This is a genomic window from Microbacterium invictum (assembly GCF_034421375.1).
Classification (GTDB): domain Bacteria; phylum Actinomycetota; class Actinomycetes; order Actinomycetales; family Microbacteriaceae; genus Microbacterium; species Microbacterium invictum_A.
The window spans coordinates 1645803-1757985 of the sequence record NZ_CP139779.1; the positions used below are offsets into that span (position 1 = coordinate 1645803).

At 69.7% G+C, this 112183-nt stretch carries 111 protein-coding genes, 3 tRNA genes and 1 other RNA gene (2 of these 115 only partly in view); 72 read left to right on the forward strand and 43 right to left on the reverse strand.

Going from position 1 to position 112183, the window contains the following annotated elements; translation table 11 throughout:
* The 5 genes from T9R20_RS07940 to ssrA all read left to right on the forward strand — a co-directional run.
* A protein-coding gene (locus tag T9R20_RS07940; RefSeq protein ID WP_322411980.1) for a DUF4397 domain-containing protein crosses the window boundary here: on the forward strand, positions 1-699 show its 3' portion. 126 nt of this gene lie to the left of the window's left edge; only the last 699 of its 825 coding nucleotides appear in the window; its start codon lies off the left edge, out of view; its stop codon occupies positions 697-699.
* A gap of 20 nt (positions 700-719) precedes the next feature.
* Entirely contained in the window at positions 720-1361 is a 642-nt protein-coding gene (locus T9R20_RS07945; RefSeq protein ID WP_322411981.1) for a class F sortase, read from the forward strand.
* An 8-nt stretch (positions 1362-1369) separates the two neighbouring features.
* On the forward strand, positions 1370-1948 hold the full coding sequence (locus T9R20_RS07950) for an RNA polymerase sigma factor (protein WP_322411982.1): 579 nt from the start codon (positions 1370-1372) through the stop codon (positions 1946-1948).
* The gene (locus T9R20_RS07955) at positions 1935-2738 is read left to right on the forward strand and encodes an anti-sigma factor (protein ID WP_322411983.1); all 804 of its coding nucleotides are present in this window, start codon (positions 1935-1937) and stop codon (positions 2736-2738) included. Before T9R20_RS07950 ends, T9R20_RS07955 begins: the two co-directional genes overlap by 14 nt.
* A gap of 159 nt (positions 2739-2897) precedes the next feature.
* Positions 2898-3266, forward strand: a transfer-messenger RNA (tmRNA) gene (ssrA, locus tag T9R20_RS07960).
* Between the two features lie 96 nt (positions 3267-3362).
* Here the strand turns inward: ssrA and T9R20_RS07965 are convergent.
* From T9R20_RS07965 to T9R20_RS07980, 4 genes are read right to left on the reverse strand one after another with little or no spacing between them, the layout of a single operon-like run.
* Positions 3363-5057: an alpha-amylase family glycosyl hydrolase gene (locus T9R20_RS07965; protein WP_416182962.1), complete on the reverse strand. Its 1695-nt coding sequence runs from the start codon at positions 5055-5057 to the stop codon at positions 3363-3365.
* Between the two features lie 41 nt (positions 5058-5098).
* Entirely contained in the window at positions 5099-6043 is a 945-nt protein-coding gene (locus tag T9R20_RS07970; protein ID WP_322411984.1) for a carbohydrate ABC transporter permease, read from the reverse strand.
* Entirely contained in the window at positions 6040-6951 is a 912-nt protein-coding gene (locus T9R20_RS07975; protein WP_322411985.1) for a sugar ABC transporter permease, read from the reverse strand. Before T9R20_RS07975 ends, T9R20_RS07970 begins: the two co-directional genes overlap by 4 nt.
* A complete protein-coding gene (locus T9R20_RS07980; RefSeq protein ID WP_416182972.1) occupies positions 6948-8258 on the reverse strand; it encodes an ABC transporter substrate-binding protein in 1311 nt (436 codons plus the stop codon). Before T9R20_RS07980 ends, T9R20_RS07975 begins: the two co-directional genes overlap by 4 nt.
* Before the next feature lie 130 nt (positions 8259-8388).
* Here T9R20_RS07980 and T9R20_RS07985 point away from each other — a divergent pair, with 130 nt between their 5' ends.
* Positions 8389-9585, forward strand: coding sequence for an ROK family protein (locus T9R20_RS07985; protein WP_322411986.1), 1197 nt, complete (start codon positions 8389-8391; stop codon positions 9583-9585).
* Between the two features lie 13 nt (positions 9586-9598).
* Here the strand turns inward: T9R20_RS07985 and T9R20_RS07990 are convergent, their stop codons facing one another.
* Together T9R20_RS07990 and T9R20_RS07995 are read right to left on the reverse strand one after the other, a co-directional pair.
* A complete protein-coding gene (locus T9R20_RS07990) occupies positions 9599-10927 on the reverse strand; it encodes an NAD(P)/FAD-dependent oxidoreductase (RefSeq protein WP_322411987.1) in 1329 nt (442 codons plus the stop codon).
* 41 nt (positions 10928-10968) lie between these two features.
* Positions 10969-12336, reverse strand: a complete 1368-nt coding sequence (locus T9R20_RS07995) for an FAD-dependent oxidoreductase (RefSeq protein WP_322411988.1) — start codon at positions 12334-12336, stop codon at positions 10969-10971.
* A gap of 106 nt (positions 12337-12442) precedes the next feature.
* Here T9R20_RS07995 and T9R20_RS08000 point away from each other — a divergent pair, with 106 nt between their 5' ends.
* Together T9R20_RS08000 and T9R20_RS08005 are read left to right on the forward strand one after the other, a co-directional pair.
* Positions 12443-13204 (forward strand): DUF429 domain-containing protein, encoded by a 762-nt coding sequence (locus T9R20_RS08000; RefSeq protein ID WP_322411989.1) that lies wholly within the window; start codon positions 12443-12445, stop codon positions 13202-13204.
* A gap of 49 nt (positions 13205-13253) precedes the next feature.
* Positions 13254-13535, forward strand: a complete 282-nt coding sequence (locus T9R20_RS08005) for a hypothetical protein (RefSeq protein ID WP_322411990.1) — start codon at positions 13254-13256, stop codon at positions 13533-13535.
* Here the strand turns inward: T9R20_RS08005 and T9R20_RS08010 are convergent.
* The 3 genes from T9R20_RS08010 to T9R20_RS08020 are packed head-to-tail and all read right to left on the reverse strand — an operon-like array spanning position 13526 to position 15692.
* Complete coding sequence (locus T9R20_RS08010) at positions 13526-14278, reverse strand: acetolactate decarboxylase (protein ID WP_322411991.1); 753 nt, start codon at positions 14276-14278, stop codon at positions 13526-13528. The two genes, T9R20_RS08005 and T9R20_RS08010, sit on opposite strands and share 10 nt — an antisense overlap.
* Positions 14275-14850: a hypothetical protein gene (locus T9R20_RS08015; RefSeq protein WP_322411992.1), complete on the reverse strand. Its 576-nt coding sequence runs from the start codon at positions 14848-14850 to the stop codon at positions 14275-14277. The genes T9R20_RS08010 and T9R20_RS08015 overlap by 4 nt, the downstream gene beginning before the upstream one ends.
* On the reverse strand, positions 14847-15692 hold the full coding sequence (locus T9R20_RS08020; protein ID WP_322411993.1) for an inositol monophosphatase family protein: 846 nt from the start codon (positions 15690-15692) through the stop codon (positions 14847-14849). Before T9R20_RS08020 ends, T9R20_RS08015 begins: the two co-directional genes overlap by 4 nt.
* A gap of 105 nt (positions 15693-15797) precedes the next feature.
* Here T9R20_RS08020 and T9R20_RS08025 point away from each other — a divergent pair.
* The 3 genes from T9R20_RS08025 to T9R20_RS08035 all read left to right on the forward strand — a co-directional run bounded on the left by T9R20_RS08025 (position 15798) and on the right by T9R20_RS08035 (position 17658).
* A tRNA-Lys gene (locus T9R20_RS08025) sits at positions 15798-15870 on the forward strand.
* Positions 15871-16000: 130 nt separating this feature from the next.
* Positions 16001-16753 carry an SDR family oxidoreductase gene (locus T9R20_RS08030; RefSeq protein ID WP_322411994.1) on the forward strand — a complete coding sequence of 251 codons (753 nt, stop codon included), beginning with the start codon at positions 16001-16003 and terminating at the stop codon, positions 16751-16753.
* On the forward strand, positions 16750-17658 hold the full coding sequence (locus tag T9R20_RS08035) for an alpha/beta hydrolase (RefSeq protein ID WP_322411995.1): 909 nt from the start codon (positions 16750-16752) through the stop codon (positions 17656-17658). Before T9R20_RS08030 ends, T9R20_RS08035 begins: the two co-directional genes overlap by 4 nt.
* 13 nt (positions 17659-17671) lie before the next feature.
* Here T9R20_RS08035 and T9R20_RS08040 read toward each other — a convergent pair whose 3' ends face one another.
* Positions 17672-18463: an IclR family transcriptional regulator gene (locus T9R20_RS08040; RefSeq protein WP_322411996.1), complete on the reverse strand. Its 792-nt coding sequence runs from the start codon at positions 18461-18463 to the stop codon at positions 17672-17674.
* A gap of 103 nt (positions 18464-18566) precedes the next feature.
* Between T9R20_RS08040 and T9R20_RS08045 the strand changes: the two genes are divergently transcribed.
* Genes T9R20_RS08045 through T9R20_RS08055 form a run of 3 tightly spaced genes read left to right on the forward strand, consistent with a single transcriptional unit; the run spans position 18567 to position 21188 of the window.
* Positions 18567-19352: a CoA transferase subunit A gene (locus T9R20_RS08045; protein ID WP_322411997.1), complete on the forward strand. Its 786-nt coding sequence runs from the start codon at positions 18567-18569 to the stop codon at positions 19350-19352.
* A gap of 1 nt (position 19353) precedes the next feature.
* Positions 19354-20007 carry a 3-oxoacid CoA-transferase subunit B gene (locus T9R20_RS08050; RefSeq protein ID WP_322411998.1) on the forward strand — a complete coding sequence of 218 codons (654 nt, stop codon included), beginning with the start codon at positions 19354-19356 and terminating at the stop codon, positions 20005-20007.
* The gene (locus T9R20_RS08055; protein WP_322411999.1) at positions 20004-21188 is read left to right on the forward strand and encodes an acetyl-CoA C-acetyltransferase; all 1185 of its coding nucleotides are present in this window, start codon (positions 20004-20006) and stop codon (positions 21186-21188) included. Before T9R20_RS08050 ends, T9R20_RS08055 begins: the two co-directional genes overlap by 4 nt.
* Before the next feature lie 30 nt (positions 21189-21218).
* On the opposite strand, the gene T9R20_RS08060 is transcribed toward T9R20_RS08055, so the two are convergent.
* Positions 21219-21479 (reverse strand): hypothetical protein, encoded by a 261-nt coding sequence (locus tag T9R20_RS08060; RefSeq protein ID WP_322412000.1) that lies wholly within the window; start codon positions 21477-21479, stop codon positions 21219-21221.
* 128 nt (positions 21480-21607) lie between these two features.
* On the opposite strand from T9R20_RS08060, the gene T9R20_RS08065 reads away from it, so the two are divergent.
* From T9R20_RS08065 to serA, 10 genes are all read left to right on the forward strand, one after another.
* Positions 21608-23017: a trehalose-6-phosphate synthase gene (locus tag T9R20_RS08065; RefSeq protein ID WP_322412001.1), complete on the forward strand. Its 1410-nt coding sequence runs from the start codon at positions 21608-21610 to the stop codon at positions 23015-23017.
* Positions 23014-23814, forward strand: a complete 801-nt coding sequence (otsB, locus tag T9R20_RS08070; RefSeq protein ID WP_322412002.1) for a trehalose-phosphatase — start codon at positions 23014-23016, stop codon at positions 23812-23814. The genes T9R20_RS08065 and otsB overlap by 4 nt, the downstream gene beginning before the upstream one ends.
* A gap of 9 nt (positions 23815-23823) precedes the next feature.
* Positions 23824-25542, forward strand: a complete 1719-nt coding sequence (gene ilvD / locus T9R20_RS08075; protein ID WP_322412003.1) for a dihydroxy-acid dehydratase — start codon at positions 23824-23826, stop codon at positions 25540-25542.
* 45 nt (positions 25543-25587) lie between these two features.
* Positions 25588-27396, forward strand: coding sequence for an acetolactate synthase large subunit (locus T9R20_RS08080; protein WP_322412004.1), 1809 nt, complete (start codon positions 25588-25590; stop codon positions 27394-27396).
* Position 27397: 1 nt separating this feature from the next.
* On the forward strand, positions 27398-27907 hold the full coding sequence (gene ilvN, locus T9R20_RS08085; RefSeq protein WP_322412005.1) for an acetolactate synthase small subunit: 510 nt from the start codon (positions 27398-27400) through the stop codon (positions 27905-27907).
* Positions 27908-27937: 30 nt separating this feature from the next.
* A complete protein-coding gene (ilvC, locus tag T9R20_RS08090; protein WP_322412006.1) occupies positions 27938-29014 on the forward strand; it encodes a ketol-acid reductoisomerase in 1077 nt (358 codons plus the stop codon).
* Positions 29015-29088: 74 nt separating this feature from the next.
* Positions 29089-32331, forward strand: a complete 3243-nt coding sequence (locus T9R20_RS08095; protein ID WP_322412007.1) for a lamin tail domain-containing protein — start codon at positions 29089-29091, stop codon at positions 32329-32331.
* Positions 32332-32357: 26 nt separating this feature from the next.
* The gene (locus tag T9R20_RS08100; protein WP_322412140.1) at positions 32358-32918 is read left to right on the forward strand and encodes a DNA polymerase III subunit gamma/tau; all 561 of its coding nucleotides are present in this window, start codon (positions 32358-32360) and stop codon (positions 32916-32918) included.
* Positions 32915-33262: a bacitracin resistance protein gene (locus tag T9R20_RS08105; protein ID WP_322412008.1), complete on the forward strand. Its 348-nt coding sequence runs from the start codon at positions 32915-32917 to the stop codon at positions 33260-33262. The genes T9R20_RS08100 and T9R20_RS08105 overlap by 4 nt, the downstream gene beginning before the upstream one ends.
* 134 nt (positions 33263-33396) lie before the next feature.
* Positions 33397-35001, forward strand: a complete 1605-nt coding sequence (serA, locus tag T9R20_RS08110) for a phosphoglycerate dehydrogenase (RefSeq protein WP_322412009.1) — start codon at positions 33397-33399, stop codon at positions 34999-35001.
* 12 nt (positions 35002-35013) lie between these two features.
* Here the strand turns inward: serA and T9R20_RS08115 are convergent, their stop codons facing one another.
* Positions 35014-35559 carry a TetR/AcrR family transcriptional regulator gene (locus T9R20_RS08115; protein ID WP_322412010.1) on the reverse strand — a complete coding sequence of 182 codons (546 nt, stop codon included), beginning with the start codon at positions 35557-35559 and terminating at the stop codon, positions 35014-35016.
* Positions 35560-35625: 66 nt separating this feature from the next.
* Here T9R20_RS08115 and T9R20_RS08120 point away from each other — a divergent pair, with 66 nt between their 5' ends.
* Genes T9R20_RS08120 through T9R20_RS08140 form a run of 5 tightly spaced genes read left to right on the forward strand, consistent with a single transcriptional unit; the run spans position 35626 to position 41510 of the window.
* Positions 35626-37161 carry an MFS transporter gene (locus tag T9R20_RS08120; RefSeq protein ID WP_416182973.1) on the forward strand — a complete coding sequence of 512 codons (1536 nt, stop codon included), beginning with the start codon at positions 35626-35628 and terminating at the stop codon, positions 37159-37161.
* 43 nt (positions 37162-37204) lie between these two features.
* On the forward strand, positions 37205-38257 hold the full coding sequence (locus tag T9R20_RS08125; RefSeq protein ID WP_322412012.1) for a 3-isopropylmalate dehydrogenase: 1053 nt from the start codon (positions 37205-37207) through the stop codon (positions 38255-38257).
* Between the two features lie 38 nt (positions 38258-38295).
* Positions 38296-39402: a branched-chain amino acid aminotransferase gene (locus T9R20_RS08130; RefSeq protein WP_322412013.1), complete on the forward strand. Its 1107-nt coding sequence runs from the start codon at positions 38296-38298 to the stop codon at positions 39400-39402.
* Positions 39403-39438: 36 nt separating this feature from the next.
* On the forward strand, positions 39439-40215 hold the full coding sequence (locus T9R20_RS08135) for a fumarylacetoacetate hydrolase family protein (protein WP_322412014.1): 777 nt from the start codon (positions 39439-39441) through the stop codon (positions 40213-40215).
* A complete protein-coding gene (locus T9R20_RS08140; protein WP_322412015.1) occupies positions 40215-41510 on the forward strand; it encodes an MFS transporter in 1296 nt (431 codons plus the stop codon). Before T9R20_RS08135 ends, T9R20_RS08140 begins: the two co-directional genes overlap by 1 nt.
* On the opposite strand, the gene T9R20_RS08145 is transcribed toward T9R20_RS08140, so the two are convergent.
* Entirely contained in the window at positions 41500-42576 is a 1077-nt protein-coding gene (locus T9R20_RS08145) for an aminotransferase class V-fold PLP-dependent enzyme (RefSeq protein ID WP_322412016.1), read from the reverse strand. The two genes, T9R20_RS08140 and T9R20_RS08145, sit on opposite strands and share 11 nt — an antisense overlap.
* Positions 42577-42657: 81 nt before the next feature.
* On the opposite strand from T9R20_RS08145, the gene T9R20_RS08150 reads away from it, so the two are divergent.
* From T9R20_RS08150 to T9R20_RS08160, 3 genes are all read left to right on the forward strand, one after another.
* Positions 42658-43617 (forward strand): LysR family transcriptional regulator, encoded by a 960-nt coding sequence (locus tag T9R20_RS08150; RefSeq protein WP_322412017.1) that lies wholly within the window; start codon positions 42658-42660, stop codon positions 43615-43617.
* A gap of 11 nt (positions 43618-43628) precedes the next feature.
* A complete protein-coding gene (gene gltX / locus T9R20_RS08155; protein ID WP_322412018.1) occupies positions 43629-45143 on the forward strand; it encodes a glutamate--tRNA ligase in 1515 nt (504 codons plus the stop codon).
* 81 nt (positions 45144-45224) lie between these two features.
* Positions 45225-45296, forward strand: a tRNA-Gln gene (locus T9R20_RS08160).
* A 37-nt stretch (positions 45297-45333) separates the two neighbouring features.
* On the opposite strand, the gene T9R20_RS08165 is transcribed toward T9R20_RS08160, so the two are convergent.
* Both T9R20_RS08165 and T9R20_RS08170 read right to left on the reverse strand, forming a co-directional pair.
* Complete coding sequence (locus tag T9R20_RS08165) at positions 45334-46239, reverse strand: phosphotransferase (protein ID WP_322412019.1); 906 nt, start codon at positions 46237-46239, stop codon at positions 45334-45336.
* A 30-nt stretch (positions 46240-46269) separates the two neighbouring features.
* Complete coding sequence (locus tag T9R20_RS08170) at positions 46270-46908, reverse strand: MBL fold metallo-hydrolase (RefSeq protein ID WP_322412020.1); 639 nt, start codon at positions 46906-46908, stop codon at positions 46270-46272.
* A gap of 107 nt (positions 46909-47015) precedes the next feature.
* On the opposite strand from T9R20_RS08170, the gene T9R20_RS08175 reads away from it, so the two are divergent.
* A tRNA-Glu gene (locus T9R20_RS08175) sits at positions 47016-47091 on the forward strand.
* 58 nt (positions 47092-47149) lie between these two features.
* Here T9R20_RS08175 and T9R20_RS08180 read toward each other — a convergent pair.
* Entirely contained in the window at positions 47150-48463 is a 1314-nt protein-coding gene (locus T9R20_RS08180) for a serine/threonine-protein kinase (protein WP_322412021.1), read from the reverse strand.
* Between the two features lie 167 nt (positions 48464-48630).
* Between T9R20_RS08180 and T9R20_RS08185 the strand changes: the two genes are divergently transcribed.
* The 3 genes from T9R20_RS08185 to T9R20_RS08195 are packed head-to-tail and all read left to right on the forward strand — an operon-like array spanning position 48631 to position 52447.
* A complete protein-coding gene (locus T9R20_RS08185) occupies positions 48631-49416 on the forward strand; it encodes a DeoR/GlpR family DNA-binding transcription regulator (RefSeq protein ID WP_322412022.1) in 786 nt (261 codons plus the stop codon).
* Positions 49413-50384: a hexose kinase gene (locus T9R20_RS08190; protein ID WP_322412141.1), complete on the forward strand. Its 972-nt coding sequence runs from the start codon at positions 49413-49415 to the stop codon at positions 50382-50384. The genes T9R20_RS08185 and T9R20_RS08190 overlap by 4 nt, the downstream gene beginning before the upstream one ends.
* A gap of 23 nt (positions 50385-50407) precedes the next feature.
* Positions 50408-52447, forward strand: coding sequence for a fructose-specific PTS transporter subunit EIIC (locus tag T9R20_RS08195; RefSeq protein WP_322412023.1), 2040 nt, complete (start codon positions 50408-50410; stop codon positions 52445-52447).
* 81 nt (positions 52448-52528) lie between these two features.
* On the opposite strand, the gene T9R20_RS08200 is transcribed toward T9R20_RS08195, so the two are convergent.
* Both T9R20_RS08200 and T9R20_RS08205 read right to left on the reverse strand, forming a co-directional pair.
* Complete coding sequence (locus T9R20_RS08200; RefSeq protein WP_322412024.1) at positions 52529-53662, reverse strand: DUF4349 domain-containing protein; 1134 nt, start codon at positions 53660-53662, stop codon at positions 52529-52531.
* A complete protein-coding gene (locus T9R20_RS08205) occupies positions 53659-54210 on the reverse strand; it encodes an RNA polymerase sigma factor (protein ID WP_322412025.1) in 552 nt (183 codons plus the stop codon). Before T9R20_RS08205 ends, T9R20_RS08200 begins: the two co-directional genes overlap by 4 nt.
* 140 nt (positions 54211-54350) lie before the next feature.
* On the opposite strand from T9R20_RS08205, the gene T9R20_RS08210 reads away from it, so the two are divergent.
* From T9R20_RS08210 to T9R20_RS08240, 7 genes are all read left to right on the forward strand, one after another.
* Complete coding sequence (locus T9R20_RS08210) at positions 54351-55487, forward strand: TerC family protein (RefSeq protein WP_322412026.1); 1137 nt, start codon at positions 54351-54353, stop codon at positions 55485-55487.
* A 142-nt stretch (positions 55488-55629) separates the two neighbouring features.
* On the forward strand, positions 55630-57156 hold the full coding sequence (gene leuC / locus T9R20_RS08215) for a 3-isopropylmalate dehydratase large subunit (RefSeq protein ID WP_322412027.1): 1527 nt from the start codon (positions 55630-55632) through the stop codon (positions 57154-57156).
* A 1-nt stretch (position 57157) separates the two neighbouring features.
* Entirely contained in the window at positions 57158-57778 is a 621-nt protein-coding gene (gene leuD, locus T9R20_RS08220; protein WP_322412028.1) for a 3-isopropylmalate dehydratase small subunit, read from the forward strand.
* 72 nt (positions 57779-57850) lie between these two features.
* Positions 57851-59233 carry a UDP-N-acetylglucosamine 1-carboxyvinyltransferase gene (gene murA / locus T9R20_RS08225; protein WP_322412029.1) on the forward strand — a complete coding sequence of 461 codons (1383 nt, stop codon included), beginning with the start codon at positions 57851-57853 and terminating at the stop codon, positions 59231-59233.
* A gap of 4 nt (positions 59234-59237) precedes the next feature.
* The gene (locus T9R20_RS08230; protein ID WP_322412030.1) at positions 59238-60014 is read left to right on the forward strand and encodes a lysophospholipid acyltransferase family protein; all 777 of its coding nucleotides are present in this window, start codon (positions 59238-59240) and stop codon (positions 60012-60014) included.
* Positions 60004-61143, forward strand: coding sequence for an NAD(P)H-dependent glycerol-3-phosphate dehydrogenase (locus tag T9R20_RS08235; protein ID WP_322412031.1), 1140 nt, complete (start codon positions 60004-60006; stop codon positions 61141-61143). Before T9R20_RS08230 ends, T9R20_RS08235 begins: the two co-directional genes overlap by 11 nt.
* Positions 61043-62131, forward strand: a complete 1089-nt coding sequence (locus tag T9R20_RS08240) for a D-alanine--D-alanine ligase family protein (protein ID WP_322412032.1) — start codon at positions 61043-61045, stop codon at positions 62129-62131. Before T9R20_RS08235 ends, T9R20_RS08240 begins: the two co-directional genes overlap by 101 nt.
* A gap of 45 nt (positions 62132-62176) precedes the next feature.
* On the opposite strand, the gene T9R20_RS08245 is transcribed toward T9R20_RS08240, so the two are convergent.
* A complete protein-coding gene (locus tag T9R20_RS08245) occupies positions 62177-62632 on the reverse strand; it encodes a DUF3515 family protein (protein WP_322412033.1) in 456 nt (151 codons plus the stop codon).
* A gap of 63 nt (positions 62633-62695) precedes the next feature.
* Between T9R20_RS08245 and thiL the strand changes: the two genes are divergently transcribed.
* Positions 62696-63676 (forward strand): thiamine-phosphate kinase, encoded by a 981-nt coding sequence (thiL, locus tag T9R20_RS08250; protein WP_322412034.1) that lies wholly within the window; start codon positions 62696-62698, stop codon positions 63674-63676.
* Here the strand turns inward: thiL and T9R20_RS08255 are convergent.
* A complete protein-coding gene (locus tag T9R20_RS08255) occupies positions 63646-64251 on the reverse strand; it encodes an RsmD family RNA methyltransferase (RefSeq protein WP_322412035.1) in 606 nt (201 codons plus the stop codon). The genes thiL and T9R20_RS08255 overlap by 31 nt on opposite strands.
* Before the next feature lie 124 nt (positions 64252-64375).
* Here T9R20_RS08255 and T9R20_RS08260 point away from each other — a divergent pair, with 124 nt between their 5' ends.
* The 7 genes from T9R20_RS08260 to mutM are packed head-to-tail and all read left to right on the forward strand — an operon-like array spanning position 64376 to position 70284.
* Positions 64376-64969, forward strand: a complete 594-nt coding sequence (locus tag T9R20_RS08260) for a hypothetical protein (RefSeq protein ID WP_322412036.1) — start codon at positions 64376-64378, stop codon at positions 64967-64969.
* A gap of 52 nt (positions 64970-65021) precedes the next feature.
* Entirely contained in the window at positions 65022-67226 is a 2205-nt protein-coding gene (locus T9R20_RS08265) for an ATP-dependent DNA helicase RecG (protein WP_322412037.1), read from the forward strand.
* A gap of 58 nt (positions 67227-67284) precedes the next feature.
* A complete protein-coding gene (gene coaD / locus T9R20_RS08270) occupies positions 67285-67782 on the forward strand; it encodes a pantetheine-phosphate adenylyltransferase (RefSeq protein WP_322412038.1) in 498 nt (165 codons plus the stop codon).
* A gap of 47 nt (positions 67783-67829) precedes the next feature.
* Positions 67830-68408, forward strand: coding sequence for a YceD family protein (locus T9R20_RS08275; RefSeq protein WP_322412142.1), 579 nt, complete (start codon positions 67830-67832; stop codon positions 68406-68408).
* Positions 68409-68410: 2 nt separating this feature from the next.
* Positions 68411-68620: a 50S ribosomal protein L32 gene (rpmF, locus tag T9R20_RS08280; RefSeq protein ID WP_019179169.1), complete on the forward strand. Its 210-nt coding sequence runs from the start codon at positions 68411-68413 to the stop codon at positions 68618-68620.
* Between the two features lie 19 nt (positions 68621-68639).
* On the forward strand, positions 68640-69371 hold the full coding sequence (gene rnc, locus T9R20_RS08285) for a ribonuclease III (RefSeq protein ID WP_322412039.1): 732 nt from the start codon (positions 68640-68642) through the stop codon (positions 69369-69371).
* Positions 69364-70284 carry a bifunctional DNA-formamidopyrimidine glycosylase/DNA-(apurinic or apyrimidinic site) lyase gene (gene mutM / locus T9R20_RS08290; protein ID WP_322412040.1) on the forward strand — a complete coding sequence of 307 codons (921 nt, stop codon included), beginning with the start codon at positions 69364-69366 and terminating at the stop codon, positions 70282-70284. Before rnc ends, mutM begins: the two co-directional genes overlap by 8 nt.
* Here the strand turns inward: mutM and T9R20_RS08295 are convergent.
* Genes T9R20_RS08295 through T9R20_RS08305 form a run of 3 tightly spaced genes read right to left on the reverse strand, consistent with a single transcriptional unit; the run spans position 70242 to position 72756 of the window.
* Entirely contained in the window at positions 70242-71351 is a 1110-nt protein-coding gene (locus T9R20_RS08295; protein WP_322412041.1) for a GNAT family N-acetyltransferase, read from the reverse strand. The genes mutM and T9R20_RS08295 overlap by 43 nt on opposite strands.
* Positions 71348-72433, reverse strand: coding sequence for a GNAT family N-acetyltransferase (locus T9R20_RS08300; protein ID WP_322412042.1), 1086 nt, complete (start codon positions 72431-72433; stop codon positions 71348-71350). Before T9R20_RS08300 ends, T9R20_RS08295 begins: the two co-directional genes overlap by 4 nt.
* Positions 72434-72483: 50 nt before the next feature.
* Positions 72484-72756 (reverse strand): hypothetical protein, encoded by a 273-nt coding sequence (locus T9R20_RS08305; RefSeq protein ID WP_322412043.1) that lies wholly within the window; start codon positions 72754-72756, stop codon positions 72484-72486.
* Positions 72757-73244: 488 nt separating this feature from the next.
* Here T9R20_RS08305 and smc point away from each other — a divergent pair, with 488 nt between their 5' ends.
* The 3 genes from smc (at position 73245) to T9R20_RS08320 (ending at position 78272) form a co-directional block, all read left to right on the forward strand.
* Complete coding sequence (gene smc / locus T9R20_RS08310) at positions 73245-76769, forward strand: chromosome segregation protein SMC (protein ID WP_322412044.1); 3525 nt, start codon at positions 73245-73247, stop codon at positions 76767-76769.
* A gap of 53 nt (positions 76770-76822) precedes the next feature.
* Positions 76823-77695, forward strand: a complete 873-nt coding sequence (gene ftsY / locus T9R20_RS08315; protein ID WP_322412045.1) for a signal recognition particle-docking protein FtsY — start codon at positions 76823-76825, stop codon at positions 77693-77695.
* A gap of 76 nt (positions 77696-77771) precedes the next feature.
* A complete protein-coding gene (locus T9R20_RS08320) occupies positions 77772-78272 on the forward strand; it encodes a DUF2004 domain-containing protein (RefSeq protein ID WP_322412046.1) in 501 nt (166 codons plus the stop codon).
* 12 nt (positions 78273-78284) lie between these two features.
* On the opposite strand, the gene lipA is transcribed toward T9R20_RS08320, so the two are convergent.
* Entirely contained in the window at positions 78285-79286 is a 1002-nt protein-coding gene (lipA, locus tag T9R20_RS08325; RefSeq protein ID WP_322412047.1) for a lipoyl synthase, read from the reverse strand.
* Entirely contained in the window at positions 79283-79921 is a 639-nt protein-coding gene (lipB, locus tag T9R20_RS08330; RefSeq protein ID WP_322412048.1) for a lipoyl(octanoyl) transferase LipB, read from the reverse strand. The genes lipA and lipB overlap by 4 nt, the downstream gene beginning before the upstream one ends.
* Positions 79922-79998: 77 nt before the next feature.
* Between lipB and T9R20_RS08335 the strand changes: the two genes are divergently transcribed.
* Both T9R20_RS08335 and ffh read left to right on the forward strand, forming a co-directional pair.
* Entirely contained in the window at positions 79999-80970 is a 972-nt protein-coding gene (locus T9R20_RS08335) for a TetR family transcriptional regulator (RefSeq protein WP_322412049.1), read from the forward strand.
* A gap of 72 nt (positions 80971-81042) precedes the next feature.
* The gene (gene ffh, locus T9R20_RS08340) at positions 81043-82620 is read left to right on the forward strand and encodes a signal recognition particle protein (RefSeq protein WP_322412050.1); all 1578 of its coding nucleotides are present in this window, start codon (positions 81043-81045) and stop codon (positions 82618-82620) included.
* 149 nt (positions 82621-82769) lie between these two features.
* On the opposite strand, the gene T9R20_RS08345 is transcribed toward ffh, so the two are convergent.
* The gene (locus tag T9R20_RS08345) at positions 82770-83939 is read right to left on the reverse strand and encodes a glutamate--cysteine ligase (protein WP_322412051.1); all 1170 of its coding nucleotides are present in this window, start codon (positions 83937-83939) and stop codon (positions 82770-82772) included.
* 189 nt (positions 83940-84128) lie between these two features.
* On the opposite strand from T9R20_RS08345, the gene rpsP reads away from it, so the two are divergent.
* The 7 genes from rpsP (at position 84129) to treZ (ending at position 92642) form a co-directional block, all read left to right on the forward strand.
* A complete protein-coding gene (rpsP, locus tag T9R20_RS08350) occupies positions 84129-84551 on the forward strand; it encodes a 30S ribosomal protein S16 (protein ID WP_322412052.1) in 423 nt (140 codons plus the stop codon).
* 13 nt (positions 84552-84564) lie between these two features.
* Complete coding sequence (locus T9R20_RS08355) at positions 84565-84795, forward strand: RNA-binding protein (protein WP_124293421.1); 231 nt, start codon at positions 84565-84567, stop codon at positions 84793-84795.
* Positions 84788-85492: a ribosome maturation factor RimM gene (rimM, locus tag T9R20_RS08360; RefSeq protein WP_322412053.1), complete on the forward strand. Its 705-nt coding sequence runs from the start codon at positions 84788-84790 to the stop codon at positions 85490-85492. The genes T9R20_RS08355 and rimM overlap by 8 nt, the downstream gene beginning before the upstream one ends.
* A 1-nt stretch (position 85493) precedes the next feature.
* Complete coding sequence (trmD, locus tag T9R20_RS08365; protein ID WP_322412054.1) at positions 85494-86171, forward strand: tRNA (guanosine(37)-N1)-methyltransferase TrmD; 678 nt, start codon at positions 85494-85496, stop codon at positions 86169-86171.
* Positions 86172-86278: 107 nt separating this feature from the next.
* Positions 86279-88483: a glycogen debranching protein GlgX gene (gene glgX / locus T9R20_RS08370; RefSeq protein WP_322412143.1), complete on the forward strand. Its 2205-nt coding sequence runs from the start codon at positions 86279-86281 to the stop codon at positions 88481-88483.
* On the forward strand, positions 88480-90918 hold the full coding sequence (gene treY, locus T9R20_RS08375; protein ID WP_322412055.1) for a malto-oligosyltrehalose synthase: 2439 nt from the start codon (positions 88480-88482) through the stop codon (positions 90916-90918). Before glgX ends, treY begins: the two co-directional genes overlap by 4 nt.
* On the forward strand, positions 90915-92642 hold the full coding sequence (gene treZ, locus T9R20_RS08380) for a malto-oligosyltrehalose trehalohydrolase (RefSeq protein ID WP_322412056.1): 1728 nt from the start codon (positions 90915-90917) through the stop codon (positions 92640-92642). The genes treY and treZ overlap by 4 nt, the downstream gene beginning before the upstream one ends.
* A gap of 6 nt (positions 92643-92648) precedes the next feature.
* Here treZ and map read toward each other — a convergent pair whose 3' ends face one another.
* Positions 92649-93431, reverse strand: a complete 783-nt coding sequence (gene map, locus T9R20_RS08385; RefSeq protein WP_322412057.1) for a type I methionyl aminopeptidase — start codon at positions 93429-93431, stop codon at positions 92649-92651.
* 108 nt (positions 93432-93539) lie between these two features.
* On the opposite strand from map, the gene T9R20_RS08390 reads away from it, so the two are divergent.
* From T9R20_RS08390 to T9R20_RS08430, 9 genes are all read left to right on the forward strand, one after another.
* The gene (locus T9R20_RS08390; protein ID WP_322412058.1) at positions 93540-94028 is read left to right on the forward strand and encodes an MFS transporter permease; all 489 of its coding nucleotides are present in this window, start codon (positions 93540-93542) and stop codon (positions 94026-94028) included.
* 174 nt (positions 94029-94202) lie between these two features.
* Positions 94203-94550: a 50S ribosomal protein L19 gene (rplS, locus tag T9R20_RS08395; protein ID WP_322412059.1), complete on the forward strand. Its 348-nt coding sequence runs from the start codon at positions 94203-94205 to the stop codon at positions 94548-94550.
* A gap of 151 nt (positions 94551-94701) precedes the next feature.
* Positions 94702-95463 (forward strand): signal peptidase I, encoded by a 762-nt coding sequence (gene lepB / locus T9R20_RS08400; RefSeq protein ID WP_322412060.1) that lies wholly within the window; start codon positions 94702-94704, stop codon positions 95461-95463.
* A 10-nt stretch (positions 95464-95473) separates the two neighbouring features.
* Positions 95474-96133, forward strand: a complete 660-nt coding sequence (locus tag T9R20_RS08405) for a ribonuclease HII (RefSeq protein ID WP_322412061.1) — start codon at positions 95474-95476, stop codon at positions 96131-96133.
* A gap of 60 nt (positions 96134-96193) precedes the next feature.
* Positions 96194-96517 carry a DUF2469 family protein gene (locus tag T9R20_RS08410; protein ID WP_322412062.1) on the forward strand — a complete coding sequence of 108 codons (324 nt, stop codon included), beginning with the start codon at positions 96194-96196 and terminating at the stop codon, positions 96515-96517.
* A 102-nt stretch (positions 96518-96619) separates the two neighbouring features.
* Positions 96620-96982, forward strand: coding sequence for a YraN family protein (locus T9R20_RS08415; protein ID WP_322412063.1), 363 nt, complete (start codon positions 96620-96622; stop codon positions 96980-96982).
* Positions 96979-98505: a YifB family Mg chelatase-like AAA ATPase gene (locus T9R20_RS08420; protein ID WP_322412064.1), complete on the forward strand. Its 1527-nt coding sequence runs from the start codon at positions 96979-96981 to the stop codon at positions 98503-98505. Before T9R20_RS08415 ends, T9R20_RS08420 begins: the two co-directional genes overlap by 4 nt.
* Positions 98502-99257, forward strand: coding sequence for a DNA-processing protein DprA (locus tag T9R20_RS08425; RefSeq protein WP_322412065.1), 756 nt, complete (start codon positions 98502-98504; stop codon positions 99255-99257). Before T9R20_RS08420 ends, T9R20_RS08425 begins: the two co-directional genes overlap by 4 nt.
* Before the next feature lie 141 nt (positions 99258-99398).
* Entirely contained in the window at positions 99399-99683 is a 285-nt protein-coding gene (locus tag T9R20_RS08430; protein WP_322412066.1) for a hypothetical protein, read from the forward strand.
* On the opposite strand, the gene T9R20_RS08435 is transcribed toward T9R20_RS08430, so the two are convergent.
* The 16 genes from T9R20_RS08435 to T9R20_RS08510 form a co-directional block, all read right to left on the reverse strand.
* Positions 99680-100000, reverse strand: a complete 321-nt coding sequence (locus T9R20_RS08435) for a hypothetical protein (protein ID WP_322412067.1) — start codon at positions 99998-100000, stop codon at positions 99680-99682. The genes T9R20_RS08430 and T9R20_RS08435 overlap by 4 nt on opposite strands.
* Positions 99997-100836 carry a hypothetical protein gene (locus tag T9R20_RS08440; RefSeq protein ID WP_322412068.1) on the reverse strand — a complete coding sequence of 280 codons (840 nt, stop codon included), beginning with the start codon at positions 100834-100836 and terminating at the stop codon, positions 99997-99999. Before T9R20_RS08440 ends, T9R20_RS08435 begins: the two co-directional genes overlap by 4 nt.
* Before the next feature lie 3 nt (positions 100837-100839).
* Positions 100840-101040 (reverse strand): hypothetical protein, encoded by a 201-nt coding sequence (locus tag T9R20_RS08445; RefSeq protein ID WP_322412069.1) that lies wholly within the window; start codon positions 101038-101040, stop codon positions 100840-100842.
* 11 nt (positions 101041-101051) lie between these two features.
* Positions 101052-103430 carry a hypothetical protein gene (locus T9R20_RS08450; protein ID WP_322412070.1) on the reverse strand — a complete coding sequence of 793 codons (2379 nt, stop codon included), beginning with the start codon at positions 103428-103430 and terminating at the stop codon, positions 101052-101054.
* Positions 103420-103785, reverse strand: a complete 366-nt coding sequence (locus T9R20_RS08455; protein WP_322412071.1) for a hypothetical protein — start codon at positions 103783-103785, stop codon at positions 103420-103422. Before T9R20_RS08455 ends, T9R20_RS08450 begins: the two co-directional genes overlap by 11 nt.
* 1 nt (position 103786) lies before the next feature.
* On the reverse strand, positions 103787-104977 hold the full coding sequence (locus T9R20_RS08460; protein WP_322412072.1) for a hypothetical protein: 1191 nt from the start codon (positions 104975-104977) through the stop codon (positions 103787-103789).
* Position 104978: 1 nt separating this feature from the next.
* Entirely contained in the window at positions 104979-105482 is a 504-nt protein-coding gene (locus tag T9R20_RS08465) for a hypothetical protein (protein WP_322412073.1), read from the reverse strand.
* 2 nt (positions 105483-105484) lie between these two features.
* Complete coding sequence (locus tag T9R20_RS08470; RefSeq protein ID WP_322412074.1) at positions 105485-105889, reverse strand: hypothetical protein; 405 nt, start codon at positions 105887-105889, stop codon at positions 105485-105487.
* Positions 105890-105892: 3 nt separating this feature from the next.
* A complete protein-coding gene (locus T9R20_RS08475; RefSeq protein WP_322412075.1) occupies positions 105893-106291 on the reverse strand; it encodes a hypothetical protein in 399 nt (132 codons plus the stop codon).
* Positions 106281-106655, reverse strand: a complete 375-nt coding sequence (locus tag T9R20_RS08480) for a hypothetical protein (protein WP_322412076.1) — start codon at positions 106653-106655, stop codon at positions 106281-106283. The genes T9R20_RS08475 and T9R20_RS08480 overlap by 11 nt, the downstream gene beginning before the upstream one ends.
* A gap of 18 nt (positions 106656-106673) precedes the next feature.
* On the reverse strand, positions 106674-108377 hold the full coding sequence (locus T9R20_RS08485) for a hypothetical protein (RefSeq protein ID WP_322412077.1): 1704 nt from the start codon (positions 108375-108377) through the stop codon (positions 106674-106676).
* Positions 108374-109408, reverse strand: a complete 1035-nt coding sequence (locus tag T9R20_RS08490) for a hypothetical protein (protein WP_322412078.1) — start codon at positions 109406-109408, stop codon at positions 108374-108376. Before T9R20_RS08490 ends, T9R20_RS08485 begins: the two co-directional genes overlap by 4 nt.
* A gap of 186 nt (positions 109409-109594) precedes the next feature.
* Positions 109595-111142, reverse strand: a complete 1548-nt coding sequence (locus T9R20_RS08495) for a hypothetical protein (protein ID WP_322412079.1) — start codon at positions 111140-111142, stop codon at positions 109595-109597.
* Between the two features lie 228 nt (positions 111143-111370).
* The gene (locus T9R20_RS08500) at positions 111371-111589 is read right to left on the reverse strand and encodes a hypothetical protein (protein ID WP_322412080.1); all 219 of its coding nucleotides are present in this window, start codon (positions 111587-111589) and stop codon (positions 111371-111373) included.
* A 2-nt stretch (positions 111590-111591) separates the two neighbouring features.
* A complete protein-coding gene (locus T9R20_RS08505; RefSeq protein ID WP_322412081.1) occupies positions 111592-111726 on the reverse strand; it encodes a hypothetical protein in 135 nt (44 codons plus the stop codon).
* Between the two features lie 348 nt (positions 111727-112074).
* Positions 112075-112183, reverse strand: partial view of a hypothetical protein gene (locus T9R20_RS08510; protein ID WP_322412082.1) — the end only. It continues 191 nt past the right edge of the window; the window shows 109 of its 300 coding nt (coding positions 192-300); its start codon lies beyond the right edge, outside the window; the stop codon is at positions 112075-112077.

Sequence of the window (112183 nt, forward strand, 5' to 3'; positions counted from 1 at the left end):
CCCGTCGACGTCTACGTCAATGGCGAGCTGACCCTCGACGACTTCCAGCCCGGCGACCTCGCCGGACCGCTGGCGCTTGCCGCCGGTACCTACGACATCGCCCTGACGGCGACGGACGCAGCGGACGCCAGCGCGCCGATCCTCGAGGCTTCGGTCCCGCTGGAGGCCGGTGTCAACTACACCGCCACCGCCAACCTGACCGAGGCGGGCGAGCCGGCTCTGAACGCCTTCGTCAACGACACCGCGCAGACCGCCGCGGGTGAAGGTCGCCTGACGGTGCGCCACGTGGCCGCCGCCCCCGCCGTCGACGTCCTCGCGGGTGGTACGGCCGTCATCACCGGGCTCACCAACCCCAACGAGGAGTCCCTCAACCTGCCCGCCGGCACCATCTCGGCCGCGGTCGCGCTCGAGGGTACGACCGAGCCCGTCATCGGCCCGGCGGACGTCAATGTCGCCGAGGGTACGCTGACGATCGTCTACGCGTGGGGCTCGGCTGAGGCCGGCAACCTCGCGCTCGCGGTGCAGACCATCGACGGTCTGCACGGTGGTCCCTCGGGTGGCGTCCCGTCGGGTGCCGGTGGCCAGCTGGCCGCGCAGGACACGCTCGTGCAGGGTGTGTGGCTTGCCGCCGGCCTCCTGGTCGCCCTCGGCGTCGCCGGTGGCACCGTGGTCGCCGTCCGCGCTCGCAGCGGACGCTGATCGGCGAGGATAGAAGGATGATGAGGGCGAGGCGAGCGGTACCCCTGGCGGTACTTCTCGTCCTCGCCCTCACCGGCTGCGGCACCGCTTCGGTCGAGACGGCGCCGCAGCCGGCAACCTCCCTTCCCGCCCCGGAAATCTCGGCTCCGGCGCCGACCCCCTCCGTAGAGATCCCCGTGGCGCCGGCCACACCCGCACCGGCTGCCGTCGTACCGGCCCCGGTGCGGGTGTCGGTGGCCGACGCGGGAATCGACGTCCCGGTGATCCCGGTCGGCGTCGATGCCAACCAGGCGATGGAGCTCCCCGAGGATCCGGCGGTCGCCGGGTGGTACCGATTCGGTCCGGGCCCGCAGTCCCCGGAGGGCCGTACCGTGGTCTCCGCTCACGTCGACATGCCGGGGTACGGCATCGGCCCCTTCAGCCGCATCCGGGATCTGGCGCAGGGGACGCTCATCGAGGTCACCGACGACACCGGGAACCTCACCCGCTACCGGCTGGATTCGGTGACCTATTACAAGAAGGCCGACCTTCCTGTCGATGACTTGTTCGCCCGTTCCGGTTCCCCCATGCTGGTGCTCATCACCTGTGGCGGTCCTTTCGATGCCTCGATCGGTCGCTACGAGGACAATGTGGTGGCCCTCGCCACCCCGGTACAGGAATGAGCGCCTCGATGAGCATCGACAATGCGGCGGCCGCCCCGCCGGGAGCAGCCGACGAGGGCGTGGGGGAGCGATTCCGTGACGGCGACGAACGAGCGCTCGAGGAGATCTACCGTCGCTGGTCCCCGGTCGTGTTCACCCTGGCACTCCGATCGCTCGGAGACCGGACCGACGCCGAGGACGTGACGCAGAAGACCTTCGTCTCGGCATGGGGCTCCCGGGCGAGTTTCGATCCCTCGAAGGCACGCGTGTCCACGTGGCTGATCGCCATCGCCCGCCGCCGCATCGCCGACACCCATGAGGCCCGTGCGCGGATCGGCGCCCTGCAGCGGGAGCTGGAGAGGGTGGCTGAGCCGATGGGACGCTCCGCGCCCGAGGTCGACATCGGCGATACGATCCTTCTCGCCGACGAGATCAGCCGGCTCGAACCCGACGCCCGAGAAGTCGTCAAGCTCGCGTTCTACGACGATCTGACGCACCAGCAGATCGCCAGCCGATTGGACATGCCACTCGGCACCGTCAAGAGCCACATCCGCCGAAGTCTTACCCGTCTGCGATCCCGATTGGAGGTGAGTCATGCCGCATCTTGAGTCGCACCTCGATCCCGAGGTCCTGACGCTGCTCGCCATCGGGGAACCGGTGGCGACGCCCGCCGAGCAGGATCACCTCAGCACGTGCCCGCGCTGCGGAGGGGAGCTGTCCGCTCTGAGCCGCACCGTCGTGGCCGGTCGCTCCACCGTTCTGCTGGAAGACCTCGAGTCTCCGCCCGAGCGCGTCTGGTCGCGCATCTCGGAGGAGCTCGGATTCTCCGGCTCCACAGCGATCTCCGACGCGGCTGCCGCCTCCGAGATCGATCCCGCCGCGGAGACCGTCCGCCTCGAGCCCGCGGACGCGGGGGAGCGCGCCGCCGCCGAGTCGGGCGGAGCCCCCGCCCCCGCTCGGCGTCGCACCGGACTTCTGCGCGGGCTGTTCGTTCTCGCCGCGAGCGTCGCCATCCTCGGCGTGGCTGTCGGCGGATGGGCGCTGACGAGGCAGGCGACCGTGGTCGAGCTGGCATCCGCCGAACTCGCGGCATTCCCGGACCACCCCGGCGCTGAGGGGTCTGCCGTCGTCGTCGAACGCGGAGACGAGCGGGTCATCGAGGTGACCCTGGATGCGGATGTGGACCCCGGCAGCAACCGCGAGGTGTGGTTGATCACCGAGGACGCGACGTCAATCGTGAGTCTCGGAATGCTCGAGGGGCAGACCGGAGAGTTCGTGGTGCCCGCCGACATCGACCTTCGGGAGTACGTCCTGGTCGACGTCTCGGACGAGCCGGTGGACGGGGATCCGGCACATTCCGGTGATTCGATCGTCCGAGGAGCGCTGGACTTCGCCTGACGTGGTGGCGGCGCGCCGGGGGAGAGGCACCCGGTCGCGTCGCCATCCTCGTGGAATGGCGCGGCGTCGGCATCCGTTGTATCCTGATGTGCTCGGTCGTCTTCCGTCCGAGGTCAACAACTCCACAGTGCGACAGCGGCTCCCTCTCCAGGGATCCATGGGGATGATCGGTTTCGACATCGCCTGTGAATCTGCGGGAAGCGGGCCGAGGATGCAGAGTTATCTCGTTAACGATCTCTGCGAACCAATAAGTGCCGAACCTAAGCGCACTGAGTTCGCCCTCGCTGCCTAAGCGAGCCTGAACTCCGTTGGACCGTAGGTGTTCCCGCTACGGATTCCGGCGTCATCTAGGGGACTTGCTGTGTGACGGCGCCTGGACGTCACGCGGGACTCTTCCCAGGCTGGGCCTGTCGACTTAGGTGTCTGTGACAAAGGTCGGGGCCGAGCAGAACGTCTCTACAGACTGCGCCCGGAGAAGACGCAGTATCTCAGCGATGGACGGGGGTTCGATTCCCCCCATCTCCACCAGCGCCGCTGTCGCACACAAGGGGCCCGAGTTCCGCGCATCCCGCGGGACTCGGGCCCCTTGTCTTTCGGGCCGGACTCAGCCCTCTCGGGCTGGACTCAGAGCGCGTTGAACCAGGCGGTCGCCTCGCCGGCGAGCCGGCCGCCGACCAACGGCTCGGACGTCAGCACAGGGGTCGCGCCGTCGGGGAGGTCGAACGGCTCGGTGCCGAAATTCGTGATCACGGTCCACCCGTTCGGCCGCCGGAAGCGCAGCACGTCGTCGCGGCCGGTCTCGACCCAGTCCAGGGACTCCGCCGTCTGGAGACGTCGACGCGTCGCCAGCGCTTCGCGGTACAGGGTGAGCGTCGACGCCGGGTCGCCCTCCTGCTCGGACGCCGCCGCCTGCGCGAACCAGGACGGCTGGGGGAGGTGCGGCTCACCCGCGCCGAATCCGAACGCGGGTGCGCCGGCCGACCAGGGCAGAGGCACGCGACATCCGTCTCGACCGATGTCCTCACCGGGGCTCCGGAAGAACGTGGGGTCCTGTCGCCGGGAGTCGGGGATCTCGGCGACCTCGTGCAGGCCCAGTTCCTCGCCCTGATAGATGTAGGCCGAGCCGGGGAGTCCGAGCACGAAGAGAATCGCGGCGCGCGCCCGGCGGAGCCCCTTCTCGCGGTCCAGCTCTGGCGATCGGCCGCCGGAGAGCAGCCACTCGTTGCCGTGCTTGCGCACGGGGCGACCGTCTCCCGCGCGCTCGGCATCGGGGAGGCCGTAGCGCGTCGCGTGCCGGACGACGTCGTGGTTGGACAGCACCCACGTGGTCGATGAGCCCGACTCCGCGGCCAGAAGGAGATTCGAGCCGACGATCCGGCTGAACTGCCCTGCGTCGAAATCCGCCTCCAGCAGGTCGAAGTTGAATGCCTGACCGAGGCTTTCGGCGCTCGCGTAGAGCGGGATGCGGGCGGGGTCGACCCACGCCTCGGCGACGGCGGTGCGCGGCGGGTCGTACGAGTCGAAGACCGCGCGCCACTGCGCATAGACCTCGTGCACGTCATCTCGGTCGATGAGGGGATGCCGGCCGTCGCGAGGCAGGGCGTCGAGCTCCGCCCGCGAGGGCAGCGGGTCGGTGAGATCCTTCGTGAGCATGTGCGCGACGTCGATGCGGAACCCGTCGACTCCCCGATCTGCCCAGAACCGCAGGGTGCGCACGAAGTCGGCACGGACCTCGGGGTTGTCCCAGTTGAGGTCGGGCTGCTCCACGGCGAAGTTGTGGAAGTACCACTGCCCGTCGGCGACACGTTCCCAGGCCGGGCCGCCGAAGACCGAGACCCAATCGGTCGGCGGCTCGGACCCGTCAGGACCCGTGCCGTCGCGGAAGATGTACCGATCCCGCGCCGCCGATCCGCTCCCCGCGGCGAGGGCCTCCTGGAACCAGGCGTGCTGATCGGAGGTGTGGTTGGGGACGATGTCGACGACGACCCGGATCCCGGCCGAGTGGAGGGCCTCGACGAGCCGATCGAAATCGTCGAGGGTTCCCAGCCGGGGGTCCACGTCCCGGTAATCGGCGACGTCGTAGCCCCCGTCGGCGAGCTCGGAGGGGTAGAACGGGCTCAGCCAGACCGCGTCGACGCCGAGCTCGCGCAGGTGGTCGACCCGCGAGAGGATGCCGCGCAGATCACCGATGCCGTCGCCGTCGGCGTCGGCGAAGCTGCGCGGATAGACCTGGTACACCACGGCCTGACGCCACCATTCGGGCAGGTCCATCTCTGGGGTGTCGGCGGTGCGCGTGGAGGAGGTGGGAGCGGATGTCACGGGGACGAGAGCCTTTCGCTTCGAGGATGGAGAGGGTGGATTCAGCCCTTGACGGCGCCCTGCGTGACGCCCGCCATGACCCATCGCTGCGTGAACAGGTAGGCGATGATCGCGGGCGCCATGGCCATGAGGTACGACGCGAAGGCGACGTTGTAGTTATTGCTGAACTGGTTCTGGAACAGGTTCTGTCGCACCGGCAGGGTCTGCAGGTTCGGGTCGGAGATGATGAGCGACGGCATCATGAAGTCGTTCCACGCGTAGAGGAAGGCGAAGATCCCCACCGTTGCGCTCATCGGCGCCAGCAGCGGGAAGATGAGCTGCCAGAACGTCTGCCAGGTGCTGGCGCCGTCGATGCGCGCGCTCTCCTCGAGCTCGTAGGGGATCGAGCGGAGGAACGCGGTGAACAGCAGCACGCTGAAGCTCAGCTGGAACATCGTGGCGAGCAGGATCACTCCTACCGGGTTGTCCAGGCCCACACGACCGGTCAGCTGGATCTGGGGGAGTGCCACCACAGGGAACGGGATGAACATCGCCGCGAGCAGATAGAAGAACGAGTAGCGGAAGAGTCGCCGGTCCCAGTTGCGGACGATCGCGTAGGAGGCGAAGGCAGCCAGGATGATCGTCAGGATCACCGTGCCGGCGGTGACGAACAGCGACACCGCCGCACCGACGGGGAAGCGGGTGAGGGTCCACGCTTCGACGAACCCGTCGAAGCTGAAGGGCGCCGGCAGCGAGAACGCGTTTCCGTCGACGGCCTGAGCGGACGTCTTCAGCGACATCGAGATGGTGACGTACAGCGGCAGCAGGACCGTCACCGCGCAGAGGATGAGGATCACCGTGGTCGACCAGTTGACGCGCTCCTGGCCGACGCGGCCCCGGGTCTTCGACCTCGGCCGGTCATCAGAGGAACGGATCGCCCGATTCTCGCGATCGGCGATGAGCTCGCCCTCGGCGGTCTCGGCGGACAGGGCGGGTTGCGTGGTCATCGGAAGACCTTCCTTCCGCGAGTGAGGGAGAGTTGGAGGATGGAGATCAGCACGGCGACGAGGAAGAAGATCGTCGCGTTCGCCATCTGGTAGGCGTAATCGCCGCTGTTGAAGCCGAAGATGATGCTCATCGCGATGCTGCGCGTTGCCGTTCCCGGCCCGCCGTTGGTGAGGCCGACGATGACGTCGTAGGCGTTGAGGAAGTTCTTGAATCCGAGGATGACGTTGATGACGACGTAGCCGGCGACGAGGGGGACGGTGATGCGCCACAGCTGCTGGCGCTTGTTGGCCCCGTCGATCTCGGCCGCCTCGTAGACGTCCCCGGGCACCGACAGGAGCCCGGCGATGTAGATCAGGAGAGTGCCGGGGATCGCCTGCCAGGCGGTGACGATGACGATCGCCACCCACGCGAGGTCGGGGTTGGCGAGCAGACTCTCCTGCAGCCATCCGATCCCCGTCGCCTGCCCGAGCGAGGGCACGGAGTTGGAGAAGAGGAAATTGAACACGTAGGCGATGATGATCCCCGAGATCACCATCGGGATGACGAAGATCGTCCGGAGTCCGGTGCGGAAGCGGATGCGGGATGTCAATCCCACCGCGAGCAGGAACGCCACGATGTTGACGACGATGACCGTCGCCGTGGCGAACCCGAACGTGAACAGATAGCTCTGCAGGATCGCCGGATCGCTGAAGAGGGCGATGTAGTTCGTCAGGCCGATGAAGTTCCACGACCCGATGCCGATCGAGTCGGTGAAGCTGAAGAAGATCCCGACGATCCCCGGCACGGTGATCGCCAGCGTGAACAGCACCAGGCTGGGAAGCAGGAACAGGTAGTAGATCGGCTCCACGCGCCGACGGGAGCGGTGTGTCGCCGCCGGTCCGGCGACGATCGTCTCGGTGGTGGTCATTGCGTGGCCTCCTCGCCCTGCGCGTCGGTCTCGCTCGAGGGAAGGGGCGAGCGGAAGGCCAGCCGGGCCCAGTCGGTGTCCATCGTCCGCAGCGTCGCCTCGGTGTCGGCGCCGAGCGCCAGCGCCTGCGCGTAGCTGAAGACCGGGATGGTCTTGGGGACGAGGACGGAGGGGCCCTGATAGAAGCTGCCCTCGTCGTAGTAGGCGATCATGCCCTCGACGCGGGGGTCGCTCGGTGGCGGAGCCCCCTCCGTGGGAGCGAAGCCGAGCTGGGACTCGTTGTAGGCCTCGATGTTCTCAGGCTGGTAGAGGAACTCCAGGAAGTCCCGCGCCGCGTCCTGATGACGCGATTCCTCCGGGATCATCGCCGCGAGGTCGGTGTTCACCCGGACCTTGAGGTCGTCGGGATCATCCGTCATGGGAAGCGGAAAGGTCCCGAGGTCGAGGTCGGGGTCGGTCTTGGCGATCTCTGCGAGCGCCCACGGCCCCTGGAGGTACATCGCCGCCTCGCCCCGCGCGAACGCCAGGTTGCCGTCGTTGTACGCCCGCGAATCGGCGTCGGCGTTGGTGTAGTCCGTCAGCTGCGCCATCTTGTCCAGCGGCTCGGCGAACTGGTCTTGGAAGGACACCGCAGATCCGGCCCCGACATCCGCGCCCTCCTCGGCCAGCTGGTTGAAGAAGTCCACGACGTCGACCGAACCGCCGATGGCGTAGTCGTACCACCCCTGGGCGACGGTCCAGTCGTCCTTGAAGGTCGCGTAGAAGGGCGTCACCCCCGCGGCCTCGAGTGCGTCGCAGACGGCGATGAGCTCGTCCCATGTCTGGGGGACGTCGAGGCCGTTCTCTTCGAAGATGGCGCGGTTGTAGATGACCGACGACGCCATCACCGAGTACGGCAGGGCGCTGGTGCGTCCCTCGCACGACCCGTACTGCGCCATCAGCACGTCGAGGTCGTCGCGAACGGTCGATGCCGCCTCGGTGTCGGAGAGATCCGAGAGCGCGCATCGATCGACGAAGCGCGCGACCTCGTAGTTGTAGTTGGCCAGCATGATGTCCGGCGGATTTCCGCGGACGAAGCTGGCCGACACCACGTCGACCCCCGAGGTGTCCATCTCCACCCGGACCCGGTCCTGGGAGGCGTTGTAATCCGAGACCAGCTGATTCATGAAGTCGAGAGCCTCCCGCTTGCTGAAGGTGAAGCGGATGGTCTCGCGGCCGTCGGCGGAGCACCCGGCGAGCAGGGCGCCGGCGAGGGCGAGGAGGGAGATCGTCGCGGCGGCGCGACGGGAAGGGTTTCCTGGAGGCACGTCATCGTCCTTCGTCAAAATTGTCACTCACTTGCTCGCCGCATTAAATTTATGCCGCAAATCAAGTTCCTGGCATCCATAATGCAAAGGAACCCGAGAAAGGTCAACCCTCTTGTCGAGCCCCGCGATGATGCCTCTCCCGCCGCGGCGCGCGAGTCTTCTCGCCGTCATCGGCTACGCCTGGGATGCCGAGGTGTTCACTGCCACGGACGTCATCGAGACCGTCGCGGTGACGCGGTCCACGGCGATCGACGTCATCGACGAGCTGGTGGCCCGTGGGCTCGTCGTCGAGCTGCCCAACGCCCGCGCCGTCGGGGATTACCGCAAGGGACGCCCTGCGCGTCGATTCGCGCTCCGCCAGGATGCCGCCTTCGTCGTGGGACTGGACGCCGGCCGGGGGCATCTGACCGCCACGGTGGCCGATCTGCGAGGGACGACCCGCGCGGTCGAGCGCGTCGTCGTCGACGCCGATGACGACGCCCCGGATGTCCGGCGTCGCGAGGCGGAGCGCGCCGTGGATCGCGCACTTCGGATCGCGGGCGTCACCCGCGGGGATGTCGCGGCGATGGGCGTCGGCGTTCCGGCCCCGGTCGATGCGCGGGGGGAGTCGCCGGCGGACGACGCAGGGTTCTGGACCCGGATGAATCCCGGGTTCGCCCCGCAGTTCCGGCAGTGGGTGCCGATGGTGAAGGTCGCAAACGACGCGTCGCTCGCCTCGGTCGCCGAGCGCACGCTCGGCGCCGCGCGCGGCTGCGACGACGTCGTGGTCCTCCTCGCCGGAGAGCGTCTGGGCGCCGGTGTCTGGGTCGACGGTCACCTGCTCACCGGAGCGCACGGCGGCGCCGGCGAGATGGTGGCCTTCGATCACGTCCGGGGCGTCGACAGCGCGTGGGGGTTCGGGCACCGCGCGGTCGAGCTCGCGCGCGAGGCGATCGCCCGCGGCACCCTCCCGCCCTCGAGCGTGCTGCACCGGTCGGCGCCGGGCGAGCTCGAGGGGCGGGATGTCTTCGCCGCAGCGGCCGAGGGCGACCCCGGCGCGCGGCGGATCACCGACGAGATCGGCGGATCGCTGGCCATCATCGCGGGTGTCTTCGGGAGTCTTTTCGACACCCGCCTGCTGATCGTCTCCGGTGCCGTCGCCGACGGGGCGGCGCCGCTGATCGAGGCGGCTCGAGGCGCGGTGGCCGCGACGCTCCACCTTCCCGCCCCCGAGATCGTCGCGTCCGCCCTCGGCGCCGATATCGTCTCCCTCGGAGCGGTCTGCGCCGCCGTGCAGGAGGCGCGACGCGGCATCCTGGATCTCCCACAGTTCGCTCAGCCGGCTTGAGGGCTCGGCCCGGTCAGAGTTCCGCCTGCCAGAGGCGGTCGACCGGGAGGGGGCGGCCGAGCACGCGCTCCGCCGCACGGTGGCCCGAGCACATCGCCGCGGTGACGGTGGCGGGATCATCCGTCCAGGTCGCCTCACCGGCGAGGTGGAGGACGCCGCCCACGGGGGTGGCGAGGTCGTCGTGGTCGCTCGTGGCCGACCCGACCGTCATGTACGCGTACGAGCCGTGGCTGAAGGGATCGGCTTGCCACGCGGTGACCTCGACGTCGACCGGGTCGGGCGCGCCCGGATGCAGGCGTCGGAGCTGCTCCATCACCGAGGCGGCAACCTGATCGTCGCTCCAGGCACGGATCTCCCGCGCGGCGGGGCCGGCCGCGAAGGTGAGGAGGGTCGGCTCGCCGTGCAAGGGCGTGAGGTCGTACCAGGAGTGCCATCGGCTGCCCCCGGGTCCCTGCTGGCGCAGGGCGTACACGCCGTCGCCCCAGAACCGAGCCGGGAACCGGAGGAACACCTTTTCGAACGCGTTCATCCGCAGTCGTCCGAGGGGCTCGGCGACGGCGGGTGGGAGGGGCGGGTCGATGACGAAGGACGAGGACTGCAGCACTCCGACAGGCACGGTGACCACCGCGGCGGCGGCGGACGAGACGCCGCGATCGGTCGTCACTTCCACGCCTGAGGCGCTCCACGCGACTCGCGAGACGGCGTGGCGCAGCCGCACGTCGAGGCCCGCCGCGAGGTGGGCGGGCAGGCGGTCGTAACCGTCGGGGAAGACCACCTCGTCCCCCTCGACCTGATCGTCGTCGAGGCCGTGCGCGGCGAGGTCCTCGATCCAGGCGCCGTACTGCTCCTCGGTCCGATGTTCCAGGAACTCCCGCACCCGCTGGGCGCGTTCCGGGTCCCAGCCCATGGCGGCGAGGGCGCGCTCGGTGACGTCGCGGTACGACTCCTCGGGGTCGGACGCGGCGATGACCTCGAGCAAGGTCCGGTCCACGGCGTGCACGTCGGCGGCGAACGCGGCAGCAGCGTCGGCCGCGAGCGGCATCCCGTCGGGTCCGAACATGGCGATCGGCCGCCCGTCGGGCTGGAAGCTGCCGACCGTGAACTCGACCATGCGCATCCCGAACGCCCCGGCGGCATCGGCGACCGGTGAGTCGGCGATGCCGTGGATCCAGGACGCTCCGAGATCGGTCACCCGCCCGTCCGTGCGGGCGGTGTGCACGCGGCCGCCGATGCGATCACGGGCCTCGAGCACGACCACCCGCTGTCCCGCCGACCGGAGCAGCCGGGCGGCCGTGAGACCGGCGACCCCGGCACCCACCACGATCGTGTCGATCCGCTCCATCGCCGCCTCCTGTCCGCGGTGCCCGCCACGCGCTCCCGACGCTATCGCGGGAGGGGGGCTCCGTCATGCGCGCGCGGGATGTCGCGGGGGTCGGACCGACGGGGCGTGCGACCGCTCGACGCCCAGGCACGGGCGCGGCTGCGGATCTCGGGTGCCTGCACGGGCTCCGCCGTGAAGTAGTGACCCGCGTATCGCAGAGCGACCGCCGTCTTCCAGTCCTCGGTGGCCAAGGCCCCCAGCACGTGCGATTTCGGAGGATCGGGACGTTCGAGTCCGTGCAGCATCGCGGCCGGGAAGGCGCCGTCGCTGCGGACCACGGAGCCGAAGACGAAGTCGAGGGTGGGGCGGAAGGCCTCCTGGATGCGGGCGGCGAGGCCGGTCGAGTCGGCGGCGTCGAGGAGGATGTCGCGCATGGCGCGCGCCTCGACCGCGGCCACCGACATCCCCTGGCCGTAGATGGGGTTCAGGGCGAGGACGGCATCCCCGACGGCGACGAAGCCCTCGGGGTGCGGGGCCATGTCCTCGAATCGTCGCCGGCGCGATCCGCGGATGCGGAACGGCTTGGGATCGCCCAGGAAGTCCGCGCGGCGTGCCAGCTCGGCGACCACCGGCGAGCGCACCCCCTCGAGGTGGGCGATGAGGTCCTCGCGTGTCGCCGGAGGAGCGGTGTCGGACTGGGTCAGCGCGACGATCTGGTGCAGGCCGTTGTCGCACGGCAGCACGACGGCACCGGTCGGGCTGTCGGGGAGCGGGGGGATGAGATAGCCCTGGATGTCGTCGCGGAGCGCGCCCGGGGGAAGCCGGACGAGCGCGGTGGAGTAGCCGACCGGGTTGACGATCTCCTGCTCGGGCGGAGGGGGGAACCCGAGTTCGTCGAGCCACGCGGGGGCGTGCGAGTTCCGGCCCGAGGCGTCCACGACGAGATCCGCGTCGAGGTGCGGCCGCCCGATGCCCTTCAGCACGATGCCGCCGACGCCGCGGGCCGCCGGGTGCAGTGCGACGACCTGGCCCTCGACGATGCGCACCCGCGGGATCTCGAGCACCTTGCGGCGGAGGGCGTCTTCCAGCACGACCCGACGGATGCCGTAGATCCACGCTTCGCTGGGCCCGCGGGCAGCCCAGCCCTGGGAGCTCAGACTGGCGATTCCGCGGGGGGAGTCGTACCACGCGGCGCCGGCGCGGAGGAACTCGCCCGCCACGCCGGGAACGAGGTCTTCGAAGGATTCCTGCCCGATCGCGAGGATCGCATGCATCTGCTCGTCCTGCGGAACCCCCCGGCGGTGCAGCGGCATGTCGGGAAGGCGGTCGCGCTCGATCACCGTGACACGGTCGTACCGTCGTGACAGCGCCGCAGCGGAGAGAAGACCGCCGATGCCTGCGCCGATGACGACTGCGTGATCGAAGCCCATCCGTCTCATGCCTCCCGAATCGCCGAGCCGGGCGTTGAGGAAACCGTAGCGCGGCTTCGGACCCCCACGGCGCGAAGCCGGCGAACTCCGACGGTAGCGTGTGGCTGTGCAGACCGTCGGAGTGGACCTCGCGGCCTCGCCGGCCGGCACCGCGATGGCCATGATCGACTGGCGGGACGACGCCGCCGAAGTCACCGGCCTCGAGGTCGGGATCGACGACCCCGAGATCGTCGCCAGCGCGCGCGGCGCGGCGTCGGTGGGCATCGATTGCGCCCTGGGCTGGCCCGTCGACTTCGTCGACTTCCTCGCCCGCCACGCGCGCGGTCAGGCGCCCTCGGCCGCCGACTCGGGTCTCGAGTGGCGCCGCCGCCTGGCCTATCGGCACACCGACCGCGCGGTGCGCGCGCGGACCGGTCGATGGCCGCTCAGCGTCGCCACAGACCGACTCGGGCTGACCGCGATGCGCTGCGCCGCGCTGATCGCACGCTTCGGCGAGGCCGGCCTGACGATCGACCGGTCGGGCGCGGGGGTGCTGGTCGAGGTCTACCCGGCCGCCGCGCTGCGCCTGTGGGAGATCGCCGTCCCGGGCTACAAGGTCGACGCCGGCGCCCGGGGTGTCGCGATGGCCGCGCTCGGCGCCGCGGCGCCGTGGCTCGAACTCTCACCGTCGATCCGAGGCGTGATGATGCGCTCCGCCGACGCGTTCGACGCCGTCGTCGCAGCGCTCAACGCCCGTGCGCACGCGGTCGGCGCGACGACCGCGGTGCCGCCCGGCCTCGCGGACGTCGCCCGTGTCGAAGGATGGATCGCCCTCCCGGAGACACCCCTGACCGACCTGATCGACCCGCCCCGCGCCCACGGTCGGTGAGGCCGCCGATACGGCATGCTCGAAGGGTTTCCGAGCCCAGGAGGATGCCGTGCCCGATCCCCGACGAGAGCCGACCCGCGTCGGCGCCCTCCAGTTCGCGCCGTCGGAGGCGCCGGAGCGCTGGCGACTGACCACGGCGGGCGCCGAGGGAGCTGCGTGCGAGGCGACGTGGGGGGAGTGGGTGCGCTTCGCGCAACGGGTGATCCGCCTCGACACCCTCTCCCGCGACCTCGAGGGGCGCGGCGACGCGTGGGACCGGGGCTTCGCGGCGGGTCGGGCTGCCGCAGGCGACCCCGAGGTCGTTTCGGATCCCGTGAACCCCTATCGCTGATCGTCGGGCGGCCGCGCGGCCCCGCCCTCGACCGCGACGATCCGATGGTCGTCGTCGTGGGTGAGCTCGGAGGCGAGGAAGCCGGGATCGGTGGGCAGAACGAGCGTGAACCGCGCGAAGGCGCCGACCGCCAGGGCGCCTCGATCCACCGTCAGATCGAGCACGTGGCCGCCCGCGCTCCGGTCGGCGGCGAGGAAGTGCAGGTGCAGCCCCGCGACGGCGATGCCCTGGTAGATCGCCGGCGCCCAGAAGCCCACGAGCGTTCCCTCGAGGTCGGTGAGCACGCTCTCGACCTGCTCGCTCGCGACCTCAGCGAGGGGGCGGAGTGGGAAATGCTCCCGCCGTGTCGCCCGCACGCGCACGGCGCGGAAGTAGCCGTCCACACGGACCGAGTGGAAGAGGTTCCGGCTGACCGTCGCGTTCTCCACCAGCGCGGTCAGCCCCGGAAGGTCCACGGGCCCCGTGGGCACCGCCGGGACGGGCGGCTCGAGGCACAGGTCGGCGAAGGGGAGGATGTCGGTGCCGGTCATCTCGTGCGGGGGCGCGTCGACCGTGCATGCGAAGGCGCGACCCTCGAGGATGACGACCTCACTGCCCAGCCGATCGCAGCATCCGATTCCGAAGTCTCCGTGCCGAAGGGCTTCGTCCACCGGCATCCCGGAGGCGTAGGCGCCGGCCAGGAGCGCGTCGAGCACCGCGTACTGGGTCACGGCGCCGGCGGACACGCGGGCGGGAGCGGTCATCCCCATTCGATCAGGAGGATGCTCTGCTTGGTGTCGGCGATCTTCACGGTCCCCGCTTCGAAGAAGTAGGTGATGCCGTACCCGTTCTCGTCGGTGGCCACGGCCGTTTCGGCCGGCTCGGTGACGTACACGCCCTCCGGGGTGTCTTCGATCGTCCACCCCTCGGCCTGCAGACGTTCGCGAGCCTCGTCGGCCGTCGCGTCGTCGATCGGCGCCCAGCCGTAGATGTGCAGCTGGTCGCTGGCCGGCCCGTCGAAGTTCGCCCAGACGCATTCGATCCCGCCGGCGACCTCTTCGCCGGTGATGGTGAACGGCGACGCCTGAGCGGTCCAGCCGACGCCGGCGTAGTCGGCCACCGTGCTCTCGGGGATGATCGACTCGCACGTCGGATCGGCGGTCGGCGCGGTCTCTCCGGTGGGGGTTGCCGAGGGCTCGGCGGTGGGCGAAGACGCCACCGGCGAGGGCGCGCGGGACGGCTCGGCCTCGGGGGTGCCCCCCGCGCAGGCGGTGAGGACGAGGAGTGCGGCGGCGAGCGCGCCGCCGATCTGCAGGCGGCGAAGGGCGGAGGTCATCGATCGGTCTCCGGGGTGGGGGAGTGGAGCAGGTCGAGGAAGGTCTGGTGGAGCACGCGGTTCGTCGCGAGCGACGACCCCGTGGTCAGCGCGTCCGCGCCGGTGACATCGCTGAAGCGTCCGCCTGCCTCGTGGACGATGGGGACGAGGGCGGCGATGTCGTACTCCTTCACGCCGAACTCGGCGACGAACTCCAGCCGCCCCTCGGCCAGGAGCATGTACGGCCACGCATCGCCGTAGCCGCGGTCGCGCCACACCGAGGCGGTCAGCCTCTCCAGCGCCGCCAGCGCCCCGGCATCCCGCCACTGGCCGATGCTCTGGAAGCTGACGCTGGCGTCGGCGAGCGCATCGACGGATGACACGGCGAGGCGCCGCACGCCGCCTTCGGGCGTGTTCGTCCAGGCGCCGTGACCGCTCGCGGCCCACCACCGTCGACCGATCGCGGGCTGACTGACCACACCCACGCGTGGCACGCCGTCGACCGTCAGTGCGATCAGCGTCGCCCACATCGGGATGCCCCGGAGGTAGTTCGCCGTGCCGTCGATCGGATCGATGACCCAGCGCCGGGAGCCCCCGCCGGAGGAGCCGAACTCCTCACCGAAGACGTCGTCCGTCGGCCGCTCGGCCGCGAGGACCTCGCGGATGGCCCGCTCGGTGGCGAGATCGGCCTCGGTCACGTGGCTGGAATCGGGTTTGGTGCGCACGTCGAGGTCGGCGGCGTCGAAGCGGGCCATCGAAACGACGTCGGCGACGTCGGCCAGGCGCACGGCGAGCGCGAGATCCTCGGTGAGGTCTCCGTCGTGAGGGGTGTCGAAAACGCTATCCGCAGGCGGCAGGGTCACACGGTCAAGGATAGGCGGCACGGCGGGCCCGATTTCACCGCCGCGACATCGGGATGGTAATGTTGACCCTCGGTTCGCGGGCTGTTCTCCGACGCGTCCCGGTCCGCGCCTCTAGCTCAATCGGCAGAGCAACTGACTCTTAATCAGTGGGTTCAGGGTTCAAGTCCCTGGGGGCGCACCGCATCGCAGAGCGCCCCGGTTCGCCGGGGCGTTCTGCGTTCCGCCGCTCGAGGTGAGGACCGAGGTGCGGGCGTCCTACGCTGAGGGCGGGTGCCCTCCCGTCGGCACCGGTGAGCGAAGGAGCCGGCATGACAGACAGCGACCTGCACGGAAAGAGAGCGATCGTCACCGGCGGTGCCAGCGGCATCGGGCTGGCGTGCGTGAAGGAGTTCCGCCGCCGGGGCGCGCACGTCATCGTGGCCGACCACCACGTCTACCAGACCGAGGCCGTGGCCGAGGAGCTCGGCGCCGAGCCGTGGGTGGTCGACCTCGCCGATACCGCGTCGCTCGAGGAGGTCCGCCTCGACGTCGACATCCTCGTCAACAACGTCGGGATGCAGCGGGTGAATCCGATCGCCGACTTCTCGCCCGACGACTTCCGTCACATCCAACGACTGATGGTCGAGAGCCCGTTCCTGCTGATCCGCGCAGCGCTGCCGGGCATGTCGCGACGGGGATGGGGGCGCGTCGTCAACATCTCCAGCGTCCACGGCCTCCGCGCCAGCCCCTTCAAGTCCGCGTACGTCACCGCCAAGCACGGACTGGAGGGACTGTCGAAGGTCACCGCGCTCGAAGGCGCCCCGTTCGGAGTGACGAGCAACTGCGTGAACCCCGCCTACGTGCGCACGCCGCTCGTGGAGCGTCAGATCGTCGATCAGGCGCGCGTGCACGGCATCGGCGAAGACGAGGTCGTCGAGAAGATCATGCTCACCGAGACCGCCGTCAAGCGCCTCATCGAACCCGAGGAGGTCGCCTCGCTCGTGGGCTGGCTCGTCGGAGAGGCCGCCGGCATGGTCACGGGCGCGTCCTACACCATGGACGGCGGCTGGACCGCCCGATGACCGCACCCGGAACCCATCGCCACCTCACCCGCGACGTCCCGGTCTCGGGGGGAGCACTCCGCGTCGGGGTGTGGGAGCCGAGCGATCCCGTCCGGGGCGAGATCCTCGCCGTCCACGGCGTGACCTCCTCGCACCGGGTCTGGGCTCACGTCGTTCCCCGGCTGCCGGGAGTCCGCGTGGTCGCCCCCGACCTGCGCGGGCGAGGCCGCAGCAGCGCGGGCGGTCCCGCCGGGATGGCACGTCACGCGGACGATCTCGCCGCAGTGCTCGCCGAGACGATCGGACGGGCACCGCTGGTCGTCGGCCATTCGATGGGCGGCTTCGTCTCGGTCGTGCTCGCCCACCGCCACCCGGACCTCGTGGATCGCGTGCTGCTCATCGACGGCGGGCTTCCCCTGCAAGCGCCGGAGGGGCTCTCGCCCGAGCAGACCGTCGGCGCCATTCTCGGACCGACCGCGGCACGGCTGCGCATGACGTTCGCCGACGAGACCGCCTACCTGGAGTTCTGGCGCGATCACCCGGCCTTCCCCCCGCCGTGGACACCCGAGCTCGACGACTACTTCCGCTACGACCTCGTCGACGCGGACGGCGGCGGGATGCGCCCGGCGACCAGCGAGGCCGTCACGATCGACGACACGGTGGACCTGACCACCGGGACGACCCTCCCCGCTGCGCTCGCAGCGCTGTCGCACCCGACACGCCTGGTGACGGTGCCGCGGGGACTGCGTGACGAAGAGCCGGGGCTGTACCCGCCCGAGCACCTCCGGCGTCTGCTCTCGGAGCACCCGGTGATCGAGCACCGCCGGGTCGACGGCTTCAACCACTACACGATCGTCCTCACTCCAGAGGGTGCGGACGTCGTGGCCGAGGAGATCGACGCGCAGCTCGACCGTCGCGGCGGGTGACGACGGCCAGCCGTCAGCGCCCGCTGGCGGCGATGCGCGCGGTGAGCTGGTGGGCGTGGGCGAGCAGGGTCTTGCCCAGATCCGGAAGCCGGTCCGCGGAGAAGCGGAACTGCACCCCCGTGAGGCTCAAGGCCCACTGGGGGTGGCCGTCTCGTGCGAACACCGCCGCGCCGACGCCCAAGCTCCCTTCGACGATGAGCCCGGGATTGACCGCGTATCCGCGCTCCTGGGTCTCGCTGATGCGCGAGCGCAGTCGACCGGGTGCGTGCGAGGCGCCCCAGCGGTCGGCCAGCTCCGGATGCCGGTCGAGGTACGCGTCCACATCGTGGGGAGCGAGGAAGGACAGGATGGCGAGGCCCGCCGAGGCCACGCCCAGGGGGAAGCGCACCCCCTCGGAGAGCACGAAGGACCGGATGGGGAAGCTCCCCTCCTCGCGCAGGAGGCAGACCGTCTCGTCCCCGCGTCGCACGGAGAGGAACGCACTCTCCTCGGTCCGCACCGCGAGAGACCGCACGATGTCCCGCGCAAGATCGGTGATGTCGAAGCGTGCAGCGGCGACCGTGCCCATGAGGTAGAGCTCGGGGCCGGGGAGCCATCGGCCGAGCCGGTCGTCGAAGTCGACCAGCCCCTCCTGCCGGAGGGCGTGCAGGATCCGGTGCGCGGTCGGCCGGGTGAGATCGGCCCGCGCGGCGAGGTCCCTCATCGGCACTCCGTCGGCCCCCGCCGCGGTGACGAGGCGCAGCAGCCTGGCTGCCCGGCCGATGGCCTGGGTTCCCGGCACCCCCGGCTGAGACACGCTGTCCATGATGTGGACACTATGGGCCGTGACATCCACATCGCAAGCACGAAATGGTGTCGCGCGGCCGCCACGGCGAGGATGAGGGGGCACCGGACACGAAGGAGTGCGCGTGATCGACAAGACCTTCCCGTCGGCGGCCGATGCCGTCGCCGACATCCCGGACGGGGCGAGCCTCGCTGTCGGCGGGTTCGGCCTCTCGGGCAACCCGATCGCCCTGATCGAGGCGCTCCTGGCCCGCGGGACGACCGATCTGAGCGTGGTCAGCAACAACTGCGGGGTCGACGACTGGGGCCTCGGTGTCCTGCTCCAGGCCCGCCGCATCCGGAAGATGACCTCGTCCTACGTGGGGGAGAACAAGGAGTTCGAGCGCCAGTTCCTCTCGGGTGAGCTCGAGCTCGAGCTCACCCCGCAGGGAACCCTGGCCGAGAAGCTGCGGGCGGGGGGCTCGGGCATCGCCGCCTTCTTCACTCAGACCGGCGTGGGGACGCAGGTCGCCGACGGCGGCCTGCCGCGCCGGTACACCCCGGACGGGTCCGTGGCGGTGGCCTCGCCGCCGAAGGACGTCCGGGTGTTCGACGTGCACGGCTCTCCGCGCGAGTTCGTGCTGGAAGAGGCCATCGTCACCGACTTCGCCCTCGTTCACGCGCGGCGCGGGGACACGGCGGGGAACCTGGTGTTCAACAAGGCGGCCCGGAACTTCAACCCGCTGGCGGCGATGGCGGGAAGGATCTGCATCGCCGAGGTCGAGGAGCTCGTCGAGCCGGGGGAACTCGACCCGGATCACATCCACCTCCCGGGCATCTTCGTCCATCGCATCATCGAGGTCGGCACCGAGATCGAAAAGCGCATCGAGAAGCGCACGGTCGCGGCATCCGACGGGAACGGGGGGCGCTGAGATGGCGCGGACGAGAGCCGAGATGGCGGCGCGCGCGGCCGAGGAGCTGCGCGATGGCGCGTACGTGAACCTCGGCATCGGGCTGCCCACGCTCGTGCCGAACCACCTTCCGGCCGGGGTGAAGGTCGTTCTGCAGTCCGAGAACGGGATCCTGGGCGTGGGGCCCTATCCGTTCGACGAGGATGTCGATCCGGATCTCATCAACGCGGGGAAGGAAACGGTCACGGTTCTTCCCGGAGCGGCGTTCTTCGACTCGGCGACCAGTTTCGGGATGATCCGCGGGGGCAAGATCGACGCGGCGATCCTCGGCGCGATGCAGGTGTCGCGCCATGGCGACCTCGCCAACTGGATGATCCCCGGCAAGATGGTCAAGGGTCCGGGAGGCGCAATGGACCTGGTCCACGGTGCCGCGAAGGTCATCGTCCTCATGGAGCACGTCGCCAAGGACGGCTCGCCCAAGATCGTGCTCGAGTGCACGCTTCCGCTGACCGGTCGCAGAGTGGTGGATCGCATCATCACCGACCTCGCCGTGATCGACGTCACGCCCGAGGGTCTCGTCCTCCTCGAGCTCGCCCCGGGTGTGAGCATGGAGGAGGTGCGGTCCCAGACCGAGCCGCCCCTCATCGTCTCGACAGATCTCAAGGAGAACCGATGAACCACGACGACGTCGTCATCGTCGCCGCCGCCCGTACCGCGCAGGGCAGACTCAAGGGCCAGTTCGCACCGCTGACGGCCGTGCAGCTCGGGAGGGCCGCGATCGCCGGCGCCCTGGAGCGCGGAGGTGTCCCGGCCGATGCCGTCGACGCGGTCCTCGTCGGCCAGGTGCTTCCGGCGGGGTCGGGTCAGAACCCCGCACGCCAGGCGGCCGTGGGGGCCGGGATCGGCTGGCAGGTGCACGCGGGGAGCATCAACAAGGTGTGCCTGTCCGGGCTGACGGCCGTCATCGACGCGGCTCGGATGATCCGGCTCGGTGACGCGCGGGTGGTCGTCGCCGCGGGGATGGAGTCGATGACCCGGGCCCCTCATCTGCTGATGAACTCGCGCGACGGGTACGCCTACGGCTCGATCGAGGTGCTCGATCACATGGCCTACGACGGGCTGACCGATGCGTACGACGCCGAGAGCATGGGCGCATCGACAGAGCGCCACAACGGGACTCTGGAGATCACCCGCGAGGCGCAGGACGCCGTTGCGGCTCGATCCCATCAGCGGGCTGCGGCGGCGCAGCGCGCAGGCGTCTTCGACGCCGAGATCGTGCCCGTGGAGGTACCGCAGCGCCGAGGAGCCCCGATCGTGGTGACGGCGGACGAGGGGATTCGGCCCGAGACGACGGTCGAGACCCTCGCGGGCCTCCGACCGGCGTTCGCGAAGGACGGCACCATCACCGCGGGCAACTCGTCGCAGATCTCCGACGGCGCCTCCGCCGTGGTCCTCACGTCGCGATCCCACGCCGACGAGAACGGATGGGCGGTGCTGGCCGTCGTGGGCGCCGCCGGCCAGGTGGCAGGGCCCGACAACTCGCTGCACTCGCAGCCGTCCCGCGCCATCGCCGCCGCCTGTCGGCGCCAGGGGATCTCGCCCGCCGACCTGGACCTCGTCGAGATCAACGAGGCCTTCGGCGCGGTCGTCGTGCGGTCTCAGCAGGAGCTCGGTCTGGATGACGACGTGGTCAATCCGCATGGCGGCGGCATCGCCCTCGGCCACCCGATCGGGGCGTCGGGCAATCGCCTGGTCGTGCACGCCGTGCACGAGCTGGTGCGCCGGGGCGGCGGCACCGCGGCGGTCGGACTGTGCGGTGGCGGCGGTCAGGGCGACGCACTGATCCTCACGCGCTGATCATGCGTCGGCGCGGAGACCCGTCGTCGATCAGCGACCGCGGCGCGCGCGCTTCTTCATGAGCTTGTCCTCCCGCCCGCTCACGGGGGAGTCCAGATCGATGTTCTTCCCCCGCGCGGCGCGTCGGGTGTCGACGATCGTGCCGACGGCGAGGGCGAGACTGATCCCCCAGCTGACCCACGCCAGGGCCATCCGCCAGGTGAACGCCTCGCCGTTGCGCACCCCGCGCAGGAGCGCGAGGCCGCCGGTGATCGCGCTGATGATGCCGGAACCGAACAGGTAGGAGCGCATGTCCTGACGCTACCGCGCCCGCGTGTCACAACCCGGCACTTGACACAACCCCGACCGGCTCCCGCCGCGTCCGCAGGACCCGACCGATAGCCTGGGGGACAAGCCCGTCCGCTTCGTCAGGAGTCCGTGTGTCCGAAGCCCCGCTCGTCGTCGTCGCGAACAGACTCCCGGTGGATCGAGACCCCGATGGCGGGTGGCGCCAGTCGCCGGGGGGCCTGGTCACCGCGCTCGAACCGGTGATGCGTCGCACCCGCGGCGCATGGGTCGGCTGGGCGGGCAAGCCCGGCCTCGACATCGAGCCCTTCGATTTCGAGGGCACGCACCTGCACCCGGTACGGCTCGACGCCGACGAGGTCGAGAACTACTACGAGGGCTTCTCGAACGACACCATCTGGCCGCTGTACCACGACGTGATCTCCGCGCCGCGGTATCGCCGCGTGTGGTGGGACGCCTACGTCGCCGTCAACGAGCGCTTCGCCGCAGCCGCCGCGGACGTGGCCGCGGAGGGCGCCACGGTCTGGGTGCAGGACTATCAGCTGCAGCTCGTGCCGCAGCTGCTCCGCGACAAGCGGCCCGACCTCACGATCGGCTACTTCCACCACATACCCTTCCCCGCATACGGGCTGTTCGCTCAGCTGCCGTGGCGTCGCCAGGTGCTCGAGGGACTTCTCGGTGCGGATGTCATCGGCTTCCAGCGGGTGCAGGACGCCGGCAACTTCGCCCGCGCCGTCCGTCGGCAGCTGCGCCTTGACACGAAGGCCAGCGGGATCACCGTCCCGCTCCCCGACGGGGGAGAGCGACTCGCTCTCGCCCGGGCGTTCCCGATATCGATCGACGCCGACTCGTACATCGAGATGGCCCGCCGGCCCGAGATCCAGGCCCGGGCGGCGGAGATCCGCGCGAGCCTGGGCAACCCGAAGAAGATCCTCCTCGGGGTCGACCGTCTGGACTACACGAAGGGCATCCGCCACCGGCTGAAGGCCTTCGGCGAGCTTCTCGAAGACGGCCGGGTCAAGACCGAGGACGTCACCCTCGTCCAGGTCGCCAGCCCCAGCCGAGAGAGGGTGGAGGCGTACATGCAGCTGCGCGACGAGATCGAGGTGATGGTGGGGCGCATCAACGGCGACCACGACACCATGCACCACACCGCGATCCGTTACCTGCATCAGTCCTTCCCGCGCGAGGAGATGGTCGCGCTGTACCTCGCATCCGACGTGATGCTCGTCACCGCCCTCCGTGACGGGATGAATCTCGTGGCCAAGGAGTACGTCGCGAGCCGCGTCGACAACCGCGGCGTGCTGGTCCTCAGCGAGTTCGCCGGAGCGGCCGACGAACTCGGCAGCGCGATCCGGATCAACCCCCACGACATCGACGGACTGAAGGATGCCGTCGTCCGCGCGATCGAGATGCCCGGCGCGGAGCAGGGACGGCGGATGCGGGCTCTGCGCAAGCGCGTGCTGGAGCACGATGTCGAGGACTGGTCCCGCGAGTTCCTCGACACCCTCGCGGACGTCTCGCGGGCAAGGACGTCAGCATGACATCGGCGCGGACCGATCCCTCCCGCATCGACGACGAGATCGAACGCCTCGCGACCACCCCGCGCCTCCTCGTCGCGCTCGACTTCGACGGGACGCTGGCGCCTCTCCAGGACGAGCCGATGGACGCGCGGATGACCGATGACGCCCGCGCCGCCGTGCTCGCGCTCACGGGGGCGCCGGGCACCACCGTCGCCTTCGTGTCGGGGCGGAGCCTCCACGACCTGCGTGTCATCGGCGAGCACGACGACGACTCGCCGATCCTGCTCGCGGGATCGCACGGTGCCGAATTCTGGAGCCCGGGCTCGGGCGCGGCATCCACGCCCGACGACGCCGACGACGGGGAGTTGCGCGATCGGCTGCGCGCCCGGGCGGAGGCGATCACTGCAGACCTGGACGGCGTGTGGATCGAGCCCAAGTCCTTCGGCTTCGGCGTCCACACCAGGCTCGCGACCCCGGATGACGCCGCGCGCGCGCGCGACGCCATCGACAGCATCGTCGTCCGCGACGCCCCGCACTGGCGTCGCCGTACCGGGCACAACATCGTCGAGTACGCCTTCCGGCACGAGGGGAAGGACACCGCCGTCGCGACGCTGCGCGAACGGATCGGAGCGACGGCGGTGCTGTTCGCCGGAGACGACGTCACCGACGAGGACGCGCTGCGCAGCCTCGACGGCGACGACCTCGGCATCCACGTCGGAACCGGTGAGACCGCCGCGACGATCGCCGTGCCCGACATCGCCGCGCTCGCCCGATTGCTGCAACGCCTCGCGGAACGGCGGGTCGCGGGACGGGAATAGACTGCGAGCATGGTGCGCTCCGACATCCCCGATCCCTCCACCGTCGACATCAAGCCGCGCAGTCGCGTCGTCACCGACGGCATCGAGGCCACCACGTCGCGGGGCATGCTCCGCGGTGTCGGAATGGGGGATGAGGACTGGGACAAGCCCCAGATCGGCATCGCGTCGAGCTGGAACGAGATCACCCCCTGCAACCTCAGCCTCGACCGCCTCGCACAGGGCGCCAAGGAGGGCGTGCACGCCGGCGGCGGGTATCCGCTGCAGTTCGGGACCATCTCGGTCTCGGACGGCATCTCGATGGGGCACGAGGGCATGCACTTCTCGCTGGTCTCGCGCGAGGTGATCGCCGACTCGGTCGAGACGGTGATGATGGCCGAGCGTCTCGACGGCTCCGTCCTGCTCGCCGGATGCGACAAGTCCATTCCGGGCATGCTCATGGCGTCGGCCCGCCTCGACCTCTCGAGCGTCTTCCTCTACGCCGGCTCGATCGCACCGGGGTGGGTCAAGCTCTCGGACGGCACCGAGAAGGAGATCACCATCATCGACTCGTTCGAAGGGGTCGGTGCGTGTCTCGCCGGTCGCATGAGCGAGGCCGACCTCAAGCGGATCGAGTGCGCCTTCGCCCCGGGCGAAGGTGCCTGCGGCGGCATGTACACCGCCAACACGATGGCGTCGGTGGCCGAGGCGCTGGGTCTGAGCCTCCCGGGCTCGGCCGCACCCCCCTCGGCGGACCGCCGCCGGGACTACTTCGCGCGGCGTTCAGGAGAAGCAGTGGTCAACCTCTTGAAGCAGGGCATCACGACCCGCGACATCCTCACCAAGGAGGCGTTCGAGAACGCCATCGCGCTCGCCATGGCCCTTGGCGGATCGACGAACGTGGTCCTGCACCTGCTCGCCATCGCCAACGAGGCCGAGATCGAGCTGGACCTGCACGACTTCAACCGCATCGGAGACCGGGTTCCCCACGTGGCCGACATGAAGCCGTTCGGGAAGTACGTCATGAACGACGTCGACCGGCACGGCGGCATCCCGGTCGTCATGAAGGCGATGCTCGACGAGGGTCTGCTCCACGGCGACGCGCTGACCGTCACCGGCAAGACCCTCGCCGAGAATCTTCGCGACCTCGATCCCGACCCGGTCGACGGCGACGTCATCCACCGCTTCGACGACCCGATCCACGCCACCGGCGGCATCACGATCCTTCACGGCTCGGCCGCCCCCCAGGGCGCCGTGGTGAAGACGGCGGGGTTCGACGCGGCCGTCTTCGAGGGCCCGGCGAGGGTCTTCGAGCGCGAGCGTGCGGCCATGGATGCACTCGAGGCCGGGCAGATCTCCGCCGGCGACGTCGTCGTCATCCGCTACGAAGGACCCAAGGGCGGCCCGGGCATGCGGGAGATGCTCGCCATCACCGCCGCCATCAAGGGCGCAGGGCTCGGAAAAGATGTACTACTCTTGACGGACGGGCGATTCTCAGGCGGCACAACCGGCCTGTGCATCGGCCACATAGCACCCGAAGCGGTGGACGCAGGTCCCATCGCCTTCGTGCGCGATGGTGATCTGATACGGGTCGATATCGCGGCTCGCACTCTCGACCTACTCGTCGATGACGCAGAGCTGAGCTCCCGCCGTGAGGGCTGGGAGCCCCTCCCCCCGCGCTATACCCGTGGCGTCCTGGCCAAGTACTCGCGACTCGTGCGCTCCGCAGCGGAGGGCGCGGTCACCGGTTAGGCCTGCTTCCCGCATCCGTTCCACCCATCTGTGAGGATCCTCACCATGCCCGCCGAATCCGCCACGGCCATTCCCCGGCCTCCCGCTCGCGCCGCGGCCCCCTCCGCGCCCGTGCTCACGGGCGCGCAGGCGGTCGTCCGCTCCCTCGAACTGCTCGGCGTCACCGACGTCTTCGGTCTTCCCGGGGGCGCGATCCTCCCCGTCTACGACCCGCTGATGGACACCTCCGAGATCCGTCACATCCTGGTCCGCCACGAGCAGGGCGCCGGCCATGCGGCCGAGGGGTACGCCTCGGCGTCCGGACGGGTCGGCGTCGCCATCGCCACGTCGGGCCCCGGCGCCACGAACCTCGTCACCGCGATCGCGGACGCCTATATGGACTCCGTTCCGATCGTCGCCATCACCGGTCAGGTGTTCTCCAACCTCATGGGAACCGACGCCTTCCAGGAGGCCGACATCGTCGGCATCACGATGCCGATCACCAAGCACTCCTTCCTGGTCAAGCGTGCCGAGGACATCCCGGGGGCCATCGCGGCCGCGTTCGAGATCGCGTCCACGGGCAGGCCGGGGCCGGTGCTGGTGGACATCACCAAGGACGCCCAGCAGGCCGAGGCGCCGTTCCACTGGCCGCCCAGGATCGACCTTCCGGGGTATCGCCCCGTCACCCGGGCCCACGGCAAGCAGATCCAGGCCGCGGCGCAGCTGATCGCTCAGGCCAAGAAGCCCGTGCTCTACGTCGGCGGGGGAGTCATCCGCGCCCGCGCCGCCGAAGAGCTTCGGTCGCTGGCCGAGGCCACCGGTGCGCCGGTCGTGACGACCCTCATGGCCCGCGGCGCCTTCCCCGACTCGCACCCGCAGCACCTCGGCATGCCGGGCATGCACGGGACGGTGCCGGCGGTTCTCGCCCTCCAGGAGTCCGACCTCCTCATCGCCCTCGGATCGCGCTTCGACGACCGCGTCACCGGCAAGGCGGCTCTGTTCGCCCCCGCAGCCCAGGTCGTGCACGTCGACATCGATCCCGCCGAGATCGGCAAGATCCGGGCGGCCGACGTGCCGATCGTGGGCGATCTCAAAGAGGTGCTGCCCGACCTCGAGGCGGCCTACCGCGCGGTCAGTGCGGATATCGCCCCCGACATCGCGCAGTGGTGGTCGTTCCTCGACGGCCTGCGCGACGAGTTCCCGCTGGGCTACGCCCCGACCACCGACGGACTCCTCGCCCCGCAGCACGTCATCCAGCGCATCGGCGAACTGACCGGGCCCGAGGGCATCTACGCCGCAGGGGTGGGGCAGCACCAGATGTGGGCGGCGCAGTTCATCAAGTACGAGCGTCCGAACGCCTGGCTGAACTCCGGCGGTGCGGGCACCATGGGCTACTCCGTGCCGGCCGCGATGGGCGCCAAGGTCGCCGAGCCCGATCGCGTCGTCTGGGCGATCGACGGCGACGGCTGCTTCCAGATGACCAACCAGGAGCTCGCCACCTGCGCCATCAACAAGATCCCGATCAAGGTCGCGATCATCAACAACTCCTCGCTCGGCATGGTGCGCCAGTGGCAGACGCTGTTCTACGACGGTCGCTACTCGCACACCGACCTCAACACCGGACACGACACCATCCGAATCCCCGACTTCGTCAAGCTGGCAGAGGCGTACGGGTGCCTGGCGATCCGCGTCGAGCGTGCCGAGGACGTCGACGCGGCCATCCAGAAGGCGCTAGAGACCAACGACCGTCCGGTCGTCATCGATTTCGTCGTGAGCGCCGACGCGATGGTGTGGCCGATGGTGCCGCAGGGCGTCAGCAACAGCTACATCCAGTACGCCCGCGACCACTCGCCGGCCTTCGAGCGGGAGATGTGACATGTCCAGCCACGTGTTGAGCCTCCTGGTGGAGGACAAGCCGGGTCTGCTCACCCGCGTCGCCGGGCTGTTCGCGCGCCGCGGCTTCAACATCGAATCCCTCGCGGTGGGGGTCACCGAGGTGCCGGGCCTGTCCCGCATCACGGTCGTGGTCGATGTCGACGAACTGCCGCTCGAGCAGGTGACGAAGCAGCTGAACAAGCTTGTCAACGTCATCAAGATCGTCGAATTGGATGCCACGGCATCGGTCCAGCGCGAGCACATGCTCGTCAAGGTCCGCGCCGACAACGCCAACCGATCGAACGTGCTGGAGGTCGTGAACCTCTTCCGCGCCTCGGTGGTCGACTACGCCCCCGACGCCGTCGTGGTCGAGGTCACCGGCGACAAGGGCAAGATCGAGGCGTTCCTGCGCGCGGTCGAGCCGTTCGGCATCAAGGAGCTCGCCCAGTCCGGGCTCCTCGCCATCGGCCGCGGCGGCAAGAGCATCACCGAGCGCGTCCTGCGCGGCTGATCTTCACTCCCGGCTTCCTCGCACCGGTCGTTGCGCGAGCGAAGCGAGACGAAACGACCACGACAAGGAGAAACATCCATGACCGCTGAGATCTTCTACGACGACGACGCCGACCTCTCGCTCATCCAGGGCAAGAAGGTCGCCATCGTCGGATACGGCTCGCAGGGGCACGCCCACGCGCTGAACCTCCGCGATTCGGGGGTCGAGGTCGTTATCGCGCTGAAGGACGGGTCGGCGTCGACCGAGAAGGCCCAGGAGGAGGGGTTCGAGGTCAAGAGCGTCGCGGATGCCGCCGAGTGGGCCGACCTCATCATGATCCTCGCGCCCGACCAGCACCAGCGCGGGATCTTCACCGACCACATCAAAGACAAGCTGACCGCGGGCAAGACGCTCGCATTCGCGCACGGATTCAACATCCGGTTCGGCTACATCCAGGCGCCCGAGGGCGTCGACGTGATCCTCGTCGCGCCCAAGGCCCCGGGTCACACGGTGCGCCGCGAGTTCGTCGCCGGTCGCGGCATCCCCGACATCATCGCCGTCGAGAACGACGCCTCCGGCCAGGCGTGGGACGTGGCGAAGTCGTATGCCAAGGCGATCGGGGGTACACGCGCCGGTGTCATCAAGACCACCTTCACCGAGGAGACCGAGACCGACCTGTTCGGGGAGCAGGCCGTGCTCTGCGGCGGGGTGTCGCAGCTGATCCAGTACGGCTTCGAAACCCTCAGCGAGGCGGGGTACCAGCCCGAGATCGCCTACTTCGAGGTGCTGCACGAGCTGAAGCTCATCGTCGACCTGATGTGGGAGGGCGGCATCGCCAAGCAGCGCTGGTCGGTCTCTGACACCGCCGAGTACGGCGACTACGTCTCGGGCCCCCGCGTGATCGACCCGCACGTGAAGGAGAACATGCAGGGCGTCCTCGCCGACATCCAGTCCGGTGCCTTCGCGAAGCGGTTCATCGAAGACCAGGACAACGGCGCCCAGGAGTTCCTGGCCCTCCGCGAGAAGGCGGCTCAGCACCCTATCGAAGAGGTCGGACGCGGCCTTCGCGCGCTCTTCGCCTGGAAGCAGACCGACGCGGACTACACGGAAGGCTCCGCAGCACGCTGAGCATCCGTCTTCCGTTCACCTGAGCATCCCGACCCTGGTGGGCCGCGTTCACCGCGGTCCACCAGGGTCGTCTCGTGCGGACGCTCGTGCCCCTCGGGGCCACCTCGCTCCTGATCCCGATCCTCCTCGCCGCCTCCCCGGCTCCAAGCGTGGCTGCCGGCGGCGAGGCCCGGACCGCCGCACCGGGCGACGTCGTCATCAGCGAGATCACCCACGGCGGGCCCGGTGGTCCCGGCGGTGCGTTCTTCGAGCTGCACAACACCTCCGCCGAATCCGTCTCGCTGCGGGGCTGGTCGGTGTTCCGATGCGACGAGGACGGACTCCGGGCAAAGGCCTCGAACCCCGAGACCCCTCTCGACCAGATGATCCTCGACTCCGGCGAGCGATTCGTCGTCGCTCAGATGACGGCCGACCTGACCGCGCCGCCCGACGCGGTGTTCTCGCAGGCGATGTCGACGCGCGGCTTCGGGCTCGTCCTCGTCGCTCCGGACGGCGAGGTCGCCGACGCCGTCGCCGCATACCCGTCCGGAGGACGGGAGTCCGGTCTCAGCGAGTGCGGTGATGTCGATGTGCCGGTCGCACTCGCCTGGGCCCTCGGGGAGAGCTGGCAGCGCACCGCGGATGGCGCCTGGATCCGGGGGGCCGCAACGCCCGGCGCGCCACCGAGCGGGGTGGGGACGCGGCGGGCGCCGGCCGTCGAGATCACCGAGATCGCTGCCGCGGGGCCGGGCGGACACGGCGACGACGTCGTCGAGCTTCACAACGCCGGAGAGGCGCCGGTCGATGTCGGCGGATGGCGCCTCTACCGCTGCACGGCTCTCGGCGAGGCCTCGGGCGACACGCTCCAGCATCTCTTCGCCCCCGGTCGATCGATCGGCGCCGGGGAGCGGATGGTCATCGGCGGCCCGGAGTACCCCGGCACCCCCGACATCCGTACGGAGACGTCGCTCGCCGATCTCGTCTCCGGAGCCCTCCTGGTCGACGACGGCGGCCGGCGGGTGGACGGTGTGACCGTGTCGGCGCAGCACGACACGGCCTGCCAGACCGGACCCGCGCGGCTCGACGGGATCCTGGACCATCGGTCCGGCCAGAGCTGGCAGAAGACCCCGACCGGCGACTGGCTCGTCGCCGGTCGCACGCCCGGCCTGCCGAACGCCACCGTCGATCTGCGGCAGGAAGAGCCGACCGTGCCGCCCGCGTCACCCGGAGTCGCTCTGAGCGAGGTCGCCACCGACCCCGCCCTCGCCGTGCCGGGCATCCGGCGGCATGCCTTCGTCGAGCTCGGCAACTACGCCGACACCGCGCAGGACATCTCCGGGTGGCGGCTCACCGCGTGCACAGCGGACGGGTTCCGGGCCTTCGACGATCTGGCGATAGTTCCGGCCGGGACGATCCTCGCCCCCGGCGAGACGTGGGTCGCCGTTTTGGCGGGCACCGACGTCGCCGGGGACGCAACCTTCGACACCCCGTTCGCGCTCCACGGCGCGGGCGTGTGGGTGGAGGACGACCTGGGTCGCCGGGTGGACAGCGTGGGGATCTACCATCGCAACGAGATGGACGAGAGCGTCGAACGGGTGAGCCCGTGCACGAACGGGCTCGCCCTGGCCACGTTCGCGCCGGATCGGCTTCGCGGGGAGACCTACCAGCGCACGGGGTTCACCGGCAGCGACATGCAGGACTTCGTCGTCGGGGTCGCGACCCCCGGCGTCATCGACCGGCACCCGAGGGTGGAGCCGGCGTCGCTGGTCGAGGATGCCGTTCGTACCGGCCTTCACTCCGTGGCCGTTCCGGCTGCACTCGCGGAGTCCCGCTCGACCTGGCGCGAGGGCGGGTCGCGCCAGGGCGCGCCCGCCGAGGTCCGGTGGGCGTTCTCGGGGTCTTCGCCGGCGCCGCTCGCGACGGTCTCGGCCGACGGCGAGGTGCCCATCGACGACCCAGACGCCCTCCACGGCCGCGACGACGGCTACGACCTGCCCTACGTGCGCTTCGGGCTCGCGCTCGACCCGGGCGGGGGAGAGGTGAGGTGGTCCGGACGTGTGGTCGGACGCAGCGCGGTCGCCCTGTCGGTGTGGCAGCCGGGCGATCGAGCCTGGCGGCTCCTGGACCAGGGGGTCGGCGACCGCACGGCCGCAGGCGCCGAGCCCGACGCGCCCGTGGTTCTCAGCGGTGTGGTGGACGCGGCGGAGGTGACAGGCGGAGAGGCGCAGATCCTCGTCCAGGTGGTCCCCCGGACCTCGACGATCCCCGCTGCGACCGGACTCGCCGATCCCCAGGACTACGACCTGGCGCTCTCGCACATCACCGACACCCAGTACCTGTCGGAGAGCTATCCGGAGGTGTACGCCGCCGAGATCGAATGGATCCTCGCCAACGCCGAGTCCCGCAAGATCGACTTCGCGATCCACACCGGCGATCTGATCCAGAGCTGGGTCGATCCCGATCAGCGCGAAGCACGCGCACGACACGAGTTCGAGATCGCCTCGCAGCTGCAGGCGGAGCTCGACGCGCAGGTCGCAAACAGCGTTCTGCCGGGCAATCACGACAACAAGCGCGGGCTGACCAACGATCTGTTCAACGAGTACTTCGGTCCCGACCGGTACGCCGACGCCGGCTGGTACGGCGGGTCGATTGCGCCCGGTGACAACCGGGCGAGCTGGTCGGCCTTCACCGCCGACGGCGCGAGATTCGTCGTGGTGAGCCTGCCCTACGCCTATGGCGAGCCCGAGGTCGCCTGGGCGGAGGACGTCGTCGCCGCGCATCCCGACGCGAACGTCGTGATCGCCACCCACGAGCACGTCACGCCCAAGGGCCACGGCGGACCGGCGGCCCGGTCGAATTCCTCGCGGTGGCTGTCTCACGCCGACATGCTGTGGGAGCGGGTGATCGCTCCGAACCGCAACGTCGTGCTCGTCCTGTCCGGTCACTTCCACGGGATCGGTGCGATCGTGACCGAGGATGCCGGGGGGATCCCCGGTCACACCGTGGTCGAGGCGGTCGCCGACTACCAGGAGTTCCGCACACCCACCGGGGAGCGCGCCACGGGTTTCCAGCGACTGCTCCAGATCGATCTCGCGGGAGGGATGCTGGCGGTGGACACGTTCTCCGTCACCCTCGACGCTTCGGCGAGTCATCCCTTCGATTACACCCAGTTCGTCCCGGACAACGGCACCGACGGCATCCACTCCAACGAGCGTCCGTGGAACGTGCTCGACCGCGGCCTGCAGAATCGCTACACCGCGGTCGACGACGAATTCGCCGTCCCACTCAGCCTGCAGTACCCCAAAGGCGTGCACACCGCGGCGGTCACGGTCGGCTGACCCCGGGCCGATACGCTGGACCGGTGATGTCACGCGACGAGGATGCGTTCCGGTGGGAGGGCGACGACGACCCCGCCCCGGTCGACCCGCCCGCCGCGACCGCGGGCGCCGCGACCGCCCTGCCGCCGGGGTACCGCGCGGTCGGGAAGGGAAGCGACGGACTTCCCCCGGAGACGTCGCCCAAGATCCCGCCGGAGACAGCGTCGGAGACGCCCGCGCGCGTGCCCGCGGACGACGAGCCCGCAGAGGACACCGCGCCCGGCGGAATGGGCAACGCGTCGCTCATCGCCCTAGGAATCCTCGGCGGGGTGTACCTGCTCTTCTCGATCGGCTGGCTCATCGGCGGCCTCCGCGTCCACGGCATCGCCTCGTTCCTTGTCTCGGGCGACGGGATCGCGCCGCCGGTGTGGACCACGGGCAACGCTGCCGCAGTCGGGCTCGCGGTCGCCGCTCCCGCGCTGTGGTTCACCGCGGTGTACACGCTCACCCGCCGCTCCGCGTCGTGGCTGCGCTGGGTGCTGCTGGCGGCCGGTGTCGTCCTGCTCGTCCCGTGGCCGTTCATCGTGGTGGGAGCCTTCGGATCATGAGCACCGCAGCCACCGCCACCCCCGCCCGCCGGCGACCGGTCTGGGTGACCGTCGCCGTCAGCGGCGCCTTCGGGCTCTTCTACGCCTACGTGGTCTGGAACGCCGTGACCCTCCTCGTCGCCCAGGCCTCGGGTCCGCTCGGCCTCAATGCGCTCGGCTGGGCGGTGCTCGGGCTCGCGATCGTCTTCCCGATCGTCGCCTTCGGCGTGGCGTTCGCGGTCGGAGCCCGCCGGGCGATCGGCGAGTTCGCACTCGTGATGCTCGTCGGCCTCGCCGTGGTGGCCGTGCTGTGGGTGAACGTGCTGGCCTACGCCTACACGTACGGAGCGCAGCTCCTGGGCTGATGCGTTCGGCGCGTCGTCACACGGTCGGAGGGCTCGGACCACCCGCGATAGGCTGACACCTGCCCGCCCCTCGTGCGGCGGGACTTCCCTCAGCCGCTCGTCGCCGCTCGCGCCCGCACCGAAGGTCTGCCCCTGTGTCGAAGCCCGTCGTCCTGATCGCCGAACAGCTCTCGCCCGCCACGATCGACGCCCTCGGGCCCGATTTCGACGTCCGTCACGTCGACGGCACCGACCGCCCGGCACTCCTGGCCGCCCTCGCCGACGCCCGCGCGGTGCTCGTCCGCTCCGCCACCCGCATCGACGCCGAGGCGCTGGCCGCCGCTCCCGACCTCAAGGTCGTGGCCCGTGCCGGTGTGGGCCTGGACAACGTCGACATCAAGGCCGCGACCGCGCAGGGCGTGATGGTCGTGAACGCACCGACCTCCAACGTCATCTCCGCGGCCGAGCTCACCGTCGGCCACATCCTGAGCCTTGCTCGTCGCATCCCCGCCGCCCACGCCTCCCTCGCCGCCGGCCAGTGGAAGCGGAGCGCCTTCACCGGCGTCGAGCTCTTCGAGAAGACCGTGGGCATCTTCGGCCTCGGCCGGATCGGGGCGCTGGTGGCCGAGCGCCTCCGCGCCTTCGGCGTACGCGTGGTCGGATACGACCCGTACGTCACGCCCGCCCGTGCGCAGCAGCTGGGGGTCGAGCTCCTCGCCTTCGACGAGGTGCTCCGCCAGAGCGACGCCATCACCGTCCACATGCCGAAGACTCCCGAGACCACGGGCATGATCGGGGCCGAGCAGCTCGGGCTGATGAAGCCCTCCGCGTACGTCGTCAACGTCGCTCGCGGTGGTCTCATCGACGAGGACGCCCTCTTCACCGCACTGACGACCGGGGTGGTCGCCGGCGCCGGGCTCGATGTCTTCACCACCGAGCCGCCCGCCGCCGACTCCGTCGCCGCGCGCCTGGTGGCCCTTCCCCACGTCGTCGCCACTCCGCACCTGGGGGCGAGCACGGAGGAGGCGCAGGAGAAGGCGGGGGTCTCGGTCGCACGATCGGTCAAGCTCGCGCTCGAGGGCGACCTCGTGCCCGACGCGGTCAACGTCGCCGGGGGAGTGATCGACCCGTTCGTGCGCCCCGGCATCGCGCTCGTCGAGCAGCTCGGGCAGTTCTTCACCGCCCTGGCGCACGGCGCGCTGACCAGTCTCGACATCGAGGTTCGCGGGGAGCTCGCCGCGTACGACGTCAGCGTCTACCGGCTCGCTGCGCTGAAGGGCATCTTCACGAACATCGTCAGCGAGAACGTCTCGTACGTCAACGCCCCTCTGTTCGCCGAGCAGCGCGGCATCGAAGTGCGGTTGATCGTGGAGGCGGAGAGCCCCCTCTACCGAAACATCACGGTCCTGCGGGGCACGCTCTCGGACGGCACGGTGCTCACCGTCGCCGGCACGCTCGCCGGCACGCGGATGATCCCGAAGGTCGTCGGCATCAACGGATACGACATCGAAGTCGCGATCGCGCGACACCACCTCGTGATGAGGTACGCCGATCGTCCCGGCATCGTGGCGATCTACGGCAAGCACCTCGGCGACGCCGACATCAACATCGAGGCGCTCCAGGTCGCACAGCCCGACAGCACGGGACGTGCGCTGAGCGTGCTCACCGTCGACTCGCCGGTCCCCGACGAGATCCTCGACGAGATGCGTCGCGCGACCGGCGCCGACCTCTTCCGCCAGATCGACATCACCGGGTCCTGAACCGGGATCGGCTCACACCCCCGCGGCGCGCTCCACGAGCACCACGAGGGCATCGAGCGCGCTGCCACGCGGCGTCGGCCCGGGGACGTTCCCGCCGCCGAGGGCGTTGTTGAAGTAGAGGCCGTCGCTGACGAGCATCACCAGATCGAGGGCGGCGGCGTCGCGCGTGTGCGGGCGCAGCACATCGGCCCACTTCGCCCGGACATCGCGCAGCGCTTCACTGGCCGCGGCGTTCCCGCCCTGCGCAAGCCGTGCCACCGCGAGGAGCGCGCGGTCGAGGGCATCGTCGTTCATGACCGACGTGCGGAGGAAGTACGCGATGGGCCCCTCGGGCGCCGCGGCGGTGGCGGCGACGTCTGCGTCGACGAGTGCGTGGAGCCGCTCGAGCAGCGCCTGCTCGAGGGCCTCCTTCGTGGCGAAGTGGTACAGTAGTCCGCCCTTGGACACTCCCGCCCCCCGAGCGGTGGCGTCCAGAGTCGATCCGCGTTCGCCCTCGCCGATGAGCAGCGCCTCGAACGCGTCGAGGACCTTCTCGCGGGCGAGGGGCGGTCTGCTCATGGCCTCGATCGTATCGACGGGTCGGGTAGGATTCTGATACTATACCGACCGGACGGTATAGAAATGATGACACTCACGCAGGAGATCGAACTCGCCGACGCCGCAGGCAGGCGGGTGGGCTGGCGCGGCTGGGCCGCGCTCGTCGTCCTGATGCTTCCCGTGCTGCTCGTCTCGGTCGACAACACGGTGCTGAGCTTCGCGCTCCCCGCGATCTCGTCCGATCTGGCTCCCTCCAGCACGCAGCAGCTGTGGATCATCGACGCCTACCCGTTGGTGCTCGCGGGACTGCTGGTGACGATGGGGACCCTCGGCGACCGGTTCGGTCGCCGAGGGTTGCTGCTGCTCGGCGCCACAGGATTCGCGACCGTCTCGGCGCTCGCAGCCTTCGCGCCGAGTGCCGAGTGGCTGATCGCCGCACGCGCGGGCATGGGCGTCTTCGGCGCCATGCTGATGCCTTCGACCCTGTCACTGCTGCGGAGCATCTTCACCGATCGCGACCAGCGTCGCTTCGCCATCGCCGTGTGGGCATCGATGTTCTCCGCCGGCGCGGCGCTCGGACCGATCGTCGGCGGCATCCTCCTCGAGCACTTCTCGTGGGGATCGGTGTTCCTCCTCGCCGTCCCCGTGCTGATCCCGCTGCTGATCCTCGCCCCGATCCTCGTTCCCGAGAGTCGCGACCCGGATCCGGGTCGCATCGACCCCGTGAGCATCGCGCTGTCCCTCGCCACGATGGTGCCCGTCGTGTACGGCATCAAGGAGCTCGCCGTGCACGGCCTCACCGGGCCCGCGCCCCTCCTCATCCTCGTGGGCATCGGGTTCGGCGTGCTCTTCGTGCGGCGCCAGCTCCGCGTGCGGAACCCGATGCTCGACATGCGCCTGTTCCGCGTCGGCACCTTCAGCGGCGCGCTCGCGGTGAACCTCCTCAGCGTCGTCGGCCTCGTCGGGTTCCTGTTCTTCGTCGCCCAGCACCTCCAGCTGGTCCTGGGCCTCTCGCCGCTGGAGTCGGGCCTCGCCCTCGTCCCGGGCCTCGCGGCGATGATCGCAGCGGGCCTGACGGTCGTTCCGATCGCCAAGCGCGTCGCTCCGCGTGTCGTCGTGCCGGCGGCGCTGGCGTTCTCGGTGCTCGGGTACCTTCTCATCGCCGCGGCGGGGGACCAGACCGGTCCGGCGCTTCTCATCGGAGCCTTCATCGCGCTCGGAATGGGGATCGGAGCAGCCGAGACGGTGTCCAACGAGCTCATCCTGGCCAGCGCGCCGCCGGCGAAGGCCGGCGCCGCGAGCGCGGTCTCCGAAACGGCGTACGAACTCGGCGCGGTGCTCGGAACGACGCTGCTGGGTGGTCTGCTGACGGCGCTCTACCGGTCGAACCTTGTACTTCCCGACGGTGTCCCGGCGGCGGTGGCCTCCGACGCCGAGGAGACCCTGGCCGGGGCGATGCAGGCGGCCGCCGACCTCGGCGGCTCGGTCGGGGAGGCCGTGCAGGAGGCGGCGGCACAGGCGTTCTCGGCGGGAGTCGGCGTCACCGCGCTGATCGGCGCGGGGCTGGTCGTTCTCGCGGCGATCGTCGCGGCCACTACTCTGAAGGGATCCCGCGCCTCGTGACCGACTCGTTCGTCGGACGAGGCTTCCGATGAACAGGAGTGCGATGTCGCGTGTGGTGAAACTGGCCGTCATCCCCGGAGACGGAATCGGCCCGGAGGTCGTCGCCGAGGCGGAGAAGGTGCTCGACGCCGTCACGGCGGGCGGCGACGTGCGGTTCGACAAGACGCGATTCTCCCTCGGTGCCGGACGCTACCTCGACACCGGCGACACGCTCACCGACGATGATCTCGCGGCCGTCGCCGGTCACGACGCCATCCTGCTCGGTGCCGTCGGAGGTGTGCCGGGCGATCCCCGGCTCAAGGACGCCAACATCGAGCGGGGACTGCTGCTGAAGCTCCGCTTCGAGCTCGACCACTATGTGAACCTCCGGCCGTCCAAGACGTATCCCGGTTCGGTGACGCCCCTGGCGGACCCGGGCGAGATCGACTTCGTCGTCGTCAGGGAGGGCACCGAGGGTCCCTACGTCGGTAACGGCGGGGCGATCCGTCGCGGCACACCGCAGGAGGTCGCAAACGAGACCTCGGTCAACACCGCCTTCGGCGTCGAGCGGGTCGTACGCTACGCCTTCGAGCTCGCCGAGCGCCGCTCGAGACGGGTGACCTGGGTGCACAAGACCAACGTGCTCGTCCACGCCGGGGCGATCTGGCAGCGCATCGTCCGGGAGGTCGCCGCGGAGCATCCCGATGTCGCCGTAGACTATCTGCACGTCGACGCGGCCACCATCTTCCTGGTCACGAACCCCCGCCGTTTCGACGTCATCGTCACCGACAACCTCTTCGGCGACATCCTCACCGATCTGGCCGGTGCCGTCACCGGGGGAATCGGTCTCGCCGCCTCCGGGAACATCAATCCCGACGGCGCCTTCCCGTCGATGTTCGAGCCGGTGCACGGATCGGCGCCCGACATCGCGGGGCAGCACCGGGCCGACCCGACGGCGGCCATCCTCTCCGTCGCGCTGATGCTGGATCACCTCGGCCTCGGCACCGAATCGCTCCGCGTGACCCGCGCGGTCGAGGAGGACATCGCCGCTCGCACCGGCGCAGCCCGTACAACCCCGCGGATCGGCGACGACATCGTCGCACGCCTCCAGGCGTAACCTGGACACCTCCGCGCCACACACCTCAGGATGCTCAGATGACTCTCATCGACTCAGATCCCGACACCGGCCTCGCACCGCTGAAGTTCGCGGTCGCCAAGAACCTCGCGGCCAAGACGCCGGCGGAGCGCGACGCGATCCTGGCCAACCCCGGCTTCGGCACGCACTTCACCGACCACATGGTCGACATCTGCTGGTCGGTCGGCGGCGGGTGGCACCGCCCGCGCGTGCAGCCGTACGGCCCGATCGCGATGGACCCCGCGGCTGCCGTCCTCCACTACGGGCAGGAGATCTTCGAGGGGATCAAGGCCTATCGCCACGCCGACGGCTCGATCCACACCTTCCGGCCCGATCAGAACGGCCGACGCCTCCAGCGCTCCGCGCGGCGGCTCGCCCTCCCGGAGCTCCCGGTGAGCTACTTCATCCAGTCGCTGCGCGAACTCATCGCCGTCGACGGCGCCTGGGTGCCGGGCGGCGCCGACCAGAGCCTGTACCTCCGTCCGTTCATGTTCGCCAAGGAGGCCTTCCTCGGCGTGCGTCCCGCGCACAAGGTCAACTACTACGTGATCGCGAGTCCCGCGGGCGCGTACTTCAAGGGCGGCGTCCAGCCGGTCTCGATCTGGTTGAGCGAGGACTACTCCCGCGCCGGCAAGGGCGGCACGGGAGCGGCCAAGACCGGGGGCAATTACGCCGCCAGCCTGCTGCCGCAGTCGGAGGCCTACGAGAACGAGTGCGACCAGGTGGTGTTCCTCGACGAGAAGCGCAACGTCGAAGAACTCGGCGGCATGAACATCATCTTCGTGTACAAGGACGGCCGGATCGTCACCCCCCAGTCGGAGTCGATCCTCGAGGGGATCACCCGCGACTCCATCCTGCAGCTCGCGATCGATCGCGGTCACCACGTCGAAGGACGCGCGGTGTCCATCGGCGAGTGGCGTGAGGGCGTCGCCTCCGGTGACATCGTCGAGGTCTTCGCGTGCGGCACCGCCGCCGTCGTCACGCCGATCGGTGTGCTGAAGGGGAGGGACTTCCTCGACGAGCAGCCTGTGGGCGAGCTCGCCCTGTCGCTGCGCGAAGAACTCACCGACATCCAGTACGGTCGCCGCGAAGACCGTCACGGTTGGCTGCTGCGGCTCGACGACTGACCGTTTCCCGCCGGAGGCGATCGCTAGGCTGAGCGGGTGAGAGTCGCCCGCTTCAGCCACAACGACACGATCAGCTACGGAATCGTCGACGACGGCGAGCTCGTCGTCCTCGCCGGCGACCCCCTGTTCGCCGGGTTCGACACGACGGGGGAGCGGGTGGCGCTCGGCGCCGTGACTCTCCTCGCCCCCGTCATCCCGCGATCGAAGATCGTCTGCGTCGGACGAAACTACCGGGATCACGCCGCAGAGCTCGGCAACGATGTGCCCGCCGAGCCGCTGCTGTTCTTCAAGCCCAACACCGCCGTCATCGGGCCGGGCGACGCCATCGTGCTGCCGCCGCAGTCGGAGCGCGTGGACTTCGAGGGGGAGCTGGCGGCGGTGATCGGGCGGGTGGCCAAGAACGTCCCGGCTGAGCGTGCCCTGGAGTACGTGTTCGGCTACACGATCGGCAACGACGTCACGGCCCGCGACCTGCAGCGCAGCGACGGGCAGTGGTCGCGGGCGAAGGGCTTCGACACGTTCTGCCCCCTCGGACCCGCGATCGAGACCGAGTTCGACCCGACCGCCGCCGCCCGGCTGACCACCCGCCGCAATGGTGAGACCGTGCAGAGCGCGCCGCTGACCGACATGATCTTCTCCGTCGCCGACATCATCGCCTACGCATCGGCGGCCTTCACCCTGCTCCCCGGCGATGTCGTGCTCACCGGAACCCCCGCGGGGGTCGGCCCGATCACCGCCGGCGACACCGTGGACGTCGAGATCGAAGGACTCGGAACACTCCGCAACGTCGCCCGCGCCCCCGGCGAGGGATGATGGCCGCGGGTCCGGATGCCGCGGACCCGGCGCGCTCGTCCGCGACGACCGGGCTCGCCGAGGACCTCGCCGTGGCGGCGGTCGTCCAGCGCCGGACGGTCCGGGTGCTCTCGGCCGGGCAGATCCTCGGCGGCATCGCCTTCGGAGCGACGATCTCGCTCGGCGCGATCCTCGCCGGCGAGGTCTCGGGGGAGGAGTCGCTATCGGGTCTCGCCGCCGCGGCGGTCACCCTCGGCACGGCCTTCACGGCCGTTCCGCTCGCCGCGCTGGCGCGGCGCCGAGGCCGGCGCCTGTCGCTGGCCGCCGGGATGGCGATCGCCCTCGTCGGTGTCGCGGGCGTCATCACCGCCGTCGGGGCGGCGTCCTTCCCGCTCCTGCTGGTCGCCTTCCTCCTGGTCGGCGCGGGGCAGGCGGCGAACCTGCAGTCGCGATTCGCCGCCGCCGACCTCGCCACCGACGCCACTCGCGGACGCGATCTGTCGATCGTCGTCTGGGCGACGACGATCGGAGCAGTCCTCGGCCCGAACCTCACCGGGCCCGGCGAGGCGATCGGCGACCTCCTCGGTCTCCCTTCCCTCACCGGTCCCTACGTGTTCACCCTCATCGGTCAGTCACTGGCGATTGCGCTGTATCTCCTGGCGCTCCGGCCCGACCCACTCCTGACCGCGCAGCAGCTCGTCATCCGCCGCGCGACGGCGGGCGGGTCCGCCATTGTGCCGCGGAGCGATCGCCCGGGGCCGGCGCGATACGCCATCTTCGCCATCTCGGCTGCGCACGGAGTGATGGTGTCGGTCATGGCGATGACTCCGGTGCACCTGCTCCACCAGGGGGCGACCCTCACGGTGATCGGCTTTACGATCAGCCTCCACATCGCCGGCATGTACGCCGCCGCACCCGTGTTCGGACTGCTCGCCGACCGGATCGGTCGCATCCCCACGATCCTTCTCGGGCAGGCGATCCTCGCCGCCGCGCTGGTGACGGCCTCGTTCGGTCAGGACTCGACCCTGTGGGTCACGGTCGGACTCATCCTCCTCGGCCTCGGCTGGAGCGCGTCGACGGTCGCGGGCTCGGCACTTCTGACCGAGGCGTCGTCGGAGGCGCGACGCACGCGCCGCCAGGGCCTCAGCGACTTCCTCATGAGCCTCGTCGGCGCGGGCGGAGCGATCCTTGCGGGAGTGGTGCTCGGCTGGATCGGATACGGCGGACTCGCGCTCGTCGTCGCCCTCGGCGTCATCGCCACGAGCGCACTCGCACCCCTGGCCGCCCCTCGGCGGCGCGCGTCCGTCAGCGGGTGAGTGCTCCCACGGCGAGGTCGACGTCCTCGTCGTCGTTGAAGACGTGGAACGCCACACGCGCTCGCCCGGCCCGCCCCGATGCGACCACACCGCGTGCCGACAGGCGCGCCAGGTCCCGCCCATCGTGGTCGGACCACGTCACGATCGGCGTCGGCCGCACGGGGCGCGCGAGTCCCAGCTTCTCTCGGAAGGACGCTGCGAGATCGGTGGTGGCGGCGTAGACCTCGTCCGGCGGCAGAGCACGAAAGAGCGCGAGTGCGGGCTCGGCGCCGGCGAAGGCCTGCCAGGCGGGTGACACGTCGAATCGGGACGCATCGTCGGCGAGCACGACGTCGGCTCCGTAGCACGAGGACCACGGATCACTCCCCGCGTACCAGCCCGCGAAACGCGGCGGCAGAATCCGCTGCATCCGCTCCGACACCACCGCGAACGCAACCCCCCGCGGAGCGCACAGCCATTTGTAGGCATGGCAGATCGTCACGTCGAATCGATCAGCATGGACGTCGAGCCATCCCACAGCCTGAGTGGCGTCGCACAGGGTGAGTGCGCCATGGCGCTCGGCCGCGGTGACGATCGCGGAATCGTCCGCGACGTCTCCCGTCCCCGACTGGACCAGCGAGAAGGCCACGAGCCAGGTGCGGTCGGTGATCTCATCGGCGAGCGCGTCGAGCGGCACGGTTCTCACTGTGATCCAGGGGGAGTGGACGAAGGGCAGGATCACCGACGAGAAGTCCTCCCGCGCACAGAGCACCTCAGCGCCGTGCGGAACGGCACCGGCGGCCAGGCCGACGAAGACCGACGCCTGCGAGCCGATCGCGACGCGGGCCGGGTTCACCCCCACCAGCGCCGCGAAATGTCGCCGGCAGTCTTCTGCGGTGCGGGTCCAGGCACCCATGTCGATCCGCCCGGTCGACCACTCATCGACTGCCGCGATAAGCGCCGCACGTCCGCGAATCGGGGGCAGCCCGGTCGTGCAAGCCGAAAGGTAGCCGCGTCGGCCGGGGAACTCCTCACGCACCGTACGCATCGTGGAAGCCGGGACCGTCGAGGAGGTCGTCACCGTCATGACTCGATGCTCGCGCGCCCTCGCCGATAGGTCCAGTGCAGGTTCGACATGGAAGACATGCCCTGACGTTATGATTTCGGCATGGACGCCGAGACGCCGCTCGAGCCCGTGGTCGACGCCCACACCCTCCGGCTCATGAAGGCGATCGGCGACGAGGGATCGCTCACGGCCGCCGCGACGGCACTGGGCTACAGCCAGCCCGCCGTGAGTCAGTCCGTCCGCCGCATCGAACAGCGCCTGGGAGTGCCCGTCGTGGAGCGTGCCGGTCGCCGCGTGCGCCTGACCGAAGCCGGCCGGGTGCTCGCCCGTCATGCGCCGGCGGTGACCACCGCCTTGGAGGCCGCCGTCGGCGAGCTGGCCGAGCTGCGCGGGCTGCGCGCCGGGCGGGTGCGGGTGGCAGCGTTCCCCTCGGCCTCCTCCGCCGTCATCCCCCGCCTTCTGCGCGTGCTTCGCACCAGGCACCCTGGAATGGAGGTGACCTTCGTCGAGGCGGAGCCGCCCGAAGCGATTGCGGCCGTGCGGGCCGATCGCGCCGACGTGGGGATCACCTTCAGCTTCCCCGGCGATCGACGCGATCCCCACCGCCTGAGCGCCGCCGGGCTCGAGGTGAGCACCCTCGGTGAGGACGATCTCCTCCTCGTCCTCCCTCGGGATCACCCGCGCGCGCACGACGGCTCCCTCACCCTGGCGGCGCTCGCGGACGAGGAATGGATCGCCGGGTGTCCCGATTGCCGTGGACACCTCATGGAGCTGTGCGAGGGCGCCGGGTTCCGACCGCGCGTCACCTTCGAAACCGACAACTACCTCGCGGTCGAGGCTCTCGTCGCGCAGGGCATGGGTGTGGCCACCCTCCCTCGGTGGGCTGTCGATTCGTTCCCCGCCCTCCCCGGCATCGTCACGCGTCCGCTTCCCGCGGCGGATCCTCGCAGCATCCACGTCGTCACCGCCCGCGAAGCTCAGCGGGTACCGGCGATCCGGGCGACCGTAGACGCGCTCCGGGCACTGCTCGCCGAGCCGGGCAGGACGAGGTCCCCCGCCTAGACTGAGGGGTGATGCCTGCTACGCCCGATCCCCGCACCACGACCGCCACCGGCACCGACGTCCGCGTCCGGTTCTGCCCCTCCCCGACGGGTCTGCCGCACGTCGGACTCGTGCGCACGGCGCTGTTCAACTGGGCGTACGCCCGTCACCACGGCGGGACGATGGTGTTCCGTATCGAGGACACCGACGCCGCGCGCGACAGCGAGGAGAGCTACCTCCAGCTTCTCGACGCGCTGCGCTGGCTGCGCATCGACTGGGACGAGGGCGTCGAAGTGGGCGGCCCCCACGCGCCGTACCGTCAGTCGCAACGTCACGAGATCTACCGCAGCGTGCTGGACCGGCTCATCGCCGCCGGCGCGGTGTACGAGAGCTTCTCCACCGCCGAGGAGATCGACGCGCGCAACGACGCGGCGGGGCGGGCGAAGCAGCTCGGCTACGACAACTTCGACCGCGACCTCACCGAGGAGCAGAAGGCCGCGTACCGTGCGGAGGGCCGTGAGCCCGCGTGGCGGCTGCGGGTCCCCGACGAGGACCTCACGTACGTCGACCTCATCCGCGGCGAGGTGACCTTCCCCGCCGGGTCGTTCCCCGATTTCGTCATCGTGCGTGCAGGCGGCATCCCGCTCTACACGTTCGTCAACCCCGTCGACGACGCCCTCATGGGGATCACCCACGTGCTCCGCGGCGAAGACCTCATGCCCTCCACCGCACGTCAGCTCGCCCTGTACCGCGCCCTCATCGACGCCGGTGTGACAACCTTCATGCCCCGCTTCGGTCACATGCCGCTCGTGCTCGGCGACGGCACGAAGAAGCTCTCCAAGCGCGACCCCCGGGCCGATCTCTTCCTCCAGCGCGAGAAGGGCTTCATCCCTGAGGGACTGCTGAACTACCTCGCCCTCCTGGGGTGGTCGATCGCTCCCGACCGCGACGTCTTCAGCCTCGACGAGCTGGTCGCCGCATTCGACATCGCCGACGTCAATCCGAACCCCGCCCGCTTCGATCAGAAGAAGGCAGAGTCGATCAACGGCGATCACATCCGGATGCTGGAACCGGCCGACTTCGCCGCCCGCCTGGTTCCCTACCTGGTCGCGGCCGGCCTCGTCTCGGATCCGCCGTCCGAGGACCAGATCGCCCTGCTCCGCCGGGCCGCCCCGCTCGTGCAGGAGCGCATGCCCCTGCTCGGCGATGCGCCGGGGATGCTCGGTTTCCTCTTCGTCGAGGACGTCCGGTACGACGACGATGCGCTCTCCGGCCTTCCGGCGAACGCGGGTGAGGTCCTGGTGGCGAGCGTCGCGGCCCTCGAGCTCGTTCCCGCGGCGGAGTGGACGGCCGCGGCCGTGCAGGAGGCCCTGTCGCGCGCGCTCGTGGAGGAACTTGGACTGAAGCCGCGGGTGGCCTACGGTCCTCCGCGCGTGGCGATCACGGGGCGACGCGTCTCGCCGCCGCTGTTCGAGTCGATGGAGCTTCTCGGGAAAGCGGAGTCGCTGCGTCGGCTGAGCCTGCTCGTGACTCATCTCGGGGGATGAGCCGCGGCATGGGCTGTCGGTTTGGCGAGCCGTCCGCGGTCTACTAGACTCGATCCTCGGCACGGTTCCGGCTGCGGCCATTGGGGTATGGTGTAATTGGCAACACGGCTGATTCTGGTTCAGTTGTTCTTGGTTCGAGTCCAGGTACCCCAGCAGATGAAGACCCCCGATCCGTCGGGGGTTTCGTCGTTCATGCCGGGTGTCGCAGCTCCGCGACGCTCTCGCGGGCGAGGGTGGCGTAGGCGGGCATGTCGTCGCTCTGCCCCAGGAGAATCGTCGTGAACGCCGCCGCCCAGGCGCGCGCGCGGACCCAATCCGCGGGGGCGAAGGCACCGTCCAGGTGCCGGATGAACGCGCGGCGGCCGTCGGGGTCGAAGCACAGCCAGGCGGCGGCGAGGTCGTAGGCGGGGTCGCCGGGTGCGACGTCGATGAAGTCGATCACCGCGACCAGTCTGGGCCCGCGGGCGATGAGGTTGCCCGGGTGGAGGTCGCCGTGGATGAGCGCGGGGGCGCCGCCCCACCCGCCGACGGCAAGCCCCTCGTCCCACAGTCGCGCGAGCAGATCCGTGTCGCCGACGCTGACCGTCGCGCCGGTCCGGAGAGCGGCGAGGCGCTCTGCGATGCTCTCCGCCCGGGTGGCGAGCGCACCTCCGCGCACCGGATTGGCCGGGACGGAGCCGGGGTCGGTGGCATGGATCGCGCGGAGTGCGCGGGCGAGCGGTGGCGCCCAGGCGCCTCGATCCCTGCGAGCCACCTCCAGCCCGGCGCTGCCCTCGTGCCAGCGGACGACCGACCACGGGTAGGGGAACGTCTCGTCCGGTGGGCCCGCGAACACCACTTCCGGGGCGCCGACACCGACCGCGACGAGGGCCTGCGACAGCGCCGGCATCACTGCCTGCTCGTGGGCGACACCGGCCGCTGCGGCGGCACGACGGGGCAGCCGCACGGCGAGTCCTTCACCCAGCCGCCAGGTCTCGCAATCCCACCCGGTCGTGTCGGGGCGCGGGGAGAGGGTCTCGGATGCGGCGTCGGAGACGTGCCGGCGGACGAGAGCCGCGACGACGGCCCTCGTGATCTCCACATCGGCAGGCGGCATGCCCGGCATCCTCGTCCCCTTCGGTCGGCGTCAGACGTCCGTGGAATCGCCGGGGTCGAGCGCGACGAACTCGCCGCCGTTCTGCTCGGTCGCCCAGCGCAGCCGACTGCGGTGCATGTCTCTCCCGAGCACCGACAGCGTCATGTCATGGGTGCCGAACGCCTGCCGGGGCTTGACGGCGAGCACGAAGTCGATCGCGTCGCCGATCTTCAACCAGGGAGCGCCGAGCGGCGCCGCGAGCAGCTGCACGTCGACGCCGCTCGGAACGGCGTACGAGTCGCCCGGGTAGTAGAAGACGTCGTTGACGAGGACACCCACGTTGTCGACGACCGGCAGCGACGAGTGGATGACCTCGTGCCGACCACCGAAGAAGCGGAGGCGGAACGGCCCGAGCTCGAGGGTGTCGCCCGGATCGACGACGATCACGTCGAACCCGGCCGCGGCGGCCGCCACACCCGCGGGACCGTAAATGGGCGTTCCCGGAGACATCTTCAGGATGCGTTCGAGATGATCGGCGGTCCAGTGGTCGGGGTGCTCGTGCGTGACGACGATCCCCGCCACCTCGCCGAGGTCGTAGAGGGGATCGGTGAAGGCGCCGGGATCGATGACGAGGGTCGAGCCGGACTCTTCGAGGGTGAGCGCCGCATGTTCGTGCTTGGTGACTCGCATTCCCCGAGTCAACAGGCGGCCGGCGACGTCGGCAAGCGCCATTCTCGGGGGCCGTCCCGATTTGTTCGCGGCGCGGGGGGCATGGCATAATCGAACGGTTGCCTGACGGCCCCATCGTATAGCGGCCTAGTACGCCGCCCTCTCACGGCGGTAACGCGGGTTCGAATCCCGCTGGGGTCACCAGCATCACGAAAGCCTCCGGTTCGCCGGAGGCTTTCGTGCTTTCGAAACCATCTCGGCCTCAGCCGTCTTCGTCGTCGTCCCCTCGCTCGGCTTCCCGCTCAGCCTCCCGCTGGGCCTTCTCAGCCTCCTTCTCGGACTCCCGCTGGGCTTTCTCGGCCTCGCGCTGCGCCTCCTCGTCGGCCGGTGCCGGGCCCGCGGGCTGTTCGACGGCCGGCGCGACCCCTGGATCCGTGGGCGTCGTTGCCGGTGCGGGGCTGTCGGCGGGCTCATCCGTGACCGGCTGCGTGCTCGTCGGAGCCGGAGCCGGAGCGGGCTCGGCGGTGCCCGCGCTGACGGCTGCCCACGTGCCGAGCGCGAGGATCACCGCGGCACCGGCGGCGACGGATCCCCAGAGGAGCGGGAGCCGCCGGCGCCCGCTCCCCGGGCGACGCGCGGCCGGCGCGGCGGGGGCGAGCACGGCCGTCGGCTCGTCGCCGGAGGCGGGATCCGCCGGCAGCATCGCCGGGGGCAGCACCGCTGTCGGCATCTCGACCGGAGTCGCGCCGCTGAGGTCGGCGGCGGCGACCGCGACCTCCAGAGCCGTGGGCCTGCTGCCGGGTTCGAGGTCGGTCATGCGCGCGAGAAGCGCGCGCCAGCCCGGGGCGATGTCGTCCGGGATTCGCGGCGGGCCGCCCAGGCGAGCGAGCGCCGCCTCGGCGGCCGACGAGGCAGGGAACGCCCGCCTGCCGGTCAGAGCCTCGATGAGCACGAGCCCGAGCGCGTAGACATCGGCCGGCGGGGCGGGATCGTCTCCCCGCACCTGCTCGGGAGCGAGATAGGAGGCGGTGCCGATCACCATCCCGGGTGTGGTGATGCGCGCACTGTCGAGGAGGTAGGCGATCCCGAAGTCCGCGAGCTTCGCCCGGAAGAGGCGGTGCGGGAGGGGCGAGGGGGTGACGAGGATGTTGGCGGGCTTCAGGTCGCGGTGCACGACGCCCGCGGCGTGGACGACGTGCAGGGCCTCGGCGAGCTCGGCGGCGAGGGCTGCCACCTCGGTGGCCGGTAGCGGCCCGGAGGACAGGGCGGCGGCGAGAGTCCGTCCGTCCACGAACTCCATCACCAGGTATTCGGGCTTCCCCGGCTCCAGACGCGCGTCCAGCAGCATCACCAGCCCGGGATGACTCAGAGCGGCCAGCGCCGCCACCTCGGCGCGGGCGCGCTCCGGAGACGCCGAGCCCTCCACGCCCGGGCGGAGGAGCTTGACGGCCACGGTGCGGCCGAGCAGCACGTCGTCGGCGCGGTACACCCGCGCCATCCCGCCCTCGCCGATGAGGGCGCCCAGCCGGTAGCGATCGTCCAGGAGCGGCTCGGGTGGTGTCGGAGTGGGAGGCACGGCGGTTCCTTCGCGGGGTCTGCCGACGGCGGACTCCTCGACCATACTCGCGCGCCACACCAGGGGAGGGCTCAGAGACGGCGACCGCGGTGGTCGGATGTGGGTTTCATTGTTGTTTAGTGTTGGTATGTGTTGTAGTCTGTGGGAAACCTTGAGGAAGAGGACGCATGTACGCGACGGAGCGACAGGACGCCATCGAACGGCAGCTGCTGACCGCAGGCCGCGTGTCGGTGGTCGATCTCGCCCGCGACTTCGGCGTGACCACCGAGACGATCCGGCGCGACCTCGATGCCATGGAGCGCGACGGAGCCCTTCGCCGGGTACACGGCGGCGCGGTGGCAGCGTCGCGCGGCGGGACCAGTGAGACCGCGGTCGGCGACCGCGGTGCCGTGAACGGCGAGGAGAAGGCGCGCATCGCCGTGCGGGCCGCCGAGGCGCTTGCGGGGCTCGGGGGATCCCTCTTCATCGACGCCGGCACCACCACCGCCGCGTTCGCCCGCGATCTCGCCGCCCGCACCCCCGCGGACGGCGCCGCACGGCTCGAGCTGGTCACCCACGCCGTTCCCATCGCCTTCGAGCTCGGCGCCCGTGCCGACTTGCCGCTGACCGTCATCGGCGGACGGGTGCGCGGGATGACCGCGGCCGCGGTCGGCGCCGCAGCGGTCGAGGCTGTCTCGCAGCTGCGCCCAGACGTCGCCGTCGTCGGCACGAACGGCATCTCCGCCGCCTTCGGGCTCAGCACCCCCGACCCGGAGGAGGCGGCAGTCAAACGCGCGATCGTCGCCGCCGCACGGCGCGTCATCGTGCTCGCCGACGCCAGCAAGGTCGATGCGGAGTACCTGGTGCGCTTCGCAGGACTGGAGGACATCGACGTCCTCGTCACGGACGCCGCACCCTCCGGCGAGCTCGCCTCGGCCCTGCGAACCGCCGACGTGGAGGTGTGGACCGCATGATCGTCACGCTCACCGCCCATCCTTCCCTGGATCGCACCGTCGCCCTGGAATCGGCGCTCCGAACCGGCGAGGTGCAGCAGGCCGTCTCCGTCCGGGAGGACGCCGGCGGCAAGGGCGTCAACGTCGCGCGCGCCGTCGTCGCCGCAGGGGTTCCGACCCTCGCGCTCATGCCGCTGAATCCGCACGATCCCTACGCCGACCTGCTTCGGCAGACCGGGGTGCCCACGCGCACCACTGCGGTGGCCGGCCGGGTCCGCGCCAACATCGCGCTGACCGACCCCGAGGGGACGACGACCAAGATCAACCTCCCGGGGGCGCGTCTGACGATCGCCGACCGGCGCGCGGCCATCGCCGACACGGTCGCCGCCAGCCGCGGCGCCCGCTGGCTGGTACTGGCGGGATCCCTGCCGCCCGGCGTCGGCGACGACTTCTACGCCGACGTCATCGACGCCGTGCGTTCCGCGCCCGATGCTCCCCTCATCGCGGTGGACACCTCGGGCCCCGCCCTGTCCACGGTCGTCGCGCGCAGTCGTCCCGACCTCATCAAGCCCAACGACGAGGAACTCGCCCAGCTGACGGGAGATCCGCTCGACGGCGACGACCTGGTCGCCCAGGTCGCCCGGGCCGCGTCCGACCTCGTGCCCGCGAAAGTCGGGGCGGCCCTGGTCACCCTGGGATCGCGCGGCGCGGTCCTCGTCGCCGAGGGCGGTGCCTGGTACGCCGCACCTCCGAGAGTCCGCGCGGTGAGCACCGTCGGCGCCGGCGACAGTTCGCTCGCCGGCTACCTGCTCGCCGCCGTCGCCGGCGACGGCCCCGCCGAACGCCTCGGGCGCGCGGTCCGGTACGGGGCGGCCGCCGCGTCTCTTCCCGGCACCCAGATCCCCACCCCCGCAGACCTCCCCGCCGGGGAGATCCGAGCCATCACGCTCACTGCCGAGCGCACCCACCCCGCGGGCATCGCCCCGTGAGCAGACCAGAGGAGGTCTCGAAGATGTCTTCATCGACGTCGCACACCATCATCCCCGGCCTTGTGAGCCTGGACGTCGGACTCGGTGCCGACAAGGCCGCCGTCATCCGCGCCCTCGCAGAGCGCGTCGTCGCGCAGGGACGCGCCACCGACGCGGACGCGCTGTTCTCCGACGCCTGGGCGAGAGAGCAGAAGGACGAGACCGGCCTTCCCGGCGGGATCGCGATTCCGCATGCCAAGAGCCTGGCGGTGACGACGCCCTCGCTGGCGTTCGCCCGGCTGAGGCCCGGGGTGGACTTCGGCGCCGACGACGGACCGGCCGATCTGGTGTTCCTCATCGCCGCCCCGGCCGACGCCGCGGAGGACCACCTGGCCGTGCTCTCGAAGCTCGCGCGCAGCCTCATGGACGATGACTTCACCGCGGGTCTCCGCTCGGCAGGCACCGACGACGACGTCGTCGCGATCGTCCGTCAGGCGATCGGCGAGTCCCCCGCCGCACGAAACGGAGCCGCCCCGGCCGCCGCCGCTCCGGCGCCGACCGCAGCGACCGGAGACCGTCCGAGGATCGTCGCCGTCACCGCGTGCGCCACCGGCATCGCGCACACCTTCATGGCCGCCGACGCGCTGACCGCAGCGGGCCGGGAAGCGGGCGTCGACCTCGTCGTCGAGCCGCAGGGATCCAGCGGATACCAGGCGCTCCCTCCCGAGGTCATCCGCGACGCCGACGCGGTCATCTTCGCCGTCGACGTCGACGTGCGCGAACCGCAGCGCTTCGCCGGCAAGCCGGTGGTGCGCACGAGCGTCAAGCGGGGCATCGAGCAGCCCGGCAGGCTCATCGCAGAGGCGGTCGCCGCGTCATCCGATCCTCGCGCGGAGCGCGTGGCGGGGTCTGCCGACGCCGCCGCATCGGCGGCGAGCGGTGCACAGGAGTCGGTCGGCGCCCGGATCAAGCGCTGGCTCCTCACCGGCGTGAGCTACATGATCCCCTTCGTCGCCGGCGGCGGTCTGCTCATCGCGCTCGGATTCCTCCTCGGCGGGTATCAGGTGACCGACGATGCGGCCAATGTCATCGTGGAGAACTCCCTGTGGGACCTGCCGGCCGGGGGCCTCGGGCAGTACCTCGGCTCGGTCGCGTTCATGATCGGTGCGACCTCGATGGGCTTCCTCGTTCCCGTCCTGGCGGGCTTCATCGCCTTCGCCATCGCAGACCGACCGGGTATCGCGCCGGGATTCGTCGCCGGCGCGGTCGCCGTGCTGATGAGCGCCGGATTCATCGGCGGTCTCATCGGCGGTCTGCTGGCGGGCTTCATCGCGCTGTGGCTCGGCCGCCTGCCGGCCCCGCGATGGCTGCGCGGCCTCATGCCGGTGGTGATCATCCCGCTCGTCGGCTCCATCGTCGCGTCGGGCCTGATGATCCTCTTCCTCGGCCGCCCCATCGCGCAGCTCATGACGTGGCTGACCGAATGGCTCAACAGCCTCAACGGAGCGTCTGCGGTGATCCTCGGGGTGATCCTCGGCCTGATGATGTGCTTCGACCTGGGTGGTCCCGTCAACAAGGTCGCGTACACCTTCGCCACGACCGGCCTCGCGGCAGCGACGGCGTCGCAGCCGTTCTCGTCGCCGTACCTCATCATGGCCGCGGTCATGGCGGCGGGCATGGTGCCGCCGCTGGCGATGGCACTCGCCTCCACCGTGCTGGCACGGAACCTCTTCACCCCCGTCGAGCGCGAGAACGGCAAGGCGGCGTGGCTGCTGGGTGCGGCCTTCATCTCCGAGGGCGCCATCCCGTTCGCCGCGGCGGACCTCTTCCGTGTCATCCCCGCCTCGATGATCGGCGGCGCCGTGACCGGGGGCCTGAGCATGGCGATCGGGGTGTCGTCCCTCGCCCCGCACGGCGGCATCTTCGTGTTCTTCGCCATCCAGCCCATCTGGGGCTTCCTCGTATCGATCCTCGCCGGAGTGCTGGTGTCCGCGTTCGCGGTGATCGCACTGAAGAAGTGGGTGCATAAGCGCGAGGCTCCTGTCGCCGCCCCGGTCGACACGGCGGTTCCGGTCGCGGTCTGACCGGCTCGCACGCCGCCGCCCGGCGGCTATGAAGAGGCCCTGGTGACCCCCATCACCAGGGCCTCTTCACGCACACCGCCGTCAGGCGCCGCGCGTGTCGTCCTCCGCCGGACCCGTCGCGGTCGCGGCCTCGCGGCGCGCCCGCCGGGCGCGGCGGACCCGGACGGCAGCCCAGACGAGCAGCGCGGCCACGCCGAGGACGGCGAGCCAGGGGAGGAGGAAGCCGACGGCGATCACCAGGCCGTTGAGCGTGGCGATGAGTCCGTTCCACCCCGCCGCGACGCCGTCGCCGAAGCCGGCGGGGTCGGCCTCGACCCGCTCCACCCGGGGTGCGAGCGAGACCGACACCGTGGACAGCTCCACCTGGCCCTCGAGCGACTCCAGCTGCTGCTGGTACGACTCCAGAGTCGCCTGACGCTCAGCCAGAGCGCTCTCGGCGGCGATCAGGTCGCCGAGGTCGCCGGCCTCGGCCAGGAGCTCCTCCAGTCGATCGACCGAGGCCTGCGTGGCCTCGACGCGCGCGCGCAGATCGACGGTCTGGTCGGTGACATCCTGCCGATCGATCGATGACTGCGTGACCTCGCCGATCGCCGACAGGCCCGACACGAAGCCGGAGAGCTCTGCTGCGGGGATGCGGACCGTCACCCAGCCGGTCTCGCCCCCGGCGTAGGGCGCCGGATAGCTGACGTCCGGGCCGCCGATCCCCGGGTCGATGGGGATCGGAACGCCGCTTCGACCTACCGACTGCGACTGGACGAAGCCACCGATCCGATCCGCGGCGTCGGCGACCTCGGCGGCCGCAGTGGGAACGTCCTCGACGACGAGGTTCGCCGAGGCGCTGGTGATGATCTCCCGTTCGACGGAGGTGTCGGCGGCGGACGCCCCCGCGCCGGCCTCATCGGTGGGGACCCCGTCGATCGCGCCGCCCTCGATCGGCGCCTCCTGGCCCTGGGGGAGCGTTGCCTCGTCCGCACCGGAGGGTGCGACCGCGAACTGTTCGGACCCTGCGCCCGAGACGAGCCCTCCGACCGCCGGGGCGATGGCGGCGGCGACGATGATCACCGCGGCAGCAGCGCCGGCGGTGGCCCACCCCGTGCGTCGCCGCCGGCGACGGGCGGATCGCTCGGCGTCGATATCGGCGAAGAGTCCGCGCTCGATGCGGGCGATCCGTTCCTCGTCGAGGTCGGGGAGGGGCGGGCGCGAGACGGTGTTCATGTGCTCTCCTTCAGGGCGGTCCGCACGCGGGTGCGGATGCGGGAGAGACGATTGCGGACGACCCCGTGTCCGACACCGAGTTCGTCGGCGGCAGCCTGATAGCCGTACCCCTCCGCCGCGCACAGCCGGAAGATCTCCCGGTCGAGCTCGCTCAGGGCGCCGACCTCGGCGAGGATGCGCTCGACCAGATCGGCCTCGACCACCTGACGCTCCACGTCGACGGTGGCGGGGAGCGTCTCATCGAGGTCGCCGTGGACCTCGTGCAGGCGATCGCGGCGCTGCCGCCGCATGCGGTTCGCCGCCTGGAGGCGGCACACCGTCACCAGCCAGGGCAGCAGCGATTCGCCCGCCAGCTCCAGGGACGGCAGTTTCCGCCACGCCACGAGGAAGGTCTCCTGCGTGACGTCCTCGGCATCCGAGGCGTCTCGGAGCAGCCCGTGCGCGACCCAGTACACCGGCCGGACATAGGCGCGATACAGCGACCGGAAGGCGATCTCGCTCCCGCCCGCCGCCCGCGCGACGAGCGCCGCGTCCGTCTGCTCGCTCACCGTTCCCCATTCCGCCGCACCGCGGCATCCGCATTGTCTCTCACTCCAGGAGTGTCGCGACGGCACGGATCGTCTCACCCGCGATTTCATTACTTGCCCGGGCTCGGGATGGCGCGGCGGGACGGGTATCGTGGGGGCCCATGACCTATGAGATCCCGACGTGGTTCGCGATCACCGCGCTGGTCGTGCTGTCGCTGATCCTCCTCGCGGATCTGCTCATCATCCTCAAGCGCCCCCACATCCCCTCGATGAGGGAGGCGACCCTCTGGGTGGTGTTCTACGTCGCCCTCGCGCTGGCATTCGCCGTGGTGCTGCTGCTGGTCACCGGCTCGGGCGACGCGATGGGCGAGTTCGTCGCCGGCTGGCTGACGGAGTACAGCCTCTCGGTCGACAACCTCTTCGTCTTCGTCCTGCTGATGAGCCAGTTCTCGGTGCCGCGCCGGTACCAGCAGGAAGTGCTCATGGTGGGCATCATCATCGCGCTGATCCTCCGGGCGATCTTCATCATGCTCGGCGCCGTGCTCATCGAGAACCTCAGCTGGATCTTCTACGTCTTCGGTCTCTTCCTCGTCTACACGGCGTGGCGCCAGGCGTTCCCCGGCAAGCACGACGACGACGCGCAGGCCGAGACCGGCATCGTGCGGTTCCTGCGCCGCTTCATCGACATCAGCGACAGCTACGACGGGTCGAAGCTGCGCACCGTCGTGAACGGCAAGAAGATCTTCACCCCGATGATCCTCGTCTTCGTGGCAATCGGCTTCACCGACCTGGTGTTCGCGATCGACTCGATCCCCGCGATCTTCGGCATCACGCAGAGCCCCTTCATCGTCTTCACCGCGAACCTGTTCGCCCTGATGGGTCTGCGACAGCTCTACTTCCTGCTCGGCGGGCTCCTGGACCGTCTGAAGTACCTGCACTACGGCATCGCCTTCATCCTGGCGTTCATCGGCGTGAAGCTCTTCCTCCACGCCCTCCACGAGAACGAACTGCCCTTCATCAACGGCGGAGAGCACGTCGAGTGGGCACCGGACATCTCCACGTGGGTCTCGCTCGCCGTCATCGTCGCCGCGATGTCGGTGGCCACCGTGGCGAGCCTGATCGCCGCGCGTCGCGAGGGCGACCCGATCACGACCACGGATGCTGCGGATCGGCCGGACGGCGACCTCCCCGACGGTTCGGGGCGCACGCCGGCCGAGGCGGCGGCGAAGAGCGTGGCCGAGGAGAAGGGCTCCCGCACCGGCGCCGACGACGCGCCGGCGGGGGACGGGGCGCGGTAGTCGCGTGCGCGGTACCCGGTGGTACTCTGAGCCGGTGCGGATCGCTCGCCTTCTCCTTAGCGGCCGCGGCGAGACCTCGTAACCAGGCCTCTCTCGTCGCGGAGTTCGTCGCGGGCTTGACCCCTTTCCCGAGGAGAACGCAATGAGCACGTCCGACCCGACCATCACCACCGAGACCCAGACGCCCGACGCCGGCGCCGTCTCGATCCCCGATCGACCCCGCACCCTCGCCGAGAAGGTGTGGGAGGACCACGTGGTGGTCAAGGGTGAGAACGGTGAGCCCGACCTCATCTACATCGACCTGCACCTGGTGCACGAGGTCACGAGCCCCCAGGCGTTCGACGGCCTGCGTGCGGAGGGCCGCCCGGTCCGCCGGCTGGACCTGACGATCGCCACCGAGGATCACAACACCCCGACGCTCGACATCGACAAGCCGATCGCCGATCTCACCAGCCGCACGCAGATCGACACCCTGCGTCGCAACGCCGAGGAGTTCGGCGTGCGCCTGCACTCGCTCGGCGACAAGGAGCAGGGGATCGTCCACGTGGTGGGCCCGCAGCTGGGCCTGACCATGCCCGGCATCACGGTGGTCTGCGGGGATTCGCACACCTCCACCCACGGCGCCTTCGGGGCGATGGCCTTCGGGATCGGCACGAGCGAGGTCGAGCACGTCCTGGCGACGCAGACCCTGCCCCTCAAGCCCTTCAAGACCATGGCGATCACCGTGGAGGGCACGCTGCGCCCCGGGGTGACCGCGAAGGACATCATCCTCGCCGTCATCGCGAAGATCGGCACGAACGGCGGTCAGGGCTACGTCCTGGAGTACCGCGGGTCGGCGATCCGCTCGCTGTCGATGGAGGGGCGGATGACGATCTGCAACATGTCCATCGAGGCCGGTGCCCGCGCGGGCATGGTCGCTCCCGATGAGACGACCTTCGCCTACGTCAAGGACAAGCCCCACGCGCCGCAGGGCCGGGACTGGGAGGACGCGGTCGCCTACTGGCGGACGCTGCCGAGCGACGAGGGCGCCGTCTACGACGCCGAGGTGTTCCTCGACGCCGACGAGCTCGAGCCGTTCGTGACCTGGGGCACCAACCCCGGACAGGGTGTCTCGCTGTCGGACGTCGTTCCCTCGCCGACCGATTTCGCCGACCCCAACGACCGCGCCGCCGCCGAACGCGCGCTGGAGTACATGGCGCTCGAGCCCGGCACCCCGATGAAGGACGTCCGGGTCGACGCGGTGTTCATGGGGTCGTGCACGAACAGCAGGATCGAAGACCTCCGCGCGTTCGCCTCGATCGTCGAGGGCCGCACGAAGGCCGAGGGGGTGCGGGTCATGGTGGTGCCGGGCTCGGCCCGCGTGCGCCTCGAGGCCGAGGCCGAGGGACTGGACAAGATCTTCACCGACTTCGGGGCCGAGTGGCGCTTCGCCGGGTGCTCGATGTGCCTGGGGATGAACCCCGACCAGCTGGCTCCCGGCGAGCGCTGCGCATCGACGTCGAACCGGAACTTCGAGGGCCGACAGGGCAAGGGCGGACGCACCCACCTCGTCTCGCCGCTCGTGGCCGCCGCCACCGCGGTGCGCGGGACGCTCTCGAGTCCCCGCGATCTCGAGGACGGACCGTCGGGCGCGCCGAGCGTCGACACCCTGACCGGGGCGGAGGCCTGACATGGAGAAGTTCGCCACCCACACCGGCATCGTCGCGCCGCTGAAGCGCTCCGCGGTCGACACCGATCAGATCATCCCCGCGGTCTACCTCAAGCGCGTCACTAAGACCGGCTTCGAGGACGCCCTCTTCGCCAACTGGCGTCAAGATCCCGACTTCGTGCTGAACCAGGCGGTCTTCCAGGGCGCGTCGATCCTCGTCGCCGGGCCCGACTTCGGCACCGGCTCGAGCCGCGAGCACGCCGTGTGGGCGCTGCGCGACTTCGGGTTCTCGGTGATCCTCAGCCCCAAGTTCGCCGACATCTTCCGCGGGAACGCCGGCAAGCAGGGGCTGCTCACGGCGGCGATCTCCGAGGACGACCTGCACCGGATCTGGGATGCCGTGGACGCGAAGCCGGGGGTGACGATGACCGTCGACCTCGTCGAGCGCGTCGCGACCCTCGGCGACGGCGCGGACCGCGGCGCCGCGCCCCTCCAGGTGCCTTTCGAGATCGACGATTACACTAGGTGGCGGCTTCTCGAGGGGCTCGATGACATCGGGCTCACGCTGCGCAGCGCAGACCGGATCGCGCAGTTCGAGGCCCGCCGGGAGGCGTGGCGCCCGCGGACACTCCCCGTCCGGTAAGCCGGGATGACGGCCCACGAGGCCGATCACCCCTCGCCACCCCCTCGATGACACCGAAGTGAGGACCACCGGATGAAGACCCTTCTCAGTGATGCGGCATCCCCCACGGGGGAGCACGAGATCGCCGCGACCGAAGCCACCGGAGAGATCCTCAGCATCCGCGGCGGGCGACCGCTGCGCGGACGGGTCGACGTGAAGGGCGCGAAGAACCTCGCCACCAAGGCGATGGTCGCGGCCCTGCTCGGCGAGAGCGCGAGCATCCTGCGCGACGTCCCCGACATCAGCGACGTCAAGGTCGTCCGATCCCTCCTCGAGGCGCACGGCGTGCGCGTGGACGACGGCGACGAGCCGGGCACGCTGCACCTCGACCCGCGCGACGCGGTGTCCGCGCACATGGAGGAGATCGACGCGCACGCCGGCGCCTCTCGCATCCCGATCCTCTTCTGCGGCCCGCTCCTGCACCTGCTCGGGCAGGCCTTCATCCCCGACCTCGGCGGCTGCCGCATCGGAGACCGGCCGATCAACTTCCACCTCGATGCGCTCCGCAATTTCGGTGCGGTCGTGGAGAAGCTCCCGAGCGGCATCCGGCTGTCGGCACCCGACGGACTGCACGGCGCGAACATCGAGCTTCCCTATCCGAGCGTCGGCGCGACGGAGCAGGTGCTGCTCACCGCCGTTCGCGCCCGCGGCGTGACGGAGCTGCGCAACGCCGCGATCGAACCCGAGATCATGGATCTCATCGCGGTCCTGCAGAAGATGGGCGCCATCATCTCCTACGAGCCCAATCGCGTCATCCTCATCGAGGGGGTTCCGAGCCTCAGCGGCTACGACCACCGGTGCATCTTCGACCGCAACGAGGCCGCATCCTGGGCCTGCGCGGCACTGGCCACCGACGGCGACATCTTCGTCTCGGGCGCACGCCAGCAGGAGATGCTCACCTTCCTCAACGTCTTCCGCAAGGCCGGCGGATCCTTCGACATCGGCGAGGACGGCATCCGGTTCCGCCGCGGCGACGCCCTTCGGCCGGTCATGGTCGAGACGGACGTCCACCCCGGCTTCATGACCGACTGGCAGCAGCCCCTCATCGTCGCGCTCACGCAGGCCCAGGGCCGGTCCGTCGTGCACGAGACGGTGTACGAGAACCGCCTGGGATTCACCGCGGCGCTGAACAAGATGGGCGCGGACATCCAGGTCCACGCTCAGGGGCTCGACATGCCGGGCCGCCGGGTTCCGCGTCGCGCGCTCGAGCAGGCCGCCGTCATCAACGGCCCGACGCCTCTGCACGGCGCCGACGTCGTGGTGCCCGACCTCCGCGGTGGGTACAGCTACGTCATCGCCGCCCTGGCGGCGGAGGGCGAGTCCACGGTCCGCAACGTCGGGATCATCCGGCGCGGGTACGAGAAGTTCTTCGCCAAGCTGGACGCCGTCGGCGCCGACTTCCGCGTCGTCGGGTGACCCGGTGACCACTCCGACCCCGAAGGCCCCGGGATCCGGCGCCGAGGAGAAGCGACGTCCGAGCGTCTTCTGGCCGCTCGCCGCGATCATCGTTCCCGCGATGGGACTTCTCGCCCGTGTCGAGGTCGAGGGCGGCGAGAACCTGCCGCGCGACGGCGCGTACGTCGTCGCCCCCAATCACTGCAGCGAGATCGATCCGCTCATCGTCGCCGTCGCCGTCTGGCGCGAGGGACGCGCGCCGCGCTTCATGGCGAAGGAGAGCCTGTTCCGGGTTCCGGTTCTGGGAGCCGTGCTCCGGGCCACCGGGATGGTCCCCGTGGCGCGCACGTCATCGGTCGGGGGATCGCGGCAGACCATCGAGAGCTCCCGCACCCTCGTGCAGCACGGCCGAGGCGTCATCGTGTATCCCGAAGGCTCTCTCACCCGCGACCCCGACATGTGGCCGATGCGGGGGAAGACCGGCGCCGTCCGGCTGGCGCTGGCCGGTGGCATCCCTCTCATCCCCGTCGCCCACTGGGGCGCGCAGGAGATCCTGCCGAGGTACGGAAGGCTGCGCCTGTGGCCGCCGCGCCGGCGGGTCCGGGTCGTCTTCGGCGAGCCGATGGACCTCTCCGCCTACACGGCCACGCAGACGCAGCCGGCGACGCTCGTTGCGGCGACCGATGTGCTGATGGGGCGCATCGCCGACCTCCTCTCCGGTCTGCGGGGCCTCCCGGCTCCCGCCGAGAGGTGGAATCCGTCCGCGCACGGGCAGAAGGAGACGGGGCGTCTTGAGCCGTAGGCACGACGCCGATCGTCCGCGGGTCGCGGTCGTGGGAGCCGGGAGCTGGGGCACCACGTTCGGGAAGATCCTCGCCGACGGCGGTGCGAGCGTCATGATGTGGGCCCGGCGACCGGAACTCGCGCACGAGATCAACGAGGCCAAGCGCAACAGTCAGTACCTCCCCGGTATCAACCTGCCGCGCTCGATGATGGCGACCCCTCATCTGTCCGAGGCGCTCGAGGGAGCCGAGCAGGTCTTCCTGTCGGTGCCGAGCCAGGCGCTGCGCGAGAACCTCAAGGCGGTGCGGCCGCTGATCTCGTCGAGTGACGCGCCCGTGGTCTCGCTGATGAAGGGCGTCGAGCGGCGCACCGGGCTCCGGATGAGCCAGGTGATCCAGCAGGAGCTGCACTGCGACCCGGCGCGGATCGCCGTGGCATCCGGGCCGAATCTGGCCCTCGAGATCGCCCGCGAACAGCCGACGGCCGCCGTGATCTCCTCGCTCAGCCAGGAGACGGCGGACGCCGTCGCGCGGCGCGCGCGGAACGGGTACTTCCGCTCCTTCGTGAACACGGACGTCATCGGAACCGAGTTCGGCGGCGTCTTGAAGAACCTGATCGCGGTGGCGATCGGGATCGTCGACGGTGTCGGATACGGCGAGAACACCAAGGCGTCCATCATCACGCGCGGCCTCGTGGAGATGACCGACTTCGCCGTGGCGCAGGGCGCGCACCCCGAGACGCTCCAGGGCCTCGCCGGCCTCGGCGACCTCATCGCGACCTGCCAGTCGCCGCTCAGCCGCAACAACACCGCAGGGCGCCTGCTCGGTCAGGGATACAGCTTCCAGGATGTGGTCAAGCAGATGGAGCAGACCGCGGAGGGTCTGGCGTCGGTCGCACCGATCCTCCAGCTCGCCCGCGGAGCCGACGTCGACATGCCGATCGTGGAACAGGTCAAGCGCGTGCTCGACGGCACGATGGACCCGCGCGAGATCGCTCCGCATCTGACGACCGACGACGATGACGAACCCCAAGGGGAGAGGACCGGTAATGGACAAGCCCGCGGTGGTGGTGCTGTTTGGCGGTCGATCCAGCGAGCACTCGATCAGCTCCGCCACGGCGGGGGGAGTGCTGCGGGCGATCGACCGTGACCGCTATCGGGTGATCCCGGTGGGGATCACCCGGGCAGGCGCCTTCGTGCTCGAAGTCGACGACCCCGATCGGTTCGCCCTGGACGCCGAGCGTCTGCCCGAGGTCGTCGACAACGGCACGCGGATCCTGTGGCCCGAGGCGGGCGGGGAACGACGGCTCCGCGTGCGACGCGCCGACGACACCGTCGACGATCTCGGCGACGTCGACGTGGTGCTGCCGATCCTCCACGGCGTGCACGGCGAGGACGGCACGGTGCAGGGTTTCCTCGACACCCTCGACCTGCCCTACGCCGGCGGTGGCGTGCTCGATTCGGCGCTCTGCATGGACAAGCACTTCATGAAGATCGTGCTGCAGGCGGCGGGGATCCCGGTCGCGCCGTGGACGACCGTGACCCCGACCCGGTGGGAGCGCGAAGAGCAGGCGGTGCGCCGGGAGGCGGCCGAACTCGGCTACCCGGTGTTCGTCAAGCCCGCGCGGGCGGGTTCGAGCGTCGGAGTGTCAAAGGTGGCGGGAGACGCCGAGCTGGCGTCCGCGCTGCAGAAGGCCTTCGCCGAGGACGACAAGGTGCTCATCGAAGCGGCCATCGTGGGGCGCGAGATCGAGGTGGCGATTCTCGAGGGGCGCCACGGTGGGGCGCCGCGGGCGTCGCTGCCCGGCGAGATCGTCCTGACCACACGCGAGTTCTACGACTTCGAGGGGAAGTACCTCGGCGGCGACGGGGCGGAGGTCGTGTGCCCGGCGGCGCTGGCGGATGCGGAGGTCCGCGCCGTGCAGGAGCTCGGCGTGCGCGCCTTCGACGCAGTCGCCGGACGGGGGCTGGCGCGGGTGGACTTCTTCCTCGCCGCCGACGGCCTTTACGTGAACGAGCTCAACACCATGCCGGGGTTCACGCCGATCTCGATGTTCCCGAAATGCTGGATCGCCTCGGGGATGACCTATCCCGAGCTGATCGGCGAGCTCGTCGACACGGCGCGCGAGCGGCGCTGAGACGCCACGTCCGTCCGTGCGCGACGTGATCGGCGGGGAGTCACGTCAGTCCAGCAGGGTCTCGGTCGAGGTGCACTCGGATTCGCGGGGGAGCAGCGACACGATCGGCCCGAGGGTGGACAGCACCTCGTTGGGGGAGACCACGCTGTTGTCGGCGTAGACCTCCACTGCCGGCGTCCGCCCGTAGCTGCGGATGAGGTAGCGGGGGGGATCGCTCTCGTCGAGGATCCAATCCACTCCGCCGAGCGTGATGCAGCGCGCCTCGGTCGGGCCCGGGGGCTCGACGCCGCAGGTGAGGATGACCGAGGTCGGCGTGCCCCACGCGCCGGTCGCCTGTGCGTCGGTCCACCGCCGTTCCTGGCCGTCGACCTCGGCGGGGAGGCGGACCGTGACCTCGGCGCAGAGCGGGTCGTCGGCGTCGTCCGCGGCGGGAACCGACACCGTCCCCGCGCACGACGACAGCGTCAGTGCCGCGCCGACGGCAAGCGCGACGAACGGCATACGATGACGGGACAGGCGCACACGACCAGGCTAACCCCGGCTGCCGGTGGGTACGGTGAGAGGGTGAGCGCACCGGACCCCGTCGTCGGCGACCTGTCCGAGGGCGAGATCCTCGCTCGCATCCTCGGCCGTCTCGCTCCCTCGCACGCGCTCCTCGGCCCCGGGGACGACGCCGCCGTGCTCGCCGCGCCGGGAGGCCGCATCGTCGCCAGTGTCGACACGCTCGTCCACGGCCCCGACTTCCGCCTGGCGTGGTCGTCGGCGGCGGATCTGGGATGGAAGGCCGCCGCGGTCAACCTCGCCGACATCGCCGCGATGGGTGCGCGCCCCACGGCTCTGCTCGTGGCCCTCGCCATGCCCGATGACACGCCGGTCGCGTTCGTCGAGGGGCTCGCCGACGGTCTGCGCGCGGGCTGCGACGCGCTCGCACCCGGCGCCGCGGTCGAGGGGGGCGACCTCACCGTGTCGGACACCCTGACGATCGCCGTGACGGCACTCGGCGTGCTGGAGGGGAGCGCGGCGGTCACACGCAGCGGTGCCCGTCCTGGAGACGTGGTGGCGGTGTGCGGAGAACTGGGGCAGGCCGCGCGGGGTCTGGCGATCCTCTTCGACCGGTTCCGCGTCGACGGACGCCCCGTCCCGGTCACCGCGCTGACCGACGCGGATGCCGCGCTCGTGAGCGCGCAGCTGCGACCGCATCCCCCGATCGCCGCCGGCGTCGTGGCGGCCGCGCACGGCGCCACGGCGATGATGGATGTCTCGGACGGCCTGAGCCTAGACGCCTCCCGCCTCGCCCGCGCCTCCGGCGTGACCGTCGCCCTTCGGTCCGATGCGCTGGGGGCGGATCCCGACGCGGCGCTGACGGGCGGGGAGGACCATGCGCTGCTGGCGACCTTCCCCGCGGCGGCGGGGCCGGCCCCCGGTTTCCGCGTGATCGGAACCGTCGTCGCCCGCGGGGACCACTCGCTCCTCGTCGACGGCGGGCCGTTCGACGGACGGGGCGGCTGGGACCCCTATCGGGACTGGGACGCGGTCTCGGGCTGAGAGGCGTCCCGGGAGGCCCACCACAGCGTCGTGTCGCCGTATCGGCGGTCGCGTCGGGCCGTCAGACCCGCGGGCCACGCGGGTGCCGTCGATCGTGCGCCGCGTTCGACGATCACCGTGGCCTCGGGCGACAGGGCGGGCACGAGGAGCTGTAGGTTCGTCCTCAGCTCGGCGTCGGAGAGGTCGTAGGGCGGGTCGAGGAAGACGAGGTCGAAGACGCCGACGGGTGCCGAACGGAGATAGGCGTCGACCCCGACACGGTGTACCGCGATGCGCGCCGGATCATCGGAGCCGCGGAGCGCAGCGTGGATCCGGGCGGCGTTGCGTCGAATGACCGTCACCGCTCGCGGAGCCTTCTCGACGAGGTCGACCGTCATCGCGCCCCGACTGGCGGCTTCGAGACCGAGCGCACCGGATCCGGCGTACAGATCCAGCACCCGGGCGCCGCGGATCAGGTCCGACGCGTCCAGCGCCCCGAAGAGCGATTCCCGGACGCGGTCGCTCGTCGGCCGGGTGCCGGCATCGGGGACGTCGAGGGTGAGGGATCCTGCCCGTCCGGAGATGATGCGGGTCACCCGCACCACGATACCGATGACGACACGACCCTCCGCCTGCGCGGTCCGGGTCGACGCTGTCCCTAGGATGACGCGTGCGGAGCGAGATCTCGTCCGCACCCCTCTTCGTCTCCAGGAGCCGTCGATGTCTCAGCGCCCCCGTTCCCTCACCGTCATCGCCGGGGCTGCTCTGGCTCTCGCCCTCCTCGCGGGCTGCGCGCCCGAGCCCGCGCCGTCGCCGACGTCGACGGCGACGCAGAGCGAGTCGCCCAGCGAATCGCCCAGCGAATCCGCGAGCGCGTCGCCGAGTGCATCTGCGACGTCCACGGCGTCGATCCCCACCGAGTGCGACGAGCTGGGAAGCGAGGCGTCACGCCAGGAGATGGTCGGCGACATGACCCTGCAGAGCGACGGTCAGGGCTTCGTGCGTCCCGCCCCGGACGGTGCGACGCTCGTGCTCGGCTGCGACTGGATCGTCGGCGACGCCACGGGCCTGCTCGTCCTGATCAGCACGGCGACCCCCGAGGCGGTCACGGCCGCGATCGCGACGCTTCCGGAGGAGGGATACACCTGCCAGGTCTCCGACGACTTCGGCGCCCAGTTCTGCGAGCTGCCCGGCGCTGGCCCCGACACCGAGGAGATCGTCGTCGCCCGCGACGACGTCTGGATCTACTACGCGCCGGTGAACCGCAACGGGCGCGCCTTCCTCTCCGACATCGCGTCGCAGATCTTCGGCTGAGCCGATCGTCCGAGGGGAGGTCGCTGTCGGCGACCCTCCCTACACTCGAGGTATGTCGTCCGTCACCCTCGATTCGCGGCTGGACGCGACCGTGGGCGGGAAGACGGCGAAACTGTTCGATCGCGCCTTCGGCATGCGCACGGTCGAACACCTCCTCTCGCACTATCCGCGGCGCTACGCCCGGCGGGGGGAGCTGACGCCCATCGCGTCGCTGCCCCTCGGTGAGCCGGTGACGATCGTCGCGGAAGTGCAGAGCGTCGCCGATCGCCCGATGCGCAATCGGCGCGGATCCCTCGTCGAGGCGCGCATCAGCGACGGCAACGGCACGCTGACGCTGACGTTCTTCAACCAGAAGTGGCGACTGGGTGACCTCACGCCGGGCCGCCGCGGCATCTTCGCCGGGAAGGTCAGCGAGTATCGCGGTCATTTCCAGCTCGCCCATCCCGTGTACGAGCTCTTCGACGACGAGGCGACGGCGCGGATGACCGCGGAGGCGACCGCCAACCTGCCGATCCCGATCTACCCGGCCACCGCGACCGTGCCGAGCTTCCTCGTCGCCAAGACGGTCGGCGTCGTTCTGGACGTGCTGGGGCCGGTCGAGGACCCCCTGCCCGAGGCGCTGCGGCAGGCGCACCGGCTCTTGGACGCGCGAGCCGCGCTCGAGCGCATCCACCGACCCGACTTCCTCGAGCAGGTCGACGCCGCGCGCGAGACCCTCCGGATGCAGGAGGCGTTCGTCCTCCAGGCGGCGCTGTTCCAGCAGCGGCAGTTCGTCCGGGCGATGTCGGCGACGCCACGACCGCCGGGTGACCTGCTGGAGCGCTTCGACGCCGCGCTCCCGTTCGCCTTGACCGCCGACCAAGACTCGGCGGGGGAGCAGATCGGCCGCGACCTCGAGGGCGGGTGGCCGATGAACCGTCTGGTGCAGGGGGAGGTGGGTTCCGGAAAGACCCTCGTCGCGCTGCGCGCAATGCTGCAGGTGGCGCAGTCCGGCGGCCAGTCGGCGCTCATCGCGCCCACCGAGGTGCTGGCCGCGCAGCACGTCCGATCGATCGCGCGCATGCTCGGACCCGTCCTCGCCCCCGAGCTCATGCCGACGCTTCTGACCGGTCAGCTGCCCGCCGCGATCCGCCGCAAGGCCGCGCTGCGCGCCGCCTCCGGTCAGGCCCGCATCATCGTCGGCACCCACGCCCTGCTCAGCGAGACGACGACGTTCGCCGACCTGGGATTGGTCGTCATCGACGAGCAGCACCGCTTCGGCGTCGAGCAGCGCGAGGCCCTCCGCGCCAAAGGCACGGCGCCGCACGTGCTCGTCCTCACCGCCACACCGATCCCGCGCACCGTGGCCATGACGGTGTTCGGCGACCTCGACGTCTCCACGATCCGGTCGATGCCGGCCGGGCGTGCGGGCATCACCACACACGTCGCCCCCCTCGCCGAGCGCCCGGCGTGGTTCGGGCGGGTGTGGGAGCGCGTCGCCGAAGAGGTCGCGCAGGGGAGGCAGGCGTTCGTCGTCACGGCGGCGATCGACGCGGACGCCGACATCATCGACGACGAGGCACCGGTCGCAGACGGGGGCGACGACGCCCCCGCAGAAGGCGAGAACGCGGCACCCCGCGCGGTCGTAAGAGGTTCGGGGCGCACCCACTGGGGCGTCGTGCAGGTCGTGGAGCTCCTCGCCCGACACCCCGCCTACGCGGACATCCGGGTCGCGATGGTGCACGGCAAGCTGCCCTCGGACCAGAAGGACGAGATCATGCAGTCGTTCGCCCGCGGTGAGATCGACGTGCTCGTGGCCACGACGGTCGTGGAGGTCGGCGTCGACGTCGCGAACGCCTCGACGATGGTGATCCTCGAGGCCGACCGGTTCGGGGTGTCGCAGCTGCATCAGCTGCGAGGTCGGGTCGGGCGCGGCGGTGTGCCCGGTCTGTGTCTGCTCGTGACCGAGGCCGAGCACGGCTCGCTCGCCCGCCAGCGCGTCGAGGCCGTCGCCGCCACCCTCGACGGCTTCGAACTCGCCGAGGTCGATCTCGAGCTGCGGGGAGAGGGCGATGTGCTCGGCGACCTGCAATCCGGGGCGCGGTCGTCGCTGCGCCTCCTGCGGGTGGCCCGGGACGCCGACCTGATCTCCGCCGCGCGCCGCGCCGCCGAGACGGTGATCTCGGACGACCCCGCCCTGCTGCGGCATCCGGCTCTGGCTCAGGCGATCGAGCGGCGCATCGGTAACGTCGAACGCGCCGCGTTGGCACGCACCTGAGGCGACGTCCCGGCTCGCGCACGCCAGGGAGGCGGCGGCCCGTCGATAGGGTGGTCGCATGAACAGCAGGATCGCCGTCGTCCCCGGATCGTTCGACCCGCCGACGCTCGGGCACCTCGATGTCATCCGCCGTGCGGCGCGTCTGTACGAGCAGCTGCACGTCCTCGTCGTTCACAACCCCGACAAGGAGGCGATGCTCCCGATCGCGCAACGCCTGTCGCTTCTGGAGCAGTCGGTCGCCGAGAGTGACATCGACAGCGATGTGGTCATCGCCTCGTGGAGCATGGGACTGCTGGTGGACTACGCCGCCGACGTCGACGCCGGCGTGCTTGTCAAGGGCATCCGTTCGCAGATCGATGTCGCCTACGAGACCCCGATGGCCATCGTGAACCGGCACCTCGCCCATGTCGAGACGGTCTTCCTCCTTCCCGATCCCGCGCATGCCATGGTCTCGAGCTCGCTCGTCCGCCAGGTGGCGGCGCTCGGCGGCGATGTGTCGCCGTTCGTCCCGCCCGCCGTCGCCCGCTTCCTGGTCGCCCACGATCTGTCCGGCTGAGCCGAGGTCCCGGCGGGCGGGTAACATGGTCGCCCGTGACCAGACGGCTGAACGGACCCTTCGTCATCCCGGTGCGAGACATCGTCCGCCGACCCGGCGAGATGCGCGAGTTCCGGCTAGACCTGCGCGTGCCGGAGAAGTGGGGCGAGGGCCTCGTCTCCGTCCCTGAGTCGGAGTCCCTCGAACTGGACGTGCGGCTGGAGTCGGTCCACGAGGGCATCCTCGCTTCGGGGGAGGCGCATACGACGTTCTCCGGGGTGTGCGGGCGATGCCTCCGCGACATCGCCGAGGGCGTCGAAGTCGAGTTCCAGGAGCTTTTCGCGTATTCTGGGTCGGAGGAAACTGACTTCGAGGTTCAAGACGACCACGTGGATCTTGAAACTCTGGTCAGGGATGCGGTCGTCCTGTCGCTTCCCTTCCAACCGGTGTGTCAGCCGGATTGCCCCGGCCTCGATCCGGTCACGGGCGTCCGACGGACAGCAGACGCCGAACCGAACGCCGAGCCGATCGATCCACGGTGGGCAGCGCTCCAGGACTACATCGACCACGACACGGTCAACGCCTCCGGGCAGCAGGATCGTGCCGAGAACCCAGCGCCCCGCGCTGAGAACACAGAGAAGAGCTAGCCATGGCAGGTAACCCCCCGAAGCGGAAGGTCTCCCGCTCCAACACCCGTTCGCGCCGCGCGCAGTGGAAGGCCGAGGCCCCCACGCTGGTCAAGACCATCGAGAACGGCAAGGTCGTCTACAGCCGTCCGCACCAGGCGAAGGTCGTCACCGACTCGCAGGGCACGGAACTGTTCCTGGAGTACAAGGGCCGCAAGGTCGCCGACGTCTGATCGGTTCCCCGCGCACTCGGTGACTCACCGTACCGACATCACTCCGGCGCACCCGCCGCTGGAGGCGCTGACACAGAAGCTCGGGGTCGAGATCGACCCCGAGCTTCTGCTGCTGGCGCTCACGCATCGCTCGTGGGCGTACGAGCACGGTGGCGTTCCGCACAACGAGCGTCTCGAGTTCCTCGGTGACGCCATCCTCGGTCAGGCCGTCACCGTCCGCCTCTACACCCGGCACCCCGAACTCGAAGAGGGTCAGCTGGCCAAACGCCGCGCGAGCGTGGTCTCGACCGTCGCGCTGGCCGAGGTCGCACGTCGGATCGGTCTGGGCGAGCACGTCCTGCTCGGTCGCGGCGAGGAGCTCACCGGCGGACGGCAGAAGGACTCGATCCTCGCCGATGCGACCGAGGCCGTCATCGGTGCCACGTACCTCTCCGCCGGTCCGGATGCCGCAACAGCGCTCGTTCTCCGGCTGGTCGAACCGCTGCTCGCCGATCCCGAGCGCTACGGAGCAGCCGTCGACCCGAAGACGAGCCTTCAGGAACTCGCCGCTCGCCGCGGATTTCCTCCGCCCGTCTACGAGATCTCGGCGACCGGACCCGACCATGACCGCGTCTTCACCGCGCGCGTGAGGGTCGGGCACGCCGAGACCCGGGGCACGGGGACGAGCAAGAAGCACGCCGAGATGGCGGCTGCGCTGCTGGCGTGGCGCGAGCTGTCGGCACCGAGCGGTGCTCCCGGCGTCGATGCCTGAGCTGCCGGAGGTCGAGGTCGTCCGCCGCGGCCTGGATCCGGCCATGAGCGGATCCGTCATCGAGAGTGTGCTCGTGCACGACCCCCGGGCTCTCACGCGGCATGGAGGCGGTCCCGCGGACTTCGAAGCGGTCCTCGCGGGTCGGCGCGTCCTGGCGGCCGTTCGGCGAGGGAAGTTCCTGTGGTTCCCCCTCGACGGCACCGACAAGGCGCTCGTCGGTCACCTGGGCATGAGCGGGCAGATGCTGCTGCGCTCCCCGGGGGCGCCGGCCGAACGACACGAGCGGGTGCGGCTCGAACTGCGTCACCCCGATCACGGCGAGCTTGTCGTCGTCTTCGCGGATCAGCGCACCTTCGGATCCCTCGCGATCGATGAGCTCGGCCCCACGGTCGACGCCGCCCCCGGTGGTGCCGGATCCGAGCTCGCCCGCGTCCCGCGGCAGGTCGCACACATCGCGCGCGATCCCCTCGACCCGGCGTTCCGTGACCGGGCGTTCCGCGACATCCTCGGGCGGAAGAAGTCCGCGATCAAGCGGGTGCTGCTCGATCAGACCGTCGTCAGCGGCATCGGGAACATCTACGCCGACGAGGCGCTGTGGGCCGCGCGCGTGCATCCCGAGACGCCCGCCCATGTGCTGTCCACCCGACGGGTGAACCGGCTGCTGGCGGAGGTCCGGTCGGTGCTCCAGAAGGCACTGGCCGAGGGCGGCACGAGCTTCGACGCCCAGTACGTCAATGTCAACGGTCAGGCGGGCTACTTCGCGCACTCGCTGAACGCGTACGGTCGCACCGGCGAACCGTGCCCCCGATGCGGCCGCCCGATCGTCCGCGTCTCGTTCACCAACCGCTCGAGCCACTTCTGTCCGAGGTGTCAGCCGCCCGCCTCCCTCACCTTCTTCCACGCTCCCGCGTAGCTGATCGGAACGAAGCCGATGGCCTCGTTGATGTCGAGCATGTGACGATTCTCCTCGGCGTTGAACGTGGCCACCCGCGGAGACTGCGGAACGAGGGTCCGCCATCGCAGGAGGTTCTCGCATTTGACCACAGTGCCGAGGCGCCGGCCGCGGTGCTCCCGCAGCACCAGCGTCCCGTACTGCTGCGTGGCGGCGGTGCGGTCGTCGCCGATGACGAGCTCGTTGAACGCGACGATCTCACCCGTTGCGATGTGCTCTACGGCGACGAGCGAGACGAAGAGGTGCTGCGCGGCCAGTCGCTCGTCGCGGCGGCGGACCCGGTCGGCGTCCCAGGTCTCTTCTTCGACGACCATTCCGCCTGCGGGAGCGTCGGTCGACATCCGGGAGATGGCGTGCGCGAAGCTGTCGAGATAGCGCTCCGGTGTCGGAGGGCTCCACCCCACCACGCGGTAGCCCTCGCCCATGCGCTCGCGCGCGGCGGCGAGGAGCTGCTCGACGCGGTCGAACGATCCGGTGAGATCGAACGAACTCGTGCGCTCGACCTGCTCCAGCGAGAACCCTGCATCGGTGAGGAAACGGGTCTGCCGGTCGTCGGCGGGAATCCGCCCGCGGCCCGTCGCCGGCGCGATGCTCCTCGCGGGAGGGTCGGGGCGATGGAGCGTCCAGGTCTGGACGACCGTGCGACCGCGGCGCCACGCCTCGGCGCAGGCGGCCCCCAGGAGCGCGTCCTCGACGCCTTCGCCCCACCGCCCGGGGTCGACCATGAGGTCGAACTCCGCGCTGGTGGCATCCGGCTCGCGGGAGAACAGCATGCTCACCGCTCCGACGATCGCGCCGTTCGCGCGCGCGACGAATCCGACATGGAGCCAGTCGTCGTCGGCCTGCCAGAACCCCAGCGCCTCGGCCGGATCCCGGTCGAGGTCGCTGTGTCCGGTGTCATGACGGCAGACCTCATTGTCGAGGCGGACCATCGCCAGGAACGGCTGGGCGTCGGGGTCGTCGAGGGACCGCGGAACCACCAGCGGTTCGATCACGAGATGGGTTTCCGGGGCGGATGGGGGGTTCATGGCAGGACCTTCTTCCAGGCGCCGGAATAGGCGATGGGCCGGAAGCCGATCGCCTCGTTGATGTCGAGCATCGGACGGTTCTCCTCGGCGTTGTAGGTGATCACGCGCGGTGACGCCGGCGCGATCCCGCGCCACGACAGCAGGCCGGCGCACTTCACCAGCATCCCCAGTCGGTGTCCGCGGTGCGCCCGGAGGACGAGCGTGTCCTCCTGGTGAGAGGCCTCCGTGCGGTCCGCGCCGATGACGAGCTCGTTGAAGGCGCACAGCTCTCCGGTCGCGACGTGCTGCGCCGCCGTCACCTGGAGCAGGCGCCCGCTGTCGGTGTAGCGCGCATCGTGGAGGGCGATGCGGTCGGCATCCCAGGTCTCCTCGTCGAACTCGAGGTCGGCGGCGGGAGCATCGGTCGACATCCGCGACTTCATCCAGGCGTAACCGTCGACCCACTCCGACGGTGTCGGGGCGAACCATTGCACGACGCGGTAGTCGGCTGCGGCCTGCTGGGCGTCGCGATGGAGAGCCTCGATCGTGTCGAAGGGCGCCTGCAGGTCGAGCGCGCTTGCTCGTTCGACCTGCTGGAGCGTGTACCCGTGACGGAGGTAGAACCTGGCAGCGTGGTCTTCGGGGATGTCGCCGAATCCGGTCGGTGCCGACAGGCGTGGCCCGGGGGCCTGCGGATGCTCGGCCCAGGACTGCAGGACGCTTCGGTCGTGCTCCCGCGCGATCTGCTCGATCAGCTGATAGGCGGCTGAGCCGATTCCGCGCCCCCAGACCTCGCGCAGCAGCTCGATCTGCCAGAAGGCCAGCGTCGATCCCTCCTCGTGGGGGAGATCGATGCCGCACCGGCCGACGATCCGGCCCTCCTCTCGGACGGTCCAGATGAGCCTGGTCTCGTACGCGTCGGGCTGGTAGTGCGGGAGCAGCTCCGCTGCGGTGATGCGTTCGTCGTCGTGTCCGGAGATCTCCCGGTACACCTGGTTCCTCACCCGGGTCATCTCGATGAAGTCGGAAGCGTCGGAAGCGTCGATGCCGGACGGGATCGTGAGCGGCCGGAACTCGACGCCCGCCGGTGGGTGCATGTTCATGAGGGTCCTTTCGGGGGTCCGGAGCCGTGCGGGACGGCCCCGGACCGGGGTCAGAGGCGAACGGTGCTGAGCGCGAGTTCGCGCCAGGCGGCATGTTCGCGGCGGGTACGGGCGAGCTCGGCTGCAGAGGCCGGCAGGTGCGACCGATCACGGGCAGCCGACCGACGCTGCGACGCGCGCAGCAGCAGCCAGAGTCCGAGCCGCAGCTCCCAGCGCTCGAGGCGGGAGGGAGCGGCGGAGGGCTGGAAGGGGTCGACATCGGCGAGGAGCCGATGGCGTTGGTCGTGGTCGAGATCCAGGACGGAGACAAAGGGAGAGGACATGGATGTGGTCGCTTTCGAAGAGAACGGGGGAGCACGGGCGTGCAAAGGGAAGCCGCGAGCGGGATGTCGCGAGGGGACGCCGCGAGAGGGCGTCGGGCCGGGCGCCCGGAGGAGCGCTGATCCAGCCGACAGGTACAGACGGGTGCCCGGTGGGCACACCTGTCCCCTGTGTCGCTCAGGCGGTGGTGGGCGTGAGGGCGCCGGCGAATCCGGTCACCGACGGAAGGAACGGCGAGAATCGACGCGCGGTTCGGCGCGGATCAATCATGTGCATCATCGGTGACCTCCTTTCGACATCGGACGCGAGCAGTGACACTAGCGCGATGCGATCCGGGTCGTCAAGCGAATTGCCAGAATCGGCCGGCATCCGGGCGTGTCGCGCTCGGAATCCGGCGCCGGTCCGCTGGCCTCAACGGCATCGGGAGGGGAGTTCGATACCCTGGGCGGCGCCGCTCCGAGCCGCGGGCGTGCAGGGCCGGAGGTGGACGATGCACCTGAAGAGCGTGACGCTCAAAGGGTTCAAGTCCTTCGCGCAACCCACGACGTTCGCCTTCGAGCCCGGCGTCACCTGCATCGTCGGGCCGAACGGGTCGGGCAAGTCGAACGTCGTCGATGCTCTCGCGTGGGTGATGGGCGAGCAGGGTGCCAAGACGCTCCGCGGCGGGAAGATGGAGGACGTCATCTTCGCCGGCACCACGACGCGCGGACCCCTCGGTCGTGCCGAGGTGCGTCTGACCATCGACAACAGCGACGGTGCGCTCCCGATCGATTACACCGAGGTGTCGATCAGTCGGACGCTCTTCCGCAACGGCGCCAGCGAGTACGCCATCAACGGCGAGACCTGTCGACTGCTGGATGTCCAAGAGCTCTTGAGCGACTCGGGCCTGGGGCGCGAGATGCACGTGATCGTCGGGCAGGGACGCCTCGATACGGTGCTCCAGGCGACGCCGGAAGACCGTCGCGGCTTCATCGAGGAGGCCGCAGGGATCCTGAAGCACCGGCGCCGCAAGGAGAAGACGCTCCGCAAGCTCGAGGCCATGGAGGCCAACCTCACCCGGCTGAGCGATCTCGCCGGAGAGCTGCGCCGACAGCTCAAGCCCCTCGGTCGTCAGGCCGAGGTGGCGCGGGAGGCCGCGACGATCGCCGCCGTCGTCCGCGATGCCCGGGCGCGCCTTCTCGCGGACGAGCTGCTGCGCGTCCGTCAGGAGCTGACGGGTCACGCGCGCACCGAGCAGGAGCGTCTCGCCGAGCGGATGGTGCTGCAGGATCAGGCGCAGCACGTCCGCGCGCGGATCGAGCGACTCGAGGGCGATCAGCGATCCGAGGCGGTCGACGAGGCACGCCGCGTGGTGCACGGGCTCGAGCGCGTGCAGGAGAGGCTGCGGTCGCTCTACGCCCTGGCGGGGCAACGGATGTCACTCCTCGCCGACTCCGCCGAACACGACGGTGACCGCGGCGGCGTGACGGTCACCCCCGAGGCGATCGCGCACGCGCGCGCCGAGATCGATGCGGTCGCGGCCGGCCTGGCGGGGGCGCAGGACGCCGCCGTCGCCGCCGCGCGCGAGGTGACGCGTGCGCGCGCGGAACTGGACGCCCTCGACGTCGACATCGCCGAGCAGAGCGCACTGGTCTCGGAGCACGACATGCGGCTCACCGCCCTGCGTGCGGCTGCCGAGGCTGCCGCGTCGACCCTGGCGGCGGTCCGCACGGCGGTGGAACGGCAGGAGCGCGCGTGGCAGGCCGCGCTCGCCCGGCGCGACGAGGCCGAGCAGGCGTTGGCCTCCGTCCAGCCGGAGGAGGACGCGCCGACCCCCGACCATGCGGCGGACTACGAGCGCGCGCAGCGCGACGCGGGGGCGGCCGAGGAAGAGCTCGCAGGTCTGCGGGAGCGCCTGCATTCGGCCGAACGCGAGCTCGACGCGCTGACCGCCGAGACAGCGGCGATCGACCGGGCTCTGGACATCCGCTCCACCGCCGCCGACATCGTCGCGCGCGGCGGCGAGGGCATCCGGGGTCTGGTGGGCGATGCCGTCCGCGTCGAAGCCGGATACGAGGCGGCGGTCGCGGCCGCCCTCGGCCCGCTGGCCGAGGCGGTGCTCGTCGACGATCTGCCGGCGGGATTCCGGCTCGCGGCGGCGGTCCGGAGCGACGACGCCGGGGCCGTCGACATCGTCGTGGCCGAGCCCCCGGGGGACGAGGGGCACGCGGATGTCCTCGGACCGGTCGTCATCGCCGCGGCGGTCGTGACGGCGCCCGCGGGTATCCATGCTCTGCTCTCGGGGGTGCTCATCGCCGCGGATCTCGACGAAGCGGAGCGGCTCCTGTCGGACCCGGGCCATGCGCAGGCGACGATCGTGACGCGCGCCGGGGAAGTGTGCCGGGTGAATCGGCTCCGTGCGGGTTCCGGATCCTCGCGCTCCCGCGTGGAGCTGGTGGCCGAGCGAGACGCCGCGGCGGCGAGGCGGGATGAGCTGATCGTGATCGTCGACTCCCTCCGGGAGGCGCGGTCGGAGGCGGCCGCCGACCTCGACGACAAGCGGCGACGGGCGCGACAGACGCTGGAGTCGATGCGTGCACACGACGCCGAGCTCTCGGCGCGAGCCGAGCAGGTCAACCGCGCCACCGTGCGCCACGAAGCGGCCGTCGCCGAATGCGAACGACTCGGGACGGCCCTCAGCCAGGCCCGCGCCGGCGTCACCGAGGCGGCCGACGCCGCTCGCGTCGCCGACGAACAGCTCACCGCGGCGCTCGAATCACCTCGCCCCATCCTCGACGCCTCGGCTCGGGACGGACTTCTCGCGGCGCTGGAGGCCGCCCGCGAGACCGAGATGCGGGCGCGCCTGGACGTCGAGACGCTCACGGAGCGGATCCGCGCGCAGGAATCGCGTGTCGTGCAGCTGGAGAAGCAGCGGGAGCGGGAGCAGGCGGCGGCGGTCGAGGCGGCCCGGCGCGCCGTCATCCGGAAGAGCCAGCGTGATGCCGCCGCGGATGTCGCGGGCCGGATCCCTCCGGTCTTGGACGCGGTCGGCCGTTCCCTCATCGAGGCCCGCAACGACCTCGTGGCCGCAGAGACCGCACGGACGGCCGTGACCGCAGAGCTCGGCGAGCTCCGGCGAGAGGATGCGCGGGTCCGGGAGCGCCTCTCGGCGGTGACCGAGGACGTCCACGGTCTGGAGCTGCGCATCCACGAGCGACGACTCCAGGCGGGTTCGCTCCGCGACCGAGCGCTGTCGGAACTCGGCCTCGAAGAGAATATCCTGATTTCGGAATATGGCCCCGACCAGCTCATACCCGACCCAGCGGACGCCGATGCAAGCGGCATCCCCTTCGACCGTGCGGTTCAGCAGCGGCGACTCGCCGACGCCGAACGCACGCTCGCGCAACTGGGGCGGGTCAACCCGCTGGCACTGGAGGAATTCTCCGCTCTCGAGCAGCGTCACGCGTTCCTCACCGAGCAGCTCGACGACCTCAGTCGGACCCGCAAAGACCTCCTCACGATCATCGAGGAGCTCGACGACCGCATGCGGACGATCTTCCTCGACGCGTTCGCCGACACCCAGCGAGCGTTCGACCAGGTGTTCCCCGTCCTGTTCCCCGGCGGCTCGGGGAGCATCGAGTTGACGAAGCCCGACGACGCGCTCACGACCGGCATCGAGGTCACGGTGCGACCGGTCGGCAAGAAGATCGAGCGGCTCTCACTGCTGTCGGGCGGTGAACGGTCGCTGGCGGCGGTGGCGCTGCTGGTGGCGATCTTCAAGGCGCGCCCGAGTCCCTTCTACATCCTCGACGAGGTCGAGGCGGCCCTCGACGACGCCAATCTCGGGCGGCTCCTCGGCGTGTTCGAGCAGCTCCGCGAGAGCAGCCAGCTCATCGTCATCACGCACCAGAAAAGGACGATGGAGATCGCCGACGCGCTCTACGGCGTCTCGATGCGTCAGGACGGCGTCTCGGCCGTCGTCGGGCAGCGACTGGGCCGAACCGCCGACGACGACGGCCGGCGGGTGGCGAGCTGAGGGGAGCGGCCCAGCCGAGGAGGTAGCAAGGTCCGCGCCCGTAGGCTGGTGGCATGGCGGAGAGCTCCTGGTCGTTGGGTCGCGCATTGCGCGGCATGTTCGTCAAGCCCACGATCGACGAGCAGACGTGGGAAGACCTCGAGACCGCACTCCTCACAGCGGATTTCGGCCCCGACATCACCGAGCACATCGTGGACGAGCTCCGCGAGAAGGTGGAGCGGTACCGCACGACCGATCCGCGCGATCTGCAGCGGATGCTGAAGGAGACCCTCGAAGAGCACTTCGCGCGTTTCGACACCACGCTCCGCCTCACCGAGCGGCCCGCCGTCGTGCTGGTCGTCGGCGTCAACGGCGTCGGCAAGACCACGACCATCGGCAAGTTCGCGAAGTTCCTCCAGCGCTACGGACGATCCGTGGTCGTCGGCGCCGCCGACACGTTCCGCGCCGCGGCCGTCGATCAGCTGGCCACCTGGGCCGAACGCGGGGGAGCGGCGATCGTCCGGCCCCAGCAGGAGGGTCAGGACCCCGCCTCGGTAGCGTTCCAGACCATCGACTACGCCAAGCGCACCGGAACGGAGATCGTCCTCGTCGACACCGCGGGGCGGCTGCACACCAAGGGCGGTCTGATGGACGAGCTGGGCAAGATCCGTCGTGTCATCGAGAAGCAGGCCCCGATCAGCGAGGTGCTCCTCGTCCTCGACGCGACGACGGGGCAGAACGGCCTCCTTCAGGCCGAGGCCTTCCTGCAGCACGCCGGAGTCACCGGGCTGGTGCTCACCAAGCTCGACGGTTCGGCCAGGGGAGGTTTCGTGCTCGCGGTGCAGGAACGCACCGGCATCCCGGTCAAGCTTCTCGGCCAGGGCGAGGGAATCGGGGATCTGACCGGCTTCACCCCTCACGTCTTCGCCGCGGCCCTCGTCGACTGAGCGGGTTCGACCTTCGATCGGGCCGACGCGCGGGTCGGGTCTATCGCCCCGGGCGGGAGGCTGGTTTCATGGGCGTATGGCGATCGAGCACGACTTCTTCGGACTCCTCGAGTCGGGTCCGGACGGCTCGATCTTCTGGTCGGAGACCGTCGAACTCGGCGACCAGTCCGTCACGGTCGATCTGACGGCTCCCGACCAGGACGACGTGTCCCAGGCGGCCCTCGACATCGCCGCGAGCCTGGTGTCCTCCCTCGAGGCCATCGACCGGACGGCGCGCAACGGCATGGTCTCCGAGCTGGATGACCGCACCAGCGAGGTCACCGAGTACATCCTGCAGCAGCAGGAGGTCCTCGGGGAGGACATCGAGAACCTGCTGGTCGACATCTCGGGCGACATCCGGATCGACGTGATCCGCTCGCTGCAGCTGATGAGCATGACCATTCTCGCCGACGAGCACGGCGGCGCCGATCCCTTCGCCGTCCTGGAGTACGCGCTCGACCCCGACGCCACCGACGACGTCCTGCTGGTGAACTTGGACTCCGCCGGAGACGTGCTCTCGGTCACCAGCGCCGACTGACCCGCCGGGCGGTCATACCGCCTGGGCGAACGCCGTCCCGTCGGAGGCGAGGTCGCGGGCGAGGTGCGAGAGGTCGTCGGGGATCTCGCGGCCCTTCGAGATCATCGACTGCGCCCACAGGCGACCCGCCCGATACGACGACCTCACGAGCGGGCCCGCCAGCACGCCGAGGAAGCCGATCTCCTCCGCAGCCTCCTTGAAGGCGACGAACTCGTCGGGCTTCACCCAGCGGTCGACGGGGAGGTGGCGCGGGGACGGACGGAGGTACTGCGTGATGGTGATGATGTCCGTGCCGGCATCGTGCAGATCCTGCAGCGCCTCGACGACCTCCGCGGGGGTCTCGCCCATTCCGAGGATGAGGTTGGACTTCGTGATCAGACCGGCGTCGCGGGCCATCGACAGCACGCCGAGCGACCGCTCGTAGCGGAAGGCGGGGCGGATGCGCTTGAAGATGCGGGGCACCGTCTCGACGTTGTGCGCGAACACCTCCGGCCGGGAGGCGAACACCTCCTCCAGGAGGCTCGGCACGCCGTTGAAATCCGTGGCGAGGATCTCCACGCCCGTTCCCGGGTTGCCGTCGTGGATGCGCCGTACCGTCTCGGCATGGAGCCAGGCACCGCCGTCGGGCAGATCGTCGCGGGCGACTCCGGTCACCGTGGCGTAGCGCAACTGCATCCTTTGGACGCTCTCGGCGACCCGGCGGGGCTCGTCGGTGTCGTAGTCGGCGGGCTTGCCGGTGTCGATCTGACAGAAGTCGCAGCGGCGGGTGCACTGCGACCCTCCGATGAGGAAGGTCGCCTCGCGGTCCTCCCAGCACTCGTAGATGTTCGGGCAGCCCGCCTCCTGGCAGACGGTGTGCAGTCCTTCGTCCTTCACCAGGCTCTGGAGGGCCTGGTACTCCGGACCCATCCTCGCCTTCGTGCGGATCCATTCGGGCTTGCGCTCGATGGGTGTCTGGGCGTTGCGCACCTCCAGCCGCAGGAGGCGCCGGCCTTCGGGTGCCGCGGCGCTCACGCGGCCACCGCCTGCTCGGCGGCGAGGAAGACCTCGGTGATGGAGGGGAGGATGTCGCGGGGGGAGGTCTCCGTGCCCGACACCTCGCTGATCGTCGTGACCCCGGCGTCGGCGATGCCGCAGGGGATGATCTGCCGGAACGGCGCGAGGGAGTTGTCGCAGTTCACGGCGAAGCCGTGCATGGTCACTCCCCGTTCGACACGGACACCGATGGCGGCGACCTTGTCGGTCGAGAGGGGCCTGCGCACCCAGACGCCGCTTCGCCCCTCGACCTGGAATCCGTCCACGCCGTGGCGCGCGAGCGCCTCGATCAGGAGGCGTTCCAGACGTCGGACGTGGGCGACGACGTCGACCGGCTCGCGGAGGCGGACGATCGGATAGCCGACGAGCTGACCGGGACCGTGCCACGTGATCTTGCCGCCGCGGTCGACGTCGACGACCGGCGTGCCGTCGGTCGGGCGCTCATGCGTCTCGGTGCGCTTGCCTGCGGTGAACACCGGCTCGTGTTCGAGCAGCAGGAGGGTGTCGGACCGCTCCGCGCGCACCACCTCGCCATGCACCCGCCGCTGGAGCGTCCACGCGTCGGCATAGGGGACGAAGTCGGGGTCGAGCCCCACCGTCATCGTTTCGAGCACCGATCCGCCTCTCTTGTTGTACTGCGTCCAACAATACGTCACCGGTGCCGCGGGTCCTCGCGTCCTAGGGTGAGGTCATGCCAGAGCAGCGTTCCGGACGTCCGAAGCTCTCGTCTCCTCAGACCATCGCCGAGGCTGCGAGCGAGCTGTTCCTCGAGCGGGGCTACGACGCGACATCCCTCGCCGACATCGCGCTGCGCGCCGGCGTCTCGCGGTCGAGCTTCTTCAACTACTTCACCTCCAAGTCCGACATCCTCTGGTCGAGCTTCGACGAGCGGGTCGGCCACCTCGTCCGCCGCCTCGATGACGGTGCGTCCGGCCCGGAGGGGATTCATGCGGCGCTGCGCGCGTTCGCTTCGGGACTCGCCCCCGACACGCTGGCGCTCGCGATGGCGAACGCCGAGGCGATGGGGCTCGTGGAAGAGCTGGACCGGGAGTCGGCGGTGCGGATGGCGCGCATCGGTCGTTCGGTGGCCGCCGCGCTGCAGCCCGGTGCCGACCCGCTCGCCGCGGATGTGGCGGGAACGGCGGTGGGCGGGGCGGTCCTCGCAGCGGTGAGGGCGTGGTCCGCAGCGGGCCCGGGGCGCACGTCGCTCGCCGGCACCCTCGACCACGCGGTCGCTCTCGTGACGCCTCTCCTGCCGCCACGGGGAGGCGTGCGTCAGCTCCGGCTTGTGGTCCGCTCCGACGACCTGGACGGCGCGCTGTCGTTCTACCGCGACACCCTCGGGATGCCGCAGGCGCAGGCCTTCGAGGGCCCGGACGGCGCGCGCGTGGCGATCCTCGAGGCGGGCCGTGCCACCCTCGAGCTGGCCAACGACGCGCAGGTGCGCTTCATCGATCTGGTGGAGACCGACGGTGGCCGGAGCGACGGGATCAGGGTGGCGCTCGAGGTGGACGACGCCGGGGCCGCCGCGGACGTGCTCGTGAGGGCCGGCGCGCACCTGGAGGCTCCTCCCACGCAGACGCCGTGGCGCTCGCGGAACGCTCGGCTGAGAGGCCCGGACGGCCTGCAGCTCACCGTCTTCCAGGAGCTGCCTCCCGAGTGAGCCTCGTCCGGGTGCCGCCGGCCCGAGACGCGCGAGGGAGCCGGCGACCCCACGGCGTAGAATTGCCGGACCATGGCTACCTTCGGCACGCTCTCCGACCGGCTCACTGAGACCTTCCGCAATCTGCGCACGAAGGGCAAGCTCACGCCCGCGGACGTCGACGGCACGGTGCGCGAGATCCGCCGGGCGCTCCTGGACGCCGACGTCGCGCTGCCGGTGGTGAAGGATTTCACCGCCAGGATCCGCGAACGCGCGCTGGGCGACGAGGTCAATCGCGCTCTGAACCCCGCCCAGCAGGTGGTGCAGATCGTCAACGAGGAGCTCGTCGGGATCCTCGGCGGGCAGCAGCGCCGGCTCGAGTTCGCCAAGAACCCGCCCACGGTGATCATGCTGGCGGGGCTGCAGGGATCGGGGAAGACGACCTTCGCCGGCAAGCTCGCGAAGATGCTCGAGAAGGACGGGCACACGCCGCTGCTCGTCGCGGCGGATCTCCAGCGACCCAACGCCGTCAATCAGCTCCAGGTCGTCGGCCGGCAGGCCGGTGCCGCCGTCTACGCCCCCGAGCCGGGGAACGGCGTGGGCGATCCGGTGCGGGTGGCGATGGACGGGGTAGAGGTCGCTCGCCGCCAGCAGCACGATGTCGTCATCATCGACACCGCGGGTCGCCTGGGCGTGGATGCCGAGCTCATGAAGCAGGCCGCGAACATCCGCCGGGCGACGGACCCCGACGAGGTCCTCTTCGTCATCGACGCGATGATCGGTCAGGACGCGGTGAACACCGCCAAGGCCTTCCAGGAGGGCGTGGACTTCACCGGCGTGGTGCTTTCCAAGCTCGACGGCGACGCCCGAGGCGGGGCGGCGCTGTCGGTGGCCTCGGTCACCGGGCGCCCGATCATCTTCGCCTCCACCGGCGAGGGACTCGACGATGTCGAGCCGTTCCACCCCGACCGGATGGCGTCGCGCATCCTCGACCTCGGCGACATCCTCACCCTCATCGAGCAGGCCCAGCAGGCCTTCGACGAGGAGGAGGCGCGCAAGGTCGCCGAGAAGATCGCGACCGAGCAGTTCACGCTCGAGGACTTCCTGCAGCAGATGCAGCAGCTGAAGAAGATGGGGTCGATGAAGAAGATGCTCGGGATGCTCCCGGGCATGGGCGGGATGAAACAGCAGCTCGACGACTTCGATGAGCGAGAGATCGATCGAACTGAGGCGATCATCCGCTCGATGACGCCCGGTGAGCGGCGCAATCCGAAGGTCCTCAACGGCTCGCGGCGCCTGCGCATCGCCCGTGGCTCGGGGATGACGGTGACCGACGTCAATCAGCTGGTCCAGCGTTTCGATCAGGCGGCGAAGATGATGAAGACCGTGGCCCGCGGCGGTGTGCCGAACATCCCGGGCATGGGGCCTGTGCCGGGCGCGGGGCGTCCCGGCGCGTCCGCGAAGCGCGGGAAGCAGCAGAAGCCGAAGGGTTCGCGCTCGGGCAATCCGGCCAAGCGGGCCGCCGAGAACGCGGGGATCGCCGCATCGGCGTCCGCCGCCCCCACAGGAACCGGATTCGGTCTGGGCGGCGCCGCCGGCTCGGGCGGCGCACCCGCCGAACCCACCGCGCAGGATCTCGCCGAACTGCAGAAGCTCCTCGGCCGGGGCTGACGCTCCTCCGCCGGGGCGGCGACTCTGCGGGACCCTCTCGCACCTTCGTTCGTCGCAGATGCCCGCCAGAAGGGCTCGAGGACGTACATCTGCGACGAACGAATCGGCGCGGTGGCGCTCCTCGCCACCACCGAGGCTCCGAACGGGCCTCAGTCGTGGACGCTCAGCGAGGCGAGGTGGTCGCGCAGCGTCGGACCGGCGCGGAACTCGCGGATGAGGTGACGCACCACCTCGCGCAGATCGCCGTCGGCGGCCTCGGCGACCAGGAGCTGCCGGGCGTAGCTCGCGCCGCCGGCGAGGATGCGCTCGAGCCCCGCGAACTCGCGGGCGCACTTCAGCTCCACGGCGATCTCGGCCACCTCGTCCATCGTGGCTCTCAGGTGATCGCGGACCGGCACCTGGGTGCCGTCGCGGTCGACGATGACGAGGGCGTCCAGTCCGTAGCGCGCGGCGCGCCATTTGTTCTCGCGGACGAACCAGGGCTGGATGCCGCTGATGTCGGCGCCGTCGTCAAGGAGGCGTGAGAAGTGCTCGACCATGACCTGCACGAACGCCGCCACGGCGGCGAGCTCGGGGAGGGTCGACATGCCGTCGCATGCCCGGACCTCGATGGTCCCCCAGCGGGGGGCGGGGCGGATGTCCCACCGCACCTCGGTCGCATCCTCCATCACCCCGGTGGCGACCATGTCGTCGAGGTAGCGCTCGAAAGCGGACCAGTCGGGAAGCGGCCAGGGAAGCCCGGCGGTCGGCAGCTGCTGGAAGACCAGGGCGCGATTCGAGGCGTAGCCGGTGCGCTCCCCGGCCCAGAACGGGGAGGAGGCCGACAGCGCCTGAAGGTGCGGGAGGTAGACCGACAGCGCGTTGATGATGGGGAAGACCTTGGTCACATCCTCCACGCCGACGTGCACGTGGATGCCCCAGATCATCATGTTCCGCCCCCACCACTGGGTGCGCTCGATGAGGCTGTGGTAGCGCGTCTTGTCGGTGACCTCCTGGTCGTACCACTGCGCGAACGGATGGCTGCCGGCGCAGAGCAGCTCGATGCCCCTGGGGTCGGTGGCCGTCCGCAGCGCTGCGATCGCGTCGCCGATGTCGTCGACGGCGGCGGCGACGGTGTCGCCGATGCCGCTGGTGAGCTCGACGGTGTTGGTGAGGAGCTCCTGCGTGATGGTGTACCGCTCGAGGGCCGCCTCCTCGCCGAGCGCCTCTAAGACCTCGGGAGCGCGGGGGACGAGATCGCCCGTCTCGCCATCGGCGAGCATGAGCTCCCACTCGATCCCAACGGTGGACCGCGCCGACCGGGCGAAGGGCTCCGTCATGGGCCCAGTGTGGCATGACGTCGCGCTGGCTCGACGGTTCGCGACTGTTCGTGTCGTCTGGCAGAATAGAGGGTCGGACGCCGGACTCGACCCTCTATCCAGACCGCCGTCCTCCGCAGAGCTTCCACCGGGTGTTGCACCCCACCTCCCGGTCGACCAGTTCATTCCTTCCACACATTCAGGAGAATCGTGGCTGTCAAGATCCGTCTGAAGCGCCTGGGCAAGATCCGTGCGCCGTACTACCGCATCGTCGTGGCCGACTCGCGCACCAAGCGCGATGGTCGAGTCATCGAAGAGATCGGGAAGTACCACCCCACCGAAGAGCCCTCGTTCATCGAGGTCGACTCCGAGCGAGCGCAGTACTGGCTCGGTGTCGGCGCCCAGCCGACCGAGCAGGTGCGCGCCATCCTCAAGCTGACCGGCGACTGGGGCACCTTCAAGGGCGAGAAGGGCGCGACCTCGACGGTGAAGACGCGCGGGGACAAGCCCGCCTTCGAGCTGGACTCGTCGAAGTCCTCCGTCGTCAAGCCCAAGGCCGAGAAGAAGGCCGCGGACACCGCCGAGGCTCCGGCCGACGAGGCCGAGGCTCCGGCCGACGCCGCCGCCGAGTAAGCGCCTCGTCGCCGTGCTCGCCGCCGCGCTCGAACACATCGTCAAGGGGATCGTCGATCACCCGGACGACGTCCGCATCCAGTCGTCCACGTCGCCTCGCGGCGACCTCCTCGAGGTGCATGTGCACCCCGAGGACAGGGGACGCGTGATCGGGCGCGGCGGCCGCACGGCCAAGGCCCTTCGCACCCTCGTCGCCGCCCTCGCAGACGGACGCCGCGTGCGCGTCGACGTCGCGGATGACTGACGTGGCCACCGAAGACCCCTCCGCCGGTCCCGCGGCGCGCACGCGCGCGGGCGATCGGACGCAGCTCCGTGTCGGCCGCCTGGTGAAGGCCCATGGCCTCAAAGGCGCGCTGAAGATCGAGCTGTACACCGACGACCCCGACGGGAGATTCGTCCCCGGCGCGACCTTCACCCTGCAGGTGCCCGAAACCTCCCCGTGGCACGGCAAGCCGCTGACGGTCCGAGAGTTCCGTTGGATGAACTCCCATCCGGTGGCGTTCTTCGACGGGGTGGACGACCGCACCACGGCGGAGAGCCTCGTGCGCGCCATCCTCTGGATCGATGAGGACGCGGCGGCGACATCGGACGAGGCTGACGCCTGGTACGACCACCAGCTGGTCGGCCTCGACGTCGTCCGCGACGGATCGGTGGTCGGTCGGGTCATCCGCGTCGACCACCTGCCTGCGCAGGACCTGCTGATCATCCGCCCCTCCGGCGACGGTGACGGCGAACTGCTCGTCCCCTTCGTCTCGGCCATCGTCCCCGATGTCGACATCGCCGGCGGACGTCTCACCGTCACCCCGCCCCCGGGTCTCTTCGAAGACCTGCCGGGCGAGCCGGATGAGTCCGACGCCGCATCCGCCGGGTCCGACGACGACGGCGGCGGCGGAAGTGCGCCGGCGGGCGGGGCCGAGGACGGCCGACCGGACGCGTCCTGACGTGCGCGTCGACATCGTCTCGATCTTCCCGGCCTTCTTCGACGTCCTCGACGTCTCGCTGATCGGCAAGGCCCGAGATCGCGGCCTGCTGGACATCCGCGTCCACGATCTGCGCGCGTGGACGCACGACAGGCACCGAACCGTCGACGACACCCCCTACGGCGGGGGCGCGGGCATGGTCATGAAGCCCGAACCGTGGGGGGAGGCGCTCGATGAGATCCTCACCCCCGACGCGCTGCTCATCGTCCCGTCGCCCGCGGGGGAGCGCTTCGCGCAGCCGCTCGCCCGCGCTCTCGCCGACGAGGCGCACCTCGTCTTCGCCTGCGGACGCTACGAGGGCATCGACCAACGCGTCGTCGATCACTTCGCTGCGACGCATAGGGTGCGATCGATCAGCCTCGGCGACTACGTCCTCAACGGCGGGGAGGTCGCCGCGATGGCGATGGTGGAGGCGGTCTCGCGCCTCGTGCCCGGCGTCGTCGGCAACCCCGAGTCCCTCGTCGAGGAGTCGCACGAGTCCGGCCTCCTGGAGTACCCGAGCTACACCAAGCCCGCCACCTGGCGCGGACACGAGGTGCCGCCGGTTCTCCTGAGCGGCAATCACGGTGAGATCGCGCGCTGGCGGCGCGAGCAGAGTGTCGCCCGCACCCGGATGCACCGGCCCGACCTGCTCGACTGAGCATCCGGCGTCAAGTGGCACCGGCGTGTCATCCGGCCTCGATATGCTCGGGACCTTCGTAACCGATCGTGCGGCGTGCGCACGATCACGAAAGGAAACGGATGACGCTGCAGGCTTGGCCGGGGTCGGCATACCCCCTCGGCGCCACCTTCGACGGGAACGGCACGAACTTCGCTGTCTTCAGCGAGGGTGCGGAACGCGTCGAGCTCTGTCTCTTCGACGACGACGGCGCCGAGACCAGGGTGGAGCTGCGCGACGTCGACGCCTTCGTGTGGCACGTCTACCTTCCCAACGTCGGACCGGGGCAGCGCTACGGGTACCGCGTGCACGGGCCGTACGACCCGGCGAACGGCCAGCGGTTCAATCCGAGCAAGCTCCTGCTGGACCCGTATGCCAAGGCCGTCGACGGCGAGATCACCTGGGGCCAGTCGGTGTTCTCGTACACCTTCGGCGATCCCGACTCGTTCAACGACGAGGACTCCGCCGACGCGATGATGAAGGGAGTCGTGGTCAACCCGTTCTTCGACTGGACCGGTGACCGTCAGCCCAAGACCCCGTATGCGGAGACGCTCATCTACGAGGCGCACGTCAAGGGCCTCACGAAGCTCAACGAGCTGATCCCCGAAGAGCTGCGCGGGAGCTACAGCGGCATCGCGCACCCGGCGGTCATCGACCATCTGCTCAAGCTGGGGGTCACCGCGATCGAGCTCATGCCTGTGCACCAGTTCGTCAATGACTCCACCCTCCAGGACAAGGGGTTGGCGAACTACTGGGGCTACAACACCATCGCCTTCCTCGCTCCGCAGAACACCTATGCCTCCACCGGTCAGCGCGGCCAGCAGGTGCAGGAGTTCAAGGGCATGGTCCGCGCCCTCCACACGGCGGGTATCGAAGTCATCCTCGACGTCGTCTACAACCACACCGCCGAGGGCAACCACATGGGCCCGACGCTCTCGATGCGCGGCATCGACAACGAGGCGTACTACCGCCTCGAGCAGGACGACAAGCGCTACTACACCGATTACACCGGCACCGGGAACAGCCTGAACGTCGGAAACCCGCACGCCCTGCAGCTGATCATGGATTCGCTGCGCTACTGGGTGCTCGACATGCACGTGGACGGCTTCCGGTTCGATCTGGCCTCGACCCTCGCGCGGGAGTTCTACGACGTCGATCGCCTCGCCACCTTCTTCGAGCTCGTGCAGCAGGATCCGGTGGTCTCGCAGGTCAAGCTCATCGCCGAGCCGTGGGACGTCGGACCCGGCGGATACCAGGTCGGCAACTTCCCGCCGCAGTGGACGGAGTGGAACGGCAAGTACCGCGACACCGTCCGCGACTTCTGGCGCGGCGAGCCGCAGGCGCTCGGCGAGTTCGCCTCGCGCCTGACCGGCTCGGCCGATCTGTACGAGCACTCGGGGCGTCGCCCGGTGGCATCGATCAACTTCGTCACCGCGCACGACGGCTTCACCCTGCGCGATCTGGTGTCGTACAACGAGAAGCACAACGACGCCAACGGCGAGGACAACAACGACGGCGAATCGCACAACCGCTCGTACAACCACGGGGTCGAGGGACCCACCGACGACCCCGAGGTCCTCACGCTCCGCGCCCGCCAGCAGCGTAACTTCATCGCCACCCTGATGCTCAGCCAGGGCGTGCCGATGCTGCTGCACGGGGACGAGCTCGGTCGCACCCAGCAGGGGAACAACAACGGCTACGCCCAGGACAACGAGCTGACCTGGATGCACTGGGATGCGGTCGATCAGCCTCTGCTCGAGTTCACCGCAGCGCTGGCGCGCCTGCGGCGCGACCACCCGACGTTCCGCCGGAGCCGGTTCTTCAACGGCCGCCCGGTGCGCCGCGAGCAGGGCGCGCGGATCCCCGACATCGTGTGGCTGCGCCCCGACGGCTCGGAGATGCAGCCGGAGGACTGGGACTCCGGATTCGGTCGCGCCATCGGCGTGTTCCTCAACGGCAACGGCATCCGCGAGCGCGATCGCCGCGGCGAGCCGATCTCGGACAAGCACTTCATCATCCTGTTCAACGCCGGGGACGAAGAGGTGGACTTCCACCTGCCCGCGGTGGAGTTCAGCCCGAAGTGGGACACGGTGGTCGACACCGCGGGTCGCCGCGCCGACTCCGCCCCCCTGGAGCCGGGGGAGTCGGTGCCGCTGGCGGCGAAGTCGCTGATGGTGCTGTGCGAGCACGAGGTCCCCGAGCCCGAGGTCGATCATTCGGTGGCGGCGTCGCTGGTGCTCCTCGCCGACTCCGAGGTGCCGCAGATGCCGCCGAAGGCCGAGGCCAGTCGGTGAGTTCCACCGCGCTCCCCGACGCGGCAGGGGACCGACGGCACCCCGCATCGACCTACCGCCTTCAGATCCGCAGATCGTTCGACCTCGACCATGCCGCAGCGGTGACCGACTACCTGCGCGATCTCGGGGTGTCGTGGGCCTACCTCTCCCCGCTCCTCGCTGCGACGTCGGGGTCGGACCACGGGTACGACGTCGTCGATGTCACGCGCGTCGACCCCGAGCGAGGCGGTCCCGAGGCGCTGGCGCGATTCGCGGCGGCGGCCCGGCAGGCGGGCCTCGGCATCCTCGTCGACATCGTCCCCAACCACATGGGCATCTCGTCGCCGGCGGAGAACGCATGGTGGTGGGATGTCCTCCTGCGAGGCCGGGGCTCCGCCCATGCGGCAGCGTTCGACATCGACTGGGACTTCGGCGGCGGCCGCGTGCTCGTCCCGATCCTCGGCGACGATGAGGAGGCCGTCGTCACCGCGGGCGAGATCACCGTGTCGCCCGAGACGGACGATCCTTCCCTCTTCCCCTTCGGCGCGCTGCGCTACTTCGAGCACGCGTTCCCCCTCGCCGAAGGATCGGCGCCGGACGCGGAGACGTCCGATCCGGCCGTCGTGCGCGCGGTGCTCTCCCGACAGCACTACCGGCTGGCGTTCTGGCGTACCGAGGCCGACGACCTGAACTACCGCCGCTTCTTCGCCGTCACGACCCTGGCCGGTGTCCGCGTCGAGCTGCCGCAGATCTTCGAGGCAACGCACGCCGAGATCCTCCGCTGGCTGCGCGAGGGCCTCGCCGATGGCCTGCGCGTGGATCATCCGGATGGCCTGCTCGACCCGGGCGGATACCTCGACCGGCTGGCCGAGGCCGCCCGGGAAGCCCGCGGCGCGCCGACGCACGTCCTCGTGGAGAAGATCCTCGAGCATGGCGAGGACCTCCCCGCCTGGTGGCGCACCGCCGGCACGACCGGATACGACGCGATGGGCGAGATCGACCGGCTGTTCGTCGATCCGGCCGGCGAAGATGCGCTCGACCGGCTCGACGCGCGACTGCGCGACGAGACCGGGGTGCCCGGGGGCAGCTGGTCCGACCTCATCCACACCACGAAGCGGATGATCGGGGACACCATCCAGCGCGCCGAGATCGCACGGCTCGTGCGGTGCCTGCCCGCACCGGTCGACCACGCCGCGGATGCCTTCGCCGAGCTCCTCGCCTGCTTCCCGGTCTACCGGTCCTACCTCCCGGCCGGCGAGGAGCAGCTCACCCGGGCGACCGAGGACGCCGCACGGCGCCGCCCCGATCTGGGCCCCAGCCTCGATGCGCTGAGGACGATCCTGCGCGACCCCTCCCTCGAGGTCTCCCGCCGGTTCCAGCAGACGACGGGACCGGTGATGGCCAAAGGCGTCGAAGACACCGCCTTCTACCGCTACACCCGTCTCGGCTCCCTCACCGAGGTGGGTGGCGATCCCGCGGTCTTCTCGATGACGTCGGCGCAGTTCCATCTCGCTCAGCAGCGGCGCCTCGCGGCGTGGCCGCACGCGATGACCGCGCTGTCGACGCACGACACCAAGCGCGGCGAGGACGTCCGTGCGCGCCTGAACGTGCTCGCCGAGATCCCCGAACGCTGGGCCGAGGTGCTGGATGGTCTCCGCGCGGTGGCGACCACCGGCCACGGGCCGTTCGACGCCCTGCTCTGGCAGGCGGTGATCGGGGCCTGGCCCGCCACCCCCGATCGTCTGCACGCCTACGCAGAGAAAGCCGCCCGCGAGGCGGCCGAGGCCACCGGGTGGTGGGATCCGGACGAGGGCTTCGAGAAGAGGATGCACGCGCTGGTCGACGCGGCGTTCGCGGACGCCCGGCCGCTGATCGACGAGTTCGTCGCCGAGATATCGACCTACGGATGGATCAACTCCCTCGGGGCGAAGCTCGTACAGCTCACGGCGCCGGGGGCACCTGACGTCTATCAGGGATCGGAGCTCTGGGAGACGTCGCTCGTCGACCCCGACAACCGTCGCCCCGTGGACTTCGCGCTGCGGAGGCGGATGCTGATGGACCTCGACGACGCGGTCGCGCGCGGGGACCTGCCGCCCGTGGACGCATCGGGCCGGGCGAAGCTGCTGATCACCTCGCGGGCGCTGCGCCTCCGGCGCGATCGACCCGATCTGTTTACCGTCCATCGCCCGACGGCCGTGGTGGGCGAGGCGTCGGAGCACGCCGTCGCCTTCCATCGCGGCGCGGCGACGACCGTGGCCACGCGATTCCCGGTCGGACTCACCCGGCGTGGCGGCTGGGGCGGGACCGCGGTGATGCTTCCCGCAGGCCCGGTCGTGGACGCGCTGACGGGCCGTCGGTTCGAGGGCGGCGAGACCGAGCTGTCGCTGATTCTGCAGTTGTATCCGGTGGCGCTCCTCGTCGAGGCCGACCGGCTCGAGGAAGGACAGAGCCGATGATCGAACTGTGGGCACCGCGGGCCTCCCGCGTCCGGCTGCGGCACGCCGGGGGAGACCTCGAGATGCAGGCGACAGCCGAGGGATGGTGGCAGGGAGAGATCGCGCTGGCAGACGGTGATCGGTACGGCTTCGTGCTCGACGACGGCGACGCCGTGCGTCCCGACCCGCGCTCGCGCCGGCAGCCGCGCGGCGTCCACGAGCCCTCATCGTGGTTCGACCCGGGAGCGCACGAGTGGAGCGACCAGTCCTGGACGGGCCGGCAGCTGGCCGGGGGGATCGTGTACGAGCTCCACGTCGGGACCTTCACCCCCGAGGGCACGCTCGATACGGCCGCGTCGCGGCTCGACCATCTCGTCGACCTGGGTGTGACCCACGTGGAGCTCCTCCCCGTCAACGGCTTCAACGGCATCTGGAACTGGGGTTACGACGGCGTGCTGTGGTACACCGTCCACGAGGCCTACGGCGGGCCGGCGGCGTATCAGCGATTCGTCGACGCCTGCCATGGTCGCGGGCTCGCCGTCATCCAGGACGTCGTGTACAACCACCTGGGTCCGAGCGGGAACTATCTGCCCGAGTACGGCCCGTACCTCCGCGACGCCGAGCGCAACACCTGGGGTTCGTCCGTGAACCTCGATGAGCCCGCGGTCCGCTCGTTCATCGTGGAGAACGCGCTGATGTGGATGCGGGACTACCACGTCGACGGCCTGCGTCTGGATGCCGTCCACGCGCTGCTAGACCGCACCGATCGGCACATCCTGCAGGAGATCTCCGAGGAGACCGATCGGCTGAGCGCACACGTCGGTCGCCCGCTGACCCTCATCGCCGAGTCGGATATGAACGACGCCATGCTCATCTCCGCCCGCGAGGCGGGCGGATATGGCCTGACCGCGCAGTGGAGCGACGACTACCACCACGCCCTCCACGTCGCCCTCACGGGCGAGACCGTCGGCTACTACGCCGATTTCGCACCCCTGTCGGCCCTGGTGAAAGCCGCGACCCGGGGGTTCTTCCACGACGGCACCTGGTCGTCGTTCCGCGAGCGCGAGCACGGTCACCCCATCGACCCCCGCATCCCGACCTGGCGACTGGTGACGTACAGCCAGGATCACGACCAGATCGGGAATCGCGCCGCCGGGGATCGGCTGTCCCAGTCGCTGGACGAGGGCGGGCTGCGCATCGGCGCGGTGCTCACCCTCCTCGCGCCGTTCACTCCCATGCTCTTCATGGGGGAGGAGTGGGCGGCGAGCACCCCGTGGCAGTTCTTCACGTCGCATCCCGAGCCGGAGCTGGCCAAGGCGACTGCGGACGGACGCCTGGCGGAGTTCGCAGCGATGGGATGGGACGAATCGCTCGTACCCGACCCGCAGGACCCGGCCACCTTCGAGCGGTCGCATCTGGACTGGTCGGAGGCATGGGACGAGGAGGCCGACCCGCGTCACGGTCGTACGCTCGCGCTCTACCGGCGGCTCGCGCGGCTGCGCCGGGAACTCCCCGATCTCACCGACCCCGCCTTCACCGCGCTCTCGGCCGAAGCCGACGAGACGGCGCGCACCTTCGTGCTGCACCGCGGTGCCGTCGACATCCTGGTGAACTTCGGCACCGATCCTGCGACGCTTCCGATCCAGGAAGGCTCCCGGTTGGTTCTGGCCACGGATGACGCGGCGAGGGTCGAGTCCGCCAGGATCATCCTTCCGGGGCGGAGCGCGGCCGTCACGACCCGCTGAGCGAAATCAGTCCACGCCGAGGAAGCTGCGATCGGTCAGAACGATCGGACCGTCCTCGGTGATGGCGACGGTGTGCTCGGAGTGCGCGCCGCGCGACCCGTCGGCGCTGCGGAGAGTCCAGCCGTCGGGATCGGTGACCAGCTGGTCGGTGGTGGCCAGGAACCACGGTTCGAGGGCGAGGACGAGGCCCGCGCGAAGCGGGTAGCCGCGGCCCGCCTTGCCGTCGTTGGGCACGTGCGGGTCGCCGTGCATCGTGCGTCCGACGCCGTGACCGCCGAAATCGGTGTTGATGACGTAGCCCTCCGCGCGGGCGACCGCGGCGACCGCGGCGGAGATGTCGCCGATGCGGCTGCCGGTCTGCGCGGCGTCGATCGCGGCGCTCAACGCACGCTGCGTCGTGTCGATCAACGCCAGATCCTCGTCGCGCGCCGAGCCCACGACGAAGGAGACCGCGGAGTCCGCCACCCAGCCGTCCACGGCGGCCGCGAAGTCCAGCGACACGAGGTCGCCGTCGCGAAGGGTGTAGTCGAAGGGGAGGCCGTGCAGGACCGCGTCGTTGATCGACGTGCACAGGACCTTGCCGAACGGCGAGGCGCCGAAGGACGGGTGGTAGTCGATGTAGCACGACTCCGCCCCGGCCCGGCGGATCAGCTCGTGCGCCCGTCGATCGAGCGCCAGGAGGTTCGTCCCGACTGCCGCCTCGTCCCGGAGGGTCGTAAGGACCTCCGCCACGAATCGGCCGGCAGGCCTCATCGCCTCGATCTCGGCAGGGGTGCGCAACTCGATCATCCGTTTCCTTCCGTCATGATCCATTCTCCTGGAGAGGCGACTGTGAGATGGCCCTCCGGTGCCTGGGACACCCTCCCCGACCCGCCACGACGGGCGTAGCATCGGCGTATGCTCCTGCGACGCGCCGTCTACCGGTGGCTCTTCCCGGCGGCTTTCGTCCTGCCGATCTGGCTTCTCGTGGGCTGGGGTGTCTTCAGCGGTGGGGGATGGGCCTTCCTCTGGGTGCTGCTCCTGGGCATCCCGTCGGTCTTCCTCGGACAGGTCGTCCTCACCCTGCTGGTCCGCGCGCGGGGGACCGTCCGCGCCGAGCGCGCCGTGTCGTGGCTCGACGTGGGCGGGTTCGCCGTGCTGCACGCGCTGACCGTGTCGCTCGGCTTCTTCGGCGCGTGGTGGTGGGGTGCAGCGTTCGGACTCACGATCGTCGCCGCCTTGGCCCTGTTCTGGACGCAGCTGTGGCAGCTCTGGCGCGAGGCGAAGCCGTCCGGGCTGGCGGGTTTCCGTGCCACGGCATCGGGCTATCTCGGCGGAGGAAACCCGGGCCCGCGGACGCAGCCGGCCGGGGTCGTCGTGATCGAGGAGCGCAGCAAGTCACGGTGACCGTCTCGCCGGGGTTTTTGCCGGCGTCGAGATCCGTGGCAGAATAGCTGTTTGTGCCCTGCACGGCTCTGCCTCAGGGGAGCACCCGTCCGCGTCATCTCGCGAACGGTTCGGGCACACCATCCCGTCATCGTGACGCGGTCGACCTGTGGCGGCCGCAGGAAGAGATCCCTCATGCAGATCCTCGACACCGTCGACGCAGCATCGCTGCGCTCCGACATCCCCGACTTCGGCCCCGGTGACACCGTCAAGGTGCACGTCAACATCACCGAGGGCAACCGCTCCCGCATCCAGATCTTCCAGGGCGTCGTCATCGGCCGTTCGGGTGACGGAATCCGCGAGACCTTCACTGTTCGCAAGATCAGCTTCCAGGTCGGCGTGGAGCGCACCTTCCCGGTGCACAGCCCGGTGATCGACCACATCGAGGTCGTCACCCGCGGTGACGTCCGCCGCGCCAAGCTCTACTACCTGCGTGCCCTCCGCGGCAAGAAGGCCAAGATCAAGGAGAAGCGCGACAGCTGAGCGCGCTAAGCCGCCGAACGCCCCGGTCATCGCCGGGGCGTTCGTCTTTCGCGGGCAATTCTCCGCGAGGAGAGTCCGACGACGGCGCGCGAGTGTGTCACCCTGGTAGGACGCCGCACCGACCGGGGCGGAAGGCCCCGAGAAGGATCCGATGACCACCGAGCAGCACGCGACGGCCGACAGCTTCCCCTCCCGGAGGTCGCAGCCCGAGGGTCGCAAGCGCGGCTGGGGCACCTTCCTCCGGGACGTCCTGATCATCGTGCTGATCGCGCTGGTGGTCTCCTTCCTGGTCAAGACCTTCGTCGTCCGTTCCTTCTACATCCCGTCGGGATCGATGGAGAGCACCCTCAACGTCAACGACCGGATCCTCGTCGACGAGCTCACGCCGCGCTTCGGGGGCTACGACCGCGGCGACATCGTCGTCTTCCGCGATCCGGGCGGATGGCTCCCACCCTCCGAGACGCCGAGCCGCGGGCCGTTCGTGGACGGCGTCGAGTGGGTGCTGTCTCTCATCGGGCTCGCCGCGCCGGACAGCGACGACCACCTCGTGAAGCGGATCATCGGGCTCCCCGGCGATCACGTCGTCTGCTGCAACACGCTCGGCCAGATCACGATCAATGACGTCCCCATCGACGAGATGGACTATCTCAAGCTGCCGGGCGGCGTCAGTCGTGCTTCGGCCGAGGACTTCGATGTCACCGTGCCCGAGGACAGGCTCTGGGTGCTCGGAGACAACCGCAACAGCTCCCGCGACTCCCGCTTCAACCAGGACCAGCCGGGCGAGGGCTTCGTGCCGATCGAGAACGTCGTCGGGCGCGCCTTCCTCACGACGTGGCCGCTGTCGCGGTTCGGACTGCTGGACTTCCATCACGAGGTCTTCGCGGGGGTCCCGGAGCCTGCGGATCAGCCGTGAGGAGCCGGCCATGACCGTGATCGAGCCGCGCCTCACGCTCGAGCGGCGATTGCTGCGGGAGCATCCGGTCGTCATCGCCTGCGATGAGGTCGGACGCGGCGCCCTCGCGGGTCCGGTGGCCGTCGGCGCGGTCGCGGTGGACGCGCCCCGATCGCGCAAGCGGGTGCCGCTGGGGCTTCGCGATTCCAAGCTGGTGCCCGAGCACCATCGACCGGCGGTCGCCGCCCGCGCAGCGTCGTGGGTCGCCGCCAGCGCCGTCGGATGGGCTTCGGCAGACGAGGTCGACGAAATCGGCATCATGCGCGCGCTCGGACTCGCCACGATCCGTGCCCTGGCCGACCTGCGCGCCCACGACGTGGACGCCTCGGAGGCGATCGTGATCCTCGACGGCAATTACGACTACATCACGCCGGCGGGTGCGAAGGATCTCCGCGTGCGGCCGGTGATCAAGGCCGATCGCGACTGCGCCAGCGCCGCGGCGGCATCGGTCATCGCGAAGGTCGCGCGCGACACGCTGATGACGGGGTTGCACGATGAGTCGCCCGCGTATCAGTGGTCGCGCAACAAGGGATACGCCAGCCCGGAGCATCGGGCGGCGATCCGTTCGCACGGTCTGAGCCGGCACCACCGGTCGTCCTGGTCGATCGCGGACGCACCGACGCTCTTCTGAGGGCCGGTGGCGATCAGCCGGAGCGTGAACGCGGCGCGGGCGATCTAGAGTGGACTCACCATGGACGACGAGGTATTCGAAGACTACGACCGCGAGCTGGAGCTGGCGCTGTACCGCGAGTACCGCGACGTCGTCGGTCAATTCGCCTACGTGATCGAGACGGAGCGACGGTTCTACCTCGCCAACGAGGTCAATGTGGTGCGTCGCGACACCGAGCACGACTTCTACTTCGAGCTCACGATGAACGACGTCTGGGTGTGGGACATCTATCGCGCCGATCGCTTCGTCAAGGCGGTGCGGGTGCTGACGTTCAAGGACGTCAACGTCGAGGAGCTCACCCGGCGCGATTTCCAGCTGCCCGAGGAACTCTCGCTCGACAGCTGACGCCGCGTCGTTCTCTCCTGCACAGCGGGCCTCGCGTAGGTTCTGTGCACGGATGCCACGATGCGGCCGCCGCGCGGCGGGGGGACCCGCCACGATCGCCTCATGGCAGTGAAGGATGACGTCGGCAGGGCCGGCGAGGAGCGCGCGGCGGCGTATCTTCAGGAGCGAGGATGGCGGATCGTCGCCCGGAACTGGCGATGCGCCGCGGGTGAGATCGATGTCGTGGCCGAGGACGGGGGAGACCTCGTCATCGTCGAGGTCAAGACCCGCCGCGGCGAAGGCTTCGGCCACCCCCTCGAAGCGGTGGACGCGCGCAAACGCCTGCGTCTGTGGCGCCTGGGTATGGCGTGGATCGCCGCGCACCCCGACCACGCGCAGGGGCGGCAGCTGAGGCTCGACGCCGTGTCGGTGCTCGGACCCGACCCTCGCACGGCGACGATCGAGCACCTGCGGGATCTGCGATGACCGTCGTCCGCACCCGGGCGGTCGCCCTGACGGGATTGGACGGAGCCCTCGTCGAGGTCGAGGCCGATCTGTCTCAGCAGACTCCGGACTTCCGGATCATCGGCCTGCCGGACAAGTCGCTCGGAGAGGCCGTCCAGCGGGTGCACAACGCCTGCGCGAACAACGGACTGACGCTGCCTCGTCGGAAGCTCACCGTCAACCTGTCGCCTGCGAGCCTGCCGAAGAACGGCTCGGGGTTCGACGTCGCCATCGCGGTCGCGGCCATCGGTACCGAGCTGCCGCTCGGACGCGAATCCCTGGACGCCACGGTCCACATCGGCGAGCTCGGACTCGACGGAAGGCTCCGCCCCGTGCCGGGGGTGCTTCCCGCGGTGCTCGCAGCCGCGCGGAAGGGTATCCGCCGCGCGGTGGTGCCCCACGCCAATCGCGAGGAGGCGGAGCTTGTGACCGGCATAGATGTTCTCGGCGCCGTCAACCTCGCCGAGGTGGTGGCCTTCCACGGCGGTGCGGTCGCCGTTCCCGAGCAGGCCGCGGTGACGGCGGAGCGGCCGGGGGAGGAGACGGCGGACGACCTCGAACTGGCGGACGTCGTGGGACAGCGAGAAGCGGTCGAGGCTCTCATCGTCGCCGCCGCGGGTGGACATCACCTTCTCATGAGCGGTCCCCCGGGAGCCGGGAAGACCATGCTCGCGCGCCGGCTCCCCGGAATCCTCCCGCCCCTGGACGAGGAGGCAGCGCTCCTCGCGGCCTCGGTGCGGTCGCTCGCCGGAGAGGCCGTCTCGGTGCTTCGTCGGACGCCGCCGTTCGAAGCCCCTCACCACAGTGCGAGCGTCGCTGCGCTCGTCGGCGGAGGATCGCGGGTCATCCGGCCGGGTGCGATCGCCCGGGCGGCGACCGGGATCCTGTTCCTCGACGAGGCCGGGGAGTTCCCCGCCCACGCCCTGGATGCGCTCCGACAGCCGCTGGAGAGCGGCCGGATCACGATCCACCGTGCCGGCGCGGTGGCGGACTTCCCCGCACGCTTCCAGCTCGTGGCGGCGACCAATCCCTGCCCGTGCGGACAGTACGCGGTGCCGGGAGGAGCGTGCGTCTGCCCGCCGATCGCCATTCGGCGGTATCTCGGTCGCCTGTCCGGTCCGCTCCTGGACCGGATCGACATCGAACTGTCCTTGCGTCGCGTCTCGGTGGCGCCCGGTCTCGGCGATTCCGGGGGCACCACGACCGCGGTCGCGCACGCCCAGGTGCGGGAAGCGCGGGCGCGCGCGGCCCACCGCCTCCGCGACACCCCCTGGCGCACCAATGCCGACGTGTCGGGCGCCTGGCTCCGGCAGGGGCCCACCGCACCCCCGCCGATCACCCGTCGGCCATTGGATGCTGCGCTCCACCGCGGTGCGCTGACGCTGCGCGGTTATGATCGCGTCCTCCGCGTGGCCTGGTCGCTGGCCGACCTCGGCGGTCGCCCGCAACTGAGTGTCGAAGACATCGGTCGTGCCCTGTTCTTGAAGAAGGGTGTGGCCGCATGAGGGCGATACCGGTTTCCTCCGCCGTCGCGCGGGCTGAGCTCCACGGCGTCCGGTGCGCCGACCTCTCCGATGGCGACGCCGTCCAGACGTGGGCGCGGGTCGCGTGGAGTCTGCTCACCGAGCCCGGTGACGGGGCCGCGGGGTGCCTCATCGAGGAGGTCGGGGCCGCCCCTGCACTGGAGATCGCGGTCGGGGGATATCCCGCGCCCGCGCCGCTCGCCGCCGACGTCGACCGCGGCAGGCAGCGGTGGATGCCGCGGTGGCGGCCGGACGGCGTCGCAGAGGCGTGTGCCGCCGCCGCCCGCGCCGAGGTGCAGCTGATCCTCCCCGGCGATGCGTCCTGGCCGACGGCTCTCGACGACCTCGGACCGCATCGCCCCGTGTGCCTCTGGGTGCGCGGCGACGCAGCGCTGCTGCGACCGGCCGCCGGTGCGGTGGCACTTGTCGGTGCACGGGCGGCGACGTCCTACGGCGAGCACGTCGCCGCAGACCTCGCCGCCGAGCTCGCCGGCGCGGGGGTGAGCGTCGTCTCGGGCGCCGCGTACGGCATCGACGGAGCGGTCCATCGAGCGGCACTCGCCGTCGGCGGTCTCACCCTGGCCTTCCTCGCCGGAGGCGCCGACCGCGCCTACCCGGCCGGTCACACCGCCCTGATCGATCGGATCGCGGCGTCGGGCGCGGTCATCAGCGAGACGCCGTGCGGAGCGGCCCCGACGAAATTCCGCTTCCTCCAGAGATTTGTCAAGTTATGACTGTGCATGATCTGCCTGAGCCACTGACCTGTCCTCGATGCGGAACGGTCCTGAGCGACGGCGACCCTCGTGGTTGGTGGTGCCGGTTGTGCGATGAGATCCACTCCGAGAGCCAGTTGGCGGAAAGCTAGGGTCACTCCTATGCAGATGGATTTCTGGGGCGCGGTCGTGCCCAACTACGTCGCCGCCGTGGGCGGGCTTTCTGCCACGGTGCTTGCGGTGGTGTCCTTGGTCTGGACCATGCGCACGGCCCGCGCTGAAGCGAAGACGCGCGACGCCACCCTGGAGCTGGTGCGGTTCCTGGAAGAGAGAGCGGCGACCGATGACGGTCAGAAGCTCGTCGTGCATGACGGGATGGTGACCACCCTGGAGACCGTGCGTCGCAAGCTCGGCGTCTTTGACGACACCTTCTCGGACAGGTTCTAGACGCCGCTGCGCCCGTCGTGGTCCTCGGGTGGGAGCTTCTTGGCCAGCTCGATGTTCTCGCGGGTGAGCCGGTCGTTCTCCGCACGGAGTTCAGACAGGGTGCCGTTGGTCTGGCGCTCCACCTTCTCCAGCTTCTCGTTGGCCTTGCCCAGCCCGTAGAAGGTGGCAGCGGCAACGGTCACCAGCCCGAGCACCTGGACCAGAAGCGCGGTGAAGGTGGCAGTGGCGTCTGGGCGGAGAAGAAGAATCAGGGCCGTCCCGATGATGCCCAGCGCCGCCAGGGTCGAGAAGGTGACGAACATTACGGTGCGGTTCACGATGCCTGCTTCCATTCGGTGCCGGTGTAGCTCGATACCTCGCCGGTCACCCAGGCGGTGCCAGACCAGACCAGGACCTCGCAGGGACGCCACTCGGTGCCGTTCCATACGTAGGCCCCGGAGAGGGTGCGAGCGTTGACTGTGGAGGACCACGGAGACCATCCACGGGTGTTGTGCGACCGGGCACGAACGTAGTGGATCGTGCCGGGGCGGAGCTTCACGGCGGGGGAGACGCCAGAGGGGTTGGAGTAGCCGTTGGGGTTGCCGTTGGGCGGGGTGTCGTTCCAGACGACGTTGGTGAAGCCAGAGTCGGTTGCCCACTGCACATGGTCGTAGTCGATGCCTGCGCCTCGGTTGTCGCCTCGGGTGTAGCGGACGCCGAAGCTGGAGGGGCGGATCGTGGACAGATCGACGTAGACCGTGTGCGGGGCGGCAGGGGTCTTCGGAATGCGGGGAGCATCCACCCAGGCGTCCCCAGAGCCACCGTCACCGACGTTTCCGTGGTTGGTGTCGATGTAGGCGTTCGACGGGAAGCCTGGGCGGTAGCCCTCGGAGTCGTGCCCGTGCCAGGTGGACCCAGCGCCGACGACGCGCGTGGCGGTGGTGGCTTCGTTCTGATTCAGGGTGAACGTGCCGTTGTAGTTCACGCCGCCGATGGATGCGCTCCAGTACTGCGTGGACCCTGACCATGCGAAGCCGTCAGAGCCGCGCTGGAGCACCACACGCCAGTCGAAGCGCGAGGTGTTGGCATCCCAGTCCTGGACGCCGGAGTACCACACGTCGATGCCGACGCGGTAGTCGGCACCGCCGTTGAGCTGTCCTTCTGAGTAGGCCATGGGTCATACCTGCTTGATCCAGACATCACCGACGTTGGGGGACGCGGGCGCGGTAGGGGAGACGGTGATCTTCTTGGGGTTGTTCAGCATGATCTGGCCCACCATGTCGCGCGTCTGGTTCTCGATGGTGTCGATGGTGTTGGCCTGGACCGTGCCCGATACCAGGGGCAGGCCAGCTGCTGCTGCGGTGTCTCCAATGGCCATGATGCATTTCCTTACGTGAGGGAGTCGATGGTGCCGGGCAGGGCGTCGATGGTGCCCGACAAGAGGTCGATGGCTCCAGGCGGGGTCTCCTGGAGGTTTGCGGATTCGATCTGCTGAATGCCGTCAGTGAGCTGCCAGCGGACGCTGGAGAGCTGCCCGATCTGCGCGTACGTTCCCGGCAGGTTGATGGCCACTTCCTGACCGGGCGTGATCGTGTAGTCCATGCCGGTCGTGACGGCCTGTGTGCGTCCACGGGTCTGGAGGGTGCGCAGGCGCGCTGCTGCGAGCCCTGGGCCGGGGTAGGGCCGCTTCAGCTCCAGGAGGTCCACATAGGGGCCTGTGCCCGCCGTGTCGTCCTTGGTCTGCTCGTCGCCGTTGAAGTCGCGCCAGGTGTACCGGACGATGACCCCGGTGGCGTACAGGCCGGAGTTGGTGGCGATGGTGTCGGTGCCGTTGATGGTGTTAGACGGCTGCGCGACGAAGCGACCGGGCAGCGCGAACTCTGCGGGGTCGATGAGCCACCAGCGGCGCTGCTCGTCGCAGAAGAGACGGAAGCCCGCGGAGCCAACGATGGGTACTAGGAAGTCCCATGCCGTTTCAGCCGGGTCCCACGTCAACAGCTCGGGCGCACGGTCGATCAGGGCCACGCGGCGAGACGTAGACACATCGGCGGTGCCGGTCCACTCGTACAGGTATTCCGACGTATCTGGTTTGGAGCCCCAGAAGTATGCGGTGTTGTCCACGCCGGGGCGGGGGTCATGCTCGACCAACTGGAACTTGCCCCAGGTGATCGTGCCCCCGGTGCCGCCGTGATAGAAGCGGATGAACGCCTCCGTTGCCCCTACCGGCACCGTGAATGTCACACTCACGCGAGTACCCTGGGTCCCGTTGTTCGGGCCGGACTGAACCACGTTGGGGACCTGGGCGGAATGCCAGACCTGATAAGCGCCCGTGCCTACCCGAGCGTGGATGACGATGGCGCGCGCCCGTCCATGCAGTCCAGGCTTTACGGCGTCCGGCTCGGCGGGTGCCTCACCAGTGATCGCCATACGGACGGAGCCTTCCGCGCTGACGGTATAGGTCTTCCCCGCCTGGAGTCCTTCCGCCATCGTCCCCGTAGCGCCGTTGAGACCGATGAAGCTGTCAGCGCTAGTCGGCGTGTGGAGGTGTACCCCGTAGTGCTCGACGCCGTCTACCGGGTTGGGGAAGTCGTTGTCCACCATCGTCTGGATACGTTCCTGGCTGTAACCACCGCCAGGGGTGCGCGTGAAGCGCGGGTCCTTGAAGAGATTGGTGGCGTCGGTGTAGGTCGTCACGTTAGCGTCGAGCGTTCCGGGCTGGAGAGCTGCGCCGGAGATCACCTTGTTCAGGACGAAATTGCACACCGCGCGCAGGCTCGACTGGTGGGCGAAGGCTCCGATGTCCTGCGTGGTCTGTGCGTAGTTCTGGAGAATAGATTCGTCGGTGGCGGCTTCGACGGTGATCTCTCGCCCGTCGTGGCTGACCTCTCGGCTGGTGATGGCCAGATCGAAGGTGCGCGTGTCGGAGGGATTCCACACGGGAACAGGCGACAGGGCCTCACGTGTCTGCAGGATCGAGGTGGAGGCGTCGGCGGTGCCCGTCCACTCGTAGCGGGTCAGTGTGGCGTCGGTGGTTGCCCCGGAGAAGTAGGCCCCGCCCGGTGCCAGCTCGATGATGATGGCCGTCACATCCATGGTCGCGCCCACGGCACCCTGTCCCGAGGGAAGGGTGATGCTCACGCCGCTGCTGCTGGTCGTGGCGGCGGTGAAGGTGGTGCCGCTGATGTCGATGGTGTTCACGCCTGCGGCAACGTCGAACGTGCCCAGCGTGGTCTGGCCGGTCGAAAGATTGTCGGTGGCCCGAGCGAATAGGGTGAGGCCGGTGAGGGCCACAGAGGCGCGCAGGACCATCTGCACGCGGATCTGCTCCCCGGCGCTGGGCATAATTGTGCCGACGCGGAAGGACAGTCGTGCTGCACCCGTGGCGCTGCGGGTCCAGCGAAGGGCGGTGTTGTGGGGCGCGCCCGTCATGTCGGTGCGCGTACTCAGCGTGCCGTTGGCGGTGCCCCAGTGCACGGAGCTGTTGGTGGTCCCGCGAGGGGTCCGGAAAAGGTTCGTGCGCTGCGTGACCCAGGGGGTATAGCCACCGGGTTGCATACTCCATGTGCCCTGCGAGCTGGCGGAGATCTGGAGGCGCTGACCTTCGTAGGGGTCGATGCCTTCGACCAGCTCAACGTCGGTGAGAGGAACGCTGACGCGGGCGAGACCGTACGGAGCTGCGTTGATGTTCAGCTCTGCCTCACCGTCCGAGACAGGGAGTTGGTCACCGCCGATGGTGGCGGAGGCGCGGGGGTTACGTTCAAAGGCCACTGGTGACCTCCTGGAATCCCACCTCGACGTACCACAGGCCCACCGTGGCGTCCTGGATGAGGCGTACGGACCCTTCCAGGGCGTAGGTCATCGACACCTCGGCCAGCTCAGAGGAGATGTAGGTGAAGGAGGCGGGCTGCTTGTGGAGCGCTACAGCGGCGTGTGCTGCTGCGCGGTTCTGGTACACCAGGCGGAGCGTCCCCGAGCGGGGGCGAGGAGGGACGTAGACCGTGCCCAGGGAGCCGTCCAGAAGGTCGTAGGTGACGTTGCGGGAGGCAAGCTCGGCGGAATAGTCGATGACGTTCAGCGGCTCCGTCATGCCGCCGCCGTTGTTGGCTGTGATCGTGTGGGCCATGTCACACCACCTGATTCACGCGGGCGTTGACACGTCCGGTCTTGGGGTTGGGCTCCCACCGACGCCAGGCGGAATCGTCCACGTTGACCTTGATGGTCGTGGTCTTGACGGTCGGTACGTTGCCGTCCAGATCGCCCTTGAAGTTGGAGATGTCCGTCGTCGCCTGGCCGGTCTCGGCGTCAATGAGGACCTTCTGGCCGGTCGGCAGGGTGTAGAGCCGGTTGCCGAACTCATCGACTTCTTCCGTGGCCGTGCCCGCGTCGCGGATGGCGTCCATGAGGAAGGCGGTGGTGGCGTCGTGGGCTGCGGTGGCGCGGGTGGCTGCGCTGTCCTCGGCGTCAGCCAGGTTGTAGAAGGTGTCCGTCAGCTCCGCGTACTTGGTCTCAACGCCGTCGATCTTGATCGACTGGTTTTCGAGCGAGTCTCCAGACTCCTTGATGGCGTCGATCTCTTCTTGGCGCTTGTCGTTGGTCTCATCGATGATCGAGTTCACGGCGGTCTGGTCACCGGCCATGGCGCGGATCACGTCCGAGACATCGACGTTCAGGTCCTTCGAGATCTGAAGGGCTTGGTTGTACTTGTCCACGTCGCCCGTGATCTGCCCGATGCCCTTCTGGATGAAGTCGGCAGACAGGTAGCGGTTGCCGCTTTCGAGCATGTCGTCGTACATGGAGGCGGTGATCTCCTCCATCTCTTCGGCATCCTGACGCCAGCGCTCCAGGAGCATTCCGAGACCGGCAGCGGCGGCGATACCAGCGACAGCACCGGCAGGGCCAAAGCCTGCAAAGGCGTTTGCGGCCAGCTCCTGGAAGGCGTCCCCGATGTCCTCGGCGGACCCGGTGAAGGATGCAGCGGCCTCCTTGGCGGTGGACTCGGCTTCGGTGCCGATCTCCTTGGCTCCGTCAGCGGCTCGCTCGAAGCCCTTCTTGGCGTCGTCGCCTGCGTCCTTCGCTGCCCAGCCCAGCTTGTCGAGACTCTTCCGGGTGGTGTCGAGTTCGTCGTCCAGCTCCTCGGTGGCGTCCTGTGCGCGCTCGATCTGGCGTTCCAGGTCACGACCGGCATCGGTCTCGCCCAGCTTCTCGAAGGCCTCGTGAGCGTCCTCGACGGGATCGATCAGACCGTTCTGGATGCTCTTCTCCACGCCACCCGTATCGACGGCGATGGGAATCTCGATGGCTCCACTGCGTGCCATGTCAGACCCCCTTCTCGATCTGCCCGTGAATAGTGCGTCGTGCCGTCTGGACCCACAGCGATGCAAAGCGTGGGATGGAGTCGCGGGCGGCGGGGTAGGCCACTCGACCGTTGCGGTACTGGGGACCGAAGGCAGGACCCAGACGGCGGGTGTACTGCTTGCCCTTGCGGCTGCGGACCCGGATGACCTTGCCTGCGCCGCCACCGAACTCCAGGGCTCCGGTGATGCGGTCGGCAGAGCGGCCACCCTTAAAGGTGAGACCACCAGCTCGGAGCGTGACGTTCCGGCTGCTCACCCCGACGCTGGCCGTCGAGACCAGGCCCTCCTGCTGCATCTTCGTCAGCGCTCGGCCTGCGGTCTCCTGCTTCCAGATCGGGTTGGCTGCGCTCTTGGTGGCAGCGTTGATCTGCTTGCGGGTCTCCGGACCAACAGCCCGGAGAGAACGCGCCAGCGTCTGGAGTGGGCTGTCGATCAGGAGCGAGATGGAACCTGCGCCCCTGGCCATGATCAGCTCGCGGCAAAGGTCGGCTGACCGACGATCTGGAGAGTGACGGAAGCCTCGTGCACGGTGTTGTTGCCGCCACCGACCTGGGCTGCTTCGCAGATGGCGGTGAAGGTCACGACCTTGCCACCGGCTGCAGGGGTGTACTTGAAGACCTTGGAGGTGCCGTGCCACGCGATGAGCTGCTGAGACAGCGAGTTCGTGGTGGCCCAGTCCTGCTTGAAGGTGATCTGTGCAGCCCACATGGCGGAGCCGACGAAGGAGACGACACCGCCGCCGATGTCGGTCACCTGAGCCTTCGGGGTGTTCGGCACGAGAGCGCACGATGTCACCGAAGTGGTGTACTCGTCCGTTCCGATTTCGAGCTTGCCGGTAGTACCGAAGTACGCGGCGTTGGCGATGAGTGGCATGGCTTACTCCTGGATGGTGAGGGTCGTGATGGCCACGACGGTGAGGGCGTAGAAGGATTCCCCAGCTCCTGTGCGTCCGCGCTCGGCGGTGGTCCACAGGAGCTGGGGGTGGGTGTCCAGGACCTCGATGAGGTGGGGCAATTCGGCGTTGAGCTTGGGCAGCGTCTTGGCGGCATCGGTGCCGGGGACCGACAGTCCCAGAAGGAACTCGACGCCTAGCGCGTGGCGCGGCATCGTCTGGCCATCGACGGAGGTGGTGACGTTGCCCTGGCTGTACGTCAAGATGGTTCGGCTCGGCGTGCCGTTGAACTTCTCGGCGTCCAGCACCTGCCACTGCTCGGGCACGTTCTCGGTCAGGTAGGTGGCCAGATCCTGGCTGACGGTGGCGAACTCAAAAGACATTGGGGACACCGCCTGTCGGACGGATGATCTGACGAACGGTCTTGTCGAGAGGGCGCGGCGTGAAGCTGAAGCCCTCGGTGCCGACGTTGCCGTTCTCGTCAGCGCGGCCTGCGTTCCACAGGCGCTGTGCCTGGAGGAGCTGGGCGTACACCAGCCGGTCAGCGGGCTTGGTGAAGTCGGGCTTGTCTGCCGGGTAGGTAGTGATCACGTCGAAGGCGGTGACGGGGGCGTAGGCAACGATCTGTTCCCGAGCCGTGCTGAGGATCAGCCCGCACGTCTCTTCGTTGTCCACTGGCGCGTCAGGCCACGCCGCGAGGAGACGGTCTGTCTCCCCGGACGTGGTGACGGAGTACCAGTTGGTCATTGCCTTCGCCCCCGGCGCTCAGACAGTGCCGACCAGGATGGTGGCCTCAGGGCGAACCACGAAGGTCTCCAGGAAGCCGACCGTGGCCCGGTCAACGCCGAACTTGGCGACGTTGAGAGCGTCGATCTGGATGGGCGTGGTGCCCAGCTCACGGAATTCGATGGCGTTCTTGGAGCCAGCGAAGACCTGGGGAGCGGTGGCCGACAGGCCGGCGAAGACCGACTGAGGAGCCTTGCGCACCTGGACCTTGCCGTTCTCGACGTTGGCCTGTCCGGTGCCTGCGGTGACGCCCAGCGAGACGAACTCCGGCAGGAGGTCCTTGGGCGTGAACAGAAGCTGCTGCCACAGGACCGGGTTGACGATGGCCCATGCCGGGTCGTCGTCGGCGTCGGAGATGGCCTCGATGGCCTGGATGAGCATGACGATGCCCGCCGCGTACTGCGAGTTGGCCGGGATGCCAGCGGGCAGGGTCTGCGGTGCGACACGACGCGAGAGCGCCGCGCCCGTGTCACGGGAAGCGACACGGAACATGGTGGCCAGGGCCTCCATGTCGGTGACCTTGGCGTAGCTGTTGGCCACGCCCTTCCAGAAGGACTCCATGACCTCGGCACCACCGGAGAGGTACTGCCACTCAGCGGCCACGTCAGCGGCGTAGCCGAAGCTGTCACGGGTGGACTCACGGCGGGCAGTGGTGGCGGAGCCGGTGGGAAGCTCGACCTTCTCACCCGTGCGCTTCTGGACCAGAGCGTCGGTGCCCTCCAGGCGGAAGCCCGCGCGGCCACCCAGGTCGATAGGACCGAACGTGTGGTTGTTCAGGGGCAGGTACTTGCGCACGTACTCCTTGCCCTGCCACAGCTTGCCCACCCAGTTGGGCTGAATGACGCCCGCGACAGGCAGAGCGCCAGCGCCGGTCGTCTTGATGTCAGCGAGAGCGAAGAGGGCCTTCTCGTTGTCCTCGACCTGGACGCCCGCCTTGACAGCGGCCATGGTCGAGAAGACAGCGTTGAGGTCCACGTCCTCGGTCTTCGCGGAAGTCGTGGCGGGAACCACGAGAGGTGCGGGGGTCTGGCCCGCGGCGGATGCGGTCATGGTCTCCTCCTCGGAGTCCTTTGGGGTTTCCTCGTCCGCGGGCGCGGAGTCGGTGGTCTCGGTGACGACGACGGTCGTGACGGTCTCGGTGCCGTCCTCGATGGCGGTGGTGGTGCTGTCCTCGACGCGCTGCCACGTCACGCCGTTCTCGTCGGTGAAGCGGTGCTCGTCGTGGCTGGTGATGGTCTCGCCGGGTGCCAGCGAGAAGAGGGCAGCGGACTCGAATGCGCCTTCGGTGCAGACCGCTGCGCCCGTCAGGCGGGAGCGGACGGCATTGGCTCCGTTGCGGACCAGGGAGCCCAGCTCGGCGGAGAGCTTCCGCTTCGATGGGTTGGCGAGGTAGGCGTCGCCCTCGTCGGTGTTGAAGATGGAGAACTCTGCGACCACGCCCGCGTCGGTGACCTCCAGCGAGGTGGCTCGACCGATGGGGTTGAAGCGGTCGTGCTCATCGTTGAGGGTGACGGCTGAGGGGTCGCGGGGGAGTGTCACGGACTCGGCGGAGAACATCACCGGCTCGGTCTTCGACAGGCTCGGGCGGCTCAGCTCTCCGAAGGGCAGAAGCAGACCGCGCACGGTGCGGGTGTCCTCCACGCGGGAGAACAGCCCCACCTCGGTCGTGATGTCAGTGGTCATGTCTGGGGTCCTCCGTTGCCGGGTGCATCCCCGGCTTCTGCATCGATGGCCAGGGGAGCGGGGATAGCGAAGGCGGAAGCGTCGGCACGGACCTCTGCGCCCTCACCGACCACGGCGTCGGCAGAGAGCGCGGCGGCGATGGCGTAGGCGTACTCAGAGCTGCCGAAGGTCCACAGCTCGGAGGTCTCGCCGTTGGCGTTCTGGTACTGCACGTCGCCGCCCGTGCCGCCCTCCTTGGAGGCACCCACGAAGTGCAGCGGCACGCCCGTGTGCATGGCGAGGTCGATACGGACGGAGTTCTTGGCGGTCTCGAAGAGGTCGAGCTGACCGCTGGTGCCGCGCTCCTTCACCTCGATGTAGCTCGGCGTCACCGAGACAGAGGTCTTGTTGCGCCCCGCCTTGTAGTTCTCGATCAGCTCCAGCTGCTCGTCGCGGGTCATGCTGTCGTAGGCCTGATCAGTGACGTGCAGCTCCGTGGCGGCAGGGGGCGCATCCAGGCGGGACTGGCGGGCCAGCTCGATCTTCCGGGCCTGACGGATGGAGTCGATGCCATCGGTCATGACCCCGGCGTTTCCGAGCGGCACGACGACAGCGCGCATTCGCCACTGCGCAGGAATTTTTTCGTCAATGACGATGGACTGGGATTCGGTATCGACAGACCACATCGACCGGGGAATGGTGATCCAGTCGTAGACCAGGCCCTCGGTATCCAGCCAGCACCCGAGGACAGCGAAGCCTTCGAAGAACAGCTCTTCCACAAGCTGCTTCATGGCCAGCCAGCGAGACATGCCGGTGTACGCGGAGGAGCTGACCCAGAAGGGCTGGATCTCGGCGCGGAGAGCGGGGGACCCGACGACGTACTTTTCGAATCGGAGCTGAGTGATCAAAGACTGGTGAGCGCCCAGAGCGCGGCGCACCTCGGGCACACGGCGGGCAGTGGCGCGGTCGATCAGTTCGCCAGGGAGCTGACCGAAGTAGTCACCAACGATGGCCTGGGCGAGGTGGTCTCCGGAGTACGGAGAAGCCAGCATCGGAGTGCTGCCGCTACCCTGCGCCAGCCGGATGCCACCAGTCAGAAAGTCGAAAAGGCCCAACGCCCGATTCCCTCGATGATTCGAGTTAGTCGGAGGTCAGGCCTCTCACCGGCTTATGCCGGGACTTGTGCATATCTTAACAGACCGAACGGTCAGGTATTACCAGGTCAGTGCGGCGTTTCGTCAGCCGAAGGTGATGGCGTCACCGATGCTGCGTGGTGCCTTCTCCTGATCGAGCGCATAGGCGGCAAGCGCGACGGCCTCCAGCCCCACGATGTCGTAATCCTCTTTGCCCTTCGGTCCACCAAAGCCCCAGGCCCCGAACTGTCCGATGGCGCGCTTGGTGGCGATCTCGACGGCGTTGGTCAGCTCGGGCTGATCGTGGTGACGGAGACGATCTTGATTGATCAGGTTGGTGAAGTGCACTGCCGCCTTGCCGATGTCACGGGTCACCAGCACCCGCTCAGTGGGCTTAGGGCGTGACTCACGAAGCTGATTGATCTCGACGGCGGTGGCGTTGGAACCACCGTCCCAGGTGATGATCTTCTTCCACTTCCGACTCAGGGTCAGGACCTTCTTTCCGAAGCCTGTGACGCCCGCCTGATGATGAATGAGACCGACATGGACCCTCTTGTCCCTGCCGATCCATGCGACGCCCACAGCGGCGTAGGTGGCTGTGGGATTGACGACGGTAACGAAGGAGAAACGCGTGGGAGCGACACGGCCTGCGGCGTCGAGCGGCAGCGTGGAGGAGGTCCACTTGGGCATGCTGATGATGGACACGTTGGAGCCCTCGGCACCGAACAGACCGAAGTACTCACGAGTGAACTTCTTCACGCCCAGTCGCTTGAAGGAGTTGGCGATCCGGTCGAGCGTCGTCAGCCCATAGAGGCCGGGGTGCATCTGCTGGATCAACTCACCGGCATGCGCCAGCGGGTGCTCTTCGTCAGGCTCCCACGCCACCAGCTCCTCGGGGTCGATCTCGTCGGGAAGGGTGTAGCGGATCACCCCGGCCTCGGGATCGTTGAGCGTGTTCCAGAATTCAGACCCGCCACGATAGTCACCAGCGGTTCCGGCCAGGATGAGCTGGCCCTCGGGGCGCGTGTCGAAGGAGGGGATGACAGCGCCGATCACGTCTTCCCAGAGCGTCAGCGATGCCTCGCCGCTCTCATCCAGGAGGAGGGTGTCGTAGGCACCCGAACGCACCGCGTCACCCTCAGGGGACAGCACCGACAGCACGGAGCCGTTGGAGAACTCCACGCGCTCACCACCGTTGGACTTCACCAGCTTCACCGGGGCACCCTTGGCGAACGCTGCCCGCTCGGTGGAGTCTGGCCAACGCCGCGAGATCGGCCCGTACATGTCGAGCCGGTAGCGCTCTGCGGTCTTCTTCTGTGTTGTCAGGAGCGTGAATCCAGCCAGGTGCACCGGGCGCAGGTAGCACCGGCCTAGGAGCACGCAGAACAGCGAGGTGGTCTTGCTGGACCGGCGCGGCATGATCACGGCATTCATGAGCTTGCCTGCCGTGAGAGCGTCGGAGACCCGGAGCATCTGCGGCTGAATCGTGTCGAGAAGACCCAGGAGCCACGCACCCACCAGGAACTCTGCTCGGGACTGCTCCGTCGTCACCAGCTCGGACTGGACCAGCGGTGCGATTCCGTCATCACGAAGCGCCACCCAGGCGTCCTCTGCGAGGAGCGGGTGTTCTGCAACAGCTTCGGGAAGGTCCATGGCGTTCGTTCGTGTCGAGATCGGAGAGAGAGATGCGTGTAGAGCCGAAGGCGGGGGTTGTTGTGCCAGCTCTTAAAGAAGCTGACGATCTTTCAACTTTGCGGAGACTTGCTGCATCCACTGGCTGCCGACGTGGAGGGGCTTGCCACATTCGCACGACGAAGGCGCAGTGACAGCGATGGTGGTGTGCCCGACGTAGTTGGTACTCACTGCTCTGCCTCCTCGGTGTCAGGCTCGTCGGTGGTGCTGGGGCTCCAGTGCTGCGGCCAGCTCGGCACGCTGAGCCTGGAGATCTTCAAGCTGTGCTGCTCGTGCGCTGTGTTCCTTGTGGATGGCGGAGAGTCCTGCGATCACGGACTGGACTGCGGCCTCCGCTTCTGCGATGTCGGCATCCAGCTCTTCGATGCGCTGCTCGATGACTGCGCGTGCTGCGGGTGGGATGGTCATGGTCAGCCCTTCTTCTCGGACACGTCGAGCGGGATGCCCAGAAGCTGAGCTGCGTCGAGTGCGGCGGTGGCGTACTCCTCGGTGATGGTGATCTCGATGGAGCTGATGGGGTCGGTGTACTTGATTTGAGTGGTCATGTTCGTTCTCGATTCATGAATTGGGCTAGGCCCAGGGCAAGGGCTTGAAGGTGGACTTAGCGGATCGGCGGGAGTTGGTGAGGGCGGCTCCGATGCGGCCACCGTGCGACCTGTTGCCCAAGCAGAAGGGGCTGCGTGCTCGGTGCTCGGGGGCGGCGTTCTCGATGCCCTCGCCACCGTTGGGGTCTTTGTGACCCACGTCGAAGATGAGTCGGCCTTCTGCATCCACAGGCAGCGGACGGCCACAGCGCCAGCACGTTGGTTCCTCGCCGCGCTCGTGGGCACGTCGGGTCTGCGCTCGTACGGTGCGGGCAGTACGTCGCCATTCCGGAGTTGCATGCTTAGCGGTCACGGAATCTTCTCCGTCTGCGTCATGGCCTCGCGGTAGGTCTCCCGCCACTGGGCATCCAGGAACAGCTCGGTGAAGTGCTCACGGCCCTGTGCGGCTGCTGCGCTG

What these genes read in the sequence shown, in the direction of transcription:
- T9R20_RS07945 (WP_322411981.1), top strand. Translation starts at nt 720, where the DNA reads ATGAGGGCGAGGCGAGCGGTACCCCTGGCGGTACTTCTCGTCCTCGCC.
- T9R20_RS07950 (WP_322411982.1), top strand. Translation starts at nt 1,370, where the DNA reads ATGAGCATCGACAATGCGGCGGCCGCCCCGCCGGGAGCAGCCGACGAG.
- T9R20_RS07955 (WP_322411983.1), top strand. Translation starts at nt 1,935, where the DNA reads ATGCCGCATCTTGAGTCGCACCTCGATCCCGAGGTCCTGACGCTGCTC.
- T9R20_RS07970 (WP_322411984.1), bottom strand. Translation starts at nt 6,043, where the DNA reads ATGACCACGCAACCCGCCCTGTCCGCCGAGACCGCCGAGGGCGAGCTC.
- T9R20_RS07975 (WP_322411985.1), bottom strand. Translation starts at nt 6,951, where the DNA reads ATGACCACCACCGAGACGATCGTCGCCGGACCGGCGGCGACACACCGC.
- T9R20_RS07985 (WP_322411986.1), top strand. Translation starts at nt 8,389, where the DNA reads ATGCCTCTCCCGCCGCGGCGCGCGAGTCTTCTCGCCGTCATCGGCTAC.
- T9R20_RS07990 (WP_322411987.1), bottom strand. Translation starts at nt 10,927, where the DNA reads ATGGAGCGGATCGACACGATCGTGGTGGGTGCCGGGGTCGCCGGTCTC.
- T9R20_RS07995 (WP_322411988.1), bottom strand. Translation starts at nt 12,336, where the DNA reads ATGGGCTTCGATCACGCAGTCGTCATCGGCGCAGGCATCGGCGGTCTT.
- T9R20_RS08010 (WP_322411991.1), bottom strand. Translation starts at nt 14,278, where the DNA reads ATGACCGCTCCCGCCCGCGTGTCCGCCGGCGCCGTGACCCAGTACGCG.
- T9R20_RS08015 (WP_322411992.1), bottom strand. Translation starts at nt 14,850, where the DNA reads ATGACCTCCGCCCTTCGCCGCCTGCAGATCGGCGGCGCGCTCGCCGCC.
- T9R20_RS08030 (WP_322411994.1), top strand. Translation starts at nt 16,001, where the DNA reads ATGACAGACAGCGACCTGCACGGAAAGAGAGCGATCGTCACCGGCGGT.
- T9R20_RS08035 (WP_322411995.1), top strand. Translation starts at nt 16,750, where the DNA reads ATGACCGCACCCGGAACCCATCGCCACCTCACCCGCGACGTCCCGGTC.
- T9R20_RS08040 (WP_322411996.1), bottom strand. Translation starts at nt 18,463, where the DNA reads ATGGACAGCGTGTCTCAGCCGGGGGTGCCGGGAACCCAGGCCATCGGC.
- T9R20_RS08050 (WP_322411998.1), top strand. Translation starts at nt 19,354, where the DNA reads ATGGCGCGGACGAGAGCCGAGATGGCGGCGCGCGCGGCCGAGGAGCTG.
- T9R20_RS08055 (WP_322411999.1), top strand. Translation starts at nt 20,004, where the DNA reads ATGAACCACGACGACGTCGTCATCGTCGCCGCCGCCCGTACCGCGCAG.
- T9R20_RS08060 (WP_322412000.1), bottom strand. Translation starts at nt 21,479, where the DNA reads ATGCGCTCCTACCTGTTCGGTTCCGGCATCATCAGCGCGATCACCGGC.
- otsB (WP_322412002.1), top strand. Translation starts at nt 23,014, where the DNA reads ATGACATCGGCGCGGACCGATCCCTCCCGCATCGACGACGAGATCGAA.
- ilvD (WP_322412003.1), top strand. Translation starts at nt 23,824, where the DNA reads ATGGTGCGCTCCGACATCCCCGATCCCTCCACCGTCGACATCAAGCCG.
- T9R20_RS08080 (WP_322412004.1), top strand. Translation starts at nt 25,588, where the DNA reads ATGCCCGCCGAATCCGCCACGGCCATTCCCCGGCCTCCCGCTCGCGCC.
- ilvN (WP_322412005.1), top strand. Translation starts at nt 27,398, where the DNA reads ATGTCCAGCCACGTGTTGAGCCTCCTGGTGGAGGACAAGCCGGGTCTG.
- T9R20_RS08100 (WP_322412140.1), top strand. Translation starts at nt 32,358, where the DNA reads ATGTCACGCGACGAGGATGCGTTCCGGTGGGAGGGCGACGACGACCCC.
- T9R20_RS08105 (WP_322412008.1), top strand. Translation starts at nt 32,915, where the DNA reads ATGAGCACCGCAGCCACCGCCACCCCCGCCCGCCGGCGACCGGTCTGG.
- T9R20_RS08115 (WP_322412010.1), bottom strand. Translation starts at nt 35,559, where the DNA reads ATGAGCAGACCGCCCCTCGCCCGCGAGAAGGTCCTCGACGCGTTCGAG.
- T9R20_RS08120 (WP_416182973.1), top strand. Translation starts at nt 35,626, where the DNA reads ATGACACTCACGCAGGAGATCGAACTCGCCGACGCCGCAGGCAGGCGG.
- T9R20_RS08125 (WP_322412012.1), top strand. Translation starts at nt 37,205, where the DNA reads ATGTCGCGTGTGGTGAAACTGGCCGTCATCCCCGGAGACGGAATCGGC.
- T9R20_RS08130 (WP_322412013.1), top strand. Translation starts at nt 38,296, where the DNA reads ATGACTCTCATCGACTCAGATCCCGACACCGGCCTCGCACCGCTGAAG.
- T9R20_RS08140 (WP_322412015.1), top strand. Translation starts at nt 40,215, where the DNA reads ATGGCCGCGGGTCCGGATGCCGCGGACCCGGCGCGCTCGTCCGCGACG.
- T9R20_RS08145 (WP_322412016.1), bottom strand. Translation starts at nt 42,576, where the DNA reads ATGACGGTGACGACCTCCTCGACGGTCCCGGCTTCCACGATGCGTACG.
- T9R20_RS08150 (WP_322412017.1), top strand. Translation starts at nt 42,658, where the DNA reads ATGGACGCCGAGACGCCGCTCGAGCCCGTGGTCGACGCCCACACCCTC.
- gltX (WP_322412018.1), top strand. Translation starts at nt 43,629, where the DNA reads ATGCCTGCTACGCCCGATCCCCGCACCACGACCGCCACCGGCACCGAC.
- T9R20_RS08165 (WP_322412019.1), bottom strand. Translation starts at nt 46,239, where the DNA reads ATGCCGCCTGCCGATGTGGAGATCACGAGGGCCGTCGTCGCGGCTCTC.
- T9R20_RS08170 (WP_322412020.1), bottom strand. Translation starts at nt 46,908, where the DNA reads ATGCGAGTCACCAAGCACGAACATGCGGCGCTCACCCTCGAAGAGTCC.
- T9R20_RS08185 (WP_322412022.1), top strand. Translation starts at nt 48,631, where the DNA reads ATGTACGCGACGGAGCGACAGGACGCCATCGAACGGCAGCTGCTGACC.
- T9R20_RS08190 (WP_322412141.1), top strand. Translation starts at nt 49,413, where the DNA reads ATGATCGTCACGCTCACCGCCCATCCTTCCCTGGATCGCACCGTCGCC.
- T9R20_RS08195 (WP_322412023.1), top strand. Translation starts at nt 50,408, where the DNA reads ATGTCTTCATCGACGTCGCACACCATCATCCCCGGCCTTGTGAGCCTG.
- T9R20_RS08200 (WP_322412024.1), bottom strand. Translation starts at nt 53,662, where the DNA reads ATGAACACCGTCTCGCGCCCGCCCCTCCCCGACCTCGACGAGGAACGG.
- T9R20_RS08210 (WP_322412026.1), top strand. Translation starts at nt 54,351, where the DNA reads ATGACCTATGAGATCCCGACGTGGTTCGCGATCACCGCGCTGGTCGTG.
- leuC (WP_322412027.1), top strand. Translation starts at nt 55,630, where the DNA reads ATGAGCACGTCCGACCCGACCATCACCACCGAGACCCAGACGCCCGAC.
- leuD (WP_322412028.1), top strand. Translation starts at nt 57,158, where the DNA reads ATGGAGAAGTTCGCCACCCACACCGGCATCGTCGCGCCGCTGAAGCGC.
- murA (WP_322412029.1), top strand. Translation starts at nt 57,851, where the DNA reads ATGAAGACCCTTCTCAGTGATGCGGCATCCCCCACGGGGGAGCACGAG.
- T9R20_RS08240 (WP_322412032.1), top strand. Translation starts at nt 61,043, where the DNA reads ATGGACAAGCCCGCGGTGGTGGTGCTGTTTGGCGGTCGATCCAGCGAG.
- T9R20_RS08245 (WP_322412033.1), bottom strand. Translation starts at nt 62,632, where the DNA reads ATGCCGTTCGTCGCGCTTGCCGTCGGCGCGGCACTGACGCTGTCGTCG.
- T9R20_RS08260 (WP_322412036.1), top strand. Translation starts at nt 64,376, where the DNA reads ATGTCTCAGCGCCCCCGTTCCCTCACCGTCATCGCCGGGGCTGCTCTG.
- T9R20_RS08265 (WP_322412037.1), top strand. Translation starts at nt 65,022, where the DNA reads ATGTCGTCCGTCACCCTCGATTCGCGGCTGGACGCGACCGTGGGCGGG.
- coaD (WP_322412038.1), top strand. Translation starts at nt 67,285, where the DNA reads ATGAACAGCAGGATCGCCGTCGTCCCCGGATCGTTCGACCCGCCGACG.
- rpmF (WP_019179169.1), top strand. Translation starts at nt 68,411, where the DNA reads ATGGCAGGTAACCCCCCGAAGCGGAAGGTCTCCCGCTCCAACACCCGT.
- mutM (WP_322412040.1), top strand. Translation starts at nt 69,364, where the DNA reads ATGCCTGAGCTGCCGGAGGTCGAGGTCGTCCGCCGCGGCCTGGATCCG.
- T9R20_RS08295 (WP_322412041.1), bottom strand. Translation starts at nt 71,351, where the DNA reads ATGAACCCCCCATCCGCCCCGGAAACCCATCTCGTGATCGAACCGCTG.
- T9R20_RS08300 (WP_322412042.1), bottom strand. Translation starts at nt 72,433, where the DNA reads ATGAACATGCACCCACCGGCGGGCGTCGAGTTCCGGCCGCTCACGATC.
- T9R20_RS08305 (WP_322412043.1), bottom strand. Translation starts at nt 72,756, where the DNA reads ATGTCCTCTCCCTTTGTCTCCGTCCTGGATCTCGACCACGACCAACGC.
- smc (WP_322412044.1), top strand. Translation starts at nt 73,245, where the DNA reads ATGCACCTGAAGAGCGTGACGCTCAAAGGGTTCAAGTCCTTCGCGCAA.
- ftsY (WP_322412045.1), top strand. Translation starts at nt 76,823, where the DNA reads ATGGCGGAGAGCTCCTGGTCGTTGGGTCGCGCATTGCGCGGCATGTTC.
- T9R20_RS08320 (WP_322412046.1), top strand. Translation starts at nt 77,772, where the DNA reads ATGGCGATCGAGCACGACTTCTTCGGACTCCTCGAGTCGGGTCCGGAC.
- T9R20_RS08335 (WP_322412049.1), top strand. Translation starts at nt 79,999, where the DNA reads ATGCCAGAGCAGCGTTCCGGACGTCCGAAGCTCTCGTCTCCTCAGACC.
- ffh (WP_322412050.1), top strand. Translation starts at nt 81,043, where the DNA reads ATGGCTACCTTCGGCACGCTCTCCGACCGGCTCACTGAGACCTTCCGC.
- T9R20_RS08345 (WP_322412051.1), bottom strand. Translation starts at nt 83,939, where the DNA reads ATGACGGAGCCCTTCGCCCGGTCGGCGCGGTCCACCGTTGGGATCGAG.
- rimM (WP_322412053.1), top strand. Translation starts at nt 84,788, where the DNA reads ATGACTGACGTGGCCACCGAAGACCCCTCCGCCGGTCCCGCGGCGCGC.
- treZ (WP_322412056.1), top strand. Translation starts at nt 90,915, where the DNA reads ATGATCGAACTGTGGGCACCGCGGGCCTCCCGCGTCCGGCTGCGGCAC.
- map (WP_322412057.1), bottom strand. Translation starts at nt 93,431, where the DNA reads ATGATCGAGTTGCGCACCCCTGCCGAGATCGAGGCGATGAGGCCTGCC.
- T9R20_RS08390 (WP_322412058.1), top strand. Translation starts at nt 93,540, where the DNA reads ATGCTCCTGCGACGCGCCGTCTACCGGTGGCTCTTCCCGGCGGCTTTC.
- rplS (WP_322412059.1), top strand. Translation starts at nt 94,203, where the DNA reads ATGCAGATCCTCGACACCGTCGACGCAGCATCGCTGCGCTCCGACATC.
- lepB (WP_322412060.1), top strand. Translation starts at nt 94,702, where the DNA reads ATGACCACCGAGCAGCACGCGACGGCCGACAGCTTCCCCTCCCGGAGG.
- T9R20_RS08405 (WP_322412061.1), top strand. Translation starts at nt 95,474, where the DNA reads ATGACCGTGATCGAGCCGCGCCTCACGCTCGAGCGGCGATTGCTGCGG.
- T9R20_RS08410 (WP_322412062.1), top strand. Translation starts at nt 96,194, where the DNA reads ATGGACGACGAGGTATTCGAAGACTACGACCGCGAGCTGGAGCTGGCG.
- T9R20_RS08415 (WP_322412063.1), top strand. Translation starts at nt 96,620, where the DNA reads ATGGCAGTGAAGGATGACGTCGGCAGGGCCGGCGAGGAGCGCGCGGCG.
- T9R20_RS08420 (WP_322412064.1), top strand. Translation starts at nt 96,979, where the DNA reads ATGACCGTCGTCCGCACCCGGGCGGTCGCCCTGACGGGATTGGACGGA.
- T9R20_RS08425 (WP_322412065.1), top strand. Translation starts at nt 98,502, where the DNA reads ATGAGGGCGATACCGGTTTCCTCCGCCGTCGCGCGGGCTGAGCTCCAC.
- T9R20_RS08430 (WP_322412066.1), top strand. Translation starts at nt 99,399, where the DNA reads ATGCAGATGGATTTCTGGGGCGCGGTCGTGCCCAACTACGTCGCCGCC.
- T9R20_RS08440 (WP_322412068.1), bottom strand. Translation starts at nt 100,836, where the DNA reads ATGGCCTACTCAGAAGGACAGCTCAACGGCGGTGCCGACTACCGCGTC.
- T9R20_RS08445 (WP_322412069.1), bottom strand. Translation starts at nt 101,040, where the DNA reads ATGGCCATTGGAGACACCGCAGCAGCAGCTGGCCTGCCCCTGGTATCG.
- T9R20_RS08455 (WP_322412071.1), bottom strand. Translation starts at nt 103,785, where the DNA reads ATGGCCCACACGATCACAGCCAACAACGGCGGCGGCATGACGGAGCCG.
- T9R20_RS08460 (WP_322412072.1), bottom strand. Translation starts at nt 104,977, where the DNA reads ATGGCACGCAGTGGAGCCATCGAGATTCCCATCGCCGTCGATACGGGT.
- T9R20_RS08465 (WP_322412073.1), bottom strand. Translation starts at nt 105,482, where the DNA reads ATGGCCAGGGGCGCAGGTTCCATCTCGCTCCTGATCGACAGCCCACTC.
- T9R20_RS08470 (WP_322412074.1), bottom strand. Translation starts at nt 105,889, where the DNA reads ATGCCACTCATCGCCAACGCCGCGTACTTCGGTACTACCGGCAAGCTC.
- T9R20_RS08475 (WP_322412075.1), bottom strand. Translation starts at nt 106,291, where the DNA reads ATGTCTTTTGAGTTCGCCACCGTCAGCCAGGATCTGGCCACCTACCTG.
- T9R20_RS08480 (WP_322412076.1), bottom strand. Translation starts at nt 106,655, where the DNA reads ATGACCAACTGGTACTCCGTCACCACGTCCGGGGAGACAGACCGTCTC.
- T9R20_RS08485 (WP_322412077.1), bottom strand. Translation starts at nt 108,377, where the DNA reads ATGACCACTGACATCACGACCGAGGTGGGGCTGTTCTCCCGCGTGGAG.
- T9R20_RS08490 (WP_322412078.1), bottom strand. Translation starts at nt 109,408, where the DNA reads ATGCTGGCTTCTCCGTACTCCGGAGACCACCTCGCCCAGGCCATCGTT.
- T9R20_RS08495 (WP_322412079.1), bottom strand. Translation starts at nt 111,142, where the DNA reads ATGGACCTTCCCGAAGCTGTTGCAGAACACCCGCTCCTCGCAGAGGAC.
- T9R20_RS08500 (WP_322412080.1), bottom strand. Translation starts at nt 111,589, where the DNA reads ATGACCATCCCACCCGCAGCACGCGCAGTCATCGAGCAGCGCATCGAA.
- T9R20_RS08505 (WP_322412081.1), bottom strand. Translation starts at nt 111,726, where the DNA reads ATGACCACTCAAATCAAGTACACCGACCCCATCAGCTCCATCGAGATC.